The 114,700-nt window shown below is 72.9% G+C and carries 102 protein-coding genes and 1 tRNA gene (1 of these 103 cut by a window edge); 44 read left to right on the forward strand and 59 right to left on the reverse strand.

The genetic code is table 11. The features are described from left to right. Both AB0O36_RS15460 and AB0O36_RS15465 read right to left on the reverse strand, forming a co-directional pair. Positions 1-2,412 (reverse strand): SNF2-related protein (locus AB0O36_RS15460; protein ID WP_365109580.1); only part of this gene is annotated, 2,412 nt, incomplete at its 3' end. Positions 2,413-2,573: 161 nt separating this feature from the next. Continuing rightward, entirely contained in the window at positions 2,574-4,076 is a 1,503-nt protein-coding gene (locus tag AB0O36_RS15465) for a helix-turn-helix transcriptional regulator (protein ID WP_365109583.1), read from the reverse strand. Positions 4,077-4,268: 192 nt separating this feature from the next. On the opposite strand from AB0O36_RS15465, the gene AB0O36_RS15470 reads away from it, so the two are divergent. Together AB0O36_RS15470 and AB0O36_RS15475 are read left to right on the forward strand one after the other, a co-directional pair. After that, positions 4,269-4,886, forward strand: coding sequence for a hypothetical protein (locus AB0O36_RS15470; protein WP_365109586.1), 618 nt, complete (start codon positions 4,269-4,271; stop codon positions 4,884-4,886). A 125-nt stretch (positions 4,887-5,011) separates the two neighbouring features. Beyond that, positions 5,012-5,275, forward strand: coding sequence for a DUF6343 family protein (locus AB0O36_RS15475; protein WP_365109589.1), 264 nt, complete (start codon positions 5,012-5,014; stop codon positions 5,273-5,275). 39 nt (positions 5,276-5,314) lie between these two features. On the opposite strand, the gene AB0O36_RS15480 is transcribed toward AB0O36_RS15475, so the two are convergent. From AB0O36_RS15480 to rpsA, 4 genes are all read right to left on the reverse strand, one after another. After that, a complete protein-coding gene (locus tag AB0O36_RS15480; RefSeq protein WP_365110109.1) occupies positions 5,315-5,647 on the reverse strand; it encodes a tetratricopeptide repeat protein in 333 nt (110 codons plus the stop codon). A 239-nt stretch (positions 5,648-5,886) separates the two neighbouring features. Beyond that, on the reverse strand, positions 5,887-6,495 hold the full coding sequence (gene coaE, locus AB0O36_RS15485) for a dephospho-CoA kinase (protein WP_365109592.1): 609 nt from the start codon (positions 6,493-6,495) through the stop codon (positions 5,887-5,889). 31 nt (positions 6,496-6,526) lie between these two features. Continuing rightward, complete coding sequence (locus AB0O36_RS15490) at positions 6,527-7,465, reverse strand: PAC2 family protein (RefSeq protein WP_365109595.1); 939 nt, start codon at positions 7,463-7,465, stop codon at positions 6,527-6,529. A 272-nt stretch (positions 7,466-7,737) separates the two neighbouring features. After that, entirely contained in the window at positions 7,738-9,240 is a 1,503-nt protein-coding gene (gene rpsA / locus AB0O36_RS15495; RefSeq protein WP_365109598.1) for a 30S ribosomal protein S1, read from the reverse strand. A 343-nt stretch (positions 9,241-9,583) separates the two neighbouring features. On the opposite strand from rpsA, the gene AB0O36_RS15500 reads away from it, so the two are divergent. Together AB0O36_RS15500 and hrpB are read left to right on the forward strand one after the other, a co-directional pair. Beyond that, complete coding sequence (locus AB0O36_RS15500) at positions 9,584-10,435, forward strand: class I SAM-dependent methyltransferase (protein ID WP_365109601.1); 852 nt, start codon at positions 9,584-9,586, stop codon at positions 10,433-10,435. An 11-nt stretch (positions 10,436-10,446) separates the two neighbouring features. Continuing rightward, the gene (hrpB, locus tag AB0O36_RS15505; protein ID WP_365109604.1) at positions 10,447-13,056 is read left to right on the forward strand and encodes an ATP-dependent helicase HrpB; all 2,610 of its coding nucleotides are present in this window, start codon (positions 10,447-10,449) and stop codon (positions 13,054-13,056) included. On the opposite strand, the gene AB0O36_RS15510 is transcribed toward hrpB, so the two are convergent. Together AB0O36_RS15510 and AB0O36_RS15515 are read right to left on the reverse strand one after the other, a co-directional pair. Further along, entirely contained in the window at positions 13,043-14,023 is a 981-nt protein-coding gene (locus AB0O36_RS15510; protein WP_365109606.1) for a DUF3068 domain-containing protein, read from the reverse strand. The two genes, hrpB and AB0O36_RS15510, sit on opposite strands and share 14 nt — an antisense overlap. Before the next feature lie 14 nt (positions 14,024-14,037). Further along, the gene (locus tag AB0O36_RS15515; protein WP_365109609.1) at positions 14,038-14,178 is read right to left on the reverse strand and encodes an SPW_0924 family protein; all 141 of its coding nucleotides are present in this window, start codon (positions 14,176-14,178) and stop codon (positions 14,038-14,040) included. Positions 14,179-14,320: 142 nt separating this feature from the next. On the opposite strand from AB0O36_RS15515, the gene AB0O36_RS15520 reads away from it, so the two are divergent. Further along, the gene (locus AB0O36_RS15520; protein ID WP_365109612.1) at positions 14,321-14,914 is read left to right on the forward strand and encodes a ferredoxin; all 594 of its coding nucleotides are present in this window, start codon (positions 14,321-14,323) and stop codon (positions 14,912-14,914) included. Between the two features lie 19 nt (positions 14,915-14,933). Here the strand turns inward: AB0O36_RS15520 and AB0O36_RS15525 are convergent, their stop codons facing one another. Further along, positions 14,934-16,259: a lytic transglycosylase domain-containing protein gene (locus AB0O36_RS15525; RefSeq protein WP_365109615.1), complete on the reverse strand. Its 1,326-nt coding sequence runs from the start codon at positions 16,257-16,259 to the stop codon at positions 14,934-14,936. 149 nt (positions 16,260-16,408) lie between these two features. Here AB0O36_RS15525 and AB0O36_RS15530 point away from each other — a divergent pair, with 149 nt between their 5' ends. Further along, entirely contained in the window at positions 16,409-17,266 is an 858-nt protein-coding gene (locus tag AB0O36_RS15530; protein WP_365109618.1) for a DUF4184 family protein, read from the forward strand. Between the two features lie 108 nt (positions 17,267-17,374). Here the strand turns inward: AB0O36_RS15530 and polA are convergent, their stop codons facing one another. Then, positions 17,375-20,110: a DNA polymerase I gene (gene polA / locus AB0O36_RS15535; protein ID WP_365109621.1), complete on the reverse strand. Its 2,736-nt coding sequence runs from the start codon at positions 20,108-20,110 to the stop codon at positions 17,375-17,377. Between the two features lie 110 nt (positions 20,111-20,220). Between polA and AB0O36_RS15540 the strand changes: the two genes are divergently transcribed. The 8 genes from AB0O36_RS15540 to AB0O36_RS15575 all read left to right on the forward strand — a co-directional run bounded on the left by AB0O36_RS15540 (position 20,221) and on the right by AB0O36_RS15575 (position 30,159). Further along, the gene (locus AB0O36_RS15540) at positions 20,221-22,512 is read left to right on the forward strand and encodes an FdhF/YdeP family oxidoreductase (RefSeq protein ID WP_365109624.1); all 2,292 of its coding nucleotides are present in this window, start codon (positions 20,221-20,223) and stop codon (positions 22,510-22,512) included. Positions 22,513-22,616: 104 nt separating this feature from the next. Further along, positions 22,617-23,102: a hotdog fold thioesterase gene (locus AB0O36_RS15545; protein WP_365109627.1), complete on the forward strand. Its 486-nt coding sequence runs from the start codon at positions 22,617-22,619 to the stop codon at positions 23,100-23,102. A 188-nt stretch (positions 23,103-23,290) separates the two neighbouring features. Continuing rightward, positions 23,291-23,692, forward strand: a complete 402-nt coding sequence (locus tag AB0O36_RS15550; protein WP_365109630.1) for a hypothetical protein — start codon at positions 23,291-23,293, stop codon at positions 23,690-23,692. A 557-nt stretch (positions 23,693-24,249) separates the two neighbouring features. Beyond that, on the forward strand, positions 24,250-25,482 hold the full coding sequence (locus AB0O36_RS15555) for a branched-chain amino acid ABC transporter substrate-binding protein (RefSeq protein ID WP_365109633.1): 1,233 nt from the start codon (positions 24,250-24,252) through the stop codon (positions 25,480-25,482). A gap of 145 nt (positions 25,483-25,627) precedes the next feature. Beyond that, positions 25,628-26,560 carry a branched-chain amino acid ABC transporter permease gene (locus tag AB0O36_RS15560; RefSeq protein WP_365109636.1) on the forward strand — a complete coding sequence of 311 codons (933 nt, stop codon included), beginning with the start codon at positions 25,628-25,630 and terminating at the stop codon, positions 26,558-26,560. A gap of 5 nt (positions 26,561-26,565) precedes the next feature. Beyond that, the gene (locus AB0O36_RS15565; RefSeq protein WP_365110112.1) at positions 26,566-28,287 is read left to right on the forward strand and encodes a branched-chain amino acid ABC transporter permease; all 1,722 of its coding nucleotides are present in this window, start codon (positions 26,566-26,568) and stop codon (positions 28,285-28,287) included. A 4-nt stretch (positions 28,288-28,291) separates the two neighbouring features. Beyond that, a complete protein-coding gene (locus tag AB0O36_RS15570) occupies positions 28,292-29,446 on the forward strand; it encodes an ABC transporter ATP-binding protein (protein WP_365109639.1) in 1,155 nt (384 codons plus the stop codon). Further along, positions 29,443-30,159 carry an ABC transporter ATP-binding protein gene (locus tag AB0O36_RS15575; protein ID WP_365109641.1) on the forward strand — a complete coding sequence of 239 codons (717 nt, stop codon included), beginning with the start codon at positions 29,443-29,445 and terminating at the stop codon, positions 30,157-30,159. Before AB0O36_RS15570 ends, AB0O36_RS15575 begins: the two co-directional genes overlap by 4 nt. Before the next feature lie 81 nt (positions 30,160-30,240). Here AB0O36_RS15575 and AB0O36_RS15580 read toward each other — a convergent pair whose 3' ends face one another. Next, a complete protein-coding gene (locus tag AB0O36_RS15580; protein WP_365109644.1) occupies positions 30,241-30,891 on the reverse strand; it encodes a response regulator in 651 nt (216 codons plus the stop codon). Positions 30,892-30,980: 89 nt separating this feature from the next. Between AB0O36_RS15580 and AB0O36_RS15585 the strand changes: the two genes are divergently transcribed. Both AB0O36_RS15585 and AB0O36_RS15590 read left to right on the forward strand, forming a co-directional pair. Beyond that, positions 30,981-31,066, forward strand: a tRNA-Leu gene (locus AB0O36_RS15585). An 82-nt stretch (positions 31,067-31,148) separates the two neighbouring features. Continuing rightward, positions 31,149-31,925, forward strand: coding sequence for a helix-turn-helix domain-containing protein (locus tag AB0O36_RS15590; protein ID WP_365109646.1), 777 nt, complete (start codon positions 31,149-31,151; stop codon positions 31,923-31,925). A gap of 3 nt (positions 31,926-31,928) precedes the next feature. Here the strand turns inward: AB0O36_RS15590 and AB0O36_RS15595 are convergent, their stop codons facing one another. Next, the gene (locus AB0O36_RS15595; protein ID WP_365109649.1) at positions 31,929-32,387 is read right to left on the reverse strand and encodes a MarR family winged helix-turn-helix transcriptional regulator; all 459 of its coding nucleotides are present in this window, start codon (positions 32,385-32,387) and stop codon (positions 31,929-31,931) included. A gap of 34 nt (positions 32,388-32,421) precedes the next feature. Then, complete coding sequence (locus AB0O36_RS15600) at positions 32,422-33,045, reverse strand: TetR/AcrR family transcriptional regulator (RefSeq protein WP_365109651.1); 624 nt, start codon at positions 33,043-33,045, stop codon at positions 32,422-32,424. A gap of 110 nt (positions 33,046-33,155) precedes the next feature. Here AB0O36_RS15600 and AB0O36_RS15605 point away from each other — a divergent pair, with 110 nt between their 5' ends. Then, positions 33,156-33,728 carry an alpha/beta fold hydrolase gene (locus AB0O36_RS15605; protein ID WP_365109654.1) on the forward strand — a complete coding sequence of 191 codons (573 nt, stop codon included), beginning with the start codon at positions 33,156-33,158 and terminating at the stop codon, positions 33,726-33,728. 152 nt (positions 33,729-33,880) lie between these two features. Here AB0O36_RS15605 and pyk read toward each other — a convergent pair whose 3' ends face one another. Both pyk and AB0O36_RS15615 read right to left on the reverse strand, forming a co-directional pair. After that, the gene (gene pyk / locus AB0O36_RS15610; RefSeq protein ID WP_365109657.1) at positions 33,881-35,308 is read right to left on the reverse strand and encodes a pyruvate kinase; all 1,428 of its coding nucleotides are present in this window, start codon (positions 35,306-35,308) and stop codon (positions 33,881-33,883) included. A gap of 147 nt (positions 35,309-35,455) precedes the next feature. Continuing rightward, a complete protein-coding gene (locus tag AB0O36_RS15615) occupies positions 35,456-36,160 on the reverse strand; it encodes an SIMPL domain-containing protein (protein WP_365109660.1) in 705 nt (234 codons plus the stop codon). Positions 36,161-36,250: 90 nt separating this feature from the next. On the opposite strand from AB0O36_RS15615, the gene AB0O36_RS15620 reads away from it, so the two are divergent. Next, positions 36,251-38,053, forward strand: coding sequence for a 5'-nucleotidase C-terminal domain-containing protein (locus AB0O36_RS15620; RefSeq protein ID WP_365109663.1), 1,803 nt, complete (start codon positions 36,251-36,253; stop codon positions 38,051-38,053). A 3-nt stretch (positions 38,054-38,056) separates the two neighbouring features. Here the strand turns inward: AB0O36_RS15620 and AB0O36_RS15625 are convergent, their stop codons facing one another. From AB0O36_RS15625 to AB0O36_RS15645, 5 genes are all read right to left on the reverse strand, one after another. Beyond that, positions 38,057-39,454, reverse strand: coding sequence for a SidA/IucD/PvdA family monooxygenase (locus tag AB0O36_RS15625; RefSeq protein ID WP_365109665.1), 1,398 nt, complete (start codon positions 39,452-39,454; stop codon positions 38,057-38,059). Beyond that, positions 39,451-40,893: an aminotransferase class V-fold PLP-dependent enzyme gene (locus AB0O36_RS15630; protein WP_365109667.1), complete on the reverse strand. Its 1,443-nt coding sequence runs from the start codon at positions 40,891-40,893 to the stop codon at positions 39,451-39,453. The genes AB0O36_RS15625 and AB0O36_RS15630 overlap by 4 nt, the downstream gene beginning before the upstream one ends. A gap of 617 nt (positions 40,894-41,510) precedes the next feature. Next, complete coding sequence (pepN, locus tag AB0O36_RS15635; RefSeq protein ID WP_365109670.1) at positions 41,511-44,012, reverse strand: aminopeptidase N; 2,502 nt, start codon at positions 44,010-44,012, stop codon at positions 41,511-41,513. A gap of 218 nt (positions 44,013-44,230) precedes the next feature. Beyond that, a complete protein-coding gene (locus AB0O36_RS15640; RefSeq protein WP_365109673.1) occupies positions 44,231-44,578 on the reverse strand; it encodes a chorismate mutase in 348 nt (115 codons plus the stop codon). A gap of 450 nt (positions 44,579-45,028) precedes the next feature. Then, complete coding sequence (locus AB0O36_RS15645) at positions 45,029-45,817, reverse strand: serine protease (RefSeq protein WP_365110114.1); 789 nt, start codon at positions 45,815-45,817, stop codon at positions 45,029-45,031. Between the two features lie 236 nt (positions 45,818-46,053). On the opposite strand from AB0O36_RS15645, the gene AB0O36_RS15650 reads away from it, so the two are divergent. Further along, a complete protein-coding gene (locus AB0O36_RS15650) occupies positions 46,054-46,851 on the forward strand; it encodes an IclR family transcriptional regulator (protein ID WP_365109676.1) in 798 nt (265 codons plus the stop codon). Between the two features lie 85 nt (positions 46,852-46,936). On the opposite strand, the gene AB0O36_RS15655 is transcribed toward AB0O36_RS15650, so the two are convergent. The 3 genes from AB0O36_RS15655 to AB0O36_RS15665 form a co-directional block, all read right to left on the reverse strand. Beyond that, entirely contained in the window at positions 46,937-47,761 is an 825-nt protein-coding gene (locus tag AB0O36_RS15655; RefSeq protein ID WP_365109678.1) for a hypothetical protein, read from the reverse strand. A 161-nt stretch (positions 47,762-47,922) separates the two neighbouring features. Beyond that, entirely contained in the window at positions 47,923-48,834 is a 912-nt protein-coding gene (locus AB0O36_RS15660; RefSeq protein ID WP_365109680.1) for an SDR family oxidoreductase, read from the reverse strand. 1 nt (position 48,835) lies between these two features. Then, complete coding sequence (locus AB0O36_RS15665; RefSeq protein WP_365109682.1) at positions 48,836-49,720, reverse strand: SDR family oxidoreductase; 885 nt, start codon at positions 49,718-49,720, stop codon at positions 48,836-48,838. A 67-nt stretch (positions 49,721-49,787) separates the two neighbouring features. Between AB0O36_RS15665 and AB0O36_RS15670 the strand changes: the two genes are divergently transcribed. From AB0O36_RS15670 to AB0O36_RS15690, 5 genes are read left to right on the forward strand one after another with little or no spacing between them, the layout of a single operon-like run. Further along, positions 49,788-50,540, forward strand: coding sequence for an enoyl-CoA hydratase family protein (locus AB0O36_RS15670; protein WP_365109684.1), 753 nt, complete (start codon positions 49,788-49,790; stop codon positions 50,538-50,540). Positions 50,541-50,596: 56 nt separating this feature from the next. After that, the gene (locus tag AB0O36_RS15675) at positions 50,597-51,448 is read left to right on the forward strand and encodes a CoA-transferase (protein ID WP_365110117.1); all 852 of its coding nucleotides are present in this window, start codon (positions 50,597-50,599) and stop codon (positions 51,446-51,448) included. Continuing rightward, positions 51,445-52,182: a CoA-transferase gene (locus tag AB0O36_RS15680; RefSeq protein ID WP_365109687.1), complete on the forward strand. Its 738-nt coding sequence runs from the start codon at positions 51,445-51,447 to the stop codon at positions 52,180-52,182. The genes AB0O36_RS15675 and AB0O36_RS15680 overlap by 4 nt, the downstream gene beginning before the upstream one ends. A 14-nt stretch (positions 52,183-52,196) precedes the next feature. After that, positions 52,197-53,264: a nitronate monooxygenase gene (locus AB0O36_RS15685; protein WP_365110119.1), complete on the forward strand. Its 1,068-nt coding sequence runs from the start codon at positions 52,197-52,199 to the stop codon at positions 53,262-53,264. A 29-nt stretch (positions 53,265-53,293) separates the two neighbouring features. Next, entirely contained in the window at positions 53,294-54,244 is a 951-nt protein-coding gene (locus tag AB0O36_RS15690) for a tyrosine-protein phosphatase (RefSeq protein WP_365109689.1), read from the forward strand. Between the two features lie 35 nt (positions 54,245-54,279). Here the strand turns inward: AB0O36_RS15690 and AB0O36_RS15695 are convergent, their stop codons facing one another. The 8 genes from AB0O36_RS15695 to AB0O36_RS15730 form a co-directional block, all read right to left on the reverse strand. Beyond that, positions 54,280-55,296, reverse strand: coding sequence for an MASE1 domain-containing protein (locus AB0O36_RS15695; protein ID WP_365109692.1), 1,017 nt, complete (start codon positions 55,294-55,296; stop codon positions 54,280-54,282). Positions 55,297-55,431: 135 nt separating this feature from the next. Beyond that, positions 55,432-56,259 (reverse strand): PP2C family protein-serine/threonine phosphatase, encoded by an 828-nt coding sequence (locus tag AB0O36_RS15700; RefSeq protein ID WP_365109695.1) that lies wholly within the window; start codon positions 56,257-56,259, stop codon positions 55,432-55,434. Positions 56,260-56,585: 326 nt separating this feature from the next. Then, positions 56,586-58,364, reverse strand: coding sequence for a DEAD/DEAH box helicase (locus AB0O36_RS15705; RefSeq protein ID WP_365109698.1), 1,779 nt, complete (start codon positions 58,362-58,364; stop codon positions 56,586-56,588). Positions 58,365-58,745: 381 nt separating this feature from the next. Next, on the reverse strand, positions 58,746-59,207 hold the full coding sequence (locus tag AB0O36_RS15710; RefSeq protein ID WP_365109701.1) for a hypothetical protein: 462 nt from the start codon (positions 59,205-59,207) through the stop codon (positions 58,746-58,748). 3 nt (positions 59,208-59,210) lie between these two features. Beyond that, positions 59,211-62,198, reverse strand: coding sequence for a phosphotransferase (locus tag AB0O36_RS15715; protein WP_365109704.1), 2,988 nt, complete (start codon positions 62,196-62,198; stop codon positions 59,211-59,213). A gap of 364 nt (positions 62,199-62,562) precedes the next feature. Further along, positions 62,563-63,720: an acetyl-CoA C-acetyltransferase gene (locus AB0O36_RS15720; RefSeq protein ID WP_365109707.1), complete on the reverse strand. Its 1,158-nt coding sequence runs from the start codon at positions 63,718-63,720 to the stop codon at positions 62,563-62,565. 67 nt (positions 63,721-63,787) lie between these two features. Continuing rightward, a complete protein-coding gene (locus tag AB0O36_RS15725) occupies positions 63,788-64,375 on the reverse strand; it encodes a TetR/AcrR family transcriptional regulator (protein WP_365110122.1) in 588 nt (195 codons plus the stop codon). 206 nt (positions 64,376-64,581) lie between these two features. Continuing rightward, on the reverse strand, positions 64,582-65,364 hold the full coding sequence (locus AB0O36_RS15730) for an SDR family oxidoreductase (RefSeq protein WP_365109710.1): 783 nt from the start codon (positions 65,362-65,364) through the stop codon (positions 64,582-64,584). A gap of 122 nt (positions 65,365-65,486) precedes the next feature. On the opposite strand from AB0O36_RS15730, the gene AB0O36_RS15735 reads away from it, so the two are divergent. The 3 genes from AB0O36_RS15735 (at position 65,487) to AB0O36_RS15745 (ending at position 68,622) form a co-directional block, all read left to right on the forward strand. Continuing rightward, a complete protein-coding gene (locus AB0O36_RS15735) occupies positions 65,487-66,665 on the forward strand; it encodes an acyl-CoA dehydrogenase family protein (protein ID WP_365109713.1) in 1,179 nt (392 codons plus the stop codon). After that, positions 66,665-67,762, forward strand: a complete 1,098-nt coding sequence (locus tag AB0O36_RS15740; protein WP_365109716.1) for an acyl-CoA dehydrogenase family protein — start codon at positions 66,665-66,667, stop codon at positions 67,760-67,762. The genes AB0O36_RS15735 and AB0O36_RS15740 overlap by 1 nt, the downstream gene beginning before the upstream one ends. A gap of 86 nt (positions 67,763-67,848) precedes the next feature. Then, positions 67,849-68,622: a class I SAM-dependent methyltransferase gene (locus AB0O36_RS15745; protein ID WP_365109718.1), complete on the forward strand. Its 774-nt coding sequence runs from the start codon at positions 67,849-67,851 to the stop codon at positions 68,620-68,622. Here the strand turns inward: AB0O36_RS15745 and AB0O36_RS15750 are convergent. Both AB0O36_RS15750 and AB0O36_RS15755 read right to left on the reverse strand, forming a co-directional pair. Then, positions 68,610-69,212: a superoxide dismutase gene (locus tag AB0O36_RS15750; protein ID WP_365109721.1), complete on the reverse strand. Its 603-nt coding sequence runs from the start codon at positions 69,210-69,212 to the stop codon at positions 68,610-68,612. The two genes, AB0O36_RS15745 and AB0O36_RS15750, sit on opposite strands and share 13 nt — an antisense overlap. A 152-nt stretch (positions 69,213-69,364) precedes the next feature. Next, positions 69,365-70,093, reverse strand: a complete 729-nt coding sequence (locus AB0O36_RS15755; protein WP_365109724.1) for a glucose 1-dehydrogenase — start codon at positions 70,091-70,093, stop codon at positions 69,365-69,367. 189 nt (positions 70,094-70,282) lie between these two features. Between AB0O36_RS15755 and AB0O36_RS15760 the strand changes: the two genes are divergently transcribed. Together AB0O36_RS15760 and AB0O36_RS15765 are read left to right on the forward strand one after the other, a co-directional pair. Continuing rightward, positions 70,283-70,969 carry a PadR family transcriptional regulator gene (locus AB0O36_RS15760; RefSeq protein ID WP_365109727.1) on the forward strand — a complete coding sequence of 229 codons (687 nt, stop codon included), beginning with the start codon at positions 70,283-70,285 and terminating at the stop codon, positions 70,967-70,969. Between the two features lie 120 nt (positions 70,970-71,089). After that, positions 71,090-71,608 (forward strand): pyridoxamine 5'-phosphate oxidase family protein, encoded by a 519-nt coding sequence (locus AB0O36_RS15765; RefSeq protein ID WP_365109730.1) that lies wholly within the window; start codon positions 71,090-71,092, stop codon positions 71,606-71,608. Positions 71,609-71,699: 91 nt separating this feature from the next. Here the strand turns inward: AB0O36_RS15765 and AB0O36_RS15770 are convergent, their stop codons facing one another. Then, entirely contained in the window at positions 71,700-72,920 is a 1,221-nt protein-coding gene (locus AB0O36_RS15770) for an MFS transporter (protein ID WP_365109733.1), read from the reverse strand. 209 nt (positions 72,921-73,129) lie between these two features. Between AB0O36_RS15770 and AB0O36_RS15775 the strand changes: the two genes are divergently transcribed. From AB0O36_RS15775 to fusA, 4 genes are all read left to right on the forward strand, one after another. Continuing rightward, complete coding sequence (locus tag AB0O36_RS15775) at positions 73,130-73,636, forward strand: MarR family transcriptional regulator (protein ID WP_365109735.1); 507 nt, start codon at positions 73,130-73,132, stop codon at positions 73,634-73,636. Between the two features lie 112 nt (positions 73,637-73,748). Then, entirely contained in the window at positions 73,749-74,645 is an 897-nt protein-coding gene (locus tag AB0O36_RS15780; RefSeq protein ID WP_365109737.1) for a hypothetical protein, read from the forward strand. 59 nt (positions 74,646-74,704) lie between these two features. Beyond that, positions 74,705-75,808 carry a DUF2330 domain-containing protein gene (locus AB0O36_RS15785; protein WP_365109740.1) on the forward strand — a complete coding sequence of 368 codons (1,104 nt, stop codon included), beginning with the start codon at positions 74,705-74,707 and terminating at the stop codon, positions 75,806-75,808. A gap of 387 nt (positions 75,809-76,195) precedes the next feature. After that, positions 76,196-78,277 carry an elongation factor G gene (fusA, locus tag AB0O36_RS15790; RefSeq protein WP_365109742.1) on the forward strand — a complete coding sequence of 694 codons (2,082 nt, stop codon included), beginning with the start codon at positions 76,196-76,198 and terminating at the stop codon, positions 78,275-78,277. Between the two features lie 92 nt (positions 78,278-78,369). On the opposite strand, the gene AB0O36_RS15795 is transcribed toward fusA, so the two are convergent. Beyond that, positions 78,370-78,762, reverse strand: coding sequence for an ATP-binding protein (locus AB0O36_RS15795; RefSeq protein WP_365109745.1), 393 nt, complete (start codon positions 78,760-78,762; stop codon positions 78,370-78,372). A 143-nt stretch (positions 78,763-78,905) separates the two neighbouring features. On the opposite strand from AB0O36_RS15795, the gene AB0O36_RS15800 reads away from it, so the two are divergent. Both AB0O36_RS15800 and AB0O36_RS15805 read left to right on the forward strand, forming a co-directional pair. Beyond that, positions 78,906-79,448, forward strand: a complete 543-nt coding sequence (locus tag AB0O36_RS15800; protein ID WP_365109748.1) for a UTRA domain-containing protein — start codon at positions 78,906-78,908, stop codon at positions 79,446-79,448. Further along, positions 79,445-80,227 carry a GntR family transcriptional regulator gene (locus tag AB0O36_RS15805; RefSeq protein WP_365109750.1) on the forward strand — a complete coding sequence of 261 codons (783 nt, stop codon included), beginning with the start codon at positions 79,445-79,447 and terminating at the stop codon, positions 80,225-80,227. The genes AB0O36_RS15800 and AB0O36_RS15805 overlap by 4 nt, the downstream gene beginning before the upstream one ends. A 226-nt stretch (positions 80,228-80,453) precedes the next feature. On the opposite strand, the gene AB0O36_RS15810 is transcribed toward AB0O36_RS15805, so the two are convergent. From AB0O36_RS15810 to AB0O36_RS15820, 3 genes are all read right to left on the reverse strand, one after another. After that, entirely contained in the window at positions 80,454-81,917 is a 1,464-nt protein-coding gene (locus AB0O36_RS15810) for a glutamate synthase subunit beta (protein WP_365109753.1), read from the reverse strand. Then, on the reverse strand, positions 81,910-86,457 hold the full coding sequence (gene gltB, locus AB0O36_RS15815) for a glutamate synthase large subunit (protein WP_365110125.1): 4,548 nt from the start codon (positions 86,455-86,457) through the stop codon (positions 81,910-81,912). Before gltB ends, AB0O36_RS15810 begins: the two co-directional genes overlap by 8 nt. A gap of 394 nt (positions 86,458-86,851) precedes the next feature. Beyond that, complete coding sequence (locus AB0O36_RS15820; protein WP_365109756.1) at positions 86,852-87,583, reverse strand: VIT1/CCC1 transporter family protein; 732 nt, start codon at positions 87,581-87,583, stop codon at positions 86,852-86,854. Positions 87,584-87,944: 361 nt separating this feature from the next. Here AB0O36_RS15820 and AB0O36_RS15825 point away from each other — a divergent pair, with 361 nt between their 5' ends. From AB0O36_RS15825 to AB0O36_RS15855, 7 genes are all read left to right on the forward strand, one after another. Then, complete coding sequence (locus tag AB0O36_RS15825) at positions 87,945-88,931, forward strand: ADP-ribosylglycohydrolase family protein (protein WP_365109759.1); 987 nt, start codon at positions 87,945-87,947, stop codon at positions 88,929-88,931. A gap of 113 nt (positions 88,932-89,044) precedes the next feature. Then, positions 89,045-90,544: an ADP-ribosylglycohydrolase family protein gene (locus AB0O36_RS15830; RefSeq protein WP_365109763.1), complete on the forward strand. Its 1,500-nt coding sequence runs from the start codon at positions 89,045-89,047 to the stop codon at positions 90,542-90,544. After that, the gene (locus AB0O36_RS15835) at positions 90,541-91,707 is read left to right on the forward strand and encodes an ADP-ribosylglycohydrolase family protein (RefSeq protein WP_365109771.1); all 1,167 of its coding nucleotides are present in this window, start codon (positions 90,541-90,543) and stop codon (positions 91,705-91,707) included. Before AB0O36_RS15830 ends, AB0O36_RS15835 begins: the two co-directional genes overlap by 4 nt. Positions 91,708-91,868: 161 nt before the next feature. Next, positions 91,869-93,242 carry an ADP-ribosylglycohydrolase family protein gene (locus tag AB0O36_RS15840; protein WP_365110128.1) on the forward strand — a complete coding sequence of 458 codons (1,374 nt, stop codon included), beginning with the start codon at positions 91,869-91,871 and terminating at the stop codon, positions 93,240-93,242. After that, complete coding sequence (gene rbsK / locus AB0O36_RS15845; protein WP_365109774.1) at positions 93,239-94,240, forward strand: ribokinase; 1,002 nt, start codon at positions 93,239-93,241, stop codon at positions 94,238-94,240. Before AB0O36_RS15840 ends, rbsK begins: the two co-directional genes overlap by 4 nt. Beyond that, the gene (locus tag AB0O36_RS15850; protein WP_365109777.1) at positions 94,237-95,481 is read left to right on the forward strand and encodes a CoA transferase; all 1,245 of its coding nucleotides are present in this window, start codon (positions 94,237-94,239) and stop codon (positions 95,479-95,481) included. The genes rbsK and AB0O36_RS15850 overlap by 4 nt, the downstream gene beginning before the upstream one ends. Next, positions 95,478-96,350 carry a CoA ester lyase gene (locus AB0O36_RS15855; RefSeq protein WP_365109780.1) on the forward strand — a complete coding sequence of 291 codons (873 nt, stop codon included), beginning with the start codon at positions 95,478-95,480 and terminating at the stop codon, positions 96,348-96,350. The genes AB0O36_RS15850 and AB0O36_RS15855 overlap by 4 nt, the downstream gene beginning before the upstream one ends. On the opposite strand, the gene AB0O36_RS15860 is transcribed toward AB0O36_RS15855, so the two are convergent. The 13 genes from AB0O36_RS15860 to hisI form a co-directional block, all read right to left on the reverse strand. Beyond that, positions 96,277-97,020 carry a hypothetical protein gene (locus AB0O36_RS15860; protein WP_365109783.1) on the reverse strand — a complete coding sequence of 248 codons (744 nt, stop codon included), beginning with the start codon at positions 97,018-97,020 and terminating at the stop codon, positions 96,277-96,279. The genes AB0O36_RS15855 and AB0O36_RS15860 overlap by 74 nt on opposite strands. 1 nt (position 97,021) lies before the next feature. After that, positions 97,022-97,750, reverse strand: a complete 729-nt coding sequence (locus AB0O36_RS15865) for a TetR/AcrR family transcriptional regulator (RefSeq protein WP_365109785.1) — start codon at positions 97,748-97,750, stop codon at positions 97,022-97,024. A gap of 172 nt (positions 97,751-97,922) precedes the next feature. After that, a complete protein-coding gene (gene lgt / locus AB0O36_RS15870) occupies positions 97,923-99,023 on the reverse strand; it encodes a prolipoprotein diacylglyceryl transferase (protein WP_365109788.1) in 1,101 nt (366 codons plus the stop codon). A 138-nt stretch (positions 99,024-99,161) separates the two neighbouring features. Continuing rightward, on the reverse strand, positions 99,162-99,956 hold the full coding sequence (locus AB0O36_RS15875) for a thioredoxin domain-containing protein (protein ID WP_365109790.1): 795 nt from the start codon (positions 99,954-99,956) through the stop codon (positions 99,162-99,164). A gap of 107 nt (positions 99,957-100,063) precedes the next feature. Further along, entirely contained in the window at positions 100,064-100,879 is an 816-nt protein-coding gene (trpA, locus tag AB0O36_RS15880; RefSeq protein WP_365109793.1) for a tryptophan synthase subunit alpha, read from the reverse strand. Further along, positions 100,876-102,126, reverse strand: a complete 1,251-nt coding sequence (gene trpB, locus AB0O36_RS15885; protein ID WP_365109796.1) for a tryptophan synthase subunit beta — start codon at positions 102,124-102,126, stop codon at positions 100,876-100,878. Before trpB ends, trpA begins: the two co-directional genes overlap by 4 nt. A 270-nt stretch (positions 102,127-102,396) precedes the next feature. Next, positions 102,397-102,651 carry a tryptophan synthase subunit(beta) gene (locus tag AB0O36_RS15890; protein WP_365109799.1) on the reverse strand — a complete coding sequence of 85 codons (255 nt, stop codon included), beginning with the start codon at positions 102,649-102,651 and terminating at the stop codon, positions 102,397-102,399. A 9-nt stretch (positions 102,652-102,660) separates the two neighbouring features. After that, positions 102,661-103,470 (reverse strand): indole-3-glycerol phosphate synthase TrpC, encoded by an 810-nt coding sequence (gene trpC / locus AB0O36_RS15895; RefSeq protein ID WP_365109801.1) that lies wholly within the window; start codon positions 103,468-103,470, stop codon positions 102,661-102,663. A 158-nt stretch (positions 103,471-103,628) separates the two neighbouring features. Beyond that, positions 103,629-104,048: a DUF2752 domain-containing protein gene (locus AB0O36_RS15900; RefSeq protein ID WP_365109804.1), complete on the reverse strand. Its 420-nt coding sequence runs from the start codon at positions 104,046-104,048 to the stop codon at positions 103,629-103,631. A 117-nt stretch (positions 104,049-104,165) separates the two neighbouring features. Continuing rightward, positions 104,166-104,405, reverse strand: coding sequence for an HGxxPAAW family protein (locus AB0O36_RS15905; RefSeq protein ID WP_365109807.1), 240 nt, complete (start codon positions 104,403-104,405; stop codon positions 104,166-104,168). A 202-nt stretch (positions 104,406-104,607) separates the two neighbouring features. After that, on the reverse strand, positions 104,608-105,297 hold the full coding sequence (locus AB0O36_RS15910) for a TIGR02234 family membrane protein (protein WP_365109809.1): 690 nt from the start codon (positions 105,295-105,297) through the stop codon (positions 104,608-104,610). Between the two features lie 17 nt (positions 105,298-105,314). Further along, positions 105,315-106,799, reverse strand: a complete 1,485-nt coding sequence (locus AB0O36_RS15915; RefSeq protein WP_365109812.1) for an anthranilate synthase component I — start codon at positions 106,797-106,799, stop codon at positions 105,315-105,317. Positions 106,800-106,810: 11 nt separating this feature from the next. Next, positions 106,811-107,188 carry a phosphoribosyl-AMP cyclohydrolase gene (gene hisI / locus AB0O36_RS15920; RefSeq protein ID WP_365109815.1) on the reverse strand — a complete coding sequence of 126 codons (378 nt, stop codon included), beginning with the start codon at positions 107,186-107,188 and terminating at the stop codon, positions 106,811-106,813. 83 nt (positions 107,189-107,271) lie between these two features. Here hisI and AB0O36_RS15925 point away from each other — a divergent pair, with 83 nt between their 5' ends. Further along, positions 107,272-107,904, forward strand: coding sequence for a TIGR03085 family metal-binding protein (locus AB0O36_RS15925; RefSeq protein ID WP_365109818.1), 633 nt, complete (start codon positions 107,272-107,274; stop codon positions 107,902-107,904). A 197-nt stretch (positions 107,905-108,101) separates the two neighbouring features. Here AB0O36_RS15925 and hisF read toward each other — a convergent pair whose 3' ends face one another. The 8 genes from hisF to hisD form a co-directional block, all read right to left on the reverse strand. After that, positions 108,102-108,857 (reverse strand): imidazole glycerol phosphate synthase subunit HisF, encoded by a 756-nt coding sequence (gene hisF / locus AB0O36_RS15930; protein WP_365109820.1) that lies wholly within the window; start codon positions 108,855-108,857, stop codon positions 108,102-108,104. Further along, entirely contained in the window at positions 108,854-109,261 is a 408-nt protein-coding gene (locus tag AB0O36_RS15935; RefSeq protein ID WP_365109823.1) for a RidA family protein, read from the reverse strand. Before AB0O36_RS15935 ends, hisF begins: the two co-directional genes overlap by 4 nt. After that, positions 109,258-109,986, reverse strand: coding sequence for a bifunctional 1-(5-phosphoribosyl)-5-((5-phosphoribosylamino)methylideneamino)imidazole-4-carboxamide isomerase/phosphoribosylanthranilate isomerase PriA (gene priA, locus AB0O36_RS15940; protein ID WP_365109826.1), 729 nt, complete (start codon positions 109,984-109,986; stop codon positions 109,258-109,260). Before priA ends, AB0O36_RS15935 begins: the two co-directional genes overlap by 4 nt. Then, a complete protein-coding gene (gene hisH / locus AB0O36_RS15945; protein ID WP_365109829.1) occupies positions 109,986-110,624 on the reverse strand; it encodes an imidazole glycerol phosphate synthase subunit HisH in 639 nt (212 codons plus the stop codon). The genes priA and hisH overlap by 1 nt, the downstream gene beginning before the upstream one ends. Continuing rightward, positions 110,621-110,788, reverse strand: a complete 168-nt coding sequence (locus tag AB0O36_RS15950) for a hypothetical protein (RefSeq protein WP_365109832.1) — start codon at positions 110,786-110,788, stop codon at positions 110,621-110,623. Before AB0O36_RS15950 ends, hisH begins: the two co-directional genes overlap by 4 nt. A 2-nt stretch (positions 110,789-110,790) precedes the next feature. Beyond that, complete coding sequence (hisB, locus tag AB0O36_RS15955; RefSeq protein ID WP_365109835.1) at positions 110,791-111,384, reverse strand: imidazoleglycerol-phosphate dehydratase HisB; 594 nt, start codon at positions 111,382-111,384, stop codon at positions 110,791-110,793. Beyond that, positions 111,381-112,484 (reverse strand): histidinol-phosphate transaminase, encoded by a 1,104-nt coding sequence (locus tag AB0O36_RS15960; RefSeq protein ID WP_365110130.1) that lies wholly within the window; start codon positions 112,482-112,484, stop codon positions 111,381-111,383. Before AB0O36_RS15960 ends, hisB begins: the two co-directional genes overlap by 4 nt. Positions 112,485-112,567: 83 nt before the next feature. Continuing rightward, positions 112,568-113,890 carry a histidinol dehydrogenase gene (gene hisD, locus AB0O36_RS15965; protein WP_365109838.1) on the reverse strand — a complete coding sequence of 441 codons (1,323 nt, stop codon included), beginning with the start codon at positions 113,888-113,890 and terminating at the stop codon, positions 112,568-112,570. Between the two features lie 159 nt (positions 113,891-114,049). Between hisD and AB0O36_RS15970 the strand changes: the two genes are divergently transcribed. Further along, a protein-coding gene (locus AB0O36_RS15970) for an oxidoreductase (protein WP_365109841.1) crosses the window boundary here: on the forward strand, positions 114,050-114,700 show its 5' portion. 942 nt of this gene lie beyond the right edge of the window; the window shows 651 of its 1,593 coding nt (coding positions 1-651); it begins with the start codon at positions 114,050-114,052; its stop codon lies beyond the right edge, outside the window.

A 114,700-nucleotide genomic window follows, 5' to 3' on the forward strand; every position in this document is an offset into this window, starting at 1 on the left:
GTCCAGCAGCGCCAGCTTCCCCGAACGGTGCGGGATACGGGGCCGCTCCTCCTTCAGGAACTGCGCCGGATGGTTGCAGATCTGCTTCAGCGAGGCCAGCAGCTTCATGATCATCCCGCGGCGTTCGATGCCCTCACTGCCCTCGATCACCGCCATGGCCTCGTCCACCGCCGCCTGGTACAAGGACGCCTGCTCACGGGTGAGCGACACGGGATGGTCCGTCTCGGTCTTCGGCGGAAGCTCCGGAGCGATCCCCGGGTCGGACTTCCGCCGCCGCAGCAGGAACGGCCGCACCAGCGCCGCGAGACGGGCCACCGCCTCCTCGTTCCCCCCGTCCTCCTGCTGCTGCTGTTCCACGGCCCGCGCATGCCGTGCCCGGAACGCGGTGAGCGGCCCGAGCAGCCCGGGGGTGGTCCAGTCGAGCAGGGCCCACAGCTCGGAAAGGTTGTTCTCCACGGGTGTGCCGGTCAGGGCGACGCGGGCGGGGGCCGGGATGGTGCGCAGTGCCCTGGCCGTCGCCGAGTGCGGGTTCTTGATGTGCTGCGCCTCGTCCGCGACGACCATCCCCCAGCTCTGGCCGGCCAGCCGTGCGGCGCCGGCGCGCATCGTCCCGTACGTGGTGAGGACGAAACCGCCGGTGAGTCCGGACAGGGTGCGGCCGGCCCCGTGGTAGCGGCGGACCGGGACTCCGGGCGCGAACTTCTCGATCTCCCGCTGCCAGTTGCCGAGCAGCGAGGCCGGGCAGACGACGAGGGTCGGCGCGGCGTGGTTCCGGTGCAGGTGGAGCGCGATCAGCGTGACGGTCTTGCCCAGACCCATGTCGTCGGCGAGGCAGCCGCCGAGCCCGAGTGAGGTCATCCGGTCCAGCCACGCCAGTCCGCGCGCCTGGTAGTCCCGCAGGGCAGCCTTGAGACCGGCCGGCTGCGGCAGCGGGTCGAGTTCGCCGGTGAGCCGGTCACGGAGCGCAGCCAGCGCCCCCACCGGCACGGCCGGCACCGGATCGGGTTCTCCGGGCACCTCCACGGCACCACCCAGGGCGACGGCCAGCGCGTCCACCGGTTCCAGCAGACCCAGCTCACGCCGGCGTGCCTTGCGCACGAGCTCCGGGTCCACCCGCACCCACTGGTCCCGCAGCCGCACCACCGGACGGTGCGCCTGGGCCAGCGCGTCCATCTCGCCCGGAGTGAGCCGGTCGCCGCCCAGAGCCAGCTCCCACGAGAAGGCGAACAGCCCGGCGGCGTCGAAGAAGGCGGTGCCGTCGGTGGCGGAACCGGGTGCCGGCCGCACCACCGCGGTCGCGGTCAGCGTACGGGCGAGCTCCCGCGGCCAGTGCACCACGACCCCGGCACGCGCCAGCCGCGTGGCCGCCACCCCGAGGAGGTCCTCCAGTTCGGGATCGGAAAGCGCCAGCAGGTCGGGCACCGGCTGATCGAGCAGCCGCAGCAGCGGCGGCCAGGTCCGCCCCGCCCGCCGCAGCGCGAGCACGGCATCGATCCGCGCACGCGGACCGAAACCCGCCCCGGCGCTCCCCGCCCACAGCCGTGCCGCGTCGGTGACGAGCGTCGGATCGGCCAGGCTGTGCACCTGCACCACGGCGGCACCCGCGCGACGCGTGTCCTCCTCCCCCGGCTCCGGCGCGTCGAACAGCCGGTACGAGGAAAGGTCGAGGCGCAGCGAGATCCCCACCCCCGCATCCGACCCGGCCGCCACCTGTGCCGCCCACTCCTCCATGCCGGGAACCCGCTGCGGCTCGACCGCGGCAAAGGGCCGCCCGACGGCGAAGGGAGCAGCCGGGGTGCGGGGCAGGCAATCGGCGACGGCATCGAGGAAGGCCCTGACCAGCGCCTCCGGCTCGGGCAGCCGAAGGGGCCGCCCGGGCAGCGGTGCGGCGTACCCCTCGAACGGCAGCGCTGCGGCAACGGCGCGCAGGTACGCGACGTCCCCCGCGTCCAGCGGGCCCGCCCGCCAGGCGTCGTAACCCTCCGGTGTGAGGCCGGGCAGCAGCCGCCCGCGGGCGGCGAGCGCCAGCGCCTGCCGGGCAGCGGTCCCCCAGCAGCGCGTCGCCGGGTGGGCGCCGGGATCCTGCGGTGCTCCGGCGAGCACGCTCAGCGCATCACCGACGCCGAGTACGACGGCGGCCACCTCACGGCCCCGCACCCCGGCCGCACCGTGCGGCCGGACCACGGTCAGCGGCTCCGGCGTACCGGGCCCGTCGGGCCAGGGCTCCCCGTCGGGCGACCAGAAGGCGACCCGCCCCTGCCTCGGCACCGCTGCGGGCAGGAACACGGCGGCCCGGCGCCGCAGCGGGGCACCGGCCGCGGCCCATCCGGTCGGCTGCGGACCCGCCGGCTTGCCCGACACCGACGGAGGAGAGGAGCGCGCCGGCGAAGCCGCACCGAATGCGTCGTTCATCGCGGGCCCTCCTTTCCGGTGGACGGCGGAGCCGACGGTCCCGGTCGGCCCTCACCTCATCGGCGACACGTCGGCCGCCACTCTCTGCGAGTCTAGATCCGCCCACTGACAACGCCTCTGACCTGTGCAATCACCCCACGAGGCCACACCCGTGACGGCCGTCAACCGCGGGACCAGCGGCCGAGCTCAGCGGCATAGCCGTACTGCGGGCGGCCGCCGGAGGCGCTGGTGCGAAGGGGCCTGCCGTCGTCGTCGATCCGGGTCAGGCCCGCACCGGCCGGGCCGGTCCAGCGGACCTCGGCGTACCACTCGCAGTCGCAGCCCGACGCCGCAGCCTCGATCCGCAGGACGACCGGGTCTCCGGCCGACACCCTCAGGGGGAAGGCGGGCGCCGGAATGGCATTCTCGCCGTCGTGTCCGGCCGCCGGCCGCGCCACCGGCCGAGGGGCGTCCAGGTTCACGGTGAAGGCGGCCGGAGTGAGCGCGCCACCGCATCCCGGCGACATCAGATGCACGTTCCACGGCAGCGGCGCGCGCCGGGCCGTGACCCGTACGTCGATGCCCTGGACGACGATCGCCCCGCTGCCGGTGCCGTGCAGGGTGGCCTCGACGATCTGCCGCCCGGCGTGCACGGCCCCCTGGGACTTGGCCCAGGAAGGGGCGTCGGCCTCGACGGGCGGCGGCGGTACGGATCCGGGGTTCCGGTCGATCAGATACGCATGGTCACAGCCGTTCGCCCAGACGTGCGACCGAACGGCCGTGCGCAGCCGCGCCTCGCCGCCGGCCGCGGGCGAGGAGGGCTCCCTGCCCTTCGCGGGCGCGGTGGAGGTGCCCGAGGTCGGGCCGGGGACGGGGCCGCCCGATGCGGACGCGCTCGGCCCGGAGTCGGGACCGGAGCCGGTGGCCGGGCTCGGTTCCCCGCTGCCGCTCGGACTCGGGCCCGGGGTCGGAACGCCCGTCCGCGCCCCGCCCGCTCCCCCGCCGGTGCCCGCCCGCGCGGAGGAGGTGGCCGTACGGCCGCCGGCTGCCCGGTCGGCACCGTCCCGGCCCGGGGGTCCGGCCATGGCCAGGCCGGTGGCGGCCAGTACGACGGCCGCAACGCCGACGACGGCACCCGCCACGGCCCGGCGTCCGCGGTACCACCGCGCTTCCCGCCCCTCGGCCCCGTCAGCCGCCTCGGGTCCGGCGGCCAGGGCCACGGCGGGCTCCGCTGCCTCTCCCGGCTGCGGCCCGGGCGGGGGCCCCGACGCGGGCCCCGACGCGTCGGCCGGCACCGGCCGGTCGGCCGAATCCGGTCCCGGCACCACATCCGCATGCGCATGCGCATCCGCTTCCGCCGCCGGGCCCGACCCGCCGACCGCCAGCCCTTCGCGCTCCCCGCCGCGCGGCGTCGCCCGGCGCCGCGCGTCCGCGAGCAGCCAGGCCCGGTGCAGTTCCAGGGCCTCCGACTGGGTGGCACCGCACGCTCGGGCGAAGCGGTCCACCACCGCGAACTCGGCAGGAAGGGCCTCGCCCTTGCAGTACCGGTGCAGGGTGGACGTACTCGTATGCAGCGTGCGCGCGAGCACCCCGTAGCTCAGCCCGGACCGCTCCTTCAATCCCCGCAACAGCCGTGCGAACCGCTCCGGCTCGCCCGCGCCGGCCGTTCCACCGATCCCTTCCACCGTGCTCTCCCCCCGCTCCCCGTCCCGCGGCACCGTTCCACCCCCGGGACGTTCCCCCAGGTGAAAGCGCCAACTGCCGTTCCAGTGTCCCGGATGCGACGCGTTCCGTCGCCCACCGCCCCGGCCCTGGGGAAAGCTGTTCTCGCTCCGGTACGACACCGGGCCGAACTCATGACAACGGGGAGAACGACCATGCTCAAGCGCGTCACCGCCACCCTCACCGCCGCACTCGCCGCGGCCGCCGCCCTGGCCCTGACCACGTCCACGACCGCCACCGCCACCGCCGCACCCACCGCCCCCGGCTTCGTCATCGGCAAGGACCTGCCGCCCCACCCCGGCTCCGCCTGGTCCACCGGCAAGGTCACCAAGGGCCTGCCGGAGTGGCCGGTGTTCTGCGTGGCGGGAGCGATCCCGAAGACGAACTCCTGGCACCGCACCTTCGGTACCGACCTCGACACCGGCGCCCTGCAGATCTCCGTCCGCGCCGCCTCCGACGCGGCGGCCGCCAAGCTGGCCGCCGCCCTGGAGAAGAAGGTGGCCGGCTGCGCCGCGGACTGGCTGCGGGCCCACCCGGGCGGCACCGCCTCCTGGCAGGACTACGGCAAGATCAAGGTGGAGGAGGGTGCCCGCGTCTACGGCGTGCACACCTCCATCCCTGAGTCCGAGCCGGGCGTGAACCTCTTCGGCATCGGCCGTGACGGCTCCACCGTGACCGTCGTGCAGTGGGGACAGATGGGCCACCTGTCGGACGCGCCGGTCCCGGCCTTCAAGAAGACGACGACCACCGCGGTCAACAAGCTCAACCCGTGATCCCATGATCCCGTGACCCGGTGATCCCGCCCCGGTGATCCCGTGATCAGGTGATCCTGTGATCCCCCTGGCTCCACGGTCCGGTGGGACCATGGAGCCGGGGGCCGCTCCGGGAGGCGAGGCCCATGCGTACCGGGAGCGAGCCCGTGACCGCACGCAGTCCGCTGCGACTGCGGTTCTGGCTCGGACTGTGGGGGCTGCTCTGGTCCGTCGGCGGGACGGTCCTCTTCTCGCTGGCCGACCACCCGGGCTGGGCCGCCGCCTTCGCGGTGCTGTCCGTGATCGTGGTCGTCGACCTGGGCGTGGTCGTCCACCACATCCACCAGGGCCCGCACTACCAGCCGGGCCCCGACGTCCCACCGTACGAACCCCCGCGCGCCCGGAGCTGATCCGGGAACCGGCCGCGGGGTGACCACCGGAAGCGGCACTCAGCCTTCGAAGGCCGCCGCCTCCAGGTACTCCGGCTTCGGGTCCAGGGCGGCGGCCAGCCGGAAGTGCTTGCGCGCGGGTCCGGGCCGGCCGGCCCGCTGGTGGGTGCGGGCGAGCGCGAAGTGGGCGAACGCGTTGTCCGGCTCCCGCTCCAGCACCAGCTCGAACTCCAGCTCGGCGGGCCGCAGCTGCGCCGCCGCGAAGAAGGCGCGGGCGCGCAGCAGACGGGCGGCGGTGTTCTCAGGGTGCGCGGCTATGACCGAGTCGAGCAGCCGTACGGCGCCCCGCGGGTCCCGGGCGGCCAGCAGCTGCTCGGCGGCTCGGTAGTCGATGACGTGCGTCTCCGGGCTGGCCGACGTACCGCGCCCATCGCGCGACGGGTCGTTCGAGGACTGATCCGGGCTTGGCTTCGACACGATCTGACCCTTCCCTCTGCCTGCGGCCACCGCCGGCGGCCACCCCTGCCTACACCGCTGTCGCTGCGTACGGCATACCCCTGCCCACCGTGGGTTCAACGGTTCCACACCGCCGCAATTCCATGCACACGTCAGAGACAGGGGAGGCATCGGCATCAGCCGCCCGCGGCACCCGCCCGCGCGGTCAGCTCCTCCCACACCTCGCGCACCCGCGGAGCCAGTGCCTCCAGCGGTCCGTCGTTGTCGATCACGAGGGTGGCGACGGCCAGTCGCTGCTCCCTCGTGGCCTGTGCCGCCATCCGGGCCCGCGCCTCGGCCTCGGCCATCCCGCGCGGTCCCGTGAGCCGGGCGAGCTGCGTGGCCGGTGCCGCGTCCACCACGACCACCAGGTCGTACAGCGGTGCCAGCCCGTTCTCCGCGAGCAGCGGTACGTCGTGCACGACGATGGCGTCGCGCCCCGCGGCGGCCTCCAGCTCGGCCGAGCGGGCCCCCACCAGCGGATGGACGATCGCGTTCAGTACGGCCAGCTTCGCGGGGTCGGCGAACACGATCGAACCCAGCCCGGGCCGGTCCAGGGTGCCTTCCGGGGTCAGTACGGACTCCCCGAACGCCTCGACCACGGCCCGCAGCCCCGGTGTCCCCGGTTCCACGACCTCCCGCGCGATCCTGTCCGCATCGACGATGACCGCCCCGTACCCGGCCAGCAGCCGAGAGACCTCGCTCTTGCCGGCACCGATTCCGCCCGTCAGGCCCACCTTCAGCATGGGCGAAGACTAACCCCCGGCCCCCGGGCCCCTACGCGTCGCCCTCGCGCTCCGCGAGGAACCGCTCGAACTCGCGCCCGAGCTCTTCGGCGGAGGGGATGTCCGCCGGCTCCGCGATCATGTTCCCCCGGGTCTCGGCCCCCGCGGCCGCGTCGTACTGGTGCTCCAGGCCCTGCACCAGCGCCACGAGCTCCTCGTCGCCCTCGCGGATCTGGCGGTCGATCTCCGTCTGGGTGCGGTGCGCCTCGGTGCGCAGCGCGTGCGCGACGCCGGGAAGCACCAGCCCGGTGGCGGCGGTGATGGCCTCCAGGGCGGTCAGGGCCGCGTCCGGGTAGGGGGAGCGTGCGACGTAGTGCGGGACGTGTGCGGCGACGCCGAGCACGTCGTGACCGGCCTGGGCGAGCCGGTACTCCAGCAGCGACTCGGCGCTGCCGGGCACCTGGGCCTCGTCGAAGGGGCTGCGGTGGCCGGGCATCAGGTCGGTGCGGTTGCCGTGCGGGGTGATGCCGACCGGCCGGGTGTGCGGGACGCCCATCGGGATCCCGTGGAAGTTCACGGACAGGCGGACGCCGAGCCGCTCGACGATCTGCCGGACGGCGAGCGCGAACCGCTCCCACTCGACGTCCGGTTCGGGCCCGGACAGCAGCAGGAAGGGCGCTCCGGTGGCGTCCTGGACGAGCCGGACGTCCAGGCTGGGCGCGTCGAAGTCGGTCCAGCGGTCCCGCTTGAAGGTCAGCAGCGGGCGGCGCGCCCGGTAGTCGACGAGCCGGTCGGCGTCGAACCGCGCGACGACCTGGTGCGGCAGGGTGTCCAACAGCCGCTCGACGATCTGCTCGCCGGTCTCACCGGCATCGATGTACCCCTCGAAGTGGTAGAGCATGACCAGCCCGGCCGAGTCCTGCGCGAGCGCCAGGTCGACCACAGCCAGGCCCTTCGCGTCCCACTCGTACAAACCCTGGGGATCCAGCACCGTCACCACTCCTCCTCGACGCGTTCTCTGATCCAGAACGCCCGGAAGGGCGGCAACCATTCCCCGGTTGACACGACCGACAGGAAAACGCCATCTCCGCAGGCGGACGGCGGGCCGAACCCGTCACGTCCGCCACCGCCACGTCCACCACCCGCATCCGCCCGGAAATGGTGGAAGGCCCGCCCCCCGAAGGGGACGGGCCTTACCGTTTCAGCTCTGCTCACGCCCGGCTCACGGCCGGTTCACGGCCGAGGGCGTGATGCGCACTGCGATCAGCTCTGGCCGCCGGCCAGCTTCTCGCGGAGCGCGGCCAGGGCCTCGTCCGACGCCAGGGCGCCGGAGGTGTCGTCCGACTCCGAGGAGTACGAACCACCCGAGACGTTGCCCGCACCGGCGGCCGGAGCGGCGTCGCCACCCTCGGCGGCGGCAGCGGCGTCGGCCTCGCGGCTCTTGATGACCTGAGCCTGGTGCTGCTCGAAGCGGACCTGCGCCTCGGCGTACTGGCGCTCCCACTCCTCGCGCTGCTTCTCGAAGCCCTCGAGCCAGTCGTTGGTCTCCGGGTCGAAGCCCTCGGGGTAGATGTAGTTGCCCTGGTCGTCGTAGGACGCGGCCATGCCGTACAGGGTCGGGTCGAACTCGACCGACGCCGGGTCGGCACCGAAGGACTCGTTGGCCTGCTTGAGGGACAGCGAGATCCGGCGACGCTCGAGGTCGATGTCGATGACCTTGACGAAGATCTCGTCGTTGACCTGGACGACCTGCTCCGGGATCTCCACGTGGCGCTCGGCCAGCTCGGAGATGTGGACCAGACCCTCGATGCCCTCGTCCACGCGGACGAACGCACCGAACGGAACCAGCTTCGTGACCTTACCCGGGACGACCTGGCCGATCTGGTGGGTACGGGCGAACTGCTGCCACGGGTCTTCCTGGGTCGCCTTCAGCGACAGGGAGACGCGCTCGCGGTCCATGTCCACGTCGAGGACCTCGACGGTGACTTCCTGACCGACCTCGACGACCTCGGACGGGTGGTCGATGTGCTTCCAGGACAGCTCGGAGACGTGGACGAGACCGTCGACGCCACCCAGGTCCACGAAGGCACCGAAGTTGACGATCGAGGAAACGACGCCGGAGCGGACCTGACCCTTCTGCAGGGTGGTGAGGAACGTCTGGCGGACCTCGGACTGGGTCTGCTCGAGCCAGGCGCGGCGGGACAGGACCACGTTGTTGCGGTTCTTGTCCAGCTCGATGATCTTCGCCTCGAGCTCCTTGCCCACGTAGGGCTGGAGGTCGCGGACACGGCGCATCTCGACCAGGGAGGCCGGGAGGAAGCCGCGGAGGCCGATGTCGAGGATGAGACCACCCTTGACGACCTCGATGACGGTACCGGTGACGATGCCGTCTTCTTCCTTGATCTTCTCGATGGTGCCCCAGGCACGCTCGTACTGGGCGCGCTTCTTCGAGAGGATCAGGCGGCCTTCCTTGTCCTCCTTCTGGAGGACGAGGGCCTCGATCTCGTCGCCGACCTTGACGACCTCGTTCGGGTCGACGTCGTGCTTGATCGAGAGCTCGCGGCTCGGGATGACGCCTTCGGTCTTGTAACCGATGTCGAGCAGGACCTCGTCCCGGTCGACCTTCACGATGACGCCGTCGACGATGTCGCCGTCGTTGAAGTACTTGATCGTCTCGTCGATCGCGGCGAGGAAGGCTTCCTCGTTACCGATGTCGTTGACCGCAACCTGCGGAGTGGTGGCGGTGGTCTCGGTGCTGCTCGTCATGTGGGAAAGGGCTCCGGTTACGGACAGAAGGTCGTAGGTACTGCAACGCCGGGAGCCCTTATCGCCTCTGATACGCCGGACAGCCAAGGAGACCCCGATGCCGGCCGGAAAGCACGGCGGGGGCCTCGAAAACCGAGGGGACTGCAACAGATGCGAGCGCAGCCTGCTAGGTCTGAGGAGCACAGGCTCGCAGCGCAACTTGTAGCATACGGGGGCAGCCGGACAGGGTCAATGCGCGAAGGCGCACAGCGGGGGCGGATCATCGCATACCCGGCACAACTCGTTGGTGTGCGACCGCCGCTGCCCCTCCGGAGCTGTTCCGCAGACTACGACGATGGGCCCCATGAACCAAGAGGACTACGACCCCGAAGACGCGTACGAGGCACTTCCCGACGTGTACGAGGACGCCGAGGCCACCCGGCGTGACGCGGGGGACGCGGAGAGCAGCCGGGCCAGCCGCGGCTGGTGGGACCGCAATGCCGACGAGTACCAGAGCGAGCACGGAGCGTTCCTCGGCGACGACCGGTTCGTCTGGGGACCCGAGGGGCTCGACGAGGCCGACGCCGCCCTGCTCGGCCCGCGCGGGGACCTCCGCGGCAAGGACGTGCTGGAGATCGGCGCCGGCGCGGCCCAGTGCGCCCGCTGGCTGGCGGCGCAGGGAGCCCGCGCGGTCGCCCTCGACCTCTCTCACCGCCAGCTCCAGCACGCCCTGCGCATCGACGGCGGCGCGGTCCCGCTGGTGGAGGCGGACGCAGCGGCGCTGCCCTTCCTCGACGGCTCCTTCGACCTGGCCTGCTCGGCTTACGGGGCGGTGCCCTTCGTCGCCGACCCGGTGAACGTGATGCGCGAGGTACGCCGGGTGCTGCGGCCCGGCGGCCGCTGGGTCTTCTCCGTCACCCACCCCATCCGCTGGGCGTTCCCCGACGAGCCCGGCCCCGAGGGCCTGTCCGTCTCCGCCTCCTACTTCGACCGCACGCCCTACGTGGAGCAGGACGAGCAGGGCCGCGCGGTCTACGTGGAGCACCACCGGACGATCGGCGACCGGGTCCGCGACGTGGTCGCGGGCGGGTTCCGGCTGGTCGACCTGGTGGAGCCGGAGTGGCCGGCCTGGAACGGCCAGGAGTGGGGCGGCTGGTCCCCGCTGCGCGGCAACCTGATCCCCGGCACGGCGATCTTCGTGTGCGAGCGGGACTGAGGGAAGCGACCGTGCCGCGCACCTCGGCCCTGGAGGCCCTTCCCGTACGTTCCGCCCTGCCGGCCCTCACGGGCGCACTGGACGCGCACGGCACCGCGGTGCTGTGCGCCCCGCCCGGCACCGGCAAGACCACCCTGGTGCCGCTGGTCCTGGCCGGGCTCACCGGCGGCGGCCCGCGGCGGCGGGTGGTGGTGGCCGAGCCCCGGCGGATCGCGGCCCGGGCGGCGGCCCGCCGGATGGCCTGGCTGCTCGGCGAGCCGGTCGGCGCCTCGGTCGGCTTCACCGTGCGCGGGGAACGCGTCGTCGGCCCGGACTGCGCGGTCGAGGTGGTCACCACCGGCGTCCTGCTCCAGCGCCTGCAGCGGGACCCGGAGCTCTCCGGCACGGACGTGGTGGTCCTCGACGAGTGCCACGAGCGGCACCTGGACGCCGACACGACCGCGGCCTTCCTGCTGGACGTACGGGAGACCCTGCGCCCGGAGCTGCAGCTGGTCGCGGCGTCCGCGACCACCGATGCGGAGGGCTGGGCGCGGCTGCTCGGCGGCGCGCCGGTGGTGGAGGCGGCGGGGGTCTCGCACCCGGTCGAGGTGGTGTGGGCGCCGCCGGCCCGGCCGGTGCGGCCGCCGCACGGGATGCGGGTGGATCCTGCCCTTCTGACGCACGTGGCCTCGGTGACCCGGCGGGCGCTCGCGGAGCGGTCGGGCGACGTGCTGGTGTTCCTGCCGGGCGTCGGGGAGATCGCCCGGGTGGCCGGGCAGCTGGCCGGGGTGGACGCGGAGGTGCTGCAGATCCACGGGCGGGCCCCGGCCGCGGTGCAGGACTCCGTGCTGGCGGGCGGCACCGGCCGGCGGCGGATCGTGCTGGCGACGGCCGTGGCGGAGTCCTCGCTGACGGTGCCGGGCGTACGGGTCGTGGTGGACGCGGGTCTGGCCCGCGAGCCGCGGGTGGACCACGCGCGGGGGCTGGGCTCGCTGACGACCGTACGGGCGTCCCGCGCGGCGGCCCGGCAGCGGGCGGGCCGGGCCGGGCGGGAGGCGCCGGGCGCGGTCTACCGCTGCTGGCCGCAGGCCGAACACGGCCGCCTGCCGGCCTTCCCCTCCCCCGAGATACGGATCGCCGACCTGGCCGCGTTTGCGCTGCAGGCGGCGTGCTGGGGTGACCCGGACGCGTCGGGCCTGGCGCTGCTGGACCCGCCGCCCGCCGGGGCGATGGCGGCCGCGCGGGAGGTCCTGGCTGCGGTCGGTGCCGTCGACGTCTCGGGCCGGGCCACGGAGCGCGGGCTGCGGATGTCCCGGCTGGGCCTGCACCCGCGGCTGGCCCGCGCCCTGCTGGACGGGCCGCCGGGGGCGGCGGAGGTGGTGGCGCTGCTGAGCGAGGAGCCGCCGCGGGAGTACGGCGACGACCTGGCGGCCGCGTGGCGCACGGCCCGCCGGGGCGGTGACGCGTACGCGGCCCGCTGGCGCACCGAGTCCGCCCGGCTGCGGCGCGCGCTGGCCGCCCCCGCGGGGGCGGACCGGCCGGGGGCGCGGGGAGCGGAGCGGCCGGCCGCGACGGACCCGCAGGTACGACGCGGCGGCGTCGGGGAACGGTCCTCGTCCGCACCCGCGTCCGCATCCGGGTCCGCATTCGCGCCCGGGGCCTCGCCCGACGACACCACCGCCGGGCTCGTCGCCGCCCTGGCCTTCCCCGAGCGGGTGGCCCGGGCCAGGGGCGAGGGCGCGTACCTCATGGCCAACGGGACGGGGGCGGCGCTGGGTGACGGATCGGGGCTGCGCAGGGCGCCCTGGCTGGCCGTCACCGTCGCCGACCGGCCCGCGCACTCGGCCTCCGCGCGGATCCTGCTGGGTGCCGTGATCGACGAGTCGACGGCGCGCGAGGCCGCCGCGCACCTGCTGGCCTCCGGGGAGGAGGTCCACTGGGAGGACGGTGACGTCGTCGCCCGCGAGGTCGAGCGCCTGGGAGCGGTCGAGCTGACCGTGCGCCCGCTGCGCGAGCCCGATCCGGGGCTGGTGCGCGAGGCGCTGCTGGATGGCCTGCGCCGCGAGGGGCTCGGACTGCTGCGCTGGACGGCGGACGCGCACGCACTCCGCGCCCGCCTGGGCTTCCTGCACCGCACGCTGGGCGGCGACTGGCCCGGCGTAGGGGACGGGGAACTGCTGGAGCGGGCCGGAGAGTGGCTGGAGCCGGAGCTGTCCCGGGCCCGGCGCCGTGCCGACCTCGGCCGGATCGACGCGGCACAGGCGCTGACCCGGCTGCTGCCGTGGGCCACCGGCGAGGCGGTCCGGCTCGACGAACTCGCCCCCGAGCGGATCGAGGTGCCGTCCGGTTCCCGGATCCGCGTGGACTACTCCGCGGAGCAGCCGGTGCTGGCGGTGAAGCTGCAGGAGCTGTTCGGGCTGGCCGAGACCCCGCGGCTGGCCGGTGTGCCGGTGCTCGTGCACCTGCTGTCGCCGGCCGGGCGGCCGGCCGCGGTGACCGCGGACCTGGCCTCCTTCTGGCGGGAGGGCTACCGGGCCGTCCGCGCCGAGCTGCGCGGACGCTATCCGAAGCACCCCTGGCCGGAGGATCCGGCGACGGCCGAGCCCACCCGGCACACCAACGCCCGGCTCAGGCGGGGTTGACCCCGGGGGCCGGGGAGCCGCGCCGGCCGCGCGCCTCCAGCCACAGGGCAAGTCCGAAGAGGAGGAGTCCGGTGACGGTGAGGCCGATCGGCGCGTAGGTGTGCAGGGCGAGCACCTTGGTGCGGTTCGCGGAGACCAGGTCCACGGTGTGCCGGATGTAGTCCTCGCGCATCTTCACGTGCCCGGAGAACGCGGTGAGCTTGCCGCCCTCCGCGGCGGCGGCGATGCCCCCGCGCATCTCCTGTTCCATGATCTGCTCGCCGTTGACGGGCGCCCCGGTGACCGGGTCGACCCAGAACATCCGCTTGGCCGTGTACCAGAGGGTGGTGCCGGTGGTGGCCTCGATGGTCGCCGGGTCGATGCCCTCGATCGGCATCTTCTTGGGCATGGGGACCTTGGTCCACGGCACGGTCTGCTCGAAGTAGTAGACGTCCATGCCGCGGAACTTCCGCGGGCCCACGTAGTGGATGGGCGAGGAGGTGCGGGTCTGGGCGTCGAAGTAGAGGTAGTCGCGGGGCTCGGTGAAGAAGGGGAACTTGAACTCGATGCCCTCGCGCTTGACCGGGTCCCCGTCGACCATCTCCCCGGTGGCGTGCACGGGTGCCTGGGTGTGCGCGTCGAAGATGTACCGCTCGGGGATCCGGGACACCATCTTCCCGTCGGGGCCCGCGACGTAGGAGAGGGCGTCCCAGACGACCACGTCCCTGCCGGCGTCGGCCTCTATCTCGCGGGACGCCTCCACGTTGCCCTTGAGGGTCTGGACGATGGTGACCTTGTCGACCTTCTTGGGCTGCATGCCGCCGGCGTAGTCGAGCAGGGTCGCGTCCCTGGCCTCCAGGACGACCTCCTGGTACTGGTTCGGCGGGATCTTGGCGAGCCGCGGGTACGCGTACCAGCGCAGCAGCGGTGCCAGGGCGGTGCAGAACACCGCGAGGGCGAGGAGGACGAGGCCGGCTCTGCGTCGCACGGTCGGTGGCCCCTCTACTTTCCGGGCGCGGTGGGCGCGGTGGTGAGCAGTGGCTTGGGCGAGGTCTCGCCTTCCGGCACCCCCGTCGCCGTGATGGTGAGGACGAGGGCCAGCGCGGCGGCCAGCCCGATGGCGGCGGCGACGAGTGCGCGCATGCCGGTGCCTCCGGAATCTGATACGGCGTCAGGGTTGGGGCACCGTAGCAACGGGAGGGTGAGATGAGAACCGTCTCGTCCCGCCTTGCCGGGCAGGTGGGCGATCTGTTCCGATGCCGTTGGTTCGACGGAGGAGGATCACGTGCACGTCTACTGGGACCCGGTGCCCACCGCCCGGCAACTCGTCGGGGAGGAACCCGTACTGGAGGTGTTCACGGGCGTCTGGGCAGAACGGAACTGGCGCAACGTGCCGGGCCCCTTCTACGGCGCGGACACGGACTCGATGGCGCTGGGCCGGATGGACGCGCCGCGCCACATCGCCTACGACGACGACTTCGGCGGCGGCTTCGGCAGGGAGTTCGTCTACCGCCAGCCCGTCGACGAGGCGGAGACGGCGGACCTGGTCTGGGCCGCCCGCCTGGAGCTCTACAGCGCCTACGGCTGGGACGGGGACGACCACTGGACCCCGGCCGCCGTCCGGGAGTGGTGGCGTGACCGGGGGCGGGTCCGGGAGTGGGCCCTGGCCATCGCGGCCGACTGGGGTGCCGAGGAGCATCCCGGGTGGGGGTACAACGCGGACGCGCAGTACCGGGGCCACTACCAGGACGCGGCCCGGGGCCATCTGGACTTCGTGGCCTACCTGGACGACGGGCTGGAGGAGTACCTGCGCGGCTACGTCTTCTGGCTGGAGCAGAGGCGGGCCCCCCTCGACGGGGAGGCCCTGCCCGTGCTCTGAACTGCGGTGCCGGGGACGGCTACGGGGTTCCGGTGGGGGTGGCGGTCGGCGAGGCGGACGCGGACGCGCCGCGGGCGGGCGGCTTCGCCGGGGCGGGGGCCGTCGCGGTGGCCGTGGGGCCCGGGGTCCCGCTGGGCTTCGGCTTCGGCTTCTCCGTGGGAGTGGGGCTGGGGGTCGGGGTGGGCTTCGGCGTCGGCTTCGGGGTCGGCTTCGGCTTGGGGGTGGGCGTCGGGGACGGCTTGGGCGTCGGCTTCGGAGTGGGCTTCGGAGACGGCGTGGGGGTCGGCGTCGGCTTGGGGGTCGGCGTGGGGGTGGGGGTCGGCTTGGGCTTCCCCGGCTTCTCGGGCTTCCCCGGCTTGCCCGGCTTCTCGGGCTTCCCCGGCTTCTCGGGCTTGCCCGGCTTCTCGGGCTTGCCCGGCTTCTGCGGCTGCTCCGGCTGCCCGCCGCCGGGCCGGTCCGGGACCTCGTACGCACCGCTGCCGTAGAACGCGAGCCAGGACCTGACCGTGGCGAGGTACGCCGAGGAGCGGTTGTAGGACAGGATCGCCCGGTCCAGGTCGCCGCCGTTCCCCAGGTCCCGGCTGCCCGCGCACAGGTAGCGTCCGGCGGCCAGTGCCGCGTCGTGGATGTTGTTGGGGTTGCGGCGGCCGTCGCCGTCCGCGTCCTGCCCCCAGCCCGCCCAGGTCGACGGGATGAACTGCATCGGCCCGACCGCCCGGTCGTGCACCGGGTCGCCGTCGTAGGCGCCGTCGTCGGTGTCCGGGATGTTCGCGAAGCCGTTGCCGTTGAGGACGGGCCCGAGGATCGGGGTGAGGGTGGTGCCGTTGCCGTCCACCCGGCCGCCGCGGGCCTGCCCGGACTCCACCTTGCCGATCGCGGCGAGCAGTTGCCAGCGCAGTCCGCAGCCGGGATCGGTCGCCGCGACCTTCTGTTCCGCCTTCAGGTACGCCGCGAGCACGGTCGCCGGTATCCCGCGGGCTCCCCCGGGCACGGAGCCCGTCAGGAGCTGCGGGGTCGGGGTGGTGGCCTTCGGCGCGGGCGCCGGTGCCGCGGACGCGCCGGGCGCGGGCGAGGGCTGTCCCTGGGGTGCGGCGGGCACGGGCGCGGGGGTGACCAGGGGCGGGAGTTCGGTGAAGTACACGGAGTCGCCGCCGGATTCGTTCCGGTCGGGCCCGGACGGTGCGGCGGCGGCCTGCGCGTCACTCGCGTCGGCCGCCGTGCGTATCCGGCCGCCGGAACCGTGCGGGGCCCCGGAAGCCGAAACCGCGGCGGCCACCACCGCGGACACCAGTGCGGCGATCCCGCCCCTGCGCAACCTGCGTCCGTACCGAGCCGTCCTGGTCATAGACGAACCCCCCTCCCCGTCGGCGTTCGCGCGACTTTATGTCAACAAGCCGACAGACTAAACACCGCGGACCGGGCGTTCACCGTATGTCCACGACTCAGACGGCCCGTCACATACCGGGTCGACCGGTCAACAGGGAAAGAAGTCCGATGCCGTTCACTCTCAGCCATGCCGCCGCCGTACTCCCGGGTATCCGGAGGGACGGGAGCGGCCGGGGGCCGTTCCTCGCCTCCGCGCTGGTCATGGGTTCCTTCGCTCCGGACATGACCTACTTCACGGCGAGCGTGGTCCCCGGCGCGATGGAGTTCGGTTCGGTCACCCATTCCCTCACCGGGGTGCTCACCGTCGACACCCTGATCACGGCCGCCCTGGTGGGCGTCTGGCTGCTGTTGCGGGAACCGCTGGCGGCGCTGCTGCCCGCCGCCTGGCGGGGCCGGTTCCACGCCCTGGCCCGGGGCGCGGCGGGCGGACCGGGCGGCGGCGCCGGACCGTCGGCGGTACGGGCGGCCGGCGCGTTCTACCTGTCGGCGGTCGTCGGTTCCCTCACGCACGTGCTGTGGGACGCCTTCACGCACCTGGACCGCTACGGGACGAACACCTGGCCCTGGCTGTCCTCCTACTACGGCCCCTTTCCCCTCTATACGTACCTGCAGTACGGGAGTTCCGTGCTGGCGGCGGGGGCGCTGCTGCGGTTCCTGGGGACGGCTCTGCGCCGGATCCCCGCCGGGGACGCGCCCGAGTCCGTGCCGGTGCTCGACCGGGTCGAGCTGTGGGGCGCACTCGTATGGATCGCCGGCTGCGTCGCGGCCGGGACGACGGTGCGGCTGGTGCGGCTGTTCGCCACGCACGCCGACCGGGTCCACAACCCGCTCGACGTCGTCCCGACCGTCTGCTTCGGCGCCGGCAGCGGGCTGATCGCAGGACTCGTCCTGTACGCCGTACTGCTGCGGCTGTGGCTGCGGTTCCGGCCCGCCACGCGGAAGCCCGCCCCCACCGTGGTGCGGTAGGAGCGGGCTTCCGGGCCGGGGACACCGACGGAGCGTCCGGTCGGCGGGACTGCGGAACCGGGGAACTGCGGGCGGTCGTGCGGGCGTGCACGCCTGCGCGCCGGCGGGTCAGTGCGCGGCGGACTCCCAGTCCGGGCCGACGCCCACCGACACGTCCAGCGGGGCGCGCAGTTCGACGGCGGCCGCCATCTCGCGGCGCACCAGCTCCTCCACCCGCTCGCGCTCGCCCGGGGCGATCTCCAGCACGATTTCGTCGTGGACCTGCAGCAGCATCCGGGACGTCAGGCCCGCCTCGGCGAGCGCCTTGTCCACCCGCAGCATCGCGACCTTCACGATGTCGGCGGCGGTGCCCTGGATCGGGGCGTTGAGCGCCATCCGCTCGGCGGCCTCCCGGCGCTGCCGGTTGTCGCTGTTGAGGTCCGGCAGGTACCGGCGGCGGCCGAACACGGTAGCCGTGTACCCGGTGGCGCGAGCCTCGTCGACGACCCGCTGGAGGTAGTCCCGGACACCGCCGAACCGCTCGAAGAAGGTCTCCATCAGGCCGCGCGCCTCGGCGGGCTCGATGTTGAGCTGCTGCGAGAGGCCGAACGCCGACAGCCCGTACGCCAGCCCGTACGACATCGCCTTGATCTTGCGGCGCATCTCGGCGTCGACCGCGGACCGCTCCACGCCGAACACCTGGGAGGCGACGGTGGTGTGCAGGTCCTCACCCGACAGGAACGCCTCGATCAGCCCCTCGTCCTCCGACAGGTGGGCCATCACGCGCAGTTCGATCTGGCTGTAGTCGGCGGTCATCAGCGACTCGAAGCCCTCGCCGACGACGAAGCCGCGGCGGATGGCCCGGCCCTCGTCGGTGCGCACCGGCACGTTCTGCAGGTTGGGGTCGGTGGAGGAGAGCCGGCCGGTCGCGGCGGTGGTCTGGCTGAAGGTGGTGTGCACCCGGCCGTCCGCGGCGATCGTCTTGACCAGGCCCTCGACGGTGACGCGGAGCTTGGCCTGCTCCCGGTGCCGGAGCATGATCACGGGGAGTTCGTGCTCGGTCTGGGTGGCCAGCCAGGCCAGCGCGTCCGCGTCCGTGGTGTAGCCGGTCTTCGTCTTCTTCGTCTTGGGCAGGTTCAGCTCGGCGAAGAACACCTCCTGGAGCTGCTTGGGCGAGCCGAGGTTGAACTCGTGGCCGACCGCCGCGTGGGCCTCCTTGACCGCCTGCTGCACGGCGCCGGCGAACTGCGGCTCCATGGCCTCCAGGTGATCGCGGTCGGCCGCGATGCCGTGCCGCTCCATCCGGGCGAGCAGTTCCGACGTCGGCAGCTCCATGTCGTGGAGCAGCGCGCTCGCGCCGACCTCCGCCAGCTTCCGGGTGAACGCCGCGCCCAGGTCGAGGACGGCACGGGCCTGCGCCATCAGCGCCTCCGCCTCGGCGGTCTCGTCGGCGCCGAAGGCCAGCTGCCCGTCCGCGGCGGGCGGCGCCAGCTCACGGCCCAGGTACTCCACGGACAGCACGTCCAGCGCGAAGGACCGGCGGCCGGGCTTGACCAGGTACGCCGCCAGCGCGGTGTCCATGGTCACTCCGGCCGGCGAGCTCCAGCCGTGCTCGGGGAAGACCCGCCACAGGTTCTTCGCGTTGTGCACCGCCTTGGGCCGGTCCGGGTCGGCCAGCCAGGCGCTGAACGCCTTCTCGTCCGCCTCGTCGAGCTCGGACGGCTGGAACCAGGCCGCCGCGCCGCCGGCCGCGGCCAGCGCGACCTCGCTGACGCTTCCGCTGCCCAGGGCCCACGCGTCGACGGTGGCCAGGCCCAGCGGGCCGCCGGAGTGCTCCTCCAGCCAGGGGCCCAGCGCGCCCGCGGCGAGCACCGTCCCGTCCAGCTCCACCCCGGCCGCCGGAGGCTGCTCGGCGGTCTCCTCCGCGCCCGGGTCCACGGCCAGCAGCCGCTCCCGCAGCGAGGCGTTGCGGATCTCCAGCACGTCCAGGACGCCGGTCATCGCGGACCGGTCGTAGGGCTTGCGCTCCAGGTCGGCGGGGCCGCGGCCGAGCTCCACGTCCTTGACCATCTCGGTCAGGACGCGGTTCATCTTCACCGACTCCAGGTGGTCGCGGAGATTCTGCCCGGCCTTGCCCTTGACCTCCTCGACCCGCTCCACCAGCTCCGCGAACGAACCGAACTGGTTGATCCACTTCGCCGCCGTCTTCTCGCCGACGCCGGGGATGCCGGGCAGGTTGTCCGACGGGTCACCGCGCAGCGCCGCGAAGTCCGGGTACTGCCGGGGGGTGAGGCCGTACTTCTCCACGACCTTCTCCGGCGTGAACCGGGTCAGCTCGGAGACGCCCTTCGTCGGGTACAGCACCGTGGTGTGCTCGGAGACCAGCTGGAAGGAGTCCCGGTCCCCGGTGACGATCAGCACCTCGTACCCCAGGGCCTCCGCCTGCGTGGCCAGCGTGGCGATCACGTCGTCCGCCTCGAAGCCGTCCACCGCGAACCGGGGCACCGCCATGGTGTCCAGCAGCTCGCCGATCAGCTCCACCTGCCCCTTGAACTCGTCGGGGGTCTTCGACCGGTTCGCCTTGTACTCCGGGAACTCCTGGGACCGCCAGGTCTTCCGCGAGACGTCGAAGGCCACCGCGAAGTGCGTGGGCGCCTCGTCGCGCAGCGTGTTCGCCAGCATCGACGCGAAGCCGTAGATGGCGTTGGTCGTCTGGCCGCTCGCGGTCGTGAAGTTCTCCGCGGGCAGCGCGAAGAACGCCCGGTACGCCAGCGAGTGCCCGTCCATGAGCATCAGGCGCGGGCGGCCCGCCGCCGGGCCCGCGGGGTCTTTGTCTTCGGTCTGCTTCGATGCTGTTTCTGCCACGCCTCCGATCCTAGGCGGCCCCACTGACAAATCCGGCGTCGGCGATTCGCCGGGGCCGTGACACCATCGGGGTGCACGTATCGCGCAGCAGCTCGAAGGAGAGCGACGCCATGGCGACCAAGCCCCCCGCAGGTGACCCGGTCCAGGACGCACCGCAGGTCGCGCCCCCCAAGAACGCCGCGGCCGGCCTGCCCGCCATCGGACACACCCTCCGCATCGCGCACGGACAGATGGGCCTGCGGCGCACCGCACAGACCCTCCTCAAGGTCAACCAGAAGGACGGGTTCGACTGCCCCGGCTGCGCCTGGCCCGAGGGAGACAAGCGGCACACCGCCGAATTCTGCGAGAACGGCGCCAAGGCCGTCGCCGAGGAAGCCACCCTGCGCCGGGTCACCCCCGCCTTCTTCGCCGCCCACACGGTCGCCGACCTCGCGGACCGCTCCGGCTACTGGCTCGGCCAGCAGGGCCGCATCACCCAGCCCGTGTACCTGCCCGAGGGCGGCGACCGGTACGAGCCCGTCACCTGGGAACGCGCCTTCGAGATCATCGCCGGGGAGCTCAACGCCCTCGGCTCCCCCGACGAGGCCCTCTTCTACACCTCCGGCCGCACCAGCAACGAGGCCGCGTTCCTCTTCCAGCTGTTCGCCCGCGAATACGGCACCAACAACCTGCCCGACTGCTCCAACATGTGCCACGAGTCCTCGGGCTCCGCACTCACCGAGACCATCGGCATCGGCAAGGGCAGCGTGCTGCTGGAGGACCTCCACCAGGCCGACCTGATCATCGTCGCCGGCCAGAACCCCGGCACCAACCACCCCCGGATGCTCTCCGCCCTGGAGAAGGCCAAGGCCGCCGGCGCGAAGATCATCGCGGTGAACCCGCTGTCCGAGGCCGGCACCACCCGCTTCAAGAACCCCCAGAACCCGCTCGGCATGCTCCGCGGCACCCCGCTCAGCGACCTCTTCCTGCAGATCCGCATCGGCGGCGACCAGGCCCTCTTCCGCCTCCTCAACAAACTCGTCCTCGACACCGCGGGCGCCGTCGACGAGGACTTCGTACGGGAGCACACCCACGGGTTCGAGGAGTTCGCCGCCGCCGCGAAGACCGCCGACTGGGACGAGACCCTCACCGCCACCGGCCTGGCCCGCGCCGACATCGAACGCGCCCTGGCCATGATCCTCGCCTCCGAGCGCACCATCGTCTGCTGGGCCATGGGCCTCACCCAGCACAAGCACGCCGTCCCCACCATCCGCGAGGTCGTCAACCTGCTGCTGCTCCGCGGCGCCATAGGACGCCGCGGTGCCGGCGTCTGCCCGGTCCGCGGCCACTCCAACGTCCAGGGCGACCGCACCATGGGGATCTTCGAACGCCCCGCACCCGCCTTCCTCGACGCCCTCGACAAGGAATTCGGGATCACCTCGCCCCGGCACCACGGCCTCGACGTGGTGCGCTCCATCGAGGCGCTCCGCGACGGCAAGGCCAAGGTCCTCTTCGCCATGGGCGGCAACTTCGTCGGCGCCACCCCCGACACCGAGGTCACCGAGGCCGCCATCCGCAGGGCCTCCCTCACCGTGCACGTGTCCACCAAGCTCAACCGCTCCCACGCGGTCACCGGCCGGCACGCCCTGATCCTGCCCACCCTGGGCCGCACCGACCGCGACGTCCAGGCCGCCGGCAAGCAGTTCGTCACCGTCGAGGACTCCATGGGCATGGTGCACGCCTCCCGCGGCAACCTCCCCCCGGCCTCCCCGCACCTGCTGTCCGAGCCCGCGATCGTGGCCCGCATGGCCCGCGCCGTACTGGGCACGGCCTCGGCCACCCCCTGGGAGGAGTTCGAGGCCGACTACGCCGCCGTCCGCGACCGGATCTCCCGCGTCGTCCCCGGCTTCGAGGACTTCAACACCCGCATCGCCCGCCCCGGCGGCTTCACCCTCCCGCACGCCCCGCGCGACGAGCGCCGCTTCCCGACCAAGACCGGCAAGGCCAACTTCACCGCCGCGCCCGTGGAGTACCCCAAGGTCCCCGAGGGCCGGCTGCTGCTCCAGACCCTGCGCAGCCACGACCAGTACAACACCACCATCTACGGGCTCGACGACCGCTACCGCGGCATCACCGGCGGCCGCCGCGTGGTCCTGGTCAACCCGGCCGACGCGGACCGCCTCGGGCTCGCCGAGGGCGCGTACACGGACCTGGTCAGCGAGTGGACCGACGGGGTGGAGCGGCGCGCCCCCGGCTTCCGGGTGGTGCACTACCCCACCGCCCGCGGCTGCGCCGCCGCCTACTACCCCGAGACCAACGTGCTGGTCCCGCTCGACTCCACCGCGGACATCAGCAACACCCCGGCCAGCAAGTCCGTGATCGTCCGCTTCGAACCGACCCCCGGGCAAGCGCCCGCTCAGTAGGCTGATAGGAAGTGGGTTAACGAGCGTTGACTCAGGTCGCCGCCCACCGCGGGCCGCGGCCCGGGCACGGCGCGGCCCACACCCCCTACGAACGGAGACGGCCCATGGGCGAGCAGCACGCGGTGAAGTTCCCGCAGGAGGTCCTCGACGAGTACGCGGCCCTGGGCATCGACCTGCCCTCGCTGTTCTCGGCCGGCCACCTCGGCGAACGCATGGACATCCGCATCCTGGAGGCCGCGGCCGACAAGGTCGTGGGCACCATGCCGGTCGAGGGCAACACCCAGCCGTACGGGCTCCTGCACGGCGGCGCCTCGGCCGTCCTCGCCGAGACCCTCGGCTCCGTGGGCGCCATGCTGCACGGCGGCCACACCAGGATCGCGGTCGGCGTGGACCTGAACTGCACCCACCACCGCGGCGTCCGCTCCGGCCTGGTCACCGGCACCGCCACGCCCGTGCACCGCGGCCGCTCGACGGCCACGTACGAGATCGTCATCACCGACGAGGAGGGCAAGCGGGTCTGCACCGCCCGCCTGACCTGCCTGCTGCGCGAGGTCGGCGCCGGCGCGGCCGTCGGAGCCTCCGGGGCCTGACGCCGGGGTTCCGTACGGCGGCGGGGTTCCCTACGACGGCGGGGTTCCGTACGACGACGGGCGCGCGCCCTGCCCCGCCCTGAACACCACCTGAGGGGCCGGTTCCGGAGACCGTCCGGAATCGGCCCCTCCGGCATGATCCGCCCCGGATGGTTGTGTCACCGAAGGTGACGGCCTACCGTCCCCCCATGGGGACACCGCCGCACGTTCGCGCCGGACACCTGGTCTCGGCCGCAGTCGCCCTGCTCGCGCTGTCCGGCTGCTCCGCTTCCGCCCCGGCCGGCCAACTCCCGTCCGCGGCCCCCTCGTCCACGCCTCCCCCGCCCGTGGAGACGTGCACGGCCCTCGTTTCGTACTGGGCGAAAGAGACGCTGAAGGGCACCTACTGGTCCGGTCTGGACTGGGAGCAGAAGGGCCTGTCGAACGAGCAGTACGCGATCCACGAGGACGCCGTGGCAGCCGGACGCGCCGAGGAGCGAACTGCCGGGCGGGACAAGGCACTTGAGCTGATCGACCGGTTCACCGTGGAACGCTGCCGGGAGCGGGACGGGGCGACGGGGAGCTCCGAGAACTGGCGCCCGCCGAGCTGAGCCGGCTCTCCGGATTCCCGAGCACGCTGTCCGGCTTCCGGGCGCTCCGCTCCCTCCGGTCGAGCCGCAGGTCGGAAGGGTTTCGGCCCCTACCGACCAGATCAAGCCACTCGATCGATCATGAAGTGCGCACCCCGGAATCATTACTCACAGTAATGCCAACGCGTGCGGAATCCCCCATTTCCACCCGTCACGACCCACTCGGCGAAATCATTCGGACACATCCAGCCACCGTGGGCGGAATTCGATCAGAGTCAGCACCATCACCCCTCCAAGCCCCTTAGCGGAACAGGTAATTCTCAGAATGTGGTCGCTCACCCCCGCCACTAAATGTCCGTTCTGCCCCCACTCCCGGCACGCATTCTTGGCCTTGGCATAACAAGACAGTCACATCCTCCTTTCCCCGCTCCCCGCGCTCGGCACCTCGGGCCTAGAGTCACGGCCAGTCACCGCGCCGCCGGGCGCGTCTCAGCACGGCCGTGTACCCCCCAGGTGCGGCCCGGCGAACAAACGGCACCTCACATCAGAGGAGGGCCGCGCCAGGGAAAGGAATCATCGTGCGCAACCGTTCACTGCTCATCCTCACCACCGTGATCACCACGGGAGCACTGACCCTCACTGCCTGCGGTTCGCGCGACGAGGGCGGCAAGAAGGACGATGCGGCCGGCGGCAAGACCGTCGTCGTCATCGGCGTCGACGCCCCTCTGACCGGCTCGCTTTCCGCCCTCGGCCAGGGCATCAAGAACTCCGTTGACCTGGCGGCCAAGACGGCCAACAAGAACAACGAGGTTCCCGGCATCGAATTCAAGGTCGAAGGCCTCGACGACCAGGCAGTTCCTGCCTCCGGCCAGGCGAACGCCACCAAACTCGTTGGCAACAAGGACGTTCTCGGCGTCGTCGGCCCCCTGAACTCGGGCGTCGCCCAGCAGATGCAGGGCGTCTTCAACTCCGCCAACCTCGCCCAGGTCTCCCCGGCCAACACCAACCCCGCGCTCTCCCAGGGCGACAACTGGGGCAAGGGCGAGTTCAAGCGTCCCTTCAAGACCTACTTCCGCACCGCCGCCACCGACGTGGTCCAGGGCAAGTTCGCCGCCCAGTACCTCTTCAACGACGCCGGCAAGAAGAAGGTCTACGTCGTCGACGACAAGCAGACCTACGGCGCCGGCCTGGCCGCCATCTTCTCCGAGGAGTTCAAGAAGCTCGGCGGCGAGATCGTCGGCACCGACCACGTCACGGTCAAGGAGACCGACTTCTCCTCCACCGCCGACAAGGTCAAGTCCTCCGGCGCCGACGCCGTCTACTTCGGCGGCCAGTACCCCGAGGGCGGCCTGCTCTCGGACCAGATCAAGAAGACCGGCGCCAAGATCCCCACCATGGGTGGCGACGGCATCTACGACCCGGCCTTCATCAGCGCCTCCGCCGAGGCCAACGACGGTGACCTCGCCACCTCCATCGGCTACCCGGTGGAGAAGCTGGAGACCGCCAAGAAGTTCATCGCCGACTACAACGCCGGCGGCTACAAGGACCCGTACGCGGCCTACGGCGGCTACTCCTACGACGCCGGCTGGGCCATCGTCCAGGCCGTCAAGGCCGTCGTCGCCGCCAACGGCGGCAAGCTGCCCACCGACGCCCGCGCCAAGGTCGTCGACGCCCTCGGCAAGGTCAGCTTCGACGGCGTGACCGGCAAGGTCGCCTTCGACGAGTTCGGCGACACCACCAACAAGCAGCTCACGGTCTACAAGGTCGACGCCGGCAAGTGGATCGACGTCAAGAGCGACACCGTCAAGTAACACCGACGGACGGCGGGCCGGCCCCCACCGGCCCCGCCGGTCGCCCCTGCTCCACCCCTGACCGACCAAAGAAACATGCCGCGCGAGGGCGCAAACAGCGCCCTCGCGCGGAGTCTTATCCGACACGCTCATCGGAGGCCCTGCGGTGCACGAACTGCCGCAACAGCTGGCCAACGGCCTTGCCCTCGGTGCCCTTTACGGCCTTGTCGCCATCGGGTACACCATGGTCTACGGCATCGTCCAGCTCATCAACTTCGCCCACGGCGAGATCTTCATGATCGGGGGCTTCGGCGCCCTCACCACCTACATATGGCTCCCTGAGGGAACCCCGCTCCTGGTGGCGATCCCGCTCATGATCATCGGTGGCGCGATCGCCTCCGTGGCCGTCGCAACCGCAGCCGAACGCTTCGCCTACCGGCCGCTGCGCGGAGCCCCCAAGCTCGCCCCCCTCATCACCGCGATCGGCCTCTCGATCGCCCTCCAGCAGCTCATCTGGGGCTTCTACCCGAACGCCAAGGACAAGCGCAGCTTCCCCGAGTTCACCGGCGAAGCCTTCAAGATCACCGACAACCTGATGATCCAGCGCGCGGACCTGTTCATCCTCATCCTCGCCCCGCTCTGCATGATCGGCCTGGGCATGTTCGTCTCCAAGAGCCGCAGCGGCCGCGCCATGCAGGCCACCGCGCAGGACCCGGACACCGCCAAGCTCATGGGCATCAACACCGACCGCATCATCGTCATGGCCTTCGCCATCGGTGCCGCGTTCGCCGCCGTCGCAGCCGTCGCCTACGGCCTCGAGCGGGGCCAGATCGGCTTCGAGATGGGCTTCATCCTCGGCCTCAAGGCCTTCACCGCAGCCGTCCTCGGCGGCATCGGCAACATCTACGGCGCCATGGTCGGCGGCGTCGTCCTGGGCATCGCCGAATCCCTCTCCATCGCCTACATCGAGAACATCCCCGGCATGGAGCAGCTCGGCGGCGGCGCCTGGTCCAACGTCTGGGCCTTCGTACTCCTCATCCTCGTGCTCCTCGTGCGGCCCCAAGGCCTCCTCGGCGAGCGCGTCGCGGATCGGGCGTGAGAACCATGAGCGACACCACCTACGAGGCAGCCGCCGAGACCACCTCGTCCGGCAAGCCCACCGCACTCCTCTACACGATCATCGGCGGCAGCATCGCCACCGCGATCAGCTCCTTCCTCGCCTGGACCTGGACCACCGAGTTCCCCGGCGACCTGACGATCTACGGCTACCCCGCCCCCCTCCAGATCCTCACCCTGGTCGGCGCGATCGTCACCGCCGCCTTCGCCCTCTCGGCACTCGGCATCAAGGGCTTCGGCTGGCTCACCCCCACCGGCGCCCGCCAGGCCACCTGGCTCATGGCCCTGGGCACCCTGGCCACCACCCTCTACACCGCGATCGCGATCGTCGTCGAACTCGGCGCCCTCGTCGACCTCGAACCCGGCGCCGGCATCGCCGTCATCGCCGCCGCCATCCCCGCGATCGCCGCGTACCAGCTGCCCGACGACGCCCACAAGGCCGCCCCGGCCAAGAAGCTGCCGTCCTGGGCCGAGATCCTCATCATCACCGGGGTCTTCGCGGTCGGCCTCTACGTGGTGACCTTCGGCATCGACACCGACGACAAAGAGCCCCAGCTCTTCATCGCCTACCTGATCCTGGTCACCTTCTCCACCCTGGCCCTCTTCAAGTCCGGCCTCGCCGACCGCCTCTCGGCGATCACCGCGAACAACCGCCAGGTCACCGTCACGGCCACCCTCGCCGCGGCCATCGCCTTCCCGTTCATCCAGCAGAGCGGCGACACGTACACCCTCATCGCGGTCAACATCCTCATCTTCGCGACCGTCGCCCTCGGCCTGAACATCGTCGTCGGCCTCGCCGGCCTCCTCGACCTCGGCTACGTCGCCTTCCTCGGCGTCGGCGCGTACACCGCGGCCCTCGTCTCCGGCGCCGCCTCCTCCGCCTTCGGCGTCCAGTTCCCCTTCTGGGCCTCCGTCCTCGCCGGCATGGCCGCCTCCCTGGTCTTCGGCGTCGTCATCGGAGCACCCACCCTCCGCCTCCGCGGCGACTACCTCGCCATCGTGACCCTCGGCTTCGGAGAGATCTTCCGCATCGCCATGGGCAACCTCGACGGCACCTCCGGCCCGAAGATCACCAACGGCCCCAACGGCATCCCGAACATCCCCCAGCTCGAATTCTTCGGCTACAACTTCGGCGAGCCGCACACCATCCTCGGGGTCACCCTCGGCGCCTACGCCAACTACTACCTCCTGATGATCCTGGTCATGGCCGTGGTCATCGTCGTCTTCTCCCGCGCCCAGAACAGCCGCATCGGCCGCGCCTGGGTCGCCATCCGCGAGGACGAGACCGCCGCCACCGCCATGGGCATCAACGGCTTCCGCGTCAAGCTCATCGCCTTCGCCCTCGGCGCCGCCCTCGCCGGGCTCGCCGGCACCGTCCAGGCCCACGTCAACACCACCGTGGTCCCCGAGAACTACGTCTTCGCCGGACCCGTGCCGCCGAACTCCGCGTTCCTCCTCGCCGCCGTCATCCTCGGCGGCATGGGCACCATCCGCGGCCCCATCCTCGGCTCGGCGCTCCTCTTCCTCATCCCGGCCAAGCTGCAGTTCCTCCAGGACTACCAGCTCCTCGGCTTCGGCCTCGCCCTCATCCTCCTCATGCGCTTCCGCCCCGAGGGCCTCATCGCCAACAAGCGCGCGAAGCTCGAGTACCACGACGACACCGCCGACCAGGCCCCCACCGGCCCGGCAACGGCCAAGGCGGGTGCGTGACACCATGACGACCACCACCGACACCACCACCAAGCCCGCCGCCACCCCGGCCGGCGAGACCGTCCTCGAAGCCAGCGGCGTCACCATGCGCTTCGGCGGCCTCACCGCGGTCAAGGGCGTCGACCTCAAGGTGAACGCGGGCGAGATCGTCGGCCTCATCGGCCCCAACGGCGCCGGCAAGACCACCTTCTTCAACTGCCTCACCGGCCTGTACGTGCCCACCGAGGGCACCGTCAGCTACAAGGGCACCGTCCTGCCGCCCAAGCCCCACCTGGTCACCCAGGCCGGCATCGCGCGCACCTTCCAGAACATCCGGCTCTTCCACAACATGACGGTGCTGGAGAACGTCCTCGTCGGACGCCACACCCGCACCAAGGAAGGCCTCTGGTCCGCCCTCCTGCGCGGCCCCGGCTTCAAGAAGGCCGAAGCCGCCAGCGAGGCCCGCGCCATGGAACTCCTGGAGTTCATCGGCCTGGAGCACAAGGCCCAGCACCTGGCGAAGAACCTCCCCTACGGCGAGCAGCGCAAGCTGGAGATCGCCCGCGCCCTCGCCAGCGACCCCGGCCTGATCCTGCTGGACGAGCCCACCGCCGGCATGAACCCGCAGGAGACCCGCGCCGCCGAAGAGCTCATCTTCGCCATCCGCGACATGGGCATCGCCGTACTCGTCATCGAGCACGACATGCGGTTCATCTTCAACCTCTGCGACCGCGTCGCCTGCCTCGTCCAGGGCCAGAAGCTCATCGAGGGCAGCGCCGCGGAAGTCCAGGGCGACGAGCGCGTCATCGCCGCCTACCTCGGCACCCCCTTCGAGGGCGCGCCGGGCGAGGAAGAGGCCGCCGAGGTCGAAGCGGCCGAGGCGCACGCGGCGGAGGCCGCGGCTGCGGCTGCGGCTGCGGAGCCGGAGGCGGAGACCGCCGAGGCTGCTGCGGCCGAGCCCGAGGCCGCCGAGGCGGAGGCCGAGACCGAGGTCGCCGAGGCTGAGGCCCCCGTGGCCGAGACCGAGGCTGCCGAGGCCGAGGCCGACGCGGATGCCGAGGCCGACGCCGATGCCGACGCCCCGGAAACCCCCGCCGAGGAAGCCGCCACCCCGGCCGCCGACGCGGACAGCACCACCGGCACCACCGGCACCACCAGCACGGACGGAGAGGCCAAGTGACCGCACTCCTCAAGGTCGAGGACCTCAAGGTCGCCTACGGCAAGATCGAGGCCGTCAAGGGCATCTCCTTCGAGGTCAACGAGGGCGAAATCGTCTGCCTCGTCGGCACCAACGGCGCCGGCAAGACCACCACCCTCCGCACCCTCTCGGGCCTCATCAAGCCCAAGGCCGGCACCGTCACCTTCGACGGCAAGCCGATCAACACCGTCCCCGCACACAAGATCGTCTCCCTGGGACTCGCCCACTCCCCCGAGGGTCGGCACATCTTCCCGCGGCTGTCGATCGCCGAGAACCTCCAGCTCGGCGCGTTCCTGCGGAGCGACAAGGAAGGCATCGAGAAGGACATCCAGCGCGCCTACGACATGTTCCCCATCCTGGGCGAACGCCGTAAGCAGGCCGCCGGCACCCTCTCCGGCGGCGAGCAGCAGATGCTGGCCATGGGCCGCGCGCTCATGTCCCAGCCCAAGCTGCTCATGCTGGACGAGCCGTCCATGGGCCTCTCCCCGCTGATGATGCAGAAGATCATGGCCACCGTCGCCGAGCTCAAGGCGACCGGCACCACGATCCTGCTCGTCGAGCAGAACGCCCAGGCGGCCCTCTCCCTGGCCGACCAGGCGCACGTGATGGAGATCGGCAAGATCGTCCTCTCCGGCACCGGCCAGGACCTGCTCCACAACGAGGACGTCCGCAAGGCGTACCTCGGCGAGGACTGACCCCTCGCCCACACACCGAAGGGCCCGCCTCCCTCGGGGGAGGCGGGCCCTTCGCCGTACTCGTGCCGTACTCGTGGCGCCCTACTGCTGCTTCGCGGCGTTCTTCTTCTCCTCGGCGTCCTCGATGACCGCCTCGGCGACCTGCTGCATGGACATCCGCCGGTCCATCGAGGTCTTCTGGATCCACCGGAACGCCGCCGGCTCGGTCAGCCCGTACTGCGTCTGCAGCACGCTCTTCGCCCGGTCCACCAGCTTCCGCGTCTCCAGCCGCTGGGAGAGGTCCGCGACCTCCTTCTCCAGCGCCTTCAGCTCCGAGAACCGCGACACGGCCATCTCGATGGCGGGCACGACGTCGCTCTTGCTGAACGGCTTCACCAGGTACGCCATGGCACCGGCGTCCCGGGCCCGCTCGACGAGCTCGCGCTGCGAGAACGCGGTCAGCATCAGCACCGGGGCGATGGACTCCTCGGCGATCTTCTCGGCCGCGGAGATGCCGTCGAGCACGGGCATCTTCACGTCGAGGATCACCAGGTCGGGCTGGTGCTCCCGGGCCAGCTCGACGGCCGTCTGCCCGTCCCCGGCCTCACCGACGACGGTGTACCCCTCCTCCTCCAGCATCTCTTTCAGGTCGAGCCGGATGAGCGCCTCGTCCTCGGCGATGACGACCCGGGTCGTCAGCGGGGGAACGTGCGACTGGTCGGCGTCGGGGTTCGGCGTCTCGGGGGCGGTCACGGGGGCTCCTCGTTGCGGGCGGTACTGCTTGCATGAGCCTACCTAGGAGCAACGTCGCACACGTAGCCGGTACACTCCGACATGACCCTGCCGGGTTGGCGGAATGGCAGACGCTGATGCCTCAAAAGCATTTGTCCGAAAGGGCGTGCGGGTTCGAATCCCGCACCCGGCACCAGTCTGAGAAGCGGACGTTCACCTTCGTGTGAACGTTCGCTTTTTGCTACGCACGGGCACGCCTCGTCACTCATTGTCGCTCTATGCAGTTCCACTCACTGGAAGTACGACAGACAGCGCTGTCCCTGTTGCGCAATGGCACCAAGAACGCCGAGGTCGCCCGTCGGCTCAACCTACCGGTCGGCACAGTCGGCTACTGGAAGCACGTCGACCGGGCCAAGCGCGGCGAGTGCCCCGGACGACACGTCCCCGACTGTTCTCGATGTGACGGATTACCTCTCGACCAACGCGCCTATTCCTACCTTCTGGGGCTCTACCTGGGAGACGGGCACATCAGTCACTACGCAGGCCATCGGGTCCCGAGCCTCATGATCACGCTGGACGACCATTGGCCGGGCATCCAGGACGAGGCAGAGGCCTCGATCAAGGCGGTGTTCCCACGCCACTCAACGTGCCGTGTCCGCACGAAGGGCGCCCACAACATCAAGGTGTACTCGAAGCACCTCCCCTGCATGTTCCCGCAACACGGACCCGGCAAGAAGCACGACCGCCTGATAGCCCTCGAAAGCTGGCAGCAGGAAATCGTGGATGCCCACCCATGGGAGTTCATCCGCGGACTCATCCACTCCGACGGCTGCCGGATCACGAACTGGACCGTCAGGAACGGCAAGCGCTACGAGTACCCGCGCTATTGGTTCACCAACGTCTCTGACGATATCCGGAAGCTCTTCACGGACACGCTCGACCAGCTCGGCGTTATGTGGACCAACTGCACCAGGCACGGCCAGCCGTACAACGTGTCTGTCGCCCGCAAGGCCTGCGTCGCGCTCATGGACGCGCATGTCGGGCCGAAGTACTGATCACTACGGGAGGTCCGCGTCGCCGCCGAGGTTGTGGATCATGCGGCGGAGGACGTTGAGGGCGGCGGCGTAGTCGGCGGGGTCGATGCCCTCGTGCATGCGGTGGTGGACGGCGGCGTTGCGGGAGCGGGCGCGTTCGCGGCCGGCTTCGCCTTCGGCGGTGAGGGTGAGGGTGCCGTCGGGGGCTTCGGTGGTCCAGCCGCGGGCGGCGAGGTCGGCGTAGACGGCTTCGAAGTCGTGGTCCTGGTCGTCGAAGCGGGTGAGCTTCGCGGTGAGGGCGGGGCGGGTCCAGGTGCCGGGGGCGCCGGCGAGGTGGTTGAGGGTCCACCAGTGGGGCTGGGCGAGGTCTTCTTCGGCGAGGGCGGCGCGGAGGCCGCCGACGGCGAGGCGGTACGTTTCGCCGCTCCAGTAGCCGATGGGCTGGGCGGCGAGCCGGTCCTGGGGGTAGTCCTTGATCGTCATGGTGTGGACGGTAGGGGCTCAAGTGCGGTTGAGGTCAAAGGCTTTTGGTCGAAGGTGTCATGAGGCCGTGCAGGACGGTGGTGGCGTGGGCTTCGGCCTGGGCGGGGTCGAGGGGTGCGTGGCCGATGAGGAGTCGGTACCAGAAGGGGCCGAAGACGAGGTCGGTGGCGTGGGCGAGGTCGGTGGTGGCGGGGATTTCACCGCGGGTGACGGCGCGGGTGAGGAGGTGGGTGACGATGTCGCGGCGGGTGGCGGTCCAGGCGCGGAAGGGTTGGGCGAAGGCGGGGTCGAGTTGGGCTTCGGCCATGAGGCCGGTGAGGGCTTTGGTGCGGGTGGGGCTGTTGCCGATGAGGTAGAGGTCGGTGAGGAAGGCGGTGAGGTCGCCGGTGAGGGTGCCGGTGTCGGGTTCGGGGACGCGGGTGGCGGTTTCGTGGGCGTAGGCGTCCATGACGAGGTCGGGCTTGGATTTCCACCAGCGGTAGATGGTGCTCTTGGCGACGCCGGAGCGTTTGGCGACGCCTTCGATGGTGAGGGGTCCGTAGCCGTTCTCGATGAGGAGTGCGGTGGTGGCTTCGAGGACGGAGTGGTGGGCGTCTTCGTTGCGGTTGCGGCCGCCGGTGCGGGGTCGGCCTTGGGTGCTGTCCGGGTTGGTTGACACGGCATCACCCTAGCCTTAACCTCAAATCGAAACGCTGCGTAGCGTTTCGATTGACCGGGACGGCGGAAGACTCCTGCTGTCGGGTTCTATGGGTTCAAGGGGGAAGAGTCATGGGCAAGGTCGTGATCAACCACGGGTACGGGATGACCGGTGGTGAGCACTGGTACGGCTCGGTGGCGGGTGAGCTGTCGGCCGAGGGCCATGAGGTGCGGGTGCCGGACTTCCCGGAGCCGTTCGCGCCGGAGGCTGATGTGTGGGTGAAGGCGCTGGAGGCGGAGACCGGGGGCACGCCGGCCGGGGAGACGGTGCTGGTGGGGCACAGTCTGGGTGGTGTGAATGTGCTGAGGGCGCTCCAGCGGCACGACACGGAGGCCGAGGGGGCGTTCGCGGGGGTGGTGTTCGTGGCGTCGATGTCCGGGGAGGTGGGGTATGACGCGCTGGCGGCGTTCTTCGAGCCGGAGTTCGACTGGGTGCGGATCCGTGCGGCGGCGCGGGAGTTCCGGGTGTTGCATGCGGCTGACGATCCGGTGACGGGTGCGCGGACGGCGGAGCATGTGATGCGGTTCGTGACGGAGTTGGGTGCGACGGCGACGGTGACGGCATCGGGCGGGCATTTCCCGAGTACGGGTGAGAGCCGGTTGGAGCTGCCTGAGGCTGTGCGCCTGATACGCGAGGTGTTGTAGCGGGTGTGGCGGCCCGTGCGGGTCGGGCGGGCCGTCCGTCGGCCCCCGGCCCCCGTGTCCCCGGGTTGGCCGGGGTGCGGGGCCGGGACGGCTGGGTGGGCCGGGACGGCTGGGTGGGCCGGATCGGCCGGGTTGGCGTGGAGTGCCGGGGGTCAGCGGACGGCGTCGCCGATGTGGTGGACGCGGACGAGGTTGGTGGAGCCGGCGACGCCGGGCGGGGAGCCGGCGGTGATGACGACGGTGTCGCCGGGGGTGCAGCGGCCGATGCGGAGGAGTTCTTCGTCGACCTGGGCGACCATGGCGTCGGTGGAGCCGACGTGGGGGCCGAGGAAGGTTTCGACGCCCCAGGTGAGGTTGAGCTGGGCGCGGGTGGCGGGGTCGGGGGTGAAGGCGAGGAGGGGGATGGGTGAGCGGTAGCGGGAGAGGCGGCGGACGGTGTCTCCGCTCTGGGTGAAGGCGACGAGGAATTTGGCGCCGAGGAAGTCGCCCATTTCGGCGGCGGCTCGGGCGACGGCGCCGCCCTGGGTGCGGGGTTTGCTGTGGTCGGTGAGTGGGGGCAGGCCCTTGGCGAGGATGTCTTCTTCGGCGGCTTCGACGATGCGGGACATGGTGCGGACGGTTTCGATGGGGTGTTTGCCGACGCTGGTTTCACCCGAAAGCATGACGGCGTCGGTGCCGTCGATGATGGCGTTGGCGACGTCGGAGGCTTCGGCGCGGGTGGGGCGGCTGTTGTCGATCATCGAGTCGAGCATTTGGGTGGCGACGATGACGGGTTTGGCGTTGCGCTTGGCGAGTTTGACGGCGCGCTTTTGGACGATGGGGACTTGTTCCAGGGGCATTTCGACGCCGAGGTCGCCGCGGGCGACCATGATTCCGTCGAAGGCGGCGACGATTTCTTCGATGTTGTCGACGGCCTGGGGTTTTTCGATCTTGGCGATGACGGGGATGCGTCGGCCTTCTTCGTCCATGACGCGGTGGACGTCTTCGATGTCGTGGCCGTTGCGGACGAAGGAGAGGGCGATGACGTCGGCGCCGGTGCGGAGGGCCCAGCGGAGGTCGTCGATGTCCTTGTGGGAGAGGGCGGGGACGGAGACGGCGACGCCGGGGAGGTTGAGGCCCTTGTGGTCGGAGACCATGCCGCCTTCGATGACGGTGGTGTGGACGCGGGGGCCTTCGACGGCGGTGACTTCGAGGGTGACGCGGCCGTCGTCGACGAGGATGAGTTCGCCGGTGGTGACATCGGTGGCGAGGCCCTTGTAGGTGGTGCCGCAGGTGTGGCGGTCGCCTTCGGTTTCCTCGACGGTGATGGTGAATTCGTCGCCGCGTTCAAGGAGTACGGGGCCTTCGCGGAAGCGGCCGAGGCGGATCTTCGGGCCTTGAAGGTCGGCGAGGATGCCGACGCTGCGGCCGGCTTCGTCGGATGCCTTGCGTACGCGCTGGTAGCGCTCCTCGTGTTCGGCGTAGGTGCCGTGGCTGAGGTTGAGTCGGGCGATGTCCATTCCGGCTTCGACCAGGGCCTTGATCTGGTCGTATGAGTCGGTGGCGGGGCCCAGGGTACATACGATTTTCGCTCGGCGCATGGGCCGAGCGTATGCCCTACCGGGGGGTAGGAAGTGGGGTGTGGATGTCTGCTCAACAACCTTTGGGGAAAAGGTTGTTGACAAATGTTGAATGGGCACGGGGGTGCTCTGATGAGCACCCCCGGGGTGGGTCGGGCGGAGGGTTTTTCAGAGCTGTGGCGGGGTCATGGTGAAGCGTGCGTTGACCTGGGCGTAGACGGTCTGGCGCTGGGGTTCGAGGTCGAGGGGCGGGGCTGCGGCTTCCTCTCCGCCGCCGTAGGCCATGGAGCGCATCATGCCGGCGGGGGCGGCCATGGCGACGGGGGTGGCGTTCTCGGCGCCGAGGTCGGCGAGTTCGACGAGGGCGGCGAGGCGGGCGCCGAGGGCTTCGGCGTATTCGCGGGCGCGCTGGACGGCTTCGAGGACGGCCTGGCGGCGGGCCTGGCCGTGGGCCGGGGAGTCGGGGCGCAGGGCCCACCAGGGGCCGTCGACGCGGGTGAGTTCGAGGTCGGCGAGGCGGGTGGTGAGTTCGCCGAGGGTGGTGAAGTCGTTGAGTTCGGCGGTGATGTGGACGCGGCCGTGGTAGGCGCGGATGCGTTCGCCGCGGCCGTGGCGGGTGAGTTCGGGGGTGATGGAGAAGGCGCCGGTTTCGATCTTCTCGACGGGGTCGCCGTAGCTCTTGATGAGGTCGAGGACGGTGTTGTTGCGGCGGGTGAGGTCTTCGAGGGCGGTGCGGCGGTCGGTGCCGCGGGCGCTGACGGTGATGCCGATGCGGGCGATTTCGGGGTCGACTTCGAGGCGTGCTTCGCCTCGGACGGCGACGCGGGGCACTTCGGGGGTTCCGTAGGGCTGGGGTGCCGTGTCCAGGGTCATGAAGGTCACTCTCGCACCGTCGCCCGTTCGGGGGCAGAATCTACGCGCGTTGTTCACGCCTCACTGATACGCCTCACAAGGGGAGATGGCATGGCGTTCGACCGTAGGACGTTTCTGGGTACTTCGGCCGCGACCGGTGCGGCCGTGGCGCTGGCGGGGGCCGCGGGCTCTCCGGCGGCAGCCGCGGAGTCGCAGCGGGCCGCGAAGCCGCGGACGTACGCGTTCACCGTGATGGGGACGACCGATCTGCACGGAAACGTCTTCAACTGGGACTATTTCACGGACAAGGAGTTCGACGACAAGGCGCACAACGACGTCGGTCTGGCGAAGATCTCCACGCTGGTGGAGCAGGTGCGTGCGGAGAAGGGCCGGGGCAACACCCTGCTGATCGATGCGGGTGACACGATCCAGGGCACGCAGCTGTCGTACTACTACGCCAAGGTGGACCCGATCACGGCCCGGCGCGGGCCGGTGCATCCGATGGCGCAGGCGATGAACGCGATCGGGTACGACGCGGCGGCGCTGGGGAACCACGAGTTCAACTACGGCATACCGGTGCTGCGGAAGTTCGAGGAGCAGTGCGACTTCCCGCTGCTGGGTGCGAACGCGCTGGACGCGAAGTCGCTGCGGCCGGCGTTCGCGCCGTACAGCATGCACCGGCTGCGGACGCCGTGCGGGCGGGACGTGAAGGTGGCGGTGCTGGGTCTGACGAATCCGGGGATCGCGATCTGGGACAAGCAGAACGTCCAGGGGAAGATGACCTTCCCGGGCCTGGAGGAGCAGGCCGCGAAGTACGTGCCGCGGCTGCGGTCGATGGGTGCGGACGTGGTGATCGTCTCGGCGCACTCGGGTTCCAGCGGTACGTCGTCGTACGGGGACCAGCTGCCGTACATCGAGAACGCGGCGGCGCTGGTGGCGGAGCAGGTGCCGGGGATCGACGCGATCCTGGTGGGCCACGCGCACACGGAGATCCCGGAGTACCGGGTGAAGAACAAGGCGACCGGCAAGGACGTGGTGCTGTCGGAGCCGCTGAAGTGGGGGCAGCGGCTGACCCTGTTCGACTTCGGGCTGACGTGGGAGCGGGGCCGCTGGGCGGTGTCCTCGGTGTCGGCGAAGGTGCTGAACTCGAACGCGGTGGAGGAGGACCCGAAGATCACCCGGCTGCTGGGTGACGAGCACCGCAAGGTGGTCGCGTACGTGAACCAGGTCATCGGTACCTCGACGCAGGCGATGTCCTCGGCCGAGGGTCCGGTGAAGGACGTGCCGATCATCGATCTGATCAACCATGTGCAGGCGGACACGGTGAGGGCGGCGCTGGCGGGCACGGAGTGGGGGGCGCTGCCGGTGCTGTCGCAGGCCTCGTGCTTCTCGCGGTCGGCGGTGATCCCGTCCGGTCAGGTGACGATCCGGGACGCGGCGGGCCTGTACCCGTTCGAGAACACCCTGGAGGCGCGGCTGCTGACGGGTGCGCAGCTGAAGGACTATCTGGAGTATTCGGCGCGGTACTACGTGCAGACCGCGCCGGGTGAGGTGGTGGATCCGGCGAAGCTGACGAACGCCGAGGGCGTCCCGGACTACAACTACGACGCGGTGTACGGGCTGTCGTACGAGATCGACATCGCGCAGCCGAAGGGTTCGCGGATCGTGGGTCTGGCGTTCGGGGGGAAGCCGGTGGATCCGGCGGCGCAGTTCGTGCTGGCGGTGAACAACTACCGGGCTTCGGGTGGCGGCAACTTCCCGCACGTGCCCGGTGCCCGGCAGTTGTGGGCGAACTCGGATGAGATCCGCAACACGATCATTTCGTGGGTGAAGGCGAAGGGGACGGTGGACCCGGCGCAGTTCGCTTCGGTGGACTGGAGGCTGACGCGGGCGGGCGTGCCGGTGTTCGCGTAGTCGTCAGGGTTGTTCGACCAGTGGGAGCAGGTCGCCCTGGATGTGGGGGCGGGCGTGTTCCCGCTGGTCGAGGCCGAAGGTGGTGAAGGCGGTGCGGGCCGGCTGGGGGTAGGGGTTCTTGCCGGTGAGGGTGTTGAGGATGGTGGCGGCGCGCCAGGCGGCGAGGCCGAGGTCGGGGGCGCCGACGCCGTGGGTGTGGCGTTCGCCGTTCTGGACGAAGACGGATCCGGTGATGGCGGGGTCGAGGACCATCCGGTGGTGTTCGTCGATGCGGGGGCGGCCGGTGGAGTCCTTGCGGATGTAGGGGCCCAGGCCGGCGAGGAGGCCGTCGAGGGGGCGTTCGCGGTAGCCGGTGGCGAGGACGACGGCGTGGGTGGTGAGGCGGGAGCGGGTGCCCTGCTGGGTGTGTTCGAGGTGGAGTTCGATCTTGGTGGTGGCGATGCGGCCGGCGGTGCGGACGGTGACTCCGGGGGTGAGGACGGTGTCGGGCCAGCCGCCGTGGAGGGTGCGTCGGTAGAGCTCGTCGTGGATGGCGGCGATGGTGGTGGCGTCGATGCCCTTGTGGAGCTGCCATTGGGCGGGGACGAGGCGGTCGCGGACGGGTTCGGGGAGGGCGTGGAAGAAGCGGGTGTAGTCGGGGGTGAAGTGTTCCAGGCCGAGCTTGGAGTACTCCATGGGGGCGAAGGCCGGGGTTCTGGCGAGCCAGTGGAGGCGTTCGCGGCCGGCGGGGCGGGCGCGGAGCAGGTCGAGGAAGATTTCGGCGCCCGACTGGCCGGAGCCGATGACGGTGACGTGTTCGGCGCCGAGGATGCGTTCGCGGTTGTCGAGGTAGTCGGCGGAGTGGATGACGGGGACGGTGGGGGCGTCGGCGAGGGGGCGTAGGGGTTCGGGGATGTTGGGGGCGGTGCCGATGCCGAGGACGAGGTGGCGGGTGTGGGTGCGGCCGAGTGCTTCGGCTTCGCCGTCGGCGTCGAGTTGGGTGTAGTCGATTTCGAAGAGGTCGCGTTCGTGGTTCCAGCGGACGGCGTCGACCTGGTGGCCGAAGTGGAGTCCGGGGAGGCGGCCGGCGACCCAGCGGCAGTAGGCGTCGTATTCGGCGCGGTGGATGTGGAAGCGCTCGGCGAAGTAGAAGGGGAAGAGGCGTTCCTTGTGCTTGAGGTAGTTGAGGAACGTCCAGGGGCTGGTGGGGTCGGCGAGGGTGACGAGGTCGGCGAGGAAGGGGACTTGGAGGGTGGCGCCGTCGAGGAGGAGGCCGGGGTGCCAGTGGAAGTCGCGGGCCTGGTCGTAGAAGGCGGTGGCGAGGCCGCCGGGGGTGCCGTCGGCGAGGGCGGCGAGGGCGAGGTTGCAGGGGCCGATGCCGATTCCGACGAGGTCGTGGGGTGCATCGAGCTGGGCGGTCATCGGTGGGTGCTGCCTTCCAGGAGGGTCACGAGGGCGTGGAGGTCCGCCTCCGTGGTGTGGGGGTTGAGCAGGGTGGCCTTGAGCCAGAGGCGGCCGGCGGCGGTGGCGCGGCCGAGGACGGCGTGGCCGCCGTGCAGGAGGGTGCGGCGGAGGGCGGCGAGGTCTTCGTCGGTGGTGCCGGTGGGGCGGAAGAGGACTGTGCTGAGGGTGGGCGCAGCGTGGAGTTCGAAGCGGGGGTGGGCTTCGAGGAGTGCGGCGAGCCGGTGGGCGGCTTGGAGGGTGTGGTCGAGGAGCCGGGTGAGGCCGTCGCGGCCGAGGGCGCGGAGGGTGGTGGCGATCTTGAGGGCGTCGGCGCGGCGGGTGGTGCGGAGGGAGCGGCCGAGGAGGTCGGGGAGGCCGGCTTCGGTGTCGTCGGTGGCGTTGAGGTAGTCGGCCTGGTGGCCGAGGGGGGTGAGGTGGCCGGTGTCGGGGACGGCGAGGAGGCCGGCGGCGACGGGTTGCCAGCCGAGTTTGTGCAGGTCGAGGGTGATCGAGCGGGCGCGGTCGAGGCCGGTGAGGAGGGCCCGGTGGCGGGGGTTGCCGCTGAGCGCGAGGAGTCCTCCGTACGCGGCGTCGACGTGGAGTTCGGCGCCGTGCCGGTCGCAGAGGTCGGCGAGGGCGGGGAGCGGGTCGATGAGCCCGGCGTCGGTGGTGCCCGCGGTGGCGGTGACGAGGACGGGGCCGGTGAGGCCGGCGAGGGCTTCGTCGAGTGCGGCGGGGTCGAGGGTGCCCGCGGGGGTGGGCAGGGCGATGGCCGGGGGGAGGCCGAGGAGCCAGGCGGCGCGCGGGACGGAGTGGTGGGCGTTGGCGCCGTGGAGGACGGCGAGTGGGGGGCCTCCGGGGCGCGTGTGCCGTTCGCGGGCGAGGAGTACGGCGAGCTGGTTGGACTCGGTGCCGCCGGTGGTGACGACGGCGTCGGGGTCGGCCCGGCCGGGGTAGACGCCGGCGGCGAGGGTGCGGGTGAGCCGGGCTTCCAGGGCGGAGGCGGCGGGGGCCTGGTCCCAGGAGTCCAGGGAGGGGTTGAGGGCGGAGGCGGCCAGGTCCGCGGCGGCGGCGAGGGCCAGCGGCGGGGTGTGGAGGTGGGCGGCGCAGCGGGGGTCCGCGGGGTCCGCGGCGCCTGCTGCGAGGAGCCGGACCAGGGTGGTGAGGGCTTCGGTGGGGCCGGTGCCGTGCTCCGGCAGCACGCCGGGCCCGGCGAGTGCGGCCTCGACGGCGCCGGTGACGGCGTCCGGCCCGCCGGCCGGCAGCGGCCCGCGGCGTGCGGCTGCGCCGTGCTCCAGGGCGGCGAGGACGCTGCCGAGGAGGGGCCGCAGGGCGGCAGCGCCTTCGGCTCCGCCGGCGAGGGGTGGCAGGGCGACGGCCGTGCCGTCGTCCGGGCCGGGGTCGGTGTGCGCGGGCATGGGGTCCTCGGGGGCTGGCCGGGTGGCCGGTGCGCCACCTGGTCAGCCCAACGAGCGGACCCCGCTCGCGGTAACCACCGGTTCCCTGCGGGGCTTTGCGGGGTGCCTTGGTCCTGCGGGGCTTTGCGGGGTGCGCCCTGCGGAGGCTACGCCTCGGGCGTGGCCGCTGCGCGGTGCCATGCCCCCACCCCGCCCTCCCCAGACTCCGTCCGGGGGGACCCCCATCCCGAAACCGTGGCTCCGCCCCGGACCCGTTCCGGGGTTCGGGCTGGGCGGGGTACGGCCGTCGGCCGGGGTGTCCCGGTGTGCCCACCCTCCCCCAAGTTCTCGGCTGCGCTCGAACAGGGGGGACCCCCATCGCCCTGCGGGACGCCTGCCCACACCGCGGTACTTCGGCTGTCCACACGGGGGGTACTCACCTGGGGAGTCGGAGTGTGGCGGGAGGGGGACCGGGGTTGAGGGTGGGGGTGTCCGGGACACTCAAGCGTGATGTGTGGCGCGCCCGCCGCCAGGCAACCGGACCCTGCTCAGCGCGCCGTAAATCATGCCGTCCCGGACACCCCACCCGGAGCCCCCGGCCCCCGCACCCGAAGCCGGGCAGCCGTCGGCCCCGCGCCTCAGGATTCGCGGACGCGGAGGGCTCGGGCGAGGTCGTCCAGTTGGTCGATGAGCTTGCGGCGGAGGAGGGGGAGGATGTCGTCCGCTTTGAGGCAGGCGCGGCCGGTCTGGAGGTGGTCCTCGTCGACGGCGTGGGCCGGGAAGGCGTAGCGGCCGGCCGCTTCGGCGATGGCCGGGCCGCGGCGGGCTGCGACGGCCACGGCGTCCTGGTAGAAGCGGGGGACGTAGCCCTCGACCAGTTCGGCCTGTTCGGGCTGCCAGAAGCCCTGGGCGGTGGCGGCGAAGAGGTAGTTGGACAGGGTCTCGTCGTGGAACATGCGCTGCCAGGCGGTGGCCTTCGCCTCCGGGTCGGGCAGGGCGGCCCGGCAGCGGGCTGCGCCTTCCTGGCCGCTGGCGCTGGGGTCGGCGGCGAGTTCGGCGGCGATCTCGGGTTCGCCGACCGCGCCGAGGACGGCGAGGCGGGCGAGGATCCGCCAGCGCAGCTCGGGGTCGAGTTCGGGGCCGCCGGTGACGGTGCCGTCGGCGAGCCAGGCGGCGATCGTGTCGGGCTGGCCGGCGCTGTCGATGAAGGTGCGTACGGCGGCCAGGCGCATGCCCGGGTCGGAGCCGTCCTCGGTGCGGCGGATCAGCGCGCGGGCCGTGGAGGTGATCAGGGCGAGGGCGCCGGTGCGGTCCCCGGCCGGGAGGTAGCGGTCAGCGATCTGGGTGCGGGCGAAGCCGAGGACGCCCTCCACGATGGCGAGGTCGGTCTCCTCGGGGAGGTGCGCGTGGGCGGTCTCCAGGTAGGAGGAGGGTTCGAGTTCGCCGTCGCGGACCATGTCGCGGAGGGCGTTCCAGATCACGGCGCGGGTCAGCGGGGAGGGGATGCGCGAGAGGCCGCGGATCGCGGCTTCCCCTGAGGTCTCGTCGAGGCGGATCTTGGCGTAGCCGAGGTCGCCGTCGTTGAGGAGGAGCAGGGCGGGCCGCGGGCCGGAGACGGAGAGGACCTCGTCGGAGGGGATGTCGAGGGGGAGCCGTTCGCGGAGGACGAGGGTGCCGTCGGCGGCGCGGTCGTAGAGGCCGGCAACGATGTGGTGGGGGCGGCTTCCAGTGCGGTCGACGGTGAGGGTCCAGCCGCCGGGGCTCTCCTGGACGGCGGGGCTGAGGGTGTCGATGCCGGTGGTGCGCAGCCAGCTCTCGGCCCAGGCGTGGACGTCGCGGTCGGTGTGGGCGGCGAGGGAGTCGACGAAGTCCGCGAGGGAGGCGTTGCCGAACTTGTGGCGGGCGAAGTGGGTGTTGATGCCGGCCAGGAAGTCGTCCTCGCCGAGCCAGGCGACGAGCTGGCGGAGGGCGGAGGCGCCCTTGGCGTAGGAGATGCCGTCGAAGTTGAGGAGGGCCGAGGCGGTGTCGGGGACGCCGTCGGGGTCCGGGGCGACGGGGTGGGTGGAGGGGCGCTGGTCGGCGTCGTATCCCCAAGCCTTGCGGGTGACGCCGAATTCGGTCCAGGTGTCGGTGAAGCGGGTGGCTTCGGCGGCGGTCTGGTAGCCCATGTACTCGGCGAAGGACTCGTTCAGCCAGATGTCGTCCCACCAGCGGAGGGTGACGAGGTCGCCGAACCACATGTGGGCCATCTCGTGGGAGATGACCATGGCGCGGGTCTGGCGTTCGGTGTCGGTGACGGCGGAGCGGTAGATGAATTCGTCGCGGAAGGTGACCAGGCCGGGGTTCTCCATGGCGCCGGCGTTGAATTCGGGGACGAACGCCTGGTCGTAGGAGTCGAAGGGGTACGGCTCGGTGAACTTCTCCTGGTAGCGGTCGAAGCACTGCCGGGTGACGGTGAGGATCTCGTCGGCGTCGGCGTCCATGTGGGGGGCGAGGGACTGCCGGCAGTGGATGCCGAAGGGGAGGCCGGCGTGTTCGGTGGTCACCGAGTGCCAGGGGCCTGCGGCGACGGCGGCGAGGTAGGTGGAGATGACGGGGGTGGCGGCGGTCTGCCAGATGCCTGCGCCGTCGGTGTCGCGGGTGCCGGTGCGTTCGGCGATGCCGTTGGCCAGGACGGTCCAGTCGGCGGGGGCGGTGACGGTGAACTCGAAGACGGCTTTGAGGTCGGGCTGGTCGAAGGCCGCGAAGACGCGCTGTACGTCGTCCATGAACATCTGGGTGTAGACGTACGTCCGGCCGTCGGCCGGGTCGGTGAAGCGGTGCATGCCCTCGCCGGTGCGGGAGTAGCGCATCCGGGTGTCGACGCGGAGCTCGTGCGGGCCTTCGGTGAGGCCGGTGAGGGGGAGCCGGTTGTCGGTGAGGGCGGCCGGGTCGACGGGGTGGCCGTCGAGGGTGGCGGAGCGCAGCTCCTCGGGTTTCAGTTCGACGAAGGTGTCATCCGCTGTGCGTGTGGTGAAGCGGATGAGGGTGGTCGAGTCGAAGGTGTCGTCACCGGTGGTGAGGTCGAGGTTGACCGTGTAGCGGTGGACGTCGAGGAGGCGGGCGCGGGTCTGCGCTTCGTTGCGCGTCAGTACGGGCATGGGGACATGCTGCCTCACCTGGCGGTTTTGCCCCAGGGGCCAATTTCCTCACGGCGTGGGGGCGGGTGGGGGTGGTTCGGCTGTCGCGTTGGGCTGCTGCGATGGGCTGCCGCGTTGGGCTGCCGCCGGCCCTGGGCTTCTGCCGTCCTGGGCTTCTGCCGTCCCTGGGTTGCCGTTGTCCCTGGGCTGCCGCCGCCCTGGGCCGGCGCCGCCCCGGGTCAGTCTTCCGCTGCGGCGATGGTCTCGTGGTGGCGGATGACCTCGGCGATGATGAAGTTGAGGAGCTTCTCGGCGAAGGCCGGGTCGAGCTTCGCGTTCTCGGCGAGCTGGCGGAGGCGGGCGATCTGGCGGGCCTCGCGGCCGGGGTCGGCGGGGGGCAGCTGGTGGCGGGCCTTGAGGTGGCCGACCTGCTGGGTGCACTTGAAGCGTTCGGCGAGCATGTAGACGACGGCCGCGTCGATGTTGTCGATGCTGTCGCGGAGGCGGGTGAGCTCGGCGGCCACCGCCTGGGCCGTGGGGTCCTCGGCGGTGAGGGCCTCGGCGATCACGTCGTCGCTGTTGTTCATGGTCACCGAGCTTACGTGGCCCGGCGGGGGGTTTCCTCGGGCCGACCGGTCCGTGAGACGGCGATGGCTGCCCGGCGGGGCGGGGCTTGGCCGGCTTCGGGTGCGACGGCTTCCCGGCGGGGCGGGCGGGGCTTGGCCGGCTTCGGGTGCGGGGGCGATGGCTGCCCGGCGGGGTGGGTGTCGGGCGGCTTCGGGTGCGGGGGCCGGGGGCTCCGGGTGGGGTGTCCGGGACGGCATGATTCACGGCGCGCTGAGCGGGGTCCGGCTGCCTGGCGGCGGGCGCGCCACACATCACGCTTGAGTGTCCCGGACACCCCGCCCTCCACCCCCGTCCCCCTCCCGCCACACTCCGGCTCCCCCGGACCGGGTGCCCAACCCGGGGGTGGCCAGCCGTGTCGGGGCGGACACCGTACGGGGCACGTGGGCCGCGCGTGCCCCGTACGGGGTGGGTCAGAGGGTGGCGGCCGCGTTCTTGATGGCCGTGGCGAAGGTCGAGACCTCGGTGTAGACGCCCGGGTAGTCCGGGCGGGCGCAGCCGGTGCCCCAGCTGACGATGCCGACCTGGATCCAGGCTCCGGCGTTGTCGCGGCGGAACATGGGGCCGCCGGAGTCGCCCTGGCAGGTGTCGACGCCGCCGACGTTCAGGCGGCCGGCGCAGATCTCCTCGCCGGGGATGATGTCGCCGCCGTAGGCGGCCTGGCAGTCGGCGTCGGAGACGAAGGGCACGGTGGCCTTCATCAGGTAGCGCTGCTGGGCGCCGCCTTCGCGGGTGGCGCCCCAGCCGGCGACGGTGAAGGTGCCGTTGTTGTACTGCGTGTTCTCGGCGATGTTGAGGAGGGGCTGGTTGACGGGCTGGGCGAGTTTGATCAGGGCCCAGTCCTTGCCGGAGCCGTTGTAGCCGGGGGCGCGGTAGACCTTGGTGGAGCGGACCTTGACGGCGGCGGAGCTGTTGAGGTCGACCACGCCGGTGGTGGCGGTGATCGAGGTGTTGTTGCCGGAGGCGCCGACGCAGTGGGCGGCGGTGAGGACGACCTGCGGGGTGATCAGGGAGCCGCCGCAGCCCATGGAGAGGCGGACCATCCAGGGGAATTCGCCCTGGGCGGCGCGGGTGCCGCCGACGACGGGGGCGGGGGCGGCGTTCGCGGCCGGGGCGGTGAGGGTCTGCAGGCTGGCGGTGGCGAGGACGACGGCGCCGGCGGCGGCGGTGCGCTTCAGGGCGCGCTTGAGGTTCGGCTTCACGGACACGGTGAACACGCTGCCTTTCGTGGGGGGTTGGGCGGTGCGCGTCATCGGGTGAATGACCTGTCCATGTCACATCTGGTGTCGCGGGGCCGACAAGACCGTGTTTTCGGCCAATCCGAGCCACATGACGAATCGAAGTATTACTGAGTGAAATAGTTGGGGCCGGGTGCTTCCGGTCGGCGGGAGGGCGTGCGAGGGTCGGCGCCGACGCCTCACCGCAGGGGGGTTCCTCCGTGCCCGAGCAGGTTCCGGGTCCGCTGTCGTTGCTGGAGAAGGCCGAGAGGGTGCTGGGTGCCTTCGAGCGGGCGGAGCCGCGGCTCTCGCTGACCGAGGTGGTGCGCCGCTCGGGCATTCCGCGCTCGTCCGCGCACCGGATCCTGGACCAGCTGGTACGGCTGCGCTGGCTGGAGCGGGAGGGCCGGGACTACCGGCTGGGCCTGCGGATGCTGGAGCTGGGCGCCCTCGCCTCGCACCACAACCGGCTGCGCCGGGCCGCACTGCCGCTGCTGGTGGCGCTGCACGAGCGGACCGGACGGCCGGTGCAGCTGTCGGTGCTGGACGGGGCGGAGGTGGTGTGCCTGGAACGGGTGGGGGCGGCCGGGGGCGTGCCGCCGCGGGTGGGCGGGCGGCTGCCGGCCTGCCGTACGGCCGCCGGGCGGGTGATCCTGGCGTTCGGCGAACCCGGAGCGGCGGAACGGGCCTTGGGGCGGGGCGTGCCCGGCCTGCGCGCCGAGCTGGCGGCCGCCCGGCGGTGCGGGGTCGCGTACGGACGCGGGGCCCGCGGCGGGTTCGACAGCGTGGCGGCGCCCGTGCGCGGGGCGGGGCGGGCCGTTGCGGCGGTGTCGCTGTGGACGTGCCTCGGCGAACCGGCGCGGCTGGCAGCGGCGGTGGGAACGTGCGCACGGGCGGTGTGGCGGGAGTTGTACGGGGCCACTGCGGGGGCTGCCGGGGCGGATGGGGCGGCGGGGGCGGAGGAGTTCGGCCCTGGCGAGAACATGATGGACTGGCTTCGGTTCAACGAAGGCCTGTAGTGGGTAGGAAACCCGTGTCGCACGAGGCACGATCCGGGCCCGACCTTCCCGCCAGGAGGCCGGGCCCGCATCCATGGTGCGTGTTTTAGGGGCGGGTGCAGATGACCTGGGCGGTCAAGGACCGCGGGTAGGCGGTCGTGTTGGTGGCGCGGACCTCCCAGCCGCGGCCGTCGGGGGTCCCGGACGAGGTGATCAGGTAGGTCCGGAAGCCGGTGGATCCGCCGCCGCCGGTGGGCACCTCGCCGGCCGGGCAGCTGACCGTGGCACTGGCGGTCTGATAGCCCTGCATCAGGATCTGCGGGCCGGTGTGCTGCGAATGCGGTGTGGTGAAGCACATCGGGGTGATCTGCACGTCGTGGGGGCTGCTGCTGTCCTCGTTGAGGACGTCGACCGAGGACTTGCCGCCGAAGACGCCCGCCGAACTGACGTACATCAAGGGGGCCGTGCTCCAGCCGATGCCGGTGGCCACCTCGTCCTGGTGGCAGGAGCCGGTGGCGCCCCCTTCCCAGCCGGCATGCACGCTGGTCCCGGTGGTGCCCCCGTTGTGGCTGCCGGCCGAGGTGCAGATGACGAAGGCGGACACCGTCCCGGGCACGCTGTAGCGGTTGTGGCCCCCGGCGACCCAGGTGTTGTTCTGGCCCGGCCGGGACCGGATCAGGAAGACCCCGTCACTGGACCGCGCGCCTCCGCCGGAGGGGTACGTACCGGCGGGACAGGGGACGGTGGCCTCGGCGGTGCCGAACGCGGGGACGGTGACGGTCGCCGAGACGTGCTGGGTGTGCGGGACCAGTGTCCGGGTGGTGGAGGCGGGGGCCGGGGCGGCCGGGCGCGGGGCCGCGCCGGCGGTGCCGGCCAGGGCGAGGACGGCCGCGGCGGTGGCGGCGGCGATGCGGACGTGCTGGTGGGGCATGGTGACCTCCGGGTGCGGTGCTCGTGCACCGGTGGGTCTACCGGGCGGGGTCGGCGGTGGCGGCACAGGGCACGCGCCGCCGCCCCCGTACGGCGCAAGGGGTAACGATTCGCTCGGCCGGGGCCGGATCCCTGCCCGGGACGGCCCCGGCCGGGCCGCCCTCAGTGGGCGCCGTAGACCGGGTGCGGGGTCTCGGCGGCGGCGAGGAGCTTCAGGGCGGCCTCGCCGGCTTCGGCGGGGGTCCAGCGGGAGCCGCGGTCCGCGGTGGGGCCCGGGCGCCAGCCCTCCATCACCGTGATGCGGCCGCCCTCGGTCTCGAAGACCCGGCCGGTGACCCCGGCGGAGGCGGCCGAGCCGAGCCAGACGACCAGTGGGGAGACGTTCTCCGGTGCCATGGCGTCGAAGGCGCCGGCCTGCGGGGCGGCCATGGTGTCGGCGAAGGTCCCCTCGGTCATCCGGGTGCGGGCGGCCGGGGCGATGGCGTTGACCCGGACGCCGTAACGGCCCATCTCCGCGGCCGAGACCAGGGTCAGCCCGACGATGCCGGCCTTCGCGGCGCTGTAGTTGCCCTGCCCCACCGAGCCCAGCAGCCCGGCGCCGGAGGAGGTGTTGACCACGCGTGCCGCAGGCGTACGTCCGGCCTTGGCCTCGGCCCGCCACCACTGCGCAGCGTGCCTGAGCGGCAGGAAGTGGCCCTTGAGGTGGACCCGCATCACCGCGTCCCAGTCGTCCTCCCCGAGGTTGACGAGCATCCGGTCACGCAGGAACCCGGCGTTGTTGACGAGGGTGTCCAGCCGTCCGTACGTGTCCAGCGCGCAGGCGACCAGCGAGGCGGCGCCCGCGGTGGTGGCGATGTCCCCGGTGTGGGTGACGGCCTCGCCGCCGGCGGCGCGGATCTCGGCCGCCACCTCTTCGGCGGGCGAGGCCGAGGCGCCCGCCCCGTCCAGGGCCACCCCCAGGTCGTTGACCACGACCTTCGCACCCTCCGCGGCGAACGCCAGCGCGTGGGCCCGGCCCAGGCCCCGTCCCGCGCCGGTGACGACCGCCACCCGGCCCTCGCACAGTCCTGCCATGTCATGCCTCCTTGTCGATGCCCTTGTCGATGCCCTTGTCGGCGGCCTTGTCGGTGGCCTTGTCGATGCCTCTGTCTGTGGCCTCGCCGACGGCCTCGCCGACGGCCTCGTCGGCGACGGTGCCGGCGGGCCGGTTGGCCGTTGCCGCGTCCAGGAACGCCGGGCGTTCCCCGCCCCCGTGCACCAGCAGGCTCGCGCCGCTGACGTAGGCCGCCCGGTCCGAGGCGAGGAACACCGCGGCGGCGCCCACCTCGGAGGGTTCGGCCAGGCGGCCCGCCGGCACGGTGGCGCCGACGGCCGCGACGCCGGCCTCGTCCCCGTAGTGCAGATGGGCGAGTTCGGTCCGGACCATGCCGAGGACCAGGGAGTTGACCCGGACCTCGGGCGCCCATTCCACGGCCATCGAACGGGCCAGGTTCTCCAGTCCCGCCTTGGCGGCCCCGTACGCCGCGCTGCCCGGCGAGGGGCGGGTGCCGCTGACGCTGCCGATCATGACGATCGAGCCGCGGGCCGCGGCGAGGTGGGGGCGCGCGGCCAGGGAGGCCGTCAGCGGGGCCAGCAGGTTGAGTTCGAGGACCCGCGCGTGCCGTTCCGGTCCGCCGTCCGCCAGGAGCCGGTACGGGGTGCCGCCGGCGTTGTTGACGAGGGTGTCCAGCCGCCCGTGGCCGGCGGCGAGGGCGTCGAAGAAGTCCGTCACTGCGGCGGGGTCGCGCAGGTCGAGCGGGTGGTACGCGGCTTCGCGGCCGCCGTGCGTCACGGGTTCGTCCGGGGGGCGGCGCGCGCAGACGACGACGTGCGCACCGGCCGCGAGGAACGACCGGGCGATGCCGGCGCCGACGCCCCGGGTTCCGCCGGTGACGACGACAACCCTCCCGTCCAGCTCCATGGGCTGCTACCTTCCTGACCAACACCTGACCTAACAAACGTTTGGTGGAAAGGTAGCTGATTCGCTCATGGGTGTCTCCACTTCCGGCCCGGACAAGGGCGTCGCTCTGGTCACCGTCGACTTCCCGCCGGTCAACGCCCTGCCCGTGCAGGGGTGGTTCGACCTCGCGGACGCCCTGCGCGCCGCCGGGCGCGATCCCGGCACCCGGTGCGTGGTGCTGGCCGCGGAGGGGCGCGGGTTCAACGCCGGGGTGGACATCAAGGAGATGCAGCGGGACGCCGGGCACGAGGCCCTGATCGGCGCCAACCGCGGCTGCTACGAGGCGTTCGCCGCGGTCTACGAGTGCGAGGTGCCGGTCGTGGCGGCGGTGCACGGGTTCTGCCTGGGCGGCGGCATCGGGCTGGCCGGCAACGCCGACGCCATCGTGGCGAGCGAGGACGCCGTCTTCGGGCTGCCGGAACTGGACCGGGGCGCGCTGGGCGCGGCCACGCACCTGGCCCGGCTGGTGCCGCAGCACCTGATGCGGGCCCTGTACTACACCTCGCGGACCGCGACCGCCGCCGAGCTGCACGCCCACGGCTCGGTGTGGCAGGTGGTGCCGAGGGAGGCGCTGCGCACGGCGGCCCTCGACCTGGCGCGGGAGATCGCGCTGAAGGACGGCTACCTGATCCGGCTGGCGAAGGCCGCGATCAACGGGATCGACCCGGTGGACGTACGCCGCAGCTACCGCTTCGAGCAGGGCTTCACCTTCGAGGCCAACCTGAGCGGCGTGGCCGACCGGGTCCGCGACACCTTCGGGAAGGCGGGAGAGGACCGATGACGGACGCGGTGGGGGATCCGGTGACGGACCCGGTGACGGGCAGCGTGGCGAACGGCGTGGCGGACAAGGTGATGACGCCCGACGAGGTGGCCGGGCGGCTGCGCAGCGGGATGACGGTGGGCATCGGCGGCTGGGGCTCGCGCCGCAAGCCCATGGCCCTGGTGCGAGCACTGCTCCGCTCGGAGGTCACCGATCTGACCGTGGTGTCGTACGGCGGCCCCGACGTGGGACTGCTCGCCGCGGCCGGGCGGATCCGGCGGCTGGTGGCACCCTTCGCCACCCTCGACTCCATCCCCCTGGAGCCGAACTTCCGGGCCGCCCGCGAGAGCGGTGCACTCGAACTGACCGAGCTCGACGAGGCCATGTTCATGTGGGGGCTGCACGCGGCCGCCAACCGGCTGCCGTTCCTGCCGGTCCGGGCCGGGCTCGGCTCCGACGTGATGCGGGTCAACCCCGAGCTGCGCACCGTACGGTCGCCGTACGCGGACGGCGAGGAGTTCGTCGCCGTGCCCGCGCTCCGGCTGGACGCCGCCCTGGTCCACCTCAACCGGGCCGACCGGCACGGCAACGCCCAGTACCTGGGCCCCGACCCGTACTTCGACGACCTGTTCTGCGAGGCCGCCGACACCGCGTACGTCTCCTGCGAGGCGATCGTCGAGACCGCCGAGCTGACCCGGACCGCGGCCCCGCAGACGCTGCTGGTCAGCCGGCACGCCGTGACCGGTGTCGTGGAGACCCCGGGCGGCGCGCACTTCACCTCCTGCGTACCCGACTACGGCCGGGACGAGCCCTTCCAGAAGCTCTACGCGAGCACCCCCTGGCCCGAGTTCTCCGGCCGCTTCCTGTCCGGGGCGGGCGAAGAGGACTACCAGTCCGCCGTCCGTGCCTGGCACAAGGAGCAGCAGTGACCACCACGACCACCCGCGCCGAGTACTGCGTGATCGCCTGCGCCGAGGCATGGCGGGACAACGGGGAGGTGCTCGCCAGTCCGATGGGGGTGATCCCCTCCGTCGGTGCCCGGCTGGCCCGGCGCACCTTCTCCCCCGGTCTGCTGCTCACCGACGGGGAGGCGATGCTGGTCGGCCCCGACGGCACGGTCGAGGGCTGGCTGCCGTACCGGCGGCACCTGGCCATGGTCACCGGCGGGCGGCGGCACGTGATGATGGGCGCCAGCCAGATCGACCGGTACGGCAACCAGAACATCTCCTGCATCGGCGACTGGGAGCGGCCCGCCCGGCAGCTGCTGGGCGTACGCGGCGCCCCCGTCAACACGCTCAACAACCCGGTGAGCTACTGGGTCCCCAGGCACTCCCCGCGGGTGTTCGTCGAGCGCGTGGACATGGTCAGCGGGGTCGGGTACGACCGGGTGGCGGCCGCCGGCCCGTCGGCCGGCCGGTACCACCGGCTCCCCCGGGTCGTCTCCGACCTCGGCGTGTTCGACTTCGAGACCCCGGACCGGACGATGCGGCTGGCGTCCCTGCACCCGGGCGTCACCGTGGAGCAGGTGCGGGCGGCCACCGGGTTCGAGCCGGTGGTGCCCGACGGGGTGCCGTTCACCCGCGAGCCCTCGGCGCACGAGCTCCGGCTGATCCGCGAGGTGATCGACCCGGACGGGCTGCGGGAGAAGGAAGTGCGGTCCTGATGGCCGGGGTCGTCCTGAACACCGCGCTGACGAGGCTGACCGGTGTCCGCCACCCCCTGGTGCAGACCGGGATGGGCTGGGTGGCCGGGCCCCGGCTGGTGTCGGCGGCGGCGAACGCGGGCGCGCTGGGCATCCTGGCCTCCGCCACCATGACCACGGATCAGCTGCGTGCGGCGGTCCGCGAGGTCAAGTCCCGTACGGACGCGCCGTTCGGGGTCAACCTGCGGGCCGATGCGGGGGACGCCGGCGACCGGGTCCGGCTGATCGTCGACGAGGGGGTGAAGGTCGCGTCCTTCGCGCTCGCGCCGTCGAAGGAGCTGATCGCCGAGCTGAAGGCGGCGGGCGTGGTGGTGATCCCCTCGATCGGGGCCCGGCGGCACGCCGAGAAGGTCGCGGCCTGGGGCGCCGACGCGGTGATCGTGCAGGGCGGCGAGGGCGGCGGGCACACCGGCGAGGTCGCCACGACCGTGCTGCTGCCCCAGGTCGTGGACGCCGTGGACATCCCGGTGATCGCGGCGGGCGGCTTCCACGACGGGCGGGGTCTGGCCGCGGCGCTCTGCTACGGCGCGGCCGGGGTGGCGATGGGCACCCGGTTCCTGCTGACCTCGGACTCCACCGTGCCCGACCAGGTGAAGGCCCGCTACCTGGCCGCCACGGTGAAGGACGTCACCGTCACCACGGCGGTGGACGGGCTGCCGCACCGGATGCTCCGTACCGAGCTGGTCGCGTCCCTGGAGCGGGCGGGCCGCGGGCGGGCACTGGCCCGGGCGGTCCGGCACGCGGCCGCCTTCCGGAAGGTCTCCGGCCTGTCCTGGTCCCGGATGGTCCGGGACGGCCTGGCGATGAAACACGGCAAGGACCTGTCCTGGAGCCAGGTCCTGCTCGCCGCGAACACCCCCATGCTCCTGAAGGCGTCCATGGTCGAGGGCCGCACCGACCTCGGAATCATGGCATCCGGCCAGGTCGCGGGCGTGATCGAGGATCTGCCCTCGTGCGCGGAGCTCGTCGACCGCGTCATGGCCGAGGCACACGCGGTGCTGGAACGCCTGCGTCCGCTCGACGCCCTGCCTCCACCAGGGTGATCCCCCTTCTCCGCGAGGAGTCGCACACGATGAGCCGTGCCCGAATCCGCCTGGCGTCCGCGGTGCTGCTGTCCGCGCTCGCCGCCGGGACCGTTCCCGCCCATGCGAGCGCCGGCCGGCCGGCGCCGTCGGCGGCCGCGTCCCGGCCCGCCGACGGACGGCAGGACCACCACCGGTCCGGGACGGAAACGATCCGTCAGATCCCCCTCCAGGGCGCGGTCAACGTCCGCGACCTGGGCGGCTACCCCACCTACACCGGCGGCCGGGTGCGTCAGGGCCTGGTCTACCGGTCCGACGCACTGGGCAAGCTGACCCCGGCGGACATCACCGCCGTCTCCGCTCTCGGCCTCACGAAGGTCGTGGACTTCCGGATCCCCATGGAGGTCCAGTACGACGGCGCCGACAGGCTGCCGCCCGGGCTGACCCCCACCTCGCGCGCGGTCAGCGACCTGGGCCTCTACGGGACCCTGGTCGGCGCGATCGCCAGCGGCGACCCGGTCAAGCAGGAGCAGATGCTCGGCGGCGGCCGCGCCGAGGCGTACATGCGCGACATCTACCGCACGTTCGTGACCAGCCCCGAGAACCGGGCGCAGTTCGCGGCGACGCTGCGGGACGCCGCGTCGGGCGGACAGGGTCCGCTGCTGTTCCACTGCACCTCGGGCAAGGACCGGACGGGCTGGATGGCGTACGTCCTGCTGCGCGCGCTCGGCGTGCCGGAGGGTACGGCCGGGCGGGACTACCTGGCCTCGAACACGTACCGGGGCGCGTACGACGCGAAGTTGCGCGAGGGGCTGAAGCAGTCGGGCCGGATGCAGAACCCGGACCTGCTGATCCCGCTGCAGGAGGTCCGCCAGGACTACCTGGACGCGGCGACGGCGCAGCTGGAGGCCGACTACGGCAGCTTCTACGGGTACCTGACCCAGGGCCTCGGCCTGGACCTGCGGGTCCTGGTGGACCTCCAGCGGAAACTGGTCCGCTGACGGACGGCCCGAACGGCCCTCCGGCCGGCCCCGGCTCAGCCCTGGTCGGGGCGGGCCGGGAGCCCGCCGGCGCCGGGGTCCGGACGGCCGCCGGAGCTGAGATGGGCCACCACCTCGACCAGGTCCTCGCAGGCCCGCTCGATCTGCAGGCGGATGTTGTTCTGCTCGGTGACCAGGGCCGCCAGCAGCAGGCCGGTCAGGGCCGCCGCTCCGTTGAGGGCCTGCAGATTGACCATGATCTCCAGGAGGGTGTGCCCGGCGAAGGGTCCGACGCGGTCGATCGCCGCCGAGACGGACAGCACCGACACCGCCAGGGCGCACGGCGCGGCCCCGGGCAGCTGGAACCGCACCGCCGCCCAGATCAGCAGCGGGAAGACGAGGAAGAGCAGGGAGAGCCCGCTCCGGGTGGCCGCCACCGTGACCACGGCGGTGGTGGCGCCCAGGGCCACCGCCTCGGCAGCCCGGAAGGGGTCCCGGGTCACCCGGGAGACGGGCCGGATCCTGGGGAGGACCAGCAGCAGCGGGGTGACCAGCAGGACGCCCATGGCGTCCCCGGCCCACCAGGCCGCCCACACCCCCCAGACGTCGGAGGCCGGCAGTTTGCCGGTGAACACCAGGGTCGACACGCCCAGGGTCGCGCTGATCAGCATCGGCAGCAGGCCGCCCAGGAAGACCAGGAGCAGTCCGTCCCGGAGCCGGTCCAGTTCGATGCGGAAGCCGGTACGGCGGAGCAGCAGGTAGGCGCACACGGGGGCGAGGGTGTTGCCCGCGACGATGACCAGGTCCTCCGGGTCGAACGAGCCGAGCTGTTCGATGGCCAGGTACGTGCCCACGGCGATGCCGGGCCAGATCTTCAGGCCGCCCCAGAGCAGGCAGGCGAGCGCGATGCCGGTGGGCGGCCACGTCGGGGTGACCTGCGCCCCCTCCACGACGACGCGCTGGAGCAGGCCGACCCAGCCGGCCCCGTGATAGGCACCGGCGACGACCAGGATCAGCACGAGATCCAGGAGGAGACGTCGCCATTCCACGGTGCGCACCCCAGCATCAGACACCAGCCGCTCCCCCGCGCCGGAGCGCGACACGCCCGGGGCAGGAGCGCGGCCCTCGCAGGGCGGGACGGCGGCGTACCGCGGGCGGGACCGTGACGGGCGTGGGGCGGACAGTGACCGGCACCCAGGGCGGGGCCGTCAGGGCTCGGCGGGCGCCGCGTCGTGGCGGATGACCAGGACGGCGGCGTCGTCCGCGTGACCGGTGGAATCGGCCACCTTCATCACCTCGGCGGCCAGCTCCTCGGGCTCGGCGGTCACGCCCTCCCGGACCACCCGGGCCACCCGTCGCAGTCCCTCGTCGAGCGGGAACGGCGGCCCTTCCACCACCCCGTCGGTGACCAGCACGAAGGCGCCCGCCTCCGTCAGCCGGTGTCGTGTGACGGCGTACCCCGCGCCGGGCAGCAGCCCCAGCGGCAGTCCGCCCTCGTCGTCGGCGATGCCGTACCGGCCGTCGGCCGTGGCCCAGACCGCCGGGACGTGGCCGGCCCGGGCGGTCTCCATCTCCCAGGTGTCGGGGTCGAAGCGGAGCAGGGTGCAGGTGGCGAAGAGCCGGGCGTCCATGGAGAGCAGCACGTCATTGGCCCGGCTGAGCACCTCGCCGGGATCGTCGACGATGGCGGACACGGCGCGCAGGCAGATCCTGACCTGGCCCATGAAGGCGGCGGCCTCGACGTCGTGCCCCTGGACGTCGCCTATGGAGAAGGCGAGCGCGCCCTCGGGCAGCCGGAAGCCGTCGTACCAGTCGCCGCCGATGTCCAGGCCGTCCCGGGCGGGCGCGTACCGGGCCGCGGTCCGCAGGCCCGGCAGGACGGGCAGGGCGGCGGGGAGCATCTCGCGTTGCAGCACCTCGGCGAGTTCGACGCGTGCGTGGTGCAGCTCCGCGCCTTCGCGGGCCTGCGCGGTGAGCCGCCCGAGCGTGTGCAGGAGCTCGGCACTGGCCGCGTGCGGGGCCCGGCGCCTGTTCACGACCCGCTCCGCGCTTCGTCCATGGCCTCCTGCTTCCGCCTGCCAAAGACCCACCGCTCATCTTATTTCCGGTCCGCTCCACCTGCGCTGGTGACCGTGTGCGACCACGGACGGGCACGGGTGGGCGTAGGCGGGCACGGGCGGGCACGGGCGGGCACGGACCGGGCACGGACCGGGCACGGACCGGGCACGGACCGGGCACGGACCGGGCACGGGCGGGCAGCAGGGAAACGGGAAGCGCGGTAGGCGCCGGCAGCGGGCACAAGGGGACGGCCGCCGTCCCGTGAGCGGGAAGGCGGCCGTCGTGCCCGGTGGAGCGGGGTGCGTCAGGAGCCGGAGGTGCGGCGTCCGGAGCGCCCGCCGCCGGAGCCGATGCGGCTGCGGGCCGAGGCCCCGGCCGCGCCGCCGGAGCCGGCCGCGCCGGAACCCGCCGCGCCGGTGCGCCGGCCGCGCCCGCCGGAGCGGGAGCCCGAGCCGGAGGCCGCGGAGCCGGTGCCGGAGCCGGACCTGGCGCCCGTACCGGATCCCGACCCCGAGCCGGAGGCCGTACGGGAACCCTGGGCCGCGCCGGAACCGGAACGCGTGCCGGAACCGGAGCCCGCCCCGCGGGACCGGCCGCGGGAGCCGGATCCGCCGGTCTGCGGGCCGCCGTCGGCCGCGCCCGCGGCCCCGCCGCCCCCGCCGCGGCGGCGCGAGCGCCCGCCCCCGGACCCGGACGGCTTGGAGCCGGCCTTGGGCTGCGCGGGCTGCGGGACCTCCAGGACCACCGGCACGCCCGAGGGCTCGCGCGCCCCGGTCAGCCGGCTCAGCTCCTCGTCGGAGGACTTGATCTGGGCCGTGCGCGGCTGGATCCCCGCGTCCGACATCAGCCGGGACATCTCGCGCTTCTGCTCCGGCAGGACCAGCGTCACCACACTGCCCGACTCGCCCGCCCGGGCGGTGCGCCCGCCCCGGTGCAGGTAGTCCTTGTGGTCCGTCGGCGGGTCGACGTTCACCACCAGGTCCAGGTCGTCGATGTGGATGCCGCGGGCCGCGACGTTGGTCGCGACCAGCGCCGTGACCTCGCCCGTCTTGAACCAGTCCAGGGTGCGGTTGCGCTGCGGCTGCGAGCGCCCGCCGTGCAGGCCGGAGGCCCGTACGCCGCTGGCCAGGAGCCGCTTGACCATGCGGTCCACCGAGCGCTTGGTGTCCAGGAAGAGGATGACCCGGCCGTCGCGTGCGGCGATCCGCGTGGCCACGGCCTTCTTGTCGGTCTCGTCCAGGACGTAGAGGACGTGGTGCTCCATCGTGGTGACCGCGCCCGCCGACGGGTCCACGGAGTGCGTGACCGGGTCGGTCAGGAACTGCTTGACGAGCTTGTCGATGTTCTTGTCGAGCGTCGCGGAGAACAGCAGCCGCTGGCCGCCCTCCTCCACCTGCTTGAGCAGCCGGGTGACCTGCGGCAGGAAGCCCATGTCGGTCATCTGGTCGGCTTCGTCCAGGACCGTGACCGCCACGCGTTCCAGCGTCGCGTCACCCCGGTCGATGAGGTCCGCGAGCCGCCCGGGGGTGGCCACCAGCACCTCGGCGCCGCGCGCCAGGGCGCCGGCCTGCCGGTTGATGGACATGCCGCCGACGACCGTGGCGATCCGCAGCCGCAGCGCCTGCGCGTACGGGGTCAGGGCGTCGGTGACCTGCTGCGCGAGTTCCCGGGTCGGTACGAGCACCAGGGCGAGCGGGGCCTTGGGCTCGGCCCGGCGGCCTGCGGTGCGGGCCAGCATGGCCAGGCCGAAGGCGAGGGTCTTGCCCGAGCCGGTGCGGCCGCGGCCCAGCAGGTCGCGACCGGCCAGCGAGTTCGGCAGCGTCGCGGCCTGGATCGGGAACGGCTCGGTCACGCCCTGCTCGGCGAGGGTCTTCAGCAGGGCCTCGGGCATGTCGAGGTCCTCGAACGCCGCCACGGGCGGCAGCCCGGGGGTCAGCGACTCCGGCATCGTGAACTCCTGCGGCCTCGCGGCCTGCGCGGGAGCGGACGACTTCTTCTTGGAGCGCCCCCCGGCGCCCTGGGCGGCGGATCCCCGGCGACGGGCGGGGCGGCGGGCAGCGGGTATGGAGCTGGAGCTGGTCATATGAGAGTTCACGCTAGCACGCGGCGCCCGTCCGACCCGCTTCCTCCGCACGGGCCGACACGGACGGCGACTCCCCCCGGGCGAACCGGTACGGAAGCCGGCTTCCCCCGTGCGGACCGGTACGCAAGGCCCCGGCCGGAGCGCGTGGGCCGGGGCCCCCGCACAGGCCCTTCCGGGACCCTTCCCGGGCCCGGCGTCCGGAACGGAAGGCCCGGCACCGGAACCACGCGCGGGGCCAAGGGCCCGTGACCGCCCGGGGGCCGGGAACCCGTGGCCAGGGGCCGAAGGCCGGATCCAGGGCCCGGGGCCGGATCCATGGCCCGGGCCCCGATCCCTGGCCCCTGGCCCCGGGGCCAGGGCCGGGGCCGGGGATCGGGGCGGTCAGACGTTCGTCTGGCCGCGGCGCATCGGCAGGACTCGTTCCTGCGTGCCGTTCCCGTCCTTCCAGTGCAGGTGGACCGTGAAGCGGCGTGCTCCGCGGTGCGTGTCCGCGACCGGGAGCCAGGGCACGGGATAGCGGGCGCCCTTGTCGAGCCGTACGAGGGGGAACTCGTCCGGCGGGGAGTCGGCCAGTTCCACCGCGCCGCCGCCGGTGTCCTTGACCTCCAGCCGCACCTGCTCGGCCGCTCCGGGGCCGTGGTTCCAGACCACCAGGTGGTAGCCGGCCTGCCGGACGCTCCCGTCGGGCAGTTTGATCTTGGCGAACTCGGAGGTGCGGTGGAAGTAGGCGGTCACCTCGGCGGCGAGCTTCTCGCGCTTGCGCGCACGGTGCTGGACGTACGCGGTGACGGCCGACAGCGCGAGGGCGCAGAGCGCGATCGCGGTGCCTATCCATGCGTTCAAGGGTCAACTCTCCTTCGGCACGGCCGCGTTCCACTTGTGGTACAGCGCGGACGTGATCACCGTACTGAGCGTGAGGGCGAACTTCCGCTGTTCCACCGAGAGCGTGGAGTAGCGCACCATCGGCAGCAGGGCACCGGCGAGCGCGAGGTGGTACTCGTCCAGCTTGACCGGCCAGTGGCCCTGCCCGCAGCCGTTCGCGATCTCCCGGATCCTGCGGGTGACCTGCAGGACGAGCTGTTCCTCGCGGCTCGGTTCCTCGTCCCGGCCGGTCTCCCCGGGCACGAGCTCCTCGGGTTCGCCGACGAGGACTCCGGCGATCCAGGACGCCACCCGCCCCGCGGCGTCCTCGTCCCAGGTGAACACCTGGCACAGCAGGCTCGCCTCCAGCCGCGCGAAGTCCTTGCACACGTGCCCGTCGTGGGCGCTCTCGAAGTCGATGAGCACGGGCTTGGGCTGCTCGCTGCTGAGGGTGCACAGCACGTTGTCGAGGTGCAGGTCCCCGTGGGCCAGGACCAGCGTGGTGTCGAAGTCGAGCAGTCCGATGTCGAAGGAGTTGATGATGTCCTCGAACCGTCCCCGGCCGGTCTCGGAGATCTCGGCGGCGAACCAGAGCGGGTTGACCGCCTCCACCCCCGGCAGCCGTTCCATGGCCGTCCGCAGTCCGGGCGCGGACCCGTGCCACTCGGCGGTGTCCTGCACGTCGGAGGTGAGGTCCATGCCGAGGTCGGCCCGCACGGCGGCGGTCGTGAGCGCCTTCAGCTCCGTCCTCGCCCAGCTCCCGGGGGACTGCTTGCGCGGGGCGGGCGCGGGCCGGAAGACGGGGTACTCCGACCGGAGGTCGATGCGGTCGCGGTGGCTGTGGGCGAGCCACGGCCTCATGTTGGTCAGCAGCAGCTTCTCGATCGTCTCCACCGCGGTTTCGGGGGATGCCGTACGCATCCAGGTGGTCAGCGTGCGCGGCGTCTCGCCCTCCTCGAACGCATAGGCCGTCTCGATGGCCCGCAACGGGTCGCCGTTGTCACCGAGATACATCTCCATGGCGCGGGCGTCGCATTCGCTCGGCCGGTTGTTGGGGTGGAGGCGCTTGGCGTACGTCCGGAAGTTGCTCTCCTCCCGCAGCACCTTGTCCCGCTGGTCGATCTTCAGGACCGAGCGGGGTCCGTAGCGCGTGGTCAGCAGGTAGGTGGGCATCCGGCGGTCCTTGAAGAGCCGCCCGTGCACGGTGACCACCTCACCGTGGGAGAGTCCCTGGGCCACTGCCGCCCGCAGCACGGGCGTGGGGATGCGCACGGCCCCGCCGGCGCCGGTGACGAGGGAGGTGCCGCGTGGGGTGACGGCGCTGTCGTACGTCCACGGGTTGCTGGCCACGCGCACCTTGCCGGCCGTCTCCATGAGCGTGCTGACGTCCTTCTTCCAGGCGAGCCGGTCGCCCTGCCACCCGAGGTCCTCCGAGTGGTCGAAGACCGTGTCGATGACCCAGTGCGCGCAGGTCTCGTCCCATCCGGAGACACAGGCGAGGGCGAAGCAGGCGCCGTTGCGGCTGCCTTCCTTCTGCCAGTACCGGAGCAGCATCTCGGGCCAGGCCGACCGGTCGGTCTTCTCTCCCGGGGTGTAGACGCGGTCGTCGCGGCTGCTCTCCTGGGGAAGGGCGGGGTTGGGGCCGGCGAGCATGAGGTGCGTGCCGACGGAGCGCAGGACGTTGGACCGGAGCCCGTGGTAGCGGCCGAAGAACACCGGCGGGACCTGGTGCGCGACGCGGAGCTGGATCTCCGCGCAGTCGAGGATCAGGTCACGGGCGGGGTCCATGAACCTCAGGTTGCTGCTGAGGAAGGCCGTCAGGTAGCCCATGAGGTCGTGGAGGACGTGCGGCCGGTTGGTGGGGAGGCCGTTGTCCACCTTCCACATCCAGTGGTTGGCGGTGGCGGAGATCACCCAGCGGAGGCGGCTTTCGTCCAGGGCCTTGGTGCGGGTGGCGAAGGCCCTCATCGCACGGGCCAGGTTCTGCAGGTCCCTGAGGTCGGAGGGGAAGCCGTGGGGAAAGTACTCCAGGACCGCGTTCGCGTCCTCCTCCAGGCGCTTGCCGAGTTCCCGGTCGAAGGCCCCGTGGTGGCCGCTCACCTCGCGGAAGTAGGCGAGGGTCTCCTCCAGGCGTTCCCCGGCGGGTGCCCGGTCGGACGACCAGTGCGTGGCGAGCTCGGCCACGAGCTCTTCGGCGGTACCGGCCTCGCCCGGGAAGTAGCGGGGGGTGAAGCGGTCGTGGCCGCCGGCGTCCTGGTCGGTGTCCTCCGGGTCCGGCCCCTCGTCGGACTCCTCGATCTCGTCGAACCGTGCGGGCCGCGGGCGTACGGAGACGGGGGCGGAGGTGAGGGCGGTGGCCAGAGCGGCGGCGGGGGCGGACGCCTGGGCGGGTACGTGGGCGGACGCGGTGGCAGCGGACGCCGGGGACTGGAAGGAGGAGGCGGCCGGAGCGGTGGCGGCCGGGACGAAGGAGGTGGTGCCGGCGGGGGCCTGGAACGGGCCGGCGGTCGCCGGAGTCCGCAGGGGCGGGCCGTCCGCCTGGTCCGGGATCAGGATCTCGGCGAGGTCCCAGACCGGTCCGTCCGGGCGCGGCGGAAGGCCGTGGACCGGGGAGGCCCCCAGGCCCCGCAGCCGGTCGGCGCAGTTCTCGCGGTTGCGCGAGATGTCCGCTCCGCGCTGGCCGAGGGGGTCGGCGTCGCCGGCCAGGACCAGGTGTCCGGCCTGGTAGGCGAGGACGGCGTGCTCCGTCCTCCCCAGGTTCTCCAGTTCGCCGCCCATGCCCCGGAGCCCGGCACCGAGGTAGTGGCGGACGTCGTCGACGGGCTTGCCCTTGCGGTGCAGGTGGTAGGCGACCGCGAGGTTCCGGGCCGCCCGGCGTACCCCGGTGGTACACGTATCGGGGCTGGGATACGTCGCCGCTTCCGGGAAGGGGAAGGCGGACCGTGCCCATTCGACGTGCGGAGTAACGTCCAACTCGCCTTGCCTCCAAGCTGGTTGGTGTCCATGGCTCAGGATCCGGACACGCTAGGGGAGGTTTTCGGCATGAGGGGCGCAATTCCGCCATGGTCGGGCCCCGTCCGAGCAGGACCGCGTCGGCCGGGGGCGGCGAACCGGCCATGTGGGCGCCGCCCGGCCATCCGACCGGTTTGGCGCGATCCCGCCGTGGCCCCGGCCCGTATGACCTATGCCGCGCGGACCGGGCGGGGCCGTCGGACGCCGGGCGCTTCAGCCGGGTGTTCCGGCCGGGTGTTCCGGCCGGGTGTTCCGGCCGGGTGTTCCGGCCGGGTGTTCCGGCCGGGCCCTGCAGGCGGGCCCGGCCGGGCCTTGCAGCCGGCCCCTACAACCGCTCGATGATGGTGACGTTGGCCTGGCCGCCGCCCTCGCACATGGTCTGGAGGCCGTAGCGGCCGCCGGTGCGCTCCAGTTCGTGGAGCAGGGTGGTCATCAGCTTCACGCCGGTCGCACCCAGCGGGTGGCCCAGGGCGATGGCACCGCCGTTGACGTTCACCCGCTCCGGGTCCGCCCCGGTCTCCTTCAGCCAGGCCAGGACCACGGGGGCGAAGGCCTCGTTGATCTCCACCAGGTCGATCTCGTCCAGGGTCAGCCCGGTCTTCTTCAGGGCGTGCGCCGTGGCCGGGATCGGGGCGGAGAGCATCCGGATCGGGTCCTCGCCGCGCACCGAGAGGTGGTGGATGCGGGCGCGCGGCCGCAGGCCGTGTTCGCGGACCGCGCGCCCGGAGGCGAGCAGCATGGCGGCCGCACCGTCGGAGACCTGGGAGGAGACCGCGGCGGTGATCGTGCCGCCCTCGACGACGGGGGCGAGGCCGGCCATCTTCTCCAGCGTGGTGTCGCGGCGCGGCCCCTCGTCGGTGCGGACCTCGCCCCACGGCACGGTCTCCCGGTCGAAGCGGCCCTCGTCGATGGCGCGGACGGCCCGCCGGTGGGAGCGGAGCGCGTACTCCTCCATGTCCGTGCGGGAGATGCCCCACTTCTCGGCGATCAGCTGGGCGCCGTGGAACTGGTTGACGGGTGCGTCCCCGTAGCGTGAACGCCAGCCCGCGGAGCCGGCGTACGGGCCTTCGGTCAGGCCGAGCGGTTCGGCGGCCTGGCGGGAGGCGAAGGCGATCGGGATCATGGACATGTTCTGGGTGCCGCCGGCCACGACCAGGTCCTGGGTGCCGGACATGACGCCCTGCGCGGCGAAGTGGACGGCCTGCTGGGAGGAGCCGCACTGGCGGTCGACGGTGACCCCGGGCACCTCCTCGGGCAGTCCCGCGGCCAGCCATGCCGTGCGGGCGATGTCCCCGGCCTGGGGGCCCACGGTGTCCAGGCAGCCGAAGACCACGTCCTCCACGGCCGCCGGATCGATGCCCGAGCGCTCGACGAGCGCGGTCAGGACGTGGGCGCCGAGGTCCGCGGGGTGGACGGCGGACAGACCCCCTTTGCGCCGGCCGACGGGGGTGCGCACCGCTTCGACTATGTACGCCTCGGGCATGGCTGGAGCTCCTTCACCGGGTCACGGGTGGTCGCGCGGGACTCCGTCGCCGGTCGGGGCGCGGCGGTCACGTGCGTACGGCGATGCCGTCCAGCACCATCGAGAGGTACTGGCGGGCGATCTCCTCGGGGCTGTGCTGTCCGCCGGGCCGGTACCAGGACGCCGCGACCCACACGGTGTCGCGCACGAACCGGTAGGTGAGACGGATGTCCAGGTCGGCGCGGAACACCTGGGCGGCGACCCCGCGCTCCAGCGTCCCCAGCCACGCCTGCTCGAACTTGACCTGCGAGTCCGAGAGGTAGTGGAAGCGGGGCTGTGCGGACAGGGTGCGGGCCTCCTTCTGGTAGATGGCGACGGCGGCGCGGTGCCGGTCGATCTCCCGGAAGGATTCGGTGACGAGCGCCTCGATGGTCTCGCGGGGGCCGAGGCCGGCCGCGAGGACCGCGTCGTAGCCCTCCCAGAGTTCGTTCAGGAAGGCGGAGAGGATCTCGTCGAGCATCGACTCCTTGGAGTCGAAGTGGTAGTAGAGGCTGCCGGCGAGCATGCCGGCGGCGTCTGCGATCTTGCGGACGGTGGTGGCGTTGTAGCCCTGGGCGGCGAACACCTCGGCGGCGGTGTGCAGGAGTTCGCGGCGGCGTTCCGGGGAGGCTGCCACCTGCGTCTTCTTCTGGGTCGTCGGCTTGCGCGCCGGCTTCTGCGTCGGCTGGTTCACGGGCTTGTCGGTTGGCACCCGCCCATTGTGGTGCAGGGCCCGGGCCATGATCGGCCGGGCACCTCCCCGGGCCTCTCCCTCGGCGTCTCCCCTGCCCTCTCCCCGGCCCTCTCCCCGGGTGGGCCCGGCCATGGTCCGCCGGACGGGCCCTAGGCACGCTGGCTGCTGACGGAGACGGTCTCCCCGGTCATGTACGAGGAGTAGCCGCTGGCCAGGAAGACGATGACGTTGGCGACCTCCCAGGGTTCGGCGTACCGGCCGAACGCCTCGCGGGCCGTCAGTTCGTCGAGCAGTTCCTGGCTGGTGACCTTCACCAGGTGCGGGTGCATGGCGAGGCTGGGCGCGACCGCGTTGACCCGGACGCCGAACTCGGCGGCCTCCAGGGCCGCGCACCGGGTCAGCGCCATCACACCGGCCTTGGCGGCGGCGTAGTGGGCCTGGCCGGTCTGGGCGCGCCAGCCGACGACGGAGGCGTTGTTGACGACCACGCCGCCGCGGCCGGCCGCGCGCAGGGAGCGCAGCGCGGCGCGGGTGCAGCGGAAGGTGCCGCCCAGCGTGACGTCGAGGACGGCGGACCACTGCCCGTCGGTCATGTCGGCGAGTGCGGCGGTGCCGCCGAGTCCGGCGTTGTTGACGACGACGTCGAGGCCGCCGTGGGCCTGTTCGGCGCGGGCGAACAGGGCCTGGACCTGGTCCTCGTCGGTGACGTCGCAGGGCAGCGAGGTGACCCGGTCGGCGCCGAACTCGGCGGCGAGGGCCTGCTCGGTCTCCTTCAGCCGGCGGGCGTGGGCGTCGCCGATGACGATACGGGCGCCCTCCTCCAGGAAGCGGCGGGCGGTGGCGCCGCCGATGCCGGCGCCGGCGGCGGCCGTGATGACGGCGGTCCGGCCGCGCAGCAGGCCGTGTCCGGGGACGTACTCCGGTGCGCTCATGGGGTCCCTCATCCCTCCTCCGGCGGGCCGGGAGAACCGGCTTCTCGACGCCGCTCCCGGGCGTACGTTAACCTACCAAACACTTGTTAGGGAAGCAGCACCGCAGTGGAGGAGTGCCCGCAGTGGACCTGACGCACACGCCCGGCACGGAGGCCCTCCGTGCCGCGGCCCGGGAGTGGCTGCGCGCGCACGTGCCGGCCGTCCCGCTGCCCTCCCTGGAGACCGCGGAGGGCTTCGCGGCACACCGGGAGTGGGAGGCCGCGCTGCACGCGGACCGGTGGTCGGTGGTGTCCTGGCCGGAGGAGTACGGCGGCCGGGGCGCGGACATCTTCGGCTGGCTGGTCTTCGAGGAGGAGTACCACGCGGCCGGCGCGCCCGGCCGCGTCTCGCAGAACGGCATCAACCTGCTCGCGCCCACGCTGTTCGACCACGGTACGGAGGAGCAGCGGGCCCGGGTGCTGCCGTCCATGGCGAGCGGGGAGGTGATCTGGGCGCAGGCGTGGTCCGAGCCGGAGGCCGGCTCCGACCTGGCCTCGCTGACCTCGAAGGCGGTGCGGACGGAGGGCGGCTGGCTGCTGTACGGGCAGAAGACGTGGTCCTCGCGGGCCGCGTTCGCCGACCGCGCCTTCGGGATCTTCCGCACCGACCCGGAGGCGGCAAGGCCGCACCACGGGCTGACCTACCTGATGTTCGACCTGCGGGCGCCGGGCGTCACGGTCCGGCCGATCGGGCGCCTCGACGGCAAGCCGGCCTTCGCCGAGCTGTTCCTCGACGGGGTCTTCGTACCGGACGGGGACGTGATCGGGGAGCCGGGGCAGGGTTGGCGGATCGCGATGTCGACGACCGGGAACGAGCGCGGGCTCACCCTGCGCTCCCCCGGGCGCTTCCTGGCCGCGGCGGACCGGCTGGCGGCGCTGTGGGGGGCGGGGCGGGAGGGCGCTCGGCCGCGCGGTGGCGGGGAGGCTCCGGACGGCGGCGGGGGGCTGCGGGACAGGGTGGCGGACGCGCTGGCCGGGGCCCGCGCCTACGAGCTGTTCACCTGGGCGAACGCCTCGCGCTTCGCGGCGGGTGAGTCGATCGGCGCCGAGTCCAGCCTGAACAAGGTGTTCTGGAGCGAGTACGACATCGCCCTGCACGAGACCGCGCTGGACCTGCTCGGCCCGGACGGCGAACTGGCCGACGGGGAGTGGGCGGAGCCATGGGTGTTCTCCCTGGCGGGCCCGATCTACGCGGGCACCAACGAGATCCAGCGCGACATCATCGCCGAGCGGCTGCTCGGCCTCCCGAAGGGCCGCCGCTGATGCGATTCCTGCCGACCGGCGAACAGTCGGAGTTCGCCCGTACGCTGCGCCGGCTGCTGGGCGCGTCGGACCTGCCGGGGGCGGTCCGCGCCTGGCAGGCCGGCGACACCGGGCCGGGAGCGGCGGTGTGGCGGAAGGTGGCCGACACCGGGCTGTTCGCCCTGGCGGTGCCGGAGGCGTACGACGGGCTCGGCCCGCTGCCCGTGGAACTCGCCCTGGGCTTCGTGGAGCTGGGCCGGGCCGGGATGCCGGGCCCCCTGGCCGAGACGGCGGCGGCGTGCGTCCTGCTGACGGCGCTGGACGGGGCGGAGGACGGCGGTACCGGGTCCGGTACGGGCAGCGGCATCCGGGCCGGTTCCGGAGCCGGGGCCGGGGCCGGGCTCGCCAAGCGGTTCCTCCCGGGGCTGGTCGCGGGCGAGACCCGGGCCACGCTCGTCCTGCCGGGCGGGGGGCCGTACGCGCTGGACGCGGACACCGCGGACCTGCGCTTCACCGTGTCGGCGGACGGGGAACTGCGGCTGGCCGCGGCGCCGGGGGCCGGGGACGTACGGGTCTCCGCGGATCCGGCGCGCCGGCTCGCCGGACTGCCCCCGGGCGGCGAACTGCTGGCCTCCGGGCCGGCGGTGCTCACGGCGGCGGCCGGCGCGCTGCGCTGGGCGAGGCTGCTGACGGCCGCGCAGTGCGCCGGACTGGGCGAGGCGCTGCTGGACCGGACCGTGTCGTACGTGAAGCAGCGCACCCAGTTCGGCACGCCGGTCGGGGGCTTCCAGGCGGTCAAACACCGGCTGGCGGACGTCCTGCTCGGCCTGGAGTTCGCGAAGCCGGTGGTGTGGGCGGGAGCGCTGGCCCTGGCCGGCGGGGGCGGGGGCGGGAGCGGCCGCCCTGCGGTCGGCGACGTGGCGGCGGTCGACGACGTGGCGGCAGCGAAGCTCATGGCTGGCGAAGCGGCGTACGCCGCGGCCCGGGCCGCGCTCCAGCTGCACGGCGCCATCGGCTACACCGAGGAGCTGGACCTCTCCCTCTGGCTCCGCAAGGCCCGCCCCCTCCGCGACGCCTGGGGCTCCCCCACGACCTGCCGCGCGGCGCTGCTCACCTGAGGTGCGGGGCGCCGGCTCGGCCGCCGTGTGGGCAGGCGTGCCGCAGGGCGACGGGTGGCCGGGTGGCCGGTGGGCAGGATGGGGGCATGACAGAGCGACGCCCCTCCGGTGAGACCCGCGCCCGGTCCTTCAGCTCCGCCGCCGGCCGCTACGGGACGTACCGCCCCGGCTACCCGGCCGCCCTCTTCGACGCCGTCGAGGAGATCGCCGGCCGCCCCCTGCGCGGCGCCCGCGTCGCCGACGTGGGCGCCGGCACCGGCCTGGCCACCGAGCGGCTGCGGGACCGCGGCGCCGAGGTGACCGGCGTGGAGCCCGGCGAGGGCATGGCCGCCGAGTTCCGGCGCCGCCTGCCGGACGTGCCGGTCGTGCGCGGGGACGGCAACCGGCTGCCGTTCGCCACCGGTTCCCTCGACTTCCTCACCTACGCCCAGTCCTTCCACTGGACCGACCCCGCCCGCTCCGTCCCCGAGGCGGCCCGGGTCCTCCGCCCCGGCGGCGCCCTCGCGCTCTTCTGGAACGACCCGGACGTGTCCGTCCCCTGGATCGCCGAGCAGGACGCCCGCCTCACGGCCCGTTTCGGCGAGGGCTGGTACGTGGCCGACCACCGGGTCCCGGCCACCGACCTCGGCGTCGGCTTCACCGACCGCGTGCTGCACTGGGTCCGCCGGGTCCCCCTCGACGTACACCTCGCCAAGCTCTCGACCCACTCGCTGTTCCTGACCGTGGGCCCGCAGGGCGAGGAGTTCCTCGCGGCCGAACGGGCCCTGCTCTCCACCCGTTTCCCGTCCGGCGAGATCGACGAGCACTACGCGGTCACCCTGCGCGTTGCCGTACGGCCCCCGCTCGGTCATCCCGCCTGAACGGCGTCGCCGAACGGCACGTCCAGGCAGCCGTGCCGCGCCCCCGCCGTCCCCGCCAGCCCGGCCGGACCGGCCGCGGTGTGCCGGTCGTGCAGGACCACCGACCCCGGGTGCCGGTCCGCCGGGAAGCGCCAGCGGACGGCCGAGCGGACCGTGGCGGCACCCTCGGCGTCGGTGGTGAAGTCGAGCCAGATCTCGTTGCGCGGGTTGGCGTACGCCGGGTCCGTCGAGGGCCGCACCGGGTCCTGGGCGTGCTGGAAGTGCCCGCCGGCGGCGGCCGGGTCCGTCGCCCCGCAGGCGGACGCGTGCACGTGCGCGCCGTACGCCCGCTCCGGTACGAGGCCCCACACCCGCAGCCGTACCACCGTGCCGCCGCCCTCGGCGTACGCCGCGCGCACCCGGGCCGTTGCGCCCGCCGGCACGACCTCCGCGTCGTACGACACCAGCGGCAGCCGCCCGGTGTCGACCACCCCGGCCGGCTCCCGGGCGCCCGAGCCCGCGTCGGGGGCGGGCGGCGCCGCCGCTCCGGCGAGCAGCACGGCAGCAGCGGCCGCGCCGAGTACCAGGACGCGGTTCCTCGTCGTCGTCATCGTCGTCATCGTCGTCGTTCCCTCCGGGAGTCGGGCCGGGGCGACCGGCCCCGCCCCCACCGTGCCCGTGGCCGGGGCCCGGATGCGCGCCCGGCCACACGGACGGGTGAGCGGCCGCACCCTCCCGGGGCACCGGGCGGGCCCGGCCGTCCTCAGGCCGCGGTCATGCCCCCGTCCACGGTGAACTCCGCGCCGGTGATGTACGAGGAGGCGTCCGAGCAGAGGAACAGCACCAGCCCGCCGACCTCCTCGGGCCGGCCCATCCGCCCCAGGGCCAGGTGCGACCAGTCCCGACCGGCCACCGCCCCCGCGACCATCGGGGTGTCGACCGCACCGGGATGCACCGAGTTCACCCGGATCCGGTCCGCTCCCAGGTCCAGCGCGGCCGAGCGGGTCAGCCCGCGCAGCCCGAACTTGGTGGACCCGTAGGCCGCGTGGCCGGGGATGCCGACCAGGCCCGCGGTGGAGGAGATGTTGACGATCGACCCGCCCCCGGCCGCCCGCAGCACCGGTGCGACCGCCCGGATGCCGAGGAACGGCCCGATCAGGTTGACCCGGACCAACTCCTCGAAGCCCTCCAGGCTCTGCCGCTCCACGTGCGCGGTGCGCCACAGCGCCGCGTTGTTGACCAGCGCCGAGACCGTGCCGAAGGCGTCGACCGCCGCCCGTACCGCCGCGTCCCAGCTCTCCGGGTCGGCCACGTCGTGGCGGACGAACACCCCCTGGGCGCCCAGTTCGGCGGCGACCGCGCGGCCCTCTTCCTCCCGTACGTCGGTGAGGACGACGCGCGCCCCCGCCTCCGCGCACAGCCGGGCTTCGGCCGCTCCCTGGCCGCGGCCCGCGCCGGTGATCAGCACCACCTTGCCGTCGAGTGCGGTCACTCCCCCACCCCCGCATACACGTCATACACGTCGAGACGATCGGACATCGCTCCGCATGTTTCTAATAGACATATCTCTAGCAGGCGTGGCCCAAGGGTGGAAGACAGGGGGAAGAGGGGCGGGAGAGGGGTGGAAGAGGGGTGGAAGACCGGCGGACGGCGGTACGCACACCGGCCTAGACTGCGGACCGTGGCAGACGACACGAGGGACACGACGGCGCCGGGACACGGGAACGGGCGGGGCCTGCCCGCGACCAGCTGGGCCGTGCTGGGCCTGCTGTCCTTCGGTGAGGAACTCTCCGGCTACGACCTGAAGAAGTGGTCGGACCGGTCGCTGCGCTTCTTCTACTGGAGCCCGTCCTTCAGCCAGATCTACGGTGAGCTGAAGCGGCTGGAGAAGGCCGGTTACGCCACCTCCCGGATGGTCGCCCAGGAGACCGGGACCCGCGACAAGCGGGTGTACCGCATCACCGACGCGGGCCTGGCCGCCGTACGGGACTGGGCCCGCGAGACCCGGGTCGACGCGCCGGTGCTCAAGCACGGGCCGATGCTGCGGCTCTGGCTGGGGCACCTGCTGGAGCCGGAACAGATACACGAAGTCCTGCGGCAGCACGGGGAGTTCGCCGAGTCGATGCGGCTCCGCGCGGCGGACGACGCGCAACACGTCGAGCAGATGGCGGACGCCACGGCCGACGACCCGGACGAGGGCGGGGGCGGGGTCCCCGGCGAGGGCGGGGCCGCGGGAGCGTACCCCGCGCTCACCCTCAGGTGGGCCGAGCGGTATTACGCCTCCGAGCGGGACCTCGCGCTCGCCATGCTCTCCGACATCGAGCGGCTCGGCACGGAGCCGGGCGGAGGCGCGGGCCGCCTCCCGTAGCGGTCCCGCAACGGCCCCGAGGCGGACTCGCGGGAGTCGCGTTCCGCCCCCGCGGGCGTCCCGCGGCCGTCCCGGAGCGGCGCACCGGCCGTCGGCCCGCCGTGGCGCTTTGATGGGGCTATGACGACGAACAACTGGGCATCGTTCGAGAAAGCCGAACCCGAGTTCGCGGACCAGGTGCAGCAGCGCTTCGGGCAGTACAAGCACCACGTCCTGGCCACCCTGCGCCGCGACGGCTCGCCCCGGGTGAGCGGCCTGAACACCGAGTTCCGCGGCGGGGAGCTGTGGCTGGGGATGATGCCCGGCTCGATGAAGGCGCGGGACCTCCGGCACGACCCGCGGTTCTCGCTGCACACCAACCCGGGCGCGGACGAGAGCATGCCGGACGGGGACGTACGGATCTCCGGCCGGGCGATCGAGGTCGTGGACCCGCCGGAACAGCACCGGTTCGCGGAGGAGACCGGCACCGAGCACCCGTTCCACCTGTTCCGCGTGGAGCTGACGGAGGTGGTGCGGATCGGTGTGGCGGGCGACGAGCTGGTGGTCGAGGCATGGACCCCGGCGAAGGGCAGGCACACCCTGCGCCGGGGCAACGACGACGAGCCGGTACGGGAGGACCCGGCCGGGCCGGTCTCCTAGGGGACATCCCCCGGAGGCCGGCCCGGCCGGGCCGTCGGGCCGCCGGGCCGCCGGGCCGCTCGCCAGGAGGCCCGCCCGAACGCCCGGGCGCTCAGCCGACGAGGAGGACGGCGAGGGCCGGCCCGAAGGCCCCGCCCAGCTGGTAGCAGAGGGTGAAGAGGCCGAGGGCGGCGGGCCGCTGCCCGGCGTCGACCCGGGCCGCGGCCCGCACCCCGAGGGTGGCCTGGCCGCCGGAGGTCGCGAACACGGCCAGACCGGCGGCGGGCAGCATCAGCACCGGCCAAGGGGTGGCCAGGGCGGCGGTCAGGGCCAGGCCGCCGGCTGCGAGCAGCACGGCGAGCACCCGACCGTGGCCGAGCCGGACGGAGCCCGCGGCGAGCAGCCAGGAGAGGACCGAGCCGGTCAGCAGGGCGGCCATCTGCCCGGCGCCGATGGCGCCGGTGGTCCAGTCGGTGCGCTCGCCGAGCCACTTCGGGACGGCGAACAGCAGGGTGAAGTACGAGGTGGACAGGGCGCAGGCGATCAGCGCGGAGGAGAGGAAGCCGGGGGCGCGCAGCACGGCGACGGGCACGAAGCCCGTGGCGCGGGCGCGGACGTGGGCGGCGAGCAGGGCGCCCAGCGGCAGTGCGAGGGCCAGGGCGGGCAGCGGGTGGCGGGGCACCAGCACCAGGGCGGTGACCAGGGCGAACACCAGTCCGGCGCCGCGGCCGTCGAACGGGGCGGTGGCGCCGGGCCGTCCGGTGCCGGCGTGCCGGGCGATCACCGGTACGGCGGCCAGCGCGAGCACCGACACGGAGAGCGCGACCCGCCACGACAGGACGCCCTCGATCCAGGAGCCGAGGAGCGGGCCGGTGGCCCCGAGCACGCCGAACCCGGCGGTGATCACGCCCATCCGGCGGGCGGATCCGGCCAGGCCGATGGCGACCGCGATCAGCCCGGCCCCGCCGAGCGCCTGCGCGGTCCGGCCCACCAGGGCGAGCGGCAGCCACGGCGCCGCGGCGAGCAGCACCGTCCCGCCGAGCACCAGCAGGGCGCTGGTCCACAGGGCGCGGCCGGCTCCGCGCATCCTGACCAGGCCGGCCATCAGCGGGGTGCCGATCACCATGCCCCAGGCGTAGAGCTGGACGAACCAGGCGGCGGAGGCGGTCCCGGTCCCCCAGGCGGCGGCGATGTCCGGCAGGGTCAGCACGGGCGCGTTGGCTCCGGCGGCGGCCGGGGTGGCGAGCAGGGCCAGCCACAGGGGGTGGACCGGCGCACCCGCTCCCGCGCCCGGGCCCCGGCTCGAATCCGAGCCCGACCCCACGGATCCCACGGATCCCACGGATCCGGCCGATCCGGCAGCTCGCACCGTTCGCGCATCCACTCGCATGCCCACCACAACCCCCATGACTCAGCACGCCCCACATGTCTCAACATTGACTATCTCAACGTTAAGAGAATGCCCCGGGAACCATCGCCCGTCAAGTCTCTTAACATTGAGAAGGTCTACGTTGAGAAGGTCTGTGGTGGGAGGGCAGTGCGGTGAGCGACGCGATCGACGCGATCATCGGCCAGTGGAGTGCCGAACGGCCCGACCTGGAAGCGGAGATGTGGCCCGTCCAGCTGCTGGGCCGGGTCCAGCGCCTGTCCCGGGTCATCGACCGCGAGTACAAGGCCTTCCTCGGCGGGCACGGCCTGGAGCTGGGCGAGTTCGACGTGCTCACCACCCTGCGGCGCTCGGGGCCGCCGTACGCGATGACGGCCGGCGCCTTCCTGAAGGCCGCCATGGTCACCTCGGGCGCCATCACCAACCGCATCGACCGCATGGAGGCCAAGGGCCTGGTCGAACGGGTCCGCGACCCGGAGGACCGCCGGCAGGTCCTGATCCGGCTCACCCCGCACGGCCGCACCCTCACGGACGAGGTGATAGAGGGTCACTTCCGGAACCTGGCCGAGATCGTCGCCGCCCTGCCGCGCGAGGACACCGAAGCCGCCGGAGCCGTCCTCCGCACCCTGCTGGAATCGCACGGCGACACCTCCCTCGGCTGACCGCAGCGCAGCAGCGCGCCCGGCGGGCGCTGACCCGGCGTCAGGAGCGCGGACGGGATCGGATACGGTCCACTGTCGATCTTGACCGACTCGGGGGAACGGGGCGCGGCACATGGCGGGGCGGGGCGAATACGGGCGGCAGCAGCAGGACGGCTGGTCCCGGCAGGGGACGGGCGACCAGGGGTGGCCGTACCGGCCGATGACGGCGAACGGCCCGATGGCGGAGCACCGGCCGATGCCGGTGGCACAACCGCCGCGACCGCAGCGCCACGGCTGTGTGACGGTGCTGATGGCCCCCTTCGTCACGGCCGCCCGCTTCCAGCGGCCGGGCCGCGAGGACCGGCTGGACGACCCCGCGATCGCCCGGGCACAGGTGGCCCGGACCGGCATCGGTCTGGCCGCCACGGCCTGGCTGTTCTACGCGTACTCGCTGCGCCAGGGGGCCAAGGACGTGATCGACGACAAGATCGTCGAGGTGCTGATCTCCGCGGCGGTCCTGATGGTCGTCGGCCCGCTGGCGGTGGGCGCCTTCGTGGTCGCGGCCCGGCCGCCGCTGCGCCGCGAGTACAGCCGGCGGCTGGGCGGACCGCTGACCGCGTTCGGCGTCCTCTTCGGCTCCGCGGCGCTGCTGGCGTTCTCCTTCAGGTCCGACCTGAGCGGCCGGCTGTTCGCCGAGGCCGGCGGCGTGGGCGTCGTACTGAGCCTGATCGCCGGGCCGGTCGCCCTGTTCCTGCTGCCCTTCGTCCTGACCTCCTCGGTGCTGTGCGTCCACCACTCCTTCCGGACCGCCGACGTCCACGAGGTGCTGCCGTCCCTGCTGTCGCCGGTGGTCGTGGTGGTGATGTCGGTCCTCCAGGCCGTGGACGGGCCGCCGGTCAACGCCCCCCAGGGCGTGTGGTTCCTCTTCCTCGCGGGCGCGCCCCTGTCGGTGACCGCCCTGTCCGTCTGGGAGCAGCGCCGGCTCCGCACCCGGTACGGGATCACCCTGCGCGGGGCGCTGGGCCGGTAGCGCGCCCGGAACCGCCCGCGGCCCGGAACCGTCGGCGGCCCGGCCGCGTCGGATACCGCGTGCAGAACGTGCAGAAGTGGAAAAGCAGCTTCCTGACCCTGGCCGCCCTGCTCCTGGCCCTCCAGGGCGCCTCGCTGGCCGCCCCGGCGTACGCGTGCGGCTGCGGGGCCATGGTCACCGACCGCACCTCGCGGCTGGGTGTGGAGAAGGAGATGTCGGTGGTGCGCTGGGACGGGCACACCGAACAGATCGTCATGAGCTTCACCGTGAACGGCGATGCGCCGCGCGCCGCCTGGATCATGCCGGTGCCCAGCCGGGCCGCCGTCGAGCTCGGCGACCCGGCCCTCTTCCGCGACCTGGCGTGGATGACCCGGCCGGAGCGGAAGACCCGGCACTACTTCTGGCCCCGCGAGGGCGACTGGCCGTTCTCCGCGAACACCGGTGACGGCGTGGGCGCCGCCGCGCCGGCCGGGGGCGCGCCGGTCGGCGTGGTCGGCCGCGAGCAGCTCGGCGACTTCGACGTGGCCCGGCTGACCGCCACCGACCCCGACGCCCTGCGGAACTGGCTGACCGCCAACGGCTTCGAGCTGCCGGCCGGCCTGTCCGCGGAGCTCCGCCCGTACGTGGAACAGCGCTGGGAGTACGTCGCCGTACGCCTCGCCCCGCGCGAGCCGGGCCGGAAGCTCTACGGCACCCTCGACCCGCTGCGGCTCCGCTTCGCCAGCGACCGCGTGGTCTACCCGATGCGGCTGTCCCGGCTGGCCCGTACGCCGCAGGCACTCGGCCTCTACGTCCTGGCCGAGCACCGCATGGAGCCCCGTGACGCGATCGGCGGCGAAGCTCCGGAGGTCACCTTCGCGGGACGCGTCGAGCCGGGCTCCGGCGGCGCCCTGGCCTCCCTGACCGGCGGCCGCCCGGCCTTCCTGACCGCCGTCGAGCAGGACTTCCCGCAGCCGTCCGCCATCACCTCCGACCACGAACTCGTCCGCAGCCCGAAGGACACCGCCTTCCGCCGCGCCACCTACACCGACGCCCTCCTCACGGTCGGCCCCGGCATCCCGGCCTGGCTGCTCGCCGTGACCGCGGCCCTCGCGGCGGCGGCCGCCACCCTGGCCACCGTCCGCCTCCGGCGGAGGAGGACGCGCCCCGCTGCCGCCGCGTAGACGCGGGGGGAGCCGAGCAGGGAGCCGGCAGCGCGCAGCCGTCAGCCGTCAGCCGTCAGCCGTCAGCCGGAAAAAGGTGATGCCCGGAGCCGGTCCCGCTCCCTACACTCGCGGTGCCGACCGGGAACGACCGTTCGGCATCGCCGAGTTGCATCGAAGAGAAGGGGAACAGGGTCATGTGCCGTAGCCGTAGCCGCGCTGCCGCCGTCACCTTCGTTCCCTCCGCCCGGTACGACGTGATCCGGGTGTCCTCGTGCGTACGGTGCCGGCTGCGCGGCCGCCACCGTATGCCCGTGACGCGCTTCTGAGCCGTTCTCACGCGCTCCGCCGTCCGGGGAATCGCGCTGCCCGTTTCTCACGCACGCATTCTTCGAAAGGCCTCCGGCCATGCGCACGCACGTCTTCAACCCCCTGACCGCCGTCCGGAACATCGGCATCCTCGCCCACGTCGACGCCGGCAAGACCACCCTCACCGAACGCGTCCTGTTCGCGACCGGCACCATCCACAAGCGGGGCGAGGTCCACGAGGGCACCACCGTCACCGACTTCGACGCACAGGAGCGCGACCGCGGCATCACCATCTTCGCGGCGGCCGTGAGCTGCTCCTGGGCCGGGCACCGGGTGAACCTGATCGACACCCCCGGGCACGTGGACTTCTCCGACGAGGTCGAGCGCTCCCTGCGGGTGCTGGACGGGGCCGTCGCCGTGTTCGACGCCGTCGCCGGGGTGGAACCGCAGAGCGAATCGGTGTGGCGGCAGGCCGACCGGCACGGCGTCCCGCGGATCGCGTTCGTCAACAAGCTGGACCGGGCGGGCGCCGACCTCGACAGGGCCGTGGCCTCGATCCGGGACCGGCTGGGCGCCGTACCGCTGGTGGTGCAGCTGCCGATCGGCGCGGAATCCGGCTTCGCCGGCGTCGTGGACCTCCTCCGCATGGAGGCCCTGACCTGGGACGGGACGTCCGACGCGCACACCGTGGGCGACGTCCCGGCGGAACTCCGGGAGGAGGCGGGCCGCCGGCGCCGGCTGCTGGAGGAGACGGTCGCCGAACTGCATCCGGCCGCGCTGGAGGAGTTCTGCGCGGCGGGCGCGCTGACCCGGGAGACCCTGGCAGCGGCCCTGCGCGAGCTGACCCTGACCGGGGACGGCGTGGTGGTGCTGTGCGGATCGGCGTACCGGAACCGCGGCGTCGAACCGCTGCTGGACGCGGTCCTGGCGTACCTGCCGTCGCCCGCCGACGTACCGCCCGTACGCGGCACCCTGCGGGATGGGGAACAGGAACGGGAAGCGGACCCGTCGGCGCCGTTCACCGCCCTGGCCTTCAAGGTCGCGGCGACGACGACGGGCCGGCTCACGTACGTGCGCGTCTACGCGGGCACGGTCCGCAAGGGCGAGTCCGTCCTGGACCCGGTCACCGGCCGGACCGAACGCATCGGCCGCATCCTGCGGGTGCAGGCGGACCGCCACGAGGAGAGGGAGGAAGCGGTGGCGGGTGACATCGTCGCGGTGATCGGCCTGAAGTCGGCCCGCGCCGGTACGACGCTCTGCGCGCCGTCGGCACCGCTGGTGCTCGAACCGCCGTCGGTGGCCGAGCCGGTGGTCTCGGTGGCCGTCGAGGCACGCCGCAGCACCGACACCGGCCGGCTGGCGTCCGCCCTCGCGCACCTGGTGGAGGAGGATCCGTCCCTGGTCGTCCGCACGGACGGCGAGACCGGGCAGACCCTCCTGTCCGGAATGGGCGAACTGCACCTGGAGGTGGCGGTGGAGAAGATCCGCCGCGACCGCGGGGTGGAGGTGGCGGTCGGCCGCCCCCGGGTCTCGTACCGGGAGACGGTCGTGCGCGGGGTGGCGGACTTCGTCCACCGCCACGTCAAACAGGACGGCGGCGCGGGCCAGTTCGCACACATCGTCCTCGACGTGGAACCCCTGACGGGCGAAGGAGAAGGAGAAGGAGGTACGGACTTCGTGTTCCGGTCGACGGTCACGGGCGGCCGGGTACCGCAGGAGTTCGTGCGCGCGGTGGAGGCCGGCTGTCGGGACGCCCTGGCGGAGGGCCCGCTGGGCGGCCACCCGGTGACGGGCCTGAGGGTCACCCTCACCGACGGTGCGACCCACACCAAGGACTCCTCGGAGATGGCCTTCCGGGCCGCGGGCCGCTTCGGCCTGCGCGAGGCGCTCCGCGCGAGCACCCTCGAACTCCTGGAGCCGGTCGCGGAGGTCACGGTCACCGTGCCGGAGGACGCGGTCGGCGGGGTCCTGGGTGACCTGGCCTCCCGCCGCGGCCGGGTCACCGCCTCCACCGCCCGCTCCGGCACCTCGGTGCTCACGGCGGCGGTCCCGCTGGCCGAGCTCTTCGGCTACGCGTCCCGCCTCCGCAGCCGCACCCAGGGCCGCGGCACCTTCACCACCCGCCCCGCCGGCCTCGCCCCGGTCCCGGCCCAGGTGACGGCGGAGGTCCTGAAGCGGTAGCCGCCCCGGCGGACGACCGACCGCCCCGCCCGGCCACACCGGCCGGACGGGGCGGGACGACCGCTCGGCAGCACCCATTGCAGGCAGCCGCATCACCCGGAGGCGAAGGCCACCCACGCCGTCTTGCCCACCGGTTCGTCCACCACGCCGAACTCGTCGGCGAGTTCCCTCACCAGCCAGAGCCCGCGCCCGGACGGGGCGTCCAGCGCGGTGCACTGGACGACGGGCAGGCCCGGGCCGGTGTCGCGGATCTCGATGACCACTCGGTGGAGCTCACGCACCAGACGGATGCTGAAGTCCCGGCCGGTTGGGGCACCGTGCAACACCGCATTCGCCGCAAGTTCGGAGGCGCAGAGGCGCATATCGTGCCACCGCTCTCTGACACCCCAGTCCGCGAGGGTGTCACCCGCGAAACGTCGGGCCGCACCGACAGAGCCACGAGCTCGCGGAAAGCGCTCCTGACGAAAAGCACGCACCCACACCACCCACCTCGACGCTGAGTCTTCATGGAGATACAGACCGTATCGCTATTCGCATATAGCAGCAAGCTTGACCCATGCGGCCTCCACCACCCACCGGTCACATACCGTGGGGTGGCAACACCGGGCAGATGTACGGGAGGACGACCGTGAGCGACGGCGGATGGATCAGCACCTCGATGCCGTACTTGGTGCCGCGCGCGACCGGAGAGACAGACGCCTGGACCGCCGAGGCCGCCGCGCACGGCCGCAACGGTGGCCAACGGATCGTGAAGGCGGGCAAGGTGTCCGCGTCCGCCGACGTCGCGGCTCTGCTGGGAGTGGAGGTCGGCCGAACCGTTGTGGTCCGGCGCCGGGTGATCGAACTCGACGGCGAGCCGAACGAGCTGACTGACACCTATTACCCGCACGACATCGCGGAAGGCACGCCGCTTGCCGGTACGGCGAAGATCCGCGGTGGAGCCGTTTCCCTCCTCGCCGCGCTCGGACACGTCGGTGTCCGGGTCACGGAGCACGTCTCTGCCCGGATGCCCTCCGGGGAGGAGCGTGGGCAGCTCCGGACGGCTGACGGTGAACCTGTTCTGCGGATCAGCCGGGTGACGTACGACGCGACGAATCGCCCGATCCAGGCCGATGTGATGCTCATGCCCGCAGCACGTCAGCAACTGTGCTACGAGATCAGGATCGGATGAATCCCTTGGCCGTGACAGCAGAAGGATCGTCCGACCCTCGCCCGCTGCACGCGCGGATCGCTGCGGATCTACGGGCTGAGATCATGAGCGGTCAGCTCCCGGCAGGGACCAAGCTGCCCTCGACGAACCAGCTCAGAACCCGCTTCGACGCTTCCAACGCGACCATCCAGAAGGCGCTTGTCCTCCTCAAGACGGAAGGGCTCGTCGTCGGCCGTGCCGGCGCGGCGGTGAGCGTGCGCGAGAACCGGCAGCGGACCGTGCGGCCGGCGGAGTCGTTCGCCGCAGCAGTTCCGGGAAAGCGGTTCCCCTGGCTGGCGAGGGCGGCGGAGCAGGGTGGTTCGGCACACAGCACCCTGCTGGCCGTGGAACGGACGCAGATCACGGGCGATGTCGCGGCAGCCCTCGACATCGCGGACGGCGAAACGGTCGTCCTCCGGAGTCAGCTGATCAGCATCGACGGTGAGCCGGCCGAACTGGTCAGCTCCTACTACCCGCTGGACGTGGCACACGGCACGCCGCTCTCAGAGGGCCGCAGGATCCGGGGCGGTACTCCGACGCTGCTCCGGGAGCTCGGCCACACACCCGGCCTCAGCGTGGACCGTGTCACCGCTTGCACAGCGACCCAGGAGCAGTACGCGGCACTGCGCTTGCCGGGCGACCTCCCCGTCCTGCGCACGCTCCGCACCGTGTACACGGTGGAGGGGAAGCCCATCGAGGTCACGGTGATGGTGAAGGCCGGGCACCTGTACGAGCTCCAGTACGAGTTCACTCCAGAGTGACCCCCGAGTGGCACCCGTACGCCACGGTGCCCGTCATCCCTGGTCGGGGACATGACGGGCGCCGTGTCGGAGTTCCGTACGCCGTTGTACGGACCGTATGAGGGGTCCCCGGCCGGAGCCGGAGGGTTGGTGCACAATCCCGGTGTGCCGGGGCGGGAGGCCCCGGGACACCGCACGATCGTTCACAGGCCCGGGGCGGGAGGCCCCGGGGACTGCTGGTGCTGCGTCAGACCGCGATGGAGCGGTCGGTCGGCTTGACCGGGTACGGGAGGGTGCTGGCGCCCGTCAGGTAGCGGTCCACGCCGCGGGCGGCCGAACGGCCTTCCGCGATGGCCCACACGATCAGGGACTGGCCGCGGCCGGCGTCGCCGGCGACGAAGACGCCGTCGACGTTGGTCGCGTACGAGGCGTCGCGGTCGATGTTGCCGCGCGCGTCCAGGTCCACGCCGAACTGCTCGACGAGGCCGTTGGCCTGGTCGGTGCCGGTGAAGCCCATGGCCAGGGTGACCAGCTGGGCCGGGATGACCCGCTCGGTGCCCGGCTTGGTGGTCAGCTTGCCGTCGACGAACTCGACCTCGACCAGGTGCAGCGACTGGACGTTGCCGTCCTCGTCGCCCTCGAAGTGGGTGGTGTTGACGGAGTAGATCCGCTCGCCGCCCTCCTCGTGGGCCGAGGTGACCTTGTACAGCATCGGGAAGGTCGGCCAGGGCTGCGAGACCGGGTTCCGCTCCTCGTTCGGGCGGGGCATGATCTCCAGCTGGGTGACGGAGGCGGCACCCTGGCGGTGGGCGGTGCCCACGCAGTCGGCGCCGGTGTCACCGCCGCCGATGACCACCACGTGCTTGCCCTCGGCGGTGATCGGCGGGGCGAGGAAGTCGCCCTCCTGCACCTTGTTGGCGAGCGGCAGGTACTCCATGGCGAAGTGGATGCCGTTCAGCTCACGGCCGGGGACCGGCAGGTCGCGGGAGACGGTGGCGCCGGCGGCCACGACCACCGCGTCGAAGCGCTTCCGCAGGTCGGTCGCGGTGATGTCGCGGCCGACCTCGATGCCGGTGCGGAACTTGGTGCCCTCCGCGCGCATCTGCTCGATGCGGCGGTTGATGTGCACCTTCTCCATCTTGAACTCGGGGATGCCGTAGCGGAGCAGGCCGCCGATGCGGTCCGCGCGCTCGTACACGACCACGGTGTGGCCGGCCCGCGTCAGCTGCTGGGCGGCGGCCAGGCCGGCCGGGCCCGAGCCGATGACGGCGACGGTCTTGCCGGACAGGCGCTCCGGGGCCTGCGGGGTGACGTCCCCGTTGTCCCACGCCTTGTCGATGATCGAGACCTCGACGTTCTTGATGGTGACGGCCGGCTGGTTGATGCCGAGCACGCACGCCGACTCGCACGGGGCCGGGCACAGACGGCCCGTGAACTCCGGGAAGTTGTTCGTCGCGTGCAGCCGCTCCGACGCCGCCGACCAGTCCTCGCGGTAGGCGAAGTCGTTCCACTCGGGAATCAGGTTCCCCAGCGGGCAGCCGTTGTGGCAGAACGGGATGCCGCAGTCCATGCAGCGGCCGGCCTGCTTGCTGATGATCGGCAGCAGGGAGCCGGGGACGTAGACCTCGTTCCAGTCCTGGAGCCGCTCCTCGACGGGACGCGAGCAGGCGGTCTGGCGGGGGGTGGTGAGGAAGCCCTTCGGGTCAGCCATGGGTCGCCGCCTCCATCATCTTCTCGGTGGTCTCGGCCTCGGAGAGACCGGCCAGCTCAGCGGCGTCCTTGGCGGCGAGCACTGCCTTGTACGTGGTCGGGATGATCTTGCTGAACCGGGCCGCCGCGGCGTCCCAGTCGGCGAGGAGCTTCGCGGCGACCGTCGAGCCGGTCTCCTCCTCGTGGCGGCGCACCACGTCGTGCAGCCACTGCTTGTCCTCGTCGGACGGGGCCTCGACGGCGTCCAGGTTCCCGACGTTGACGTTGTTGCGGTCGAGGTCGACGACGTACGCGACACCGCCCGACATGCCGGCCGCGAAGTTGCGCCCGGTCTCGCCGAGGACGACCGCCGTACCGCCGGTCATGTACTCGCAGCCGTGGTCGCCCACGCCCTCCGAGACGACCAGCGCGCCGGAGTTGCGGACGCAGAAGCGCTCGCCGGTGCGGCCGCGGAGGAACATCTCGCCGCCGGTCGCGCCGTAGCCGATGGTGTTGCCGGCGATGACCGAGTACTCGGCCAGGTGGTCGGCGCCGCGGTCCGGGCGGACCACGACCCGGCCGCCGGACAGGCCCTTGCCGACGTAGTCGTTGGCGTCGCCCTCCAGGCGGAGGGTCACGCCCTTGGGCACGAAGGCACCGAAGGACTGGCCGGCCGAACCGCTGAAGGTCAGGTCGATGGTGTTGTCGGGCAGGCCCGCACCGCCGAACTTCTTGGTGACCTGGTGGCCGAGCATGGTGCCGACGGTCCGGTTGATGTTGCGGATGGCGACCTGCGCCCGCACCGGCTGGGCCTGCTCGGCGGTGTCGGCGGTCAGCGCGTCGGCGGCGAGCTCGATCAGCTCGTTGTCGAGCGCCTTCTCCAGACCGTGGTCCTGGGCGACCAGGGCGTGGCGGACCGCGCCCTCCGGCAGGTCCGGCACGTGGAACAGCGGCTCCAGGTCGAGGCCCTGCGCCTTCCAGTGGGTGACGGCACGCGAGGTGTCGATCAGCTCGGCGTGGCCGACGGCCTCCTCCAGGGTGCGGAAGCCGAGCTCGGCGAGGAGCTCGCGCACCTCCTCCGCGATGAACTCGAAGAAGTTGACCACGAACTCCGGCTTGCCGGAGAAGCGGTCGCGCAGGACCGGGTTCTGGGTGGCGATGCCGACCGGGCAGGTGTCCAGGTGGCAGACGCGCATCATGACGCAGCCGGAGACGACGAGGGGCGCGGTCGCGAAACCGAACTCCTCGGCGCCGAGCAGCGCGGCGATGATCACGTCGCGGCCGGTCTTGAGCTGGCCGTCGGTCTGGACGACGATCCGGTCGCGCAGGCCGTTGAGCAGCAGGGTCTGCTGGGTCTCGGCCAGGCCGAGCTCCCAGGGGCCGCCCGCGTGCTTCAGCGAGGTCAGCGGGGAGGCGCCCGTTCCGCCGTCGTGGCCGGAGATCAGGACCACGTCCGCGTGCGCCTTGGAGACACCCGCGGCGACCGTGCCGACGCCGACCTCGGAGACGAGCTTCACGTGGATGCGCGCGACCGGGTTGGCGTTCTTGAGGTCGTGGATCAGCTGAGCCAGGTCCTCGATGGAGTAGATGTCGTGGTGCGGCGGCGGGGAGATCAGGCCGACGCCCGGGGTGGAGTGCCGGGTCTTGGCGACCCACGGGTAGACCTTGTGGCCGGGCAGCTGGCCGCCCTCGCCGGGCTTGGCGCCCTGGGCCATCTTGATCTGGATGTCGTCCGCGTTGACCAGGTACTCGGAGGTGACGCCGAAGCGGCCGGAGGCGACCTGCTTGATCGACGAACGGCGCGCCGGGTCGTACAGGCGGTCCGGGTCCTCGCCGCCCTCACCGGTGTTGGACTTGCCGCCCAGCTGGTTCATGGCGATGGCGAGGGTCTCGTGCGCCTCCTTGGAGATGGAGCCGTACGACATGGCGCCGGTGGAGAAGCGCTTGACGATCTCGGAGACCGGCTCGACCTCGTCGATGGAGATCGACGGGCGGTCGGAGCTGAAGCCGAACAGGCCGCGGAGCGTCATCAGGCGCTCGGACTGCTCGTTCACCCGGTCGGTGTACTGCTTGAAGATGTCGTAGCGGCGCTGCCGGGTGGCGTGCTGGAGGCGGAAGACCGTGTCCGGGTCGAACAGGTGCGGCTCGCCCTCACGGCGCCACTGGTACTCGCCGCCGATCTCCAGCGCGCGGTGCGCCGGGGCGATGCCGGAGGCCGGGTACGCCTTGGCGTGGCGGGCGGCCACCTCCTGGGCGATGACGTCCAGGCCGGCGCCGCCGATCTTGGTGGCGGTGCCCTGGAAGTACTTCTCGACGAAGCCGTCGCTCAGGCCGATGGCCTCGAAGACCTGGGCGCCGCGGTAGGAGGCGACGGTGGAGATGCCCATCTTGGACATGACCTTCAGGACGCCCTTGCCGAGGGCGTAGATCAGGTTCTTGATGGCCTTCTCGGGCTCCAGGCCGGAGAGGAAGGTGCCGGCGCCCAGCAGGTCCTCGACCGACTCCATGGCCAGGTACGGGTTGACGGCCGCGGCACCGTAGCCGATGAGCAGCGCGACGTGGTGCACCTCGCGGACGTCGCCGGCCTCGACCAGCAGGCCCACCTGGGTGCGCTGCTTGGTGCGGATGAGGTGGTGGTGCACGGCGGAGGTGAGCAGCAGCGACGGGATCGGCGCGTGCTCGGCGTCCGAGTGGCGGTCCGAGAGGACGATCAGGCGGGCGCCGTCCTCGATGGCGGCGTCGGCCTCGGCGCAGATGGCCTCGATGCGGGCGGCGAGGGCCTCGCCGCCGCCGGAGACCCGGTACAGGCCGGACAGGGTGGCGGCCTTCATGCCCGCCATGTCGCCGTCGGCGTTGATGTGGATGAGCTTGGCGAGCTCGTCGTTGTCGATCACCGGGAACGGCAGCATCACGTTGCGGCAGGACGCGGCGCTCGGCTCCAGCAGGTTGGCCTGGGGGCCGATGTGGGAGCGCAGCGAGGTGACGAGCTCCTCGCGGATGGCGTCCAGCGGCGGGTTGGTGACCTGCGCGAACAGCTGGGTGAAGTAGTCGAACAGCAGCCGGGGGCGCTCGGAGAGGGCGGCGATGGGCGAGTCGGTGCCCATGGAGCCGATCGGCTCGGCGCCGGTGCGGGCCATCGGCGCGAGGAGGACGCGGAGCTCTTCCTCGGTGTAGCCGAAGGTCTGCTGGCGGCGGGTGACCGAGGCGTGGGTGTGCACGATGTGCTCGCGCTCGGGGAGGTCCTCCAGCTCGATCTCGCCGGCCTCCAGCCACTCGGCGTAGGGGGCCTCGGCGGCGAGCTGCGCCTTGATCTCGTCGTCCTCGATGATCCGCTTCTGGGCGGTGTCGACGAGGAACATCCGGCCGGGCTGCAGGCGGCCCTTGCGGACGACCTTGGAGGGGTCGATGTCCAGGACGCCGACCTCGGAGCCGAGGACGACGAGGCCGTCGTCGGTGACCCAGTAGCGGCCCGGGCGCAGACCGTTGCGGTCGAGGACCGCGCCGACCTGGGTGCCGTCGGTGAAGGTGACGCAGGCGGGGCCGTCCCACGGCTCCATCATCGTCGCGTGGTACTGGTAGAACGCCTTGCGCGCCGGGTCCATGGAGGTGTGGTTCTCCCACGCCTCGGGGATCATCATCAGCACGCTGTGGGGCAGGGAGCGGCCGCCGAGGTGGAGGAGCTCCAGGACCTCGTCGAAGGAGGCCGAGTCGGAGGCGTCCGGGGTGCAGATCGGGAAGATCCGCGAGAGGTCCTTGCCGTCCTTGCCGCCGAACAGGTCGGAGGCCAGCTGGGACTCGCGGGCGCGCATCCAGTTGCGGTTGCCCTTGACCGTGTTGATCTCGCCGTTGTGGGCGACGAAGCGGTACGGGTGGGCGAGCGGCCACGACGGGAAGGTGTTCGTGGAGAACCGGGAGTGGACCAGGGCGATCGCCGAGGCGAAGCGGCGGTCGGAGAGGTCCGGGAAGAAGGGCTCCAGCTGGCCGGTGGTCAGCATGCCCTTGTAGACGATGGTGCGCGACGACAGCGACGGGAAGTAGGTGCCGGCCTCGCGCTCGGCGCGCTTGCGCAGCACGAAGGCCTTGCGGTCCAGCTCGATGCCCGTGGTGCCGTTGCTGACGAACAGCTGGCGGAAGGCGGGCATGGTGGTGCGGGCGCCGTTGCCGAGCAGGTCGGGGGTGACGGGGACCTCGCGCCAGCCGAGGACGGTGAGGCCCTCCTCGGCGGCGATCGCCTCGATCTGCTCGACGGCGACGACCTGTGCGTTGTCGTCGCCGGCGAGGAAGGCGATGCCGACGGCGTAGGCGCCGGCCTCAGGGAGCTCGAACCCGGCGACCTCGCGGAGGAAGGCGTCCGGGACCTGGGAGAGGATGCCCGCGCCGTCGCCGGAGTCGGGCTCGGAGCCGGTGGCTCCGCGGTGCTCGAGGTTCCGCAGGACGGTCAGCGCCTGCTCGACGAGCGTGTGGGTCGCCTCGCCGGTGAGGTTCGCCACGAAGCCGACGCCGCAGGCGTCCTTCTCGTTGCGCGGGTCGTACATGCCCTGGGGGGCGGGGCGACCGTCCATGGGCGACCAGGCGGTGTTGCTGAGGCCGGTCGCGGAGTGCGTGGATGCGGAACGCATCGGCTCTCCCGTCGTCGTCGTGGCTATGTGCAGGCCGAGGGACGACGTTGGCCCTCTGCGAAATTTCGTGCAGGTTACATGATGACTGCCATCCCGCGAAGCGGATGACGTGTTTCACCATGCGGACACTGCACGAGGCAGAAAGAAAGGGATCCTTCGCGGGGAGTGTCGGCGGGTCATTGGCGACGGCCGGAGGGTCCCGGGCGCGGGCGAGCTTCCTTGCCCGCGCCGCCACGGTCTCATGCCCCGTGGACACGGAACCGAAACCACCGGGAAACAGACGAGATGCGGCCTTTATTTATGCGAGGGCATGCATAGCGTCTCACTCCCGGGCGCGTCAGCCTACGGCCGAACCGATCCAGCTGCCCAGGACGTACGTCACACCGGCCGCCGCGCCGCCCAGCAGGAGCTGCCGCAGCCCGCTGAACCACCACGAGGCCGCGGTGACCTTCGCGACCACCGCGCCGCACAGGAAGAGCCCCAGCAGCGCCATCAGCACGGCCGGCCACAGGGCGGTCGCCCCGAGCAGGTACGGCAGCAGGGGCACCAGCGCGCCCAGCGCGAACGAGCCGAACGAGGACGCGGCGGCGACCACCGGCGACGGCAGGTCGTCGGGGTCTATGCCGAGCTCCTCCCGGGCGTGGATCTCCAGCGCCTGCTCGGGATCGCGGGAGAGCTGCATGGCCACCTCGCGGGCCAGCGCGGGCTCGACGCCCCGGGAGACGTAGAGCTCGGCGAGCTCCTCCATCTCGTCGACCGGGTGCTTGCGCAACTGCTGCCGCTCGACCTCCAGTTCCGCGAGGACCAGCTCCCGCTGGGAGGCGACGGAGGTGTACTCGCCCGCCGCCATGGAGAAGGCGCCGGCCGCCAGCCCGGCGAGGCCGGTGATCACGACGGTCTGCGGCGCGACGGCGCCGCCGGCCACGCCGGTCATCAGGGCGAGGTTGGAGACCAGTCCGTCCATCGCGCCGAAGACCGCCGGACGCAGCCATCCGCCGTTGACGTCGCGGTGGGTGTGGTTGTCGCGGTGCGCCTCGTGGAGCGGCGCCTCGGTGGTGATGATGGACATGGTCTTCTCCCCTTCCCCGCCCGTACGACCGGGCACCCTGCGTGCGGGTGCGCGGAGGCGCAGGCACCCGGACGCTCGGACGTGCGGACACACTGACGTGCGGACACACGGACATACGGGCATACCGCGCGAAAGCGCACGGCCCCGGTGCGGGCCGTACGGCCCCCCTGAACACCTCGAAACTACGCACGATTTCCGCCGGCCGCCAGCAAGGAAGGCCGTACTTACCTGCGGTTTTGCGCGTCGGCGACCGGGTGACGAGCGGCTTCGAGGGGTGTTTCGCGACAACCGACAAACGACATGCCATGGCACAAATCCCCCAAGGGCTCATGATGGGTCCAACACGTCGGAGAGGCGCGCCATGGAGCTGATTGCATGCGATCCGCAGGTCCTTCTGGAACGGGCCAGGGGCGCGCTTCTGGGCCTCGCGGTCGGTGATGCGCTGGGGGCGCCCGCGGAGAACATGAAGCCTTCCGAGATCCGGGCGCGCTGGGGCCGGATCGAGGGGTTCGTGACGGAGGACCCGGCGGGCACGGACGACACCGAGTACGCCATCTTCTCGGGCCTGTTGCTGGCCCGGCACGGCAGCGCGCTGACCGTCACGCACGTCGAACGCGCCTGGCACCACTGGATCGCCGACCTCGACGAGGGCCCGTTCCGGGGCGCGGGCTTCAGCGAGCGCGGCACCCTGGAGAACCTCCGGCGCGGTCTCGCCGCCCCCATCTCCGCCCAGCACCGGCACGCGTGGTCGGACGGACTGGCCATGCGGGCCGCCCCCTTCGGGGTCTTCGCGGCAGGCCGGCCCGCCGAGGCGGCACGGCTGGTGGCGATCGACGGCACGGTCAGCCACGACGGCGAAGGCATTTACGGCGGCCAGGCCGTGGCAGCGGGGGTGGCCGCCGCGATGGCGGGCGGCTCGCCCGCCTCGGTGGTCTCGGCGGCCCTGTCGGTCATCCCCTCCGACTCGTGGACGGCCCGCTCCCTGCGCCGCGCGGTGACGGCCGCCCCGCGCGGCGAACGGGCGGTGCGCTCGGCGGTGGTCATCGGCGGCTACCCGTGGACGGACCTGGCACCGGAGGCCGTCGGCCTGGCCTTCGGCGCGTTCGCCGCGTCCGGCGGCGACTTCCGCGCGTCCGTCCTGACGGCGGTCAACATGGGCCGCGACGCGGACACCACGGCGGCGGTGGCCGGCGCCCTGGCGGGCGCCGTGTCCGGCAGCACCGCCATCCCCGCCGACTGGGCCGCGGCCATCGGCCCGGTCCGCGGCAGCTGCCTCCCGGCCATGCGCGGCTACCACGTCCTGGACGTCGCGGACCTCCTGACCCCGGAAAGCGAGCCGCGCGCATGACCCCGGCCCACACCCCCGCACACCCCGTTCCCGTGGCCGCGCCGACGTCGTCAACGGCGGCTGCCGGGGCGCGGGCGGACAGCGAAGCGGATCCGGGCACGACGCAGGGCACGATGCACGGCACTGCTCAGGGGACGGCCCAGGCCACGACGCACGGCACGGCCCAGGCCACGACGCAAGGCACGGCTCGCGGCACGGCGCAAGGCACAGTGCACGGCACGGCCCAGGCCGCGACCCAGGGCCCGGTCCACGGCACGGCCCAGGCCACGACACACGGCAGGGCGCACGGCACGGCGCAGGCCCCGGCTCAGGGCACGGCGCAGGCCGCGACGCAGGCCGGGACGCCCGGGACGGCGCCTGGCACGGCGCACGGCACGGCCCCCGCCGCGGACGGGCCGCGGCGGATCGAGGGCCTGCTCCTCGGGCTCGCGGCCGGGGACGCGGCCGGCTGGCCCGCCGCCCGCCACCGCGCGATCCGCATGCCCGAATGGACCCGCCGGCTCACCCGCGAGCTCGACACCTTCGCCGAGCAGAACGCCACCACCACCCTGCCCGTCCCCATCGCCCTCAACCAGCCCCCCGAACCGCTCCGCCTCGGCCCGTCCGACGACGCGGAGTGGGCGGCCTTCGCCGCCGAGTCCGTGCTCACCGCCGCCGGAGTCCTGCTCAGCGACCTCAGCCGGTCCCGCCGGATGCGCGCCGCCATCGACCTGGCCTGGAACGCGCTGGCCTCCGAAGTCGCCGCGGCCGCGGACCGCGCCCCCGAGGTCGAGTCGGCGGTCCTGCCGCTGCGCGCCCGGATCTCCGTACGGGCCGGCCTCGGCAACCTCGCCGCCGGCCTGCGCCCGCCCGCCACCGGGCACGACAACCCGCACTACTTCGACGACGCCGCCTGCGTGCGCGCCGCCGTGCTGGCCGTCGTCCACCCCGGCGACCCCGCCGCGGCGGCGGACCTCGCCGAGTTCGACGCCCGCTACACCCAGGACGGCGACGGCGTCCACGGGGCCCGCGCCATGGCCGCCGCCGTCGCCGCCGCGCTCGGCGGGGCCGACGTCGACACCGCCGTGGACGAGGCCCTCGGGCAGCTGCCCGCTCCCACCGAGATCGGCCGCAACGCCCGGCACGCGGTGAGACTGGCCCGCGCCGCCACCGAGGGCGCCTTCGGTCTCGTGCCCACCCTGGAGCACGAGATCGTCGACCACGTCTACAGCTACGGGATCGCCGCCGCCGAGACCGTGCCCGTCGCCCTCGCCCTGGCGACCGCCGCCCGCGGCCGGGCCGCCGAGGCCGTGCCCGCCGCCGCCTGTCTGTCCCGGGTGGCGGACTCCGCGCCCGCCCTCGCCGGGGCGCTGACCGGCGCGCTCGGCGGCGGCGCCGCCATCCCGGCCGCCTGGCGCGAGGCGTGCCGGACCCTGTCCGGCTGTGCGCTGCCGCGGCTGGCCGGCACCGACCTGGTGGAGCTGGCCGCACTGCTCGCCCGTACGGCACTGACCTCGCCCAAGACACCGCCGCCCCCGGCGGCCGCACCCGCACCCGCAGTGGCACCCGTACCGACCGCGGCACCCGCACCGCTCACCACGGCACCCGAGGGACGAGGAGTCCTGCACCCATGACCCTGACGCCCACTCTGGAGGACAAGGCGACCGGCTGCCTGGTCGGGGCCGCCGTCGGCGACGCGCTCGGCGGCCCGGTGGAGGGCTGGCCCCCGGACCGGATCGTGGAGCGGCACGGCGGCCGGGTGCACGGCATCGTCGGCCCCTGGTACGAGGACTGGCGTACGGCCCGCCCCATCGCCCCGTACCACAAGGGCGACGGGCACGTCACCGACGACACCCTGATGACCCACGCCCTGGTCCGCGTCTACCAGGCCGTACGGGACCACCTGGACGCGTACGCGATCGCCGAGCACCTGGTCCCGGACCTGATGGGCACGCCCCGCTGGATCCCGGAGCTGGAGGCCGAGGCGCTCCCCCTGCAGCGGGTCTTCCTGGCCGAGAAGTGGATCGTGGCCCGGCTCCACTACGGGCACGCCGACCCGCGCGAGGCCGGCACGGGCAACATCGTCAACTGCGGCGCGGCGATGTACATGGCGCCGGTCGGGATCGTCAACGCGGGCAACCCGCGCGGGGCGTACGAGGAGGCGATCGAGATCGCGGGCGCCCACCAGTCCTCGTACGGGCGGGAGGCGGCCGGGGTGTTCGCCGCGGCGGTGGCGGCGGCGTGCGCGCCGGGCGCGACGGCGGAATCGGTGGTGGAGGACGCGCTGGCACTGGCGAAGGACGGTACGCGGGAGGCGATCTCGGCGGTGCGCGCGGCGGCGGAACGTCAGGTCGCCGCCGGGCAGCGGGACTTCGAGGCGGCGCTCGCTCCGCTGCGGGCGGCGGTGGAACCGTACGACTCCGTCGGGCCGGACTACCGGAAGCCCTCGCTCGGTGCGCGGCGGCCCTCGCGGCTGCACTCGATCGAGGAGCTGCCGGTGGCGCTGGGCATGCTGCTGGTCGCGGGCGGGGACTACACGACGGCGGTGCTGGGGTCGGTGAACTACGGGCGGGACTGCGACTCGATCGCGACGATGGCGGGGGCGCTGGCGGGCGCGCTGGGCGGAGAGTCCGCGGTCCCGGCGGGCTGGGTGAAACAGGTCGCCGAGGCCAGCCGGCTCGACCTGCACGGTCCGGCGGCGGCGGTCGCGGAGGTCGCGCGCGAGGTCTTCGCCCGGGACGGGGCGCGGCGGCGCCGCCACGAAGCCGCGTTCACGGCCCTGACGGAGCCCCGGTGACCCGGCAGGACCCTGCCGGGCCCTGGCCCGGGCCTGCCCCCGCCACTCCGGCCGCGGCCACGGTTCCGGCCCTGGCCACGGCTTCGGCCCCGACTGCCGCCGCCCGCGCCCGGGGTCCCGCCCCTTCCCCGCTTCCGCCGGGGGCGGTACGGCTCACCTGGGTGCAGCCGGAGGACCTGGTCGGCCATGAGCTGCGCCAGGCGGCGGAGGACGGCCGGGACGCCGGGGCGCAGCTGCGGGCCTGGCTGGCGGCGGGCGGCCGCCTCCCGCCGGAACGGGCCGGCGCCTCACCGGACCCGGCCCCGCCACACCTCCGCGCCCTCGCGGAACACCTCCTGGACGAACTGGCCGCCCTCCCGTTCCCTGCGGGGCCCTCCCGGCACCGTCCCGCCGACGGGACCGGCACGGCCGGCACGGCCGGCGTCGAGCACGCGCGCAGCAGCCGCGAGGCGTTCGTCGCGCGGGTCGAGGCCGCGTGGCTGGGGCGGGCCGTGGGGTGTCTGCTCGGGAAGCCCGTGGAGAAGCTGCCCCTGGAGGGGATCCGGGCACTGGCTGCCGCTGCCGGCAACTGGCCGCTCGACGACTGGTTCACCGCCCGCGGCGTCCCGCCGGCGCTGCTCGCCGCGCACCCCTGGAACCGGCGTTCCGCCGCCACCTCCCTCGCCGAGAACATCGACGGGATGCCCGAGGACGACGACCTCGAGTACCCGCTGCTCAACCTCCTCCTGCTGCAGCGCCACGGCAGGGACTTCGGCACCGCCGACGTCGGCCGGCTGTGGCTCGACGTGCTGCCCGCCGGCCGGACCTTCACCGCCGAGCGCATCGCCTACCGCAATCTGCTCCTCGGCCTGGAACCCCCGCTCACCGCCACCCACCGCAACCCGTTCCGCGAGTGGATCGGCGCCCTGATCCGCGCCGACCTGCACGGCTGGACCAACCCCGGCGACCCGGCCCGCGCGGCCGCCCAGGCGGCCCGCGACGCGGCGCTCAGCCACACCGGCAACGGCCTCCACGCCGCCCGCTTCGCCGCCGCGACCATCGCCGCGGCGGCCTCCGGCACGGCCGACGTACACGCCTCGCTCCGGGCCGGCCTGGCCGTCGTACCGGCCGGCTCCCGGCTGGCCGAGGCCGTCCGCCACGGGATCGGGGCCGCCGAGCGCCGCGCGGGCCTGGACTTCGACCCGGTCGTGGACGAGCTGCACCGCCGCTACGGCCACTATCACTGGGTGCACTCCGTCCCGAACGCCGCGCTGATCGCCGCCGCCCTCACCCACGCCGACGGGGACTTCACCCGCTCCGTGTGCGCGGCGGTGTCCGGCGGCTGGGACACCGATTCCAACGGGGCCACCGCCGGGAGCGTCGCCGGGCTGCTGGCCGGTGCGCCGGACCGGCTGCCGGACCGGTGGACGGCGCCCCTGAAGAACCGCCTGGCCAGCACCGTCCCCGGCTTCGACGGCATCGGCTTCGACGCCCTGGCACGGCTCACCGCGTCCCTCGCGGGACCAGTCAACCCACAGGAGGAAGCCCTCTCATGACGGGCAGCATCGTGGTGCTCGGCAGCACCAACATGGACCTCGTCGCCTACGTCGCCAAGGCCCCGCGCCTCGGGGAGACCGTGACCGGCCGGGAGTTCCGTACCGTCCCCGGCGGCAAGGGCGCCAACCAGGCCGTCGCCGCGGCCCGCGCCGGCGGTTCGGTGGCGATGATCGGGGCGGTCGGCGCCGACGCCTTCGGCGTACGGCTGCGGTCGGCGCTGTCCGAGGCCGGGGTGGACACCGACGCCCTGCGCACCGTCGAGGGCGCCAGCGGCACCGCGCACATCACGGTCGACGACGAGGGCGGCAACGCGATCGTGGTGATCCCCGGCGCCAACGGCCGCGTCACCGGCCTGGAGGCGGGCGACGAGGCGCGGATCGCGGCGGCCGGCTCCCTGCTGCTGCAGCTGGAGGTGCCGCTGTCGGCGGTCACCGCGGCCGCGCGGGCCGCGCGGGCGCACGGCGTACGGACCGTGCTGACGCCGGCTCCCGCACGGCCGCTGCCGCCCGAACTGCTGTCGGCCGTCGACCTGCTGCTGCCCAACGAGCACGAGGCGGCCGCCCTGACCGGGCTGACCGACCCCGGGCAGGCGGCGCAGGCACTGCTGCACGACGTGCCGGAGGTCGTGATCACGCTCGGTGCGGCGGGGGTGCTGTACGCGGCGCGCGGCCGGGAGCCGCTCTCCGTGCCCGCGCCGCGGGTCCGGGCCGTGGACACGACGGCGGCGGGCGACACCTTCGCCGGTGCGCTCGCCGTGGCCCTGGGCGAGGGCCGGCCGGTGCCCGAGGCACTGGCCTGGGCCTCGGCCGCGGCTGCCCTGTCCGTGCAGCGGCCGGGCGCCCAGGACTCGATGCCGTCCCGGCCCGAGATCGACGCCGCGGCGGACCGGTCCGCGGCCGGGTCGGTGGCACGGTCGGCGAACCGGTCAGCGGACCAGTCGGCGGACCGGTCCGCGGCAGCTGACGGCACCCCGTCCGGACAGGGGCGGACCTCATGAGCGAGACCCGGTCCCCGGCCGCCGGGGGAACCCCCGGCCCGGAGGCGCCCCCCTCCCCCGGCCCGCTCGACGGGCTCCGCGTCCTCGATCTGGCCACCCTCTTCGCCGGGCCGCTCGCGGCCACCCTGCTCGGGGACTTCGGCGCCGAGGTGATCAAGGTCGAGCATCCGCGGCGGCCCGATCCGTCCCGCGGCCACGGCCCCTCCAAGGACGGGGTGGGCCTGTGGTGGAAGCTGCTCGGGCGGAACAAGCGGACCATCACCCTCGACCTCTCCACCCCCGGCGGCCGGGACACCCTGCTCGGGCTGGCCGCGACAGCCGACGTGGTCATCGAGAACTTCCGGCCCGGCACCCTGGAGAAGTGGGGGCTGGGATGGGCGGAGCTGAGCGCCGCCAACCCCCGGCTGGTGCTGGCCCGGGTGACCGGCTTCGGCCAGACCGGCCCGTACGCCCGCCGCCCCGGCTTCGGCACGCTCGCCGAGGCGATGAGCGGCTTCGCGGCGATCACCGGGGAGCCGGACGGCCCGCCCACCCTGCCGCCGTTCGGCCTCGCGGACTCGATCGCCGCACTGACCGCCGCGTACGCCGTGATGACGGCCCTGGCCGGCCGGGACCGCACCGGCCGCGGCCAGGTCGTGGACCTGGCGATCATCGAGCCGATCCTGACGGTGCTCGGCCCGCACCCGCTCTGGTACGACCAGCTCGGCTACGTCCAGCCGCGCACCGGCAACCGGTCCACCAACAACGCGCCCCGCAACACCTACCGCAGCGCCGACGGCCGCTGGCTGGCCGTGTCCACCTCGGCCCAGTCGGTCGCGGAGCGGGTGGTGCACCTGGTGGGCCGGCCGGAGCTGGCCGCCGAGCCGTGGTTCGCGACGGGCTCGGGACGGGCCGCGCACGCCGCGCTGCTCGACGAGGCCGTCGGCGGGTGGATCGCCCGGCACAAGGCGGACGAGGTCGTGTCCGCGTTCGAGGAGGCGGAGGCCGCGGTGGCGCCGGTGTACGACGTCCGGGACGTGATGGCCGACCCGCAGTACGCGGCCCTGGACACGGTCACCGAGGTCGACGACCCGGAACTGGGACCGCTGCGCATGCAGAACGTCCTGTTCCGGCTGTCGGAGACGCCCGGCGGCATCCGCTGGGCGGGCCGCCCGCACGGCGCCGACACCGACGCGGTGCTCGCCGGACTCGGCCTGTCCGAAGGGGACCTGGCCCGGCTCCGCGAGGAGGGAGCACTGTGATCCTGACCTGGCTGTACGTCCCCGGGGACCGCCCGGAGGTGGTGGCGAAGGCGCTCGCCTCCGGAGCGGACGCGGTGATCGTGGACCTGGAGGACGCGGTGCCGGCCTCGCGCAAGGAGTACGCGCGGGCGGCGACGGCGGAGCTGCTGACCGTCCGGCCGCCGGTGCCGGTCCACGTCCGGGTCAACGCCCTGGCCTCGCCCTGGGCGGGCGCGGACCTCGCCGCCCTCGCGGGGCTGCACGGCCTGGCCGGCCTGCGGCTGCCGAAGGTGACCGCGCCCGAGCAGGTCTCCCGGGTCGCGGAACGCACGGGCGGGGTGGCCCTGTACGCCTTGCTGGAGTCCGCGCTGGGGGTGGAGCGGGCGTACGAGATCGCCCGCGCGCACCCGGCCCTGCGCGGGCTGTCGCTCGGCGAGGCGGACCTCCGTGCGGACCTGTGCCTGTCGGGGCCGCTGGCCGACGCCGGCCTGGACTGGCCGCGCTCCCGGGTCGTGGTCGCGGCCCGGGCGGCGGGCCTGGCGCCGCCCGCGCAGTCGGTCTTCCCGGACATCCGCGACCTGGAGGCCCTGGCCGTGTCCTGCGCCCGGGGCCGTGCGCTGGGGTTCCTGGGCCGGGCGGCGATCCACCCGCGCCAGCTGCCGGTGATCGAACGGGCCTACCTGCCGACCGCCGAGGAGGTCACGGCGGCCCGTGAGGTGGTCCTGGCCGCGGCGGCCGCCCCGGGCGCGCTGGCCCTGGCGGACGGCCGCTTCGTCGACCCGGCGGTGGTGGCCGCGGCGAAACGGACGCTCGCCCTCACCCAGCGCGAGTCCCCGGCCGCGCGCTGCGGCCCGGCGACCCCGGCGACCCCGGCGACCCCGGCGACCTGAGGAGTACGACACCGGCGGCGAAGGCCCAGTACACGACCAGTGCGGCGGTCAGGGCGCTGTTGCCCCAGCCGACCGCACTGTAGAAGCGGGCGGCGTCGGTGCCGAAGTACAGGGAGGGCAGGAAGGCCAGGTTGGCGGCGGCGACGGCGTACGCGGCCAGCCCCGTCCAGCGCGGCAGGACGCCGCTGCGCAGGATCGCGTATCCGGCGGCGGCCAGCAGCAGGGCGGTGAGCAGCCGGGCGGCAGAGCCGTGCAGCAGCATCGCACCGTGCGCGAGGGGCCCGTCGACGGTGGGGTCGAGGGTCCCGTCCGGGTGCTCCAGGACCACGCCGGCCTCCAGGGAGGCGGCGACCAGGGTGACGGTGACGTAGGCGGTCCCGGCTCCGAGGACGAGCCCGCCCAGGTAGTCGAACCCGGGCGCGGCAGTACGGATCAGGTACCGCAGCCCGGCCGTGAAGACGAGCAGGGCGGCGCAGGTGAGCAGGTTGAGGAGGATCCGGGTGAGCACGTTCCCGGCGGGCGGCGGACCGTCGTACACGAAGTACAGCGGCACCGCGACGAGCGCGAGCAGCCCGGCGGCGACGCCCGCTGCGCCGGTGATCCGGCGTAAGAGCGCGTCGTGGGCGGCGCTCCCGTGGACGGCGGTCCCGGGGATGTCGTACAAGGCCATGTCAGCTCTCCGTATCTCGTGCGTCTCGTGCGTCTTGTGCGTCTCGTTCGATGCCGTCGAGGAGGCGGGCCAGGCCGAGCCGGAGGATCGGGGCGACGTCGCCGTCCTCCTCCTCGTCGAGCCCCGGGCCCCCGATGAGCGAGGTCAGGACGGGGAAGCGGGACGGGTCCAGCCGCTCGGCGAGTACCTGTCCGTACGCCGCGGCCCCCTCCGGGTCCAGTTCGGTTGCCACCCGCGCGAGGTCGCGTACGGCGCCCGAGAGGAAGGTGGCGACCGGGACCAGCTCGGCCGGGTCGAGCCCGGACCGGGAGAGCGGGGCGAGCAGCGCCTCGAACCAGGCGAGCTCGCCCGGGCCGACGGGCGCGCCGGTGGTGGGGGCGCGCAGCAGCCACGGATGCCGCAGGTAGAGGTGCCAGAGGGCGTCGGCCCAGCCCTCGACGTCCCGCCGCCAGTGCGCGTCGCCGACGGCGGGCGGTGGGGATCCGGTCGCGGCGTCGACCATCGCCGCGAGCAGCTGTTCCTTGCCCCCGACGTGCCGGTACAGGGCCATGGCGGTGCACCCGAGCTCCCGGCCGACGCGCTGCATGGACAGCGCGTCGAGGCCCTCCGCGTCGGCGACGCGGATCCCGGCGAGCACGATCCCCCGCGCACTGAGCCGCGGCCCGGCGACCGCGTCCGCCTCCGCGGCGACCCGCCACAACAGTTCGGCGATCTCCCTGGGGTCGGGCATGGGCACTCCCGCCTCTCCGGCTCGTCCCGCACGTTTATGTCCTATATTCAATTTACGCCATAAACTCACTCCGAGTCCAGAGCCGGACGCGAGCGAGGCACGGGGGCGCTGAACGGCGCGGACATGCCGAAGGGGGGTGCCGCGTCGGCGGCACCCCCCTTCGGGACGCTTGTCAGACCTTCTTCGCCTCTGCGGCGGGCCCGTCGGCCTCACCGGCCTCGACCTTGGCCTCCGCCTTGGCCTCGACCTTGGCCTCCACCGAGCCGTCGGCCCCGGCCGGGGCCGTATCGGCCGGCCGCGCCTTGATGAGCCCGTCCCCGGTCGGCTTCGGCTTCTCCGCCGCTTCCGCCTTCACCGGCCCGGCGCCCTTCCTGGCGGCGCTCGCCGCCTTCGCCGCGGCCACCACGGCCTTGATGTCCTCCCCGTCCGCGTCCGCCGGTGCGGCGTCCGCATCGGCGTCCGTGTCCGGCTCGACCACCAGCTCACGGCCCGGCCGGAACTTCGCCGACAGCACGAAGTAGACCACCGCGAGGATGAACACCGCGATCGCGGTCCAGACGTTCAGCCGCAGGCCCAGGATGTGGTGGGCGTCGTCGACCCGCAGGTACTCGGTCCAGACGCGGCCGGCACAGTACGCCGCCACGTAGAGGGCGAAGGCCCGGCCGTGGCCCAGCCGGAAGCGGCGGTCCGCCCAGATGACCAGCAGTGCCACGCCGACGCACCACAGGGACTCGTAGAGGAAGGTCGGGTGGTAGGTGCCCGCGACCCGGTTCGGGCCCTCGCTGATCTCCAGCGCCCAGGGCACGTCGGTCGCCCGGCCGTACAGCTCCTGGTTGAACCAGTTGCCCCAGCGGCCCAGCGCCTGGGCCAGCGCGATGCCGGGGGCGAGGGCGTCGGCCCAGGCGGGCAGCGGGATCCCGCGGCGGCGGCAGCCGATCCACGCACCGACCGCGCCCAGGGCGATGGCGCCCCAGATGCCGAGGCCGCCCTCCCAGATCTTGAAGGCGTTGACCCAGTCGCGGCCCTCGCCGAAGTAGAGCTGGTAGTCGGTGATCACGTGGTACAGCCGGCCGCCGACCAGGCCGAACGGCACGGCCCAGACGGCGATGTCGGCCACCGTGCCCGGCTTGCCGCCGCGCGCGATCCAGCGCTTGTTGCCGAGCCAGACGGCGACGAAGACGCCGATGATGATGCAGAACGCGTAGCCGCGCAGCGGGATCGGTCCGAGATGGATCACGCCGGTCGACGGGCTGGGGATGTAAGCAAGGTCCATGGCAGGTCCGACGCTACCTTGCCGGACGGTACGGACCGCAACCCGCCCGGCAAGCCGAAACCAAACCGTCGCACGGAGCGGACCCTTCTCCGCCCCGTGCCGCCGGGCGCCCGCCCGGCCGGTCCCGTTCCGTCCGGATCAGCCCTTGGCGGCCTGTTCCACGGCGGCCTTGAGCTTCTGCGGGGTCATCGGGTTGGCCTGGTCGGCGAAGATGTCCTTGCCGTTCAGCAGGACGGTCGGGGTGCCCCGGAAGTTCCCGGCGCGGAATGCCTCGTAGGACTTCGCCACCCAGCTGTTGTGGGTGCCCTTCTCCACGCAGGCCCGGAACTCGGGCGTGTCCAGCCCCGGCACCTTCGCGGCGAGCGCCAGCAGCTTCTCGTTCTTGCCGTAGGCGTCGTCCGTCTCCGGCGGCTGGTTCATGAAGAGCACGTCGTGGTACTCGGAGAACTTGCCCGCGTCCTGGGCGCAGGCCGCCGCGTTGGCCGCCTTCAGCGAGCCACTGCCGCCCATGTTGCCGTCGATCAGGGTGACCAGGTGGTACTCGGCCTTGAGCTGCCCCTTCTTCTCCAGCTCGTGGACGGCCGCCCGGTAGGCGTTCTCGAAGGACTTGCAGGCCGGGCAGCGGAAGTCCTCCCACACGGTGAGGGTGGACTTGGCCGAGTCCTGGCCGGTCTGGATGGCGAGCGCGTCCTTGCCGACGGCTCCGGAGGGTGCGGCGACGGGACCCGCCCCGGCGCCGCCGTCGTCCTTGCCCGCGTTGGCCGCGATCACGCCGACGACGGCCGCCAGGGCCAGTACGCCGACCACCGAGGCGGCCACCAGGATGGTCCGCCGGCGCTTCTCCCGGCCCTTGTCCCGTTCCCGCTCCGCTTGGAGTCGCTCCCGGGCCGATCGTTTCGCATCGCGGTTCGCACCGTCGTTCTTCTCGCTCACGTCCCGGCAAACGAAGCGGGGAGGCACCCCAGTGCCTCCCCGCGTCCGGTTCCACCCGATCGGGCTACAGAACCACGTCCGTGCCCGGTCGTGTGAACACGCGTGCGTCAGCCGCGGCGGACTCCGTCCGCCAGCTCGCCCGCCAGGGCGCGCACGGCGGCCAGGCCGGCCGGCAGGTCCGGCGCGTCCAGCAGCAGCTTCACGAAGGCCGAGCCGACGATCACACCGTCGGCGAACGCGGCGACCTCCTTGGCCTGGACGGCGTTGGAGACGCCGAGGCCCACGCAGACCGGCAGCTCGGTGGTGCGGCGGGTGCGCTCGACCAGCTCCTGGGCCTGGTTCCCGACGGACTCGCGGGTGCCGGTGACGCCCATCAGCGAGGCCGCGTAGACGAAACCGCTGCCGGCCGCCGTGATGGTGGCCAGGCGCTCGTCCTTGCTGGACGGGGCGACCACGAACACGGTCGCCAGACCGTGCTTCGCGGCGTGCTCGCGCCACAGCCCGGACTCCTGCACCGGCAGGTCGGGCAGGATGCAGCCGGCGCCGCCGGCCGCCGCGAGCTCCTCGGTGAACCGCTCGACGCCGTAGCGGTCGATCGGGTTCCAGTAGGTCATCACGAGGATCGGCGCACCGGTCGCCTCGTGGGCCTCGCGGACGGTCCGCAGCACGTCGGCGATCTTCACGCCGCCGCGCAGGGCGATGTCGTCGGCGGTCTGGATGATCGGGCCGTCCAGGACCGGGTCGCTGTGCGGGAGCCCGACCTCGACGATGTCGGCGCCGCCGGCGAGAGCGGCCTTGACGGCCTCGATGCCGCCGTCCACGGTCGGGAAGCCCGCCGGGAGGTAGGCGACCAGGGCGGCGCGGTCCTCGGCCTTGGCCTTGGCCAGGGTGTCGTTGAGCAGCTGGATGTTGCCTGTGGTCACTTCGACTCTCCCTCGGCCCCGTTGTCGTAGAGCCCGAAGTAGCGGGCCGCCGTGTCCATGTCCTTGTCGCCGCGGCCGGACAGGTTGACGATGATCAGACCGTCCTTGCCCAGCTCCTTGCCGAGGTCCAGGGCGCCGGCGAGGGCGTGCGAGGACTCGATGGCCGGGATGATGCCCTCGGTGCGGGAGAGCAGGCGCAGCGCCTGCATGGCGGCGTCGTCGGTGACCGCGCGGTACTCGCCGCGGCCGCTGTCCTTGAGGTAGGCGTGCTCCGGGCCGATGCCCGGGTAGTCCAGGCCGGCCGAGATCGAGTACGGCTCGGTGATCTGGCCCTCGTCGTCCTGGAGGACGTACGAGCGGGAGCCGTGCAGGATGCCCGGCTCGCCGGCGGTCAGGGTGGCCGCGTGCTCGCCGGTCTCGACGCCGTGGCCGGCCGGCTCCAGGCCGACGAGGCGGACCGAGGCGTCCGGAATGAAGGCGTGGAACAGGCCGATGGCGTTGGAGCCGCCGCCGACGCAGGCCGCGACGGCGTCGGGCAGGCGGCCGGCACGCTCCAGGATCTGGCGGCGGGCCTCCACGCCGATGACCCGGTGGAAGTCGCGGACCATGGCGGGGAAGGGGTGCGGGCCGGCGACCGTGCCGAAGAGGTAGTGGGTCTCGTCGACGTTGGCGACCCAGTCGCGGAACGCCTCGTTGATGGCGTCCTTGAGGGTGCGGGAGCCGGACTTCACCGCGATGACCTCGGCGCCCAGCATGCGCATGCGGGCCACGTTGAGGGCCTGGCGCTGGGTGTCGATCTCGCCCATGTAGATGGTGCAGTCGAGGCCGAACAGGGCGCAGGCGGTGGCGGTGGCCACGCCGTGCTGGCCGGCGCCGGTCTCGGCGATGACGCGGGTCTTGCCCATGCGCTTGGTGAGCAGCGCCTGGCCCAGCACGTTGTTGATCTTGTGCGAGCCGGTGTGGTTCAGGTCCTCGCGCTTGAGGAAGATCCGCGCGCCGCCGGCGTGCTCGGCGAAGCGGGGGACCTCGGTGAGGGCGCTGGGGCGGCCGGTGTAGTTCACGAGCAGGTCGTTGAGCTCGGCGGCGAAGGCCGGGTCGCCCTTGGCCTTCTCGTACTCGACGGCGACCTCGTCCACGGCGGCGACCAGCGCCTCCGGGATGAACTTGCCGCCGAAGTCGCCGAAATAGCCCTCGGCGTTGGGGACGTGACCCTCCGGGTCCGGGATGAAGAACTGCTCGCTGGACATGGCCAGAACTCCTACGGAAGCGACGGTTGGGAACAACGTAGTGCGCCGTCGGCCCAAACGGCCCGTACCGGGTGAAACCATCGCGGAGCGGATGTCACCGGGTACGGGTGCGGCAGGCATGGCGGGTACGCCGATGTGCCGGAATGGGCGGAGCAGCTTGCGGCCGGGCCGGTGGTCGGCCCCGGCGGCAAGTGGAGAGCGCCGCGGACGGTACGGGCACCGGGCGTGCGCGATGGGCATACGCCGGGCGGGTACCGAGCCGGGGCTGCGCTACGGCGCGCCTCCGGCGCGCCATCGCATGCCGTTGACCTGTCCCGGCTCGGAGCCGATCACGTACCGCACCCGGCGGCCGAGCACCCGCCGGGCCGGTGCCCGGCAGCCGCGGGGCTTGCGGCCCCGGGCCAGGCAGGCATGCGGATCACGGGCCTGCACCGCCGTCCCGGGCACGCCGCCGTGCGGCCCGGGGCGTACGTGGCCCTCGGGACGGCGGCGGATGCGCGGGCGGGCGGCGGGCTGTGACGTCATCGCGCTGGTTCAGCTCCGGCCGTGGCGCAGAGCGGGGTGGGCGCCGGCGGCGACCAGGTCGGCGACGGCCGCCTTCGGGTCGCGGCCGGTGACCAGGGACTCTCCGACGAGGACGGCGTCGGCGCCCTCGTTGGCGTACGCGATCAGGTCGTGCGGCCCGCGGATGCCGGACTCGGCGACCTTGACGATGTGCGCCGGGATCTCCGGGCCGACCCGCTCGAAGGTGGAGCGGTCGACCTTCAGGTCCTTCAGGTTGCGCGCGTTGACGCCGATGATGCGGGCGCCGGCGGCGACGGCCCGCTCGACCTCTTCCTCGTCGTGGACCTCGACCAGCGGGGTCAGGCCGATGGACTCGGCGCGCTCGATGAGGGAGACCAGGGCCTCCTGCTCCAGCGCCGCGACGATCAGCAGGGCCAGGTCGGCGCCGTAGGCGCGGGCCTCCCACAGCTGGTACGCCGTGACGATGAAGTCCTTGCGGAGGATCGGGATGTCCACGCGGGCGCGGACGGCCTCCAGGTCCGCCAGCGAGCCGCCGAAGCGGCGCTGCTCGGTGAGGACCGAGATGACCGCGGCACCGCCCGCCTCGTAGTCGGCGGCGAGTCCCGCCGGATCCGCGATCGCGGCCAGCGCGCCCTTGGACGGGCTGGAACGCTTGACCTCGCAGATCACCTTGACGCCGTCGCCGCGGAGGGCCGCGACGCCGTCCTTCGCGCGGGGCGCCTTGGCGGCACGCTCCTTGAGCTCGTCGAGGCTGACGCGCGCCTGCCGTTCGGCAAGGTCTTCGCGGACCCCTTCGATGATCTCGTCGAGCACACTCACGCGAGCGGCCCCCTTCCGGGTCGGATGGCTGGTTCAGGGTCGGTTCGACTGCCTCATGGTCAGCAATCAAATGGTATCCGCAGCTGCCGTCTCGCCCGGCATGCGGTTGATGCCATCCCACCACCCGGACATTCGGAATCCAAGGCGCACCTGACGGATCACGGTGCGAACCATGCGCCGATGGGCAGATTCCGGACAACGGCGAAGGTCAGAGCCAGGATACCGAGGGCCCACCATGCCTGCGATTTCAAGGAAATGCGCGGGGCCGGGGCGCCCTGACAGGCACGTTTCAGCCACACGGCCAAGTAGACCGCGAAGACCAGGTAGCCGGCCACGGCGAGGGCGTTCGCGCTGACCGCGGCTGTCAGGTCGGCGTGTGCGAAGGCGTGGGCGCTGCGGAGTCCGCCGCAGCCGGGACAGAGAATTCCGGTCAGCCGGAAGAGGGGGCAGACGGGGTAGTGGCCCGGCTCGTTCGGGTCGACGGCCCCGACGTAGGCGAAGGCGGCGACGGCGCCGACGGCGGCGGTTGCGGGCGCGGCGAGGCGCCTCAGGAGCGCGGGCGACTGAAGGGCGTCCATGGGGCGATTGTGCCCCGCGCGACGGTCCGCCGCCGGTGCGGGCAGGCGCGCCCGCCCCAGGTACGGCAAAGGGCGCAGCCCGGGAGGCTGCGCCCTGTTGCGGAAGCCGCGAAAAGCTCAGGCGGTCTTGGCCGCGATGACCTCGGCCAGGTCCTTGTGCTCCGGCTTCTTCGCGCCCATGCCGGCCGCACGCATCGCCATGCCGACGATGCCACCGATCACGACGATCACCATGCCGGCCCAGAAACCGAGCGGGTTGGCCAGCACCATGAAGGCGCCGGAGACGCAGAAACCGATGAAGGCGATGATGACACCGGTCCAGGCGGCCGGGGTGTGTCCGTGGCTGCTGCCCGCCATGAGTTGCTCCTCGTTGCTCTGTCCGAACGCGCTGTGTAGAACGCTCGGGAAACATTCTTCCGCACCGGGCGGGGCCGGGCCCCATCGGGTCCGGGTTCGCGGGCCTCGATTGACGCGCGGGAGCCGGCTCGATGGCCCGGTCCCTCAGGGCGGGACGGGGCGGGGGCCCGCGCGGTGCCCGCCGGGGCGGGCCGGGGCCGGTTCAGCCGGTCGGGTCCTCGCCGCGGTCCAGGGCCTTCCAGATGTCCTCGGGCCGGTCCGGGTCCGGCGCGGCGGACGCGCGGCGCGGCCGGGGCCGGGCGGTGCCCTCCCGCTCGTAGCGTCCGCCCATCGCGGGCCAGGTCCGTCCGTAGCGCAGGGCCAGCAGCCCCGCGAGGAGGATCAGCAGCCCGCCCGCGGCGGTGACGTACGGCCAGGCGGTGTGGGTGAGCCCGGCCACCCGCGCCGCGGTGTCCGCGGTGGTGCGGGCGGCCTCGGCGTCCAGGGCCGCCCGGTCCGAGGCACCGGCCAGCGCGGCCGCGGCGGCGCCCAGGCCGCTCAGCGCCAGCAGCGCGGCCACCACGAGCCGCCCCTTGCTCCGCACGGCGAACACGGCCACCAGGGCCGCGAGGCCGACGATGGCCAGGGCCGCCGGCACACCGGTGACCTCGCGCCCTTCGGCGCTCAGGGCCATCGAGGACTCCGCGATCGCGGCGGTGCCGCGGGCCCAGACCTGGCCCGAGGCCAGCAGCACGACGGTGGCGCCGAGGGCGCCGAGCAGCAGCGCGATCGCCACGCTGCGGCGGCCGGCGGCACGGCCGGCGCCGGAGGCACCGGCAGCCGCGTCGGGGGCACCGGCGTCGGAGGCGCCGGCATCGGAACGGGGTGGGGGTACGGCACTCACGTACCCCACTATCCCTTACGCCCCTCTCAGCCGTGGAGGCGGTTCGCCGCTCCCACGGCGCGGAGCACCGCGGCCGCCTTGTTGCGGCACTCGTTGTCCTCCGCCTCGGGCACCGAGTCGGCGACCACGCCCGCCCCGGCCTGCACGTACGCGGTGCCGTCGCGCAGCACCGCGGTGCGGATGGCGATCGCGGTGTCGGAGTCCCCGGCGAAGTCGAGGTAGCCGACGCAGCCGCCGTAGAGCCCGCGGCGGGTGGGCTCCAGCTCCTCGATGATCTGCATGGCGCGCGGCTTGGGCGCACCGGACAGGGTGCCGGCGGGGAAGCAGGCGGTCAGCACGTCGAAGGCGGTCCGGCCCTCGGCGACGCGGCCGGTGACGGTCGAGACGATGTGCATGACGTGGGAGTACCGCTCGATCGACATGAAGTCGACGACCTCGACGGAGCCCGGCTCGCAGACCCGGCCCAGGTCGTTGCGGGCCAGGTCGACCAGCATCAGGTGCTCGGCCCGCTCCTTGGGGTCCGCGAGCAGCTCCTCGGCGAGCTCGTGGTCGGCCTGCGGGGTGGCACCGCGGTGGCGGGTGCCGGCGATCGGGTGGACCATCGCCTGCCGGTCCTCGACCTTGACCAGCGCCTCCGGGCTGGAGCCGACCACGTCGAAGCCGTCGAACCGGAAGAGGTACATGTACGGCGAGGGGTTGGTGGCCCGCAGTACCCGGTACACGTCCAGGGCGCTCGCCGCGCAGGGGGTCTCGAACCGCTGCGAGGGCACCACCTGGAAGGCCTCGCCGGCCCGGATGCGCTCCTTGACGTCCTCGACGGCCTCCCGGTACTTGTCGCCGCCCCACAGGCCGGAGAACTCCGGCAGCTCGGAGGGCGGCAGCGGGGCGGGCGCGTAGGGCGCGGGCCGGGCGAGGTCGGCCTCCATGGCGTCGAGGCGGGCCACGGCGTCCGCGTAGGCCTCGTCGACCCCGGAGTCGAGGTCGTTGTGGTTGATGGCGTTGGCGATCAGCAGGACGGTGCCGTCCCAGTGGTCGAGGACCGCCAGGTCGGAGGTGAGCAGCATGGTCAGCTCGGGCAGCTGCAGGTCGTCGGTGCCGTGCTCGCCGATGCGCTCCAGGCGGCGGACGATGTCGTAACCGAGGTAGCCGACCATGCCGCCGGTGAACGGGGGCATCCCGTCGGCGAGGTCGCGCGGGGTGTGCAGGGTGGCGACGGTGCGGCGCAGCGCCTCCAGCGGGTCGCCGTCGGTGGGCACGCCCACGGGCGGGGTGCCGATCCAGTGCGCCTGCCCGTCGCGGACGGTCAGGGTGGCGTCGGACCGCACTCCGACGAACGAGTAGCGGGACCAAGAGCGTCCGTTCTCGGCGGACTCCAGGAGGAAGGTGCCCGGTCGTTCGGCGGCCAGCTTCCGGTAGAGGCCGACGGGGGTGTCACCGTCGGCCAGCAGGCGGCGGCTGACGGGAATGACACGGCGGTCGTCCGCGAGCTTGCGGAACGTCTCAAGATCCATGTTCTGGGACCTTACCTGTGCGAGAGCGGCAGGACGTCGGCGTCGAAGCAGGTGCGGGCGCCGGTGTGACAGGCGGCGCCGACCTGGTCGACCTTGACGAGGACGGTGTCGGCGTCGCAGTCGAGTGCCACCGACTTCACGTGCTGGAAGTGGCCGGAGGTGTCCCCCTTGACCCAGTACTCCTGGCGGCTGCGGGACCAGTAGGTGCAGCGGCCGGTGGTCAGGGTGCGGTGCAGTGCCTCGTCGTCCATCCAGCCGAGCATGAGCACCTCACCGGTGTCGTACTGCTGGGCGATGGCGGGCACCAGGCCGTCCGGGGACCGCTTGAGGCGGGCCGCGACGGCCGGGTCGAGGTTGCTCGGGCGGGGGGTGTTACTCATGCGTGCCATTGTGCCGCGCCCGTCGGCGGGGCCGGGCCGACCGTCCGCCTGATGGGCGGGCATGTGTCAGGTTCGCGCCGTAGTCTTGCCGCATGTCGACGCATGCGAAGCGCGAACGCCTGTTGCTGGCGGACCTGTTGGAAGCGGCGGGACCGGAGGCCCGCACCCTGTGCGAGGGCTGGGCCTGCCGCGATCTGGCGGCGCACGTGGTGGTGCGGGAGCGCCGGCCGGACGCGGCGGGGGGCCTGGTGCTGTCGGTGCTGAAGGAGCGGCTGGAGCGGGTCATGGCCGAGTACGCGGCCAAGCCGTACGAGGAGCTGATCCAGCTGATCCGCACCGGCCCGCCGAAGATGTCGCCGTACGCGCTGAAGCCGATCGACGAGGCGGCGAACGCGGTGGAGTTCTACGTCCACGCGGAGGACGTGCGCCGCGCGCAGCCGGACTGGTCGCCGCGCGAGCTGGACCCGGTGTTCTCGGACGTGCTGTGGAGCCGGCTGGAGAGGATGGCACGGCTGACCGGGCGCCGTTCCCCGGTCGGGCTGGTGCTGCGGCGGCCGGACGGCCGTACGGCGGTGGCCCGCAAGGGGGCTCCGGTGGTCACGGTGACCGGGGAGCCGGGCGAGCTGACCCTGTTCTGCTTCGGGCGGCAGGCGGCGGCGCAGATCGACCTGGAAGGCGAGAAGCCGGCCATCGCCGCACTGACGACGGCGAAGCTCGGCCTCTGACGGGCCGCGGCCGGGGCCGGCCACCGGGCCCCTGGCAACGCCGGCGAGGCCGGGTCCGCCAGGGTCGCAGGGAACTGCGCGACCGGCCGTGACGGCGCCGCGGCGCCGTCACGAACGTCCGGCCCCCGGACGGCCGCGGGGGTGTCCCGCCCGACGGGACACCCGGGCGGGACCGGGCCCGCAGCACCGCGCAGCGGTCAGCGGACCGGGTGGCCCGCCTCGCGGAGCGCGCCCTTGACCTCGCCGATGCGCAGGTCGCCGAAGTGGAACACGGAGGCGGCGAGCACCGCGTCCGCGCCCGCCTCGATGGCCGGCGGGAAGTCGGCGAGCCTGCCGGCGCCGCCGGAGGCGATCACCGGCACGGTGACGTGCTTGCGCACGGCGGCGATCATCTCGATGTCGTAGCCGTCCTTGGTGCCGTCGGCGTCCATCGAGTTGAGCAGGATCTCGCCCGCGCCGAGCTCGGCCGCCCGGTGCGCCCATTCGACCGCGTCGATGCCGGTGCCCTTGCGGCCGCCGTGCGTGGTGACCTCGAAGGAGCCGGACGGGGTGCGGCGGGCGTCGACGGACAGGACGAGCACCTGGCGGCCGAACCGCTCGGCGATCTCCCGGATCAGCTCGGGCCGGGCGATGGCGGCGGTGTTGACCCCGACCTTGTCGGCGCCGGCCCGCAGCAGCTTGTCCACGTCGTCGGCGGTGCGGACGCCGCCGCCCACCGTCAGCGGGATGAAGACCTGCTCGGCGGTGCGGCGCACCACGTCGTAGGTGGTCTCCCGGTTGCCGGAGGAGGCGGTGATGTCGAGGAAGGTCAGCTCGTCGGCGCCCTCGGCGTCGTACAGCTTGGCCATCTCGACGGGGTCGCCCGCATCGCGCAGGTTCTGGAAGTTGACGCCCTTGACGACCCGGCCGTTGTCCACGTCCAGGCAGGGGATCACGCGTACGGCGAGGGTCATGACGATGCTCCTTCGGGGTCGCCCCGGAAGGCTTCCACCTCGACTTCCACCAGGATGCGCGGGTCGACGAATCCCTCGACCACGAGCAGCGTGGTGACCGGACGGACGGCGTCGAAGACCTCCGAGTGGGCCCGGCCCACGGCGTCCACGTCGCGGACGTGCGTCAGGTACATCCGGGTCCGGATCACCGAGTCCGCGCCGAGGCCGAACTCCGACAGCGCCTCCAGCGCGTGGCCGAAGGCGGCCTTCGCCTGCTCGTACGGGTCGCCCTCGCCGAGCAGCACGTTGCCCTTGAAGGCGGTGGTGCCGCCCACCAGGACCCGGTCGCCGGCCGCGACGGCCCGGGAGAAGCCGAACACGTCCTCCCAGGGGCTGCCGGACTGCACCCGCCGGACACCTGTCACGAGGAGACCACCTCCAGTGCCTCCTGCAGGGTGAAGGCCTTGGCGTACAGGGCCTTGCCGACGATCGCACCCTCGACGCCCAGGGGCACCAGCCCGGACAGGGCCCGCAGGTCGTCCAGGGAGGAGATGCCGCCGGAGGCGACGACGGGCCGGTCGGTGGCGGCGCAGACGTTCCTCAGCAGCTCCAGGTTGGGGCCGGTGAGGGTGCCGTCCTTGCCGATGTCGGTGACGACGTAGCGGGCGCAGCCCTCGGAGTCGAGGCGGGCGAGGGTCTCGTAGAGGTCGCCGCCCTCGCTGGTCCAGCCGCGGCCCTTGAGGGTGGTGCCGCGCACGTCCAGGCCGATGGCGATCTTGTCGCCGTGCTCGGCGATGGCCTTGGCGGCCCACTCGGGGGTCTCCAGGGCGGCCGTGCCGAGGTTGACGCGGGTGCAGCCGGTGGCGAGGGCCGCGGCGAGCGAGGCGTCGTCGCGGATGCCGCCGGACAGTTCGACCTTGATGTCCATGGCGCGGGTGATCCCGGCGACCAGGTCCCGGTTGTCGCCGGTGCCGAAGGCGGCGTCCAGGTCGACCAGGTGCAGCCACTCGGCGCCGGCCGCCTGCCAGGCGAGGGCCGCCTCCAGCGGGGAACCGTAGGAGGTTTCGCTGCCGGACACGCCGTGCACGAGGCGTACGGCCTGGCCGTCGCGGACGTCGACCGCAGGAAGCAGTTCAAGCGTGTTCGGCATCAGAGGGTCTCGATCCAGTTGGTGAGGAGCTGGGCGCCGGCGTCGCCGGACTTCTCGGGGTGGAACTGGGTGGCCCACAGGGCCGCGTTCTCCACCGCCGCCACGAACGGCTCGCCGTGGGTGGCCCAGGTGACCTTGGGGGCTGCGATGTGCGGGTTGGTCACTTCGAGGCTCCATTCGCGGACCGCGTAGGAGTGCACGAAGTAGAACCGGGCGTCGGCGTCCAGGCCGGCGAAGGCCCTGCTGTCGGCCGGCGCGTCGACGGTGTTCCAGCCCATGTGCGGGACGACGGGGGCCTTCAGCGGCTCGACGGTGCCGGGCCACTGGTCGAGCCCTTCGGTCTCGACGCCGTGCTCGATGCCGCGCTCGAAGAGGATCTGCATGCCGACGCAGATGCCCATGACGGGGCGTCCGCCGGAGAGGCGGCGGCCGACGATCCAGTCGCCGCGGACGTCGCGCAGGCCCTGCATGCAGGCGGCGAAGGCGCCGACGCCGGGGACGAGGAGTCCGTCGGCGTCCATGGCCTTGTCGTAGTCGCGGGTGATCTCGACGTCCGCGCCGACCCGGGCGAGCGCGCGCTCGGCGGAGCGGACGTTGCCGAAGCCGTAGTCGAAGACGACGACGTTCTTCTTGCTCATCCCCAGATTCCTTCGATCCGCAGGACTCCGGCGACCAGACACATCACGGAGCCGATGGCGAGCAGGAAGACCACCGATTTCGGCATCTTCTGCTTCTGGAACGAGTAGACGCCGCCGGCCAGGAAGAGGCCGACGACGATCAGGACGGTGGACAGGCCGGTCACGGCTACAGGGCACCCTTCGTGGAGGGGAGGATGCCCGCGGCGCGCGGGTCCCGCTCGGAGGCGTAGCGGAGCGCCCGGGCCAGGGCCTTGAACTGGCACTCGACGATGTGGTGGGCGTTGCGGCCGTACGGGACGTGCACGTGCAGCGCGATCTGGGCCTGGGCCACGAAGGACTCCAGGATGTGGCGCGTCATCGTGGTGTCGTACTCGCCGATCATCGGCGCCATGTTCTCGGGCTCGGTGTGCACGAGGTAGGGGCGGCCGGAGAGGTCGACGGTGACCTGGGCGAGGGACTCGTCCAGCGGCACGGTGCAGTTGCCGAACCGGTAGATGCCCACCTTGTCGCCGAGCGCCTGCTTGAAGGCGGCGCCGAGCGCGAGGGCGGTGTCCTCGATGGTGTGGTGGGAGTCGATGTGCAGGTCGCCGTCGGTCTTGACGGTGAGGTCGAAGAGACCGTGGCGGCCGAGCTGGTCGAGCATGTGGTCGTAGAAGCCCACGCCGGTGGCGACGTCGACCTTGCCGGTGCCGTCGAGGTCTATCTCGACCAGGACCGAGGTCTCCTTGGTGGTGCGTTCGACCCGTCCGATGCGGCTCATGCCTGCTGCTCCTTCTTCAGTGCGCGAACCGCTTCCAGGAACGCGTCGTTCTCAGCCGGGGTGCCGGCGGTGACCCGCAGCCAGCCCGGTACGCCGTTGTCCCGGACCAGGACTCCCCGGTCGAGGATCTGCTGCCAGGCGGTGTGGGAATCGGCGAACTTGCCGAACTGGACGAAGTTCGCGTCCGAGTCGGTGACCTCGTAGCCGATCGCCCGCAGTTCGCAGACCAGCCGGTCCCGCTCGGCCTTGAGCTGCTCGACGTAGCCGAGCAGGGTGTCGGTGTGCTCCAGCGCGGCCAGGGCCGTGGCCTGGGTGACGGCGGACAGGTGGTACGGCAGGCGCACCAGCTGGACGGCGTCGACCACGGCGGTGTGGGCCGCGAGGTAGCCCAGGCGCAGTCCGGCCGCGCCGAAGGCCTTGGACATGGTCCGGGAGATCACCAGGTTGGGGCGGCCCTCGATGAGGGGCAGCAGGGACTCCCGGTGGGAGAACTCCACGTACGCCTCGTCGACGATCACCAGGGAGGGCTTCGCCGCCTGCGCCGCCTCGTACAGCGCGAGGACCGTCGCGGCCTCGACGGCCGTGCCGGTGGGGTTGTTGGGCGAGGCGATGAAGACGACCTCGGGTGCGTGCTCGGCGATCGCCCGCTCGGCCGCGGCGAGGTCGATGGTGAAGTCCTCGTTGCGGGGGCCGGAGATCCAGCCGGTCCCGGTGCCGCGCGCGATGAGCGCGTGCATCGAATACGAGGGCTCGAAGCCGATGGCGGTGCGGCCCGGTCCGCCGAAGGTCTGCAGCAGCTGCTGGAGGACCTCGTTGGAGCCGTTGGCGGCCCAGACGTTCTCCTTGCCGACCGGGTGCCCGGCCGTCCGGGTCAGGTACGCGGCGAGCTCGGTGCGGAGCTCGACGGCGTCCCGGTCGGGGTAGCGGTTGAGGCCGCGGGCGGCCTCGGAGACCCGCTCGGCGATCCGCCGTACGAGCTCCTCGGGGAGCGGGTACGGGTTCTCGTTGGTGTTCAGCTGGACGGGTACGTCGAGCTGCGGGGCGCCGTACGGGGTCTTGCCGCGGAGCTCGTCCCGGATGGGGAGGTCGTCGATGCCGATGGTGCGGGCGGTGCCATTGCTACGGGTGGTGCCGGTGCCGCTGGTGTTGCCGGTGCTGGTGGTACCGGTGTTGCTGGTGTTGCTCACTGGCCGGGAACCTTCCATCCGAACCTCGCCTTGAGGGCCGCCCCGTGCGCGGGCAGGTCCTCGGCCTCGGCCAGCGTCACCACGTGGTGGGTGACCTCGGCCAGGGCGTCGCGCGTGTAGTCGACGATGTGGATGCCGCGCAGGAAGGACTGCACGGACAGCCCCGAGGAGTGGCAGGCGCAGCCGCCCGTGGGCAGCACGTGGTTGGAGCCGGCGCAGTAGTCGCCGAGGGAGACCGGGGCCCAGGGGCCGACGAAGATCGCGCCGGCGTTGCGGACCCGGGCGGCCCACTCGGCGGCGTCGGCGGTCTGGATCTCCAGGTGCTCGGCGCCGTACGCGTCGACGACCTTCAGGCCGTCCTCCAGGTCCCGCACGAGAACGATGGCGGACTGCTTGCCCTCCAGGGCCGGCTTGATCCGGTCCTCGACGTGCTTGGAGGCGGCGATCTGGGTCTCCAGCTCGCGCTCGACGGCCTCGGCCAGCTCCGCGGAGTCGGTGACGAGGACGGCGGCGGCCAGCGGGTCGTGCTCGGCCTGGCTGATCAGGTCGGCGGCGACGTGCACCGGGTCGGCGGTCGAGTCCGCGAGGACCGCGATCTCGGTCGGGCCGGCCTCGGTGTCGATGCCGATCTTCCCCGTGAAGTAGCGCTTGGCGGCGGCCACCCAGATGTTGCCGGGGCCGGTCACCATGTTCGCCGGGGCGCACTCCTCGGTGCCGTACGCGAACATCGCGACGGCCTGGGCCCCGCCGGCCGCGTACACCTCGTCCACGCCGAGCAGCGCGCACGCGGCCAGGATGGTCGGGTGCGGCAGCCCGTCGAAATCGGCCTGCGGCGGGGAGGCCAGGGCGACGGACTCCACGCCCGCCTCCTGGGCCGGGACCACGTTCATCACGACGGAGGACGGGTAGACGGAGCGCCCGCCCGGCGCGTACAGGCCGACGCGCTCGACCGGCACCCACTTCTCGGTGACGGTGCCGCCGCGCACCACCTGGGTGGTGTGCTCGGTGCGGCGCTGGGCGGCGTGCACGATCCGGGCGCGCCGGATCGACTCCTCCAGGGCGGCGCGGACGTCCGGGTCGAGGTCGGCGAGGGCCTTCTCCAGGGCCTCGGCGGGCACCCGGATGCGCTCCAGGGTGACCCCGTCGAACTTCTGCGCGTAGTCGATCAGCGCCGCCGTGCCACGATGATGGACGTCCTCGCAGATCGGCCGGACCTTGTCCAGGGCGGCCGCGACGTCGAACTCGGCACGGGGAAGCAGATCGCGCAGGGCGGCACCCTCGGGGAGGGCGTCACCGCGCAGGTCGATTCGAGAGATCACGTCCCAATTCTCTCAGACCCGATCCCGCCGCCGTCCGCCCGTATCACTGGCTGATACACGTCCCGGACGTCACCGGATGTCACACCCGGCCGATAGCGTTCCCGTACGGCCGGTCGCCGGGGGGAGCGGCCGGCGGACGGGCGAGCGGAGGGGGACCGCATGACCGAGGTGCCCGCGGGGACCGAACCGGACCACCTGACCGCGGCCGAACGGCGGATGTGGCAGGCGTTCCGCACGGGCGGCGTCTGTGATCTGAGCGCCCGTGCCGCCGGGCAGGACGACCCGTTCGGGGACCGCGCGTGGGGCCCGGAGCGCAGCGTCCGCGCCGGGGTGGTGGCCCTGCTGCTGCTCCACGGCCCGCCGCCGGTGCCGGGCCGGGTGGCCTCGCTGAAGCTGAGGGGCGCCCGGATCACCGGGCGGCTGGACCTGTCCGGCGGCACGGTGGAGCCGTACGTGGAGCTCCAGGCGTGCCGCTTCGACAGCGAGGTGCAGCTGTCCGAGGCCCGGTTCGGGACGCTGCGGCTGGTGCGGTGCGCGATACCGCGGCTGGAGGCGGCCCGGCTGCACACCGAGGGGGACCTGCACCTGCCGCGCTGCCGGGTGGCCCGGGGCATCCGGCTCACCGACGCGCAGATCGGCACGGACCTGCTGGTCAGCCAGGCGGTGGTGCAGCGGGACAACAAGGGGCGGGCGATCGCCGCCGACGGGATGTCGGTGGCCCAGGACCTCCAGGCGGAGCTGCTGGAGGCGTACGGGGAGGTCAGCCTGCGCGGCGCCAAGATCGGCGTGTCGATGAGCATGCGCGGGGCG

This window comes from Streptomyces sp. NPDC089799, from assembly GCF_040684755.1.
Lineage (GTDB): Bacteria > Actinomycetota > Actinomycetes > Streptomycetales > Streptomycetaceae > Streptomyces.

Bases quoted from the DNA above. Each gene is read 5' to 3' on its own strand.
- AB0O36_RS15470 (WP_365109586.1), top strand. From the start codon at position 4,269: ATGCTCAAGCGCGTCACCGCCACCCTCACCGCCGCACTCGCCGCGGCC.
- AB0O36_RS15475 (WP_365109589.1), top strand. From the start codon at position 5,012: ATGCGTACCGGGAGCGAGCCCGTGACCGCACGCAGTCCGCTGCGACTG.
- coaE (WP_365109592.1), bottom strand. From the start codon at position 6,495: ATGCTGAAGGTGGGCCTGACGGGCGGAATCGGTGCCGGCAAGAGCGAG.
- rpsA (WP_365109598.1), bottom strand. From the start codon at position 9,240: ATGACGAGCAGCACCGAGACCACCGCCACCACTCCGCAGGTTGCGGTC.
- AB0O36_RS15500 (WP_365109601.1), top strand. From the start codon at position 9,584: ATGAACCAAGAGGACTACGACCCCGAAGACGCGTACGAGGCACTTCCC.
- AB0O36_RS15515 (WP_365109609.1), bottom strand. From the start codon at position 14,178: ATGCGCGCACTCGTCGCCGCCGCCATCGGGCTGGCCGCCGCGCTGGCC.
- AB0O36_RS15525 (WP_365109615.1), bottom strand. From the start codon at position 16,259: ATGACCAGGACGGCTCGGTACGGACGCAGGTTGCGCAGGGGCGGGATC.
- AB0O36_RS15530 (WP_365109618.1), top strand. From the start codon at position 16,409: ATGCCGTTCACTCTCAGCCATGCCGCCGCCGTACTCCCGGGTATCCGG.
- AB0O36_RS15540 (WP_365109624.1), top strand. From the start codon at position 20,221: ATGGCGACCAAGCCCCCCGCAGGTGACCCGGTCCAGGACGCACCGCAG.
- AB0O36_RS15545 (WP_365109627.1), top strand. From the start codon at position 22,617: ATGGGCGAGCAGCACGCGGTGAAGTTCCCGCAGGAGGTCCTCGACGAG.
- AB0O36_RS15550 (WP_365109630.1), top strand. From the start codon at position 23,291: ATGGGGACACCGCCGCACGTTCGCGCCGGACACCTGGTCTCGGCCGCA.
- AB0O36_RS15565 (WP_365110112.1), top strand. From the start codon at position 26,566: ATGAGCGACACCACCTACGAGGCAGCCGCCGAGACCACCTCGTCCGGC.
- AB0O36_RS15570 (WP_365109639.1), top strand. From the start codon at position 28,292: ATGACGACCACCACCGACACCACCACCAAGCCCGCCGCCACCCCGGCC.
- AB0O36_RS15590 (WP_365109646.1), top strand. From the start codon at position 31,149: ATGCAGTTCCACTCACTGGAAGTACGACAGACAGCGCTGTCCCTGTTG.
- AB0O36_RS15595 (WP_365109649.1), bottom strand. From the start codon at position 32,387: ATGACGATCAAGGACTACCCCCAGGACCGGCTCGCCGCCCAGCCCATC.
- AB0O36_RS15605 (WP_365109654.1), top strand. From the start codon at position 33,156: ATGGGCAAGGTCGTGATCAACCACGGGTACGGGATGACCGGTGGTGAG.
- pyk (WP_365109657.1), bottom strand. From the start codon at position 35,308: ATGCGCCGAGCGAAAATCGTATGTACCCTGGGCCCCGCCACCGACTCA.
- AB0O36_RS15615 (WP_365109660.1), bottom strand. From the start codon at position 36,160: ATGACCCTGGACACGGCACCCCAGCCCTACGGAACCCCCGAAGTGCCC.
- AB0O36_RS15620 (WP_365109663.1), top strand. From the start codon at position 36,251: ATGGCGTTCGACCGTAGGACGTTTCTGGGTACTTCGGCCGCGACCGGT.
- AB0O36_RS15625 (WP_365109665.1), bottom strand. From the start codon at position 39,454: ATGACCGCCCAGCTCGATGCACCCCACGACCTCGTCGGAATCGGCATC.
- AB0O36_RS15630 (WP_365109667.1), bottom strand. From the start codon at position 40,893: ATGCCCGCGCACACCGACCCCGGCCCGGACGACGGCACGGCCGTCGCC.
- pepN (WP_365109670.1), bottom strand. From the start codon at position 44,012: ATGCCCGTACTGACGCGCAACGAAGCGCAGACCCGCGCCCGCCTCCTC.
- AB0O36_RS15640 (WP_365109673.1), bottom strand. From the start codon at position 44,578: ATGAACAACAGCGACGACGTGATCGCCGAGGCCCTCACCGCCGAGGAC.
- AB0O36_RS15655 (WP_365109678.1), bottom strand. From the start codon at position 47,761: ATGCCCCACCAGCACGTCCGCATCGCCGCCGCCACCGCCGCGGCCGTC.
- AB0O36_RS15660 (WP_365109680.1), bottom strand. From the start codon at position 48,834: ATGGCAGGACTGTGCGAGGGCCGGGTGGCGGTCGTCACCGGCGCGGGA.
- AB0O36_RS15665 (WP_365109682.1), bottom strand. From the start codon at position 49,720: ATGGAGCTGGACGGGAGGGTTGTCGTCGTCACCGGCGGAACCCGGGGC.
- AB0O36_RS15670 (WP_365109684.1), top strand. From the start codon at position 49,788: ATGGGTGTCTCCACTTCCGGCCCGGACAAGGGCGTCGCTCTGGTCACC.
- AB0O36_RS15690 (WP_365109689.1), top strand. From the start codon at position 53,294: ATGAGCCGTGCCCGAATCCGCCTGGCGTCCGCGGTGCTGCTGTCCGCG.
- AB0O36_RS15705 (WP_365109698.1), bottom strand. From the start codon at position 58,364: ATGACCAGCTCCAGCTCCATACCCGCTGCCCGCCGCCCCGCCCGTCGC.
- AB0O36_RS15720 (WP_365109707.1), bottom strand. From the start codon at position 63,720: ATGCCCGAGGCGTACATAGTCGAAGCGGTGCGCACCCCCGTCGGCCGG.
- AB0O36_RS15730 (WP_365109710.1), bottom strand. From the start codon at position 65,364: ATGAGCGCACCGGAGTACGTCCCCGGACACGGCCTGCTGCGCGGCCGG.
- AB0O36_RS15740 (WP_365109716.1), top strand. From the start codon at position 66,665: ATGCGATTCCTGCCGACCGGCGAACAGTCGGAGTTCGCCCGTACGCTG.
- AB0O36_RS15745 (WP_365109718.1), top strand. From the start codon at position 67,849: ATGACAGAGCGACGCCCCTCCGGTGAGACCCGCGCCCGGTCCTTCAGC.
- AB0O36_RS15750 (WP_365109721.1), bottom strand. From the start codon at position 69,212: ATGACGACGACGAGGAACCGCGTCCTGGTACTCGGCGCGGCCGCTGCT.
- AB0O36_RS15765 (WP_365109730.1), top strand. From the start codon at position 71,090: ATGACGACGAACAACTGGGCATCGTTCGAGAAAGCCGAACCCGAGTTC.
- AB0O36_RS15780 (WP_365109737.1), top strand. From the start codon at position 73,749: ATGGCGGGGCGGGGCGAATACGGGCGGCAGCAGCAGGACGGCTGGTCC.
- fusA (WP_365109742.1), top strand. From the start codon at position 76,196: ATGCGCACGCACGTCTTCAACCCCCTGACCGCCGTCCGGAACATCGGC.
- AB0O36_RS15805 (WP_365109750.1), top strand. From the start codon at position 79,445: ATGAATCCCTTGGCCGTGACAGCAGAAGGATCGTCCGACCCTCGCCCG.
- AB0O36_RS15810 (WP_365109753.1), bottom strand. From the start codon at position 81,917: ATGGCTGACCCGAAGGGCTTCCTCACCACCCCCCGCCAGACCGCCTGC.
- gltB (WP_365110125.1), bottom strand. From the start codon at position 86,457: ATGGACGGTCGCCCCGCCCCCCAGGGCATGTACGACCCGCGCAACGAG.
- AB0O36_RS15820 (WP_365109756.1), bottom strand. From the start codon at position 87,583: ATGTCCATCATCACCACCGAGGCGCCGCTCCACGAGGCGCACCGCGAC.
- AB0O36_RS15825 (WP_365109759.1), top strand. From the start codon at position 87,945: ATGGAGCTGATTGCATGCGATCCGCAGGTCCTTCTGGAACGGGCCAGG.
- AB0O36_RS15830 (WP_365109763.1), top strand. From the start codon at position 89,045: ATGCACGGCACTGCTCAGGGGACGGCCCAGGCCACGACGCACGGCACG.
- AB0O36_RS15835 (WP_365109771.1), top strand. From the start codon at position 90,541: ATGACCCTGACGCCCACTCTGGAGGACAAGGCGACCGGCTGCCTGGTC.
- rbsK (WP_365109774.1), top strand. From the start codon at position 93,239: ATGACGGGCAGCATCGTGGTGCTCGGCAGCACCAACATGGACCTCGTC.
- AB0O36_RS15850 (WP_365109777.1), top strand. From the start codon at position 94,237: ATGAGCGAGACCCGGTCCCCGGCCGCCGGGGGAACCCCCGGCCCGGAG.
- AB0O36_RS15860 (WP_365109783.1), bottom strand. From the start codon at position 97,020: ATGGCCTTGTACGACATCCCCGGGACCGCCGTCCACGGGAGCGCCGCC.
- AB0O36_RS15865 (WP_365109785.1), bottom strand. From the start codon at position 97,750: ATGCCCGACCCCAGGGAGATCGCCGAACTGTTGTGGCGGGTCGCCGCG.
- lgt (WP_365109788.1), bottom strand. From the start codon at position 99,023: ATGGACCTTGCTTACATCCCCAGCCCGTCGACCGGCGTGATCCATCTC.
- trpB (WP_365109796.1), bottom strand. From the start codon at position 102,126: ATGTCCAGCGAGCAGTTCTTCATCCCGGACCCGGAGGGTCACGTCCCC.
- AB0O36_RS15890 (WP_365109799.1), bottom strand. From the start codon at position 102,651: ATGACGTCACAGCCCGCCGCCCGCCCGCGCATCCGCCGCCGTCCCGAG.
- AB0O36_RS15900 (WP_365109804.1), bottom strand. From the start codon at position 104,048: ATGGACGCCCTTCAGTCGCCCGCGCTCCTGAGGCGCCTCGCCGCGCCC.
- AB0O36_RS15905 (WP_365109807.1), bottom strand. From the start codon at position 104,405: ATGGCGGGCAGCAGCCACGGACACACCCCGGCCGCCTGGACCGGTGTC.
- AB0O36_RS15915 (WP_365109812.1), bottom strand. From the start codon at position 106,799: ATGGATCTTGAGACGTTCCGCAAGCTCGCGGACGACCGCCGTGTCATT.
- hisI (WP_365109815.1), bottom strand. From the start codon at position 107,188: ATGGCACGCATGAGTAACACCCCCCGCCCGAGCAACCTCGACCCGGCC.
- AB0O36_RS15925 (WP_365109818.1), top strand. From the start codon at position 107,272: ATGTCGACGCATGCGAAGCGCGAACGCCTGTTGCTGGCGGACCTGTTG.
- hisF (WP_365109820.1), bottom strand. From the start codon at position 108,857: ATGACCCTCGCCGTACGCGTGATCCCCTGCCTGGACGTGGACAACGGC.
- priA (WP_365109826.1), bottom strand. From the start codon at position 109,986: ATGCCGAACACGCTTGAACTGCTTCCTGCGGTCGACGTCCGCGACGGC.
- hisH (WP_365109829.1), bottom strand. From the start codon at position 110,624: ATGAGCAAGAAGAACGTCGTCGTCTTCGACTACGGCTTCGGCAACGTC.
- hisB (WP_365109835.1), bottom strand. From the start codon at position 111,384: ATGAGCCGCATCGGACGGGTCGAACGCACCACCAAGGAGACCTCGGTC.